This is a genomic window from Hominimerdicola aceti, from assembly GCF_025567495.1.
Lineage (GTDB): Bacteria > Bacillota > Clostridia > Oscillospirales > Ruminococcaceae > Hominimerdicola > Hominimerdicola aceti.
Window position 1 is genome coordinate 1 of the sequence record NZ_JAOQJZ010000007.1, and the last position, 113,429, is coordinate 113,429.

Consider the following 113,429-nt stretch of genomic DNA (forward strand, 5'->3'; position numbering starts at 1 on the left):
GATTTGTATTTGTGTGGTAACTTTATTTTATCAGATTTTTGCCTATCTCTCTTTTCTTTTTTCTTAATTTTGTCCAATATCTATTGTAGCACTACACTCACATCTCACAAGAGCCACGATCCCCCCTTGTCAACCCAAACAAAATATGCTATAATATAAGAGATTGTAACCTACAACCATATTAAAATACAGATATATACAGATAACGAAAGGATTAGCTATGGATACTTCCGCACTTCTTTGGTATAAGACCCCTGCAGACGATTGGAACAAAGCACTGCCCCTTGGAAACGGCAGGATAGGCGCAATGGTGTTCTCTCAGCCACTTGAAGAGAGGATTCAGCTCAATGAGGACTCCGTCTGGTCGGGCGGCTTCCGTGAAAGAAATAATAAGTCCGCACTGCCTAATCTCGAAAAAGTGAGAAAACTGCTTTTTGAGGAGAAAATAAACGAGGCTGAAAAAATAATCTATGACGCTTTCTGCGGCACGCCTGTAAATCAAAGGCACTATATGCCCCTTGGCGACATGAACGTTATACATTATAAAGAGAGCGAATGTGACTTCAAGGGCAGAAGCCTTGACCTTAACACCGCTGTCTGCACCACAGAATATGCCATAAACGGCGTTGACTACACAAGAGAAGTGTTTATCTCACAGCCCGATCAGGTGCTTGTTATGCACATAACGGCTTCCGAGAAAAAAGCGATAAGCGTCCGTGTACGCATTGATGGCAGAGATGATTATTTTGACGACAACTCGCCCGTTCATGATAATGATATCCTCTTTTACGGTGGATGTGGCTCAGAAGACGGCATAAACTTTGCCGCTTATATAAAGGTACTCCACAAGGGCGGAAAGGTCTACCCATATGGAAGCTTCATAACCTGTGAGGACTGCGACGAGGTGACTATCCTCCTTGGCGCACAGACAAGCTACCGCTGTGAGGATTACAAGGGACAGGCTGTCTTTGACGTTGAAAGAGCCGAGGAAAAAACCTATGCACAGCTTAAAGCTGACCATATCGCAGACTACAAGTCATACTATGACCGTGCGAATATCTCCCTTTGCGACAACAGCTCAGGTAATTCCACACTGCCTACAGACGAAAGACTTGCTCTTGTGAAAGAGGGCGATCCCGACAACAAGCTTATTGAAATGTATCACAATTTCGGCAGATATCTTCTTATTGCAGGCAGCCGAGAAAAGACCCTGCCTACAAATCTCCAAGGCATTTGGAACAAGGATATGTGGCCTGCTTGGGGCTGTAAATTCACTATCAATATCAATACCGAAATGAACTATTGGTGTGCAGAGAACTGTAATCTCTCAGAGCTTCATATGCCTCTTATCGACCATATCGAGAAGCTCCGTCCAAACGGCAGAAAGACCGCAAGGAATATGTATGGCTGCCGTGGCTTTGTCTGTCACCATAACACTGACATATGGGGCGACACCGCACCGCAGGACTTGTGGATACCTGGAACACAATGGCCAATGGGTGCGGCATGGCTCTGCCTGCACATATGGGAGCATTATCTCTATGTTCAGGACAGAGAGTTTCTCAGCGAGAAATATGACACCCTGAAAGAAGCGGCAGAATTTTTCCTTGACTTCCTTATCGAGGACAAAAAGGGCAGACTTGTTACCTGCCCGTCAGTTTCCCCTGAAAATACCTATCTCACAGCTTCAGGCTCAAAAGGCTCTATCTGCATAGGTCCGTCTATGGACAGCCAGATAATCTATGAGCTTTTCACTGCCGTTGCGGAAGCTTCAAAAATACTTGAAACTGACGGTGGTTTCAGAAAGAAAGTCCTTGAAGCCAGAGACAGACTTCCTGCACCTGAGATAGGCAAATACGGTCAGATAATGGAATGGGCAGAGGACTATGACGAGGTAGAGCCTGGTCACAGGCACATCTCACAGCTTTTCGCACTTTATCCTGCTGACATCATAACAATGCGAAAGACCCCTGAGCTTGCCAAAGCCGCAAGGGCTACCCTTGAAAGACGTCTTTCACACGGTGGCGGACACACAGGCTGGTCGAGGGCATGGATAATAAACCACTGGGCGAGACTTTTTGACGGCGAAAAAGTGTACGAAAATGTTATAGCACTTCTTTCAAACTCCACAAGCGAGAATATGTTCGATATGCACCCGCCTTTCCAGATAGACGGAAACTTCGGTGGCACAGCCGGTATCACGGAGGCACTTTTGCAAAGCGAGAACGGCGAGATAATTCTCCTGCCTGCACTGCCGAAAGAATGGTCGGAGGGCAGCTTCAAAGGACTTTGTGCAAGAGGCGGCTTTGTTATCGACCTTGAGTGGAAAGACTCAAAGATAACAGCCTGCCACATTCACTCAAGGTGCGGAAAGAAGTGCAGGATAGTGTGTGACAGTGTAAAGGTACACACTGCAAGCAGCGAGGTACAGACCTTGTACACAGACGGCGCAGCAGAGTTTGACACGGAAACAGGTAAAACATACACGCTCACATTCTGAGCAAAAGACAAAATTTGAGAGGATATTGAAATGAGACATTATCGGATAATGGCAGCGGCTGTTGCAGCAATTTGCACGCTGTCAGGCTGCGGAGTGCAGATAGGCAGAAACGAGAGCATGACCGCCCCCGAAAAAACATCTGTTGTAACCACAACAAAGAAACAGACAAACGATGACAGCAAGGCTGACGAGCAGGCTTTAGAAAGCTACGAAGAAACAAAGATAGTGGCAAACGCCATACCTTATGTGAAGTTTTCAAAAAGCGTTGAAGCCGAAACAGGCTCAGTTTCAGGCAAGGCGAAAGTAAAAAGCGACCGCAAGGGCTACAAGGGCAAGGGTTATGTGACGAACATTTCCACTGAGGAAGATTGGTCAAGAGAGATCGAGCTTACCGACTCACAGTATTATGACCTTACCATAACAGTGGCTTCCGATGTGCCGTGCGTGAACGGCATAGCTGTGAACGGCAAAAAGCTTCAGGATTTCTCAGCCAGCGGCTCGGGCAAGTTTGAAAAGGTGACTTTCAAGAACATCTACATAGAAAAAGGCAAGACGGCAATATCCGTTATCCCTGTGGACGGCGGACTTGACGTTGACTGCCTGACCCTCACCGCAAGCGAGGATATATCAAAGCTTGACCTTACTATATCAAAGCCTGCTCTTTCAAACAAAGACTCCGACTACAACGCAAAAGCGCTTTATCAGTATCTTTGCGAAAGCTACGGCAAGCAGGTGCTTTTGGGTCAGCATGACACCATCGGCACATCTGCTGAAACAGACATGATATACAAAACCACAGGAAAATACCCTGCAATACGTTTTGGCGACCTTATGCTTGCCACTGAAAAGGACAGCATTACCACCGACACCGAAATGAACATCGCCATGGATTGGGCTTCAAAGGACGGCATAGTGGGCTATATGTGGCACTGGGCTGCCCCTGACGACAAGCGTGAATATTATGCCGACCAGACGGATTTTGACATCAAAAAGGCAGTTACAAAGGAAAATATCGCAGAACTCAGCCTTGAGGATATCAAAAAGCTTCAAAAGGACGGCAAGGTAAGCAAAGAATGTGTTGCTGTCGTTCAGGATATCGACACCGTATCTGAGAAGCTCTCCACCCTCCGTGATGAGGGAATAGCAGTGCTTTGGCGACCGCTCCACGAGGCCAGCAACGGCGATTTCTGGTGGGGCAATGACAAGAAAGCCTACAAATGGCTTTGGAAGCTTATGTACGAGCGTCAGACGAAATACCACAAGCTGAACAATCTCATATGGGTATGGTCAGCACAGAATGCCGATTGGTATGTAGGCGACGAATACTGCGACGTGCTTTCCTGCGATGTTTATGACGACGGCAATAAGGACGCACAGGTGAACATAATGCTTTTCCTGCAAAGCATATCAAAGAACAAGCCTATTGCAATGAGCGAATGTGGAAGCTTCCCTGACATACAGAGCATTGCAGACGAAAAAGCCATGTGGGCGTTCATAGGTCAATGGGGCGGAAATTATCTTATGACCGATGACGGCAAGCTTGCTGAAGAAAACAACACCGCCGCCGAGCTTATCAAGACGTATAACAACAATCTCACTCTAACAAGGGATAAGCTCCCCGACTTCACCCACCTTGCAAGTTCCATAAAGGACACGGAAGAAAAATCCGCTGAGAGCAAAAAGAATGATAGCTCAAAGGCTGACAGCAAGACGAAGAAAGAAAATACTTCTAAAGCAGAATAGAAAAAGACCGCTGAGAACTCTCTCAGCGGCATTTTTATACCCTATTTATCTTTCAGCGCCTCAGAAAGCGTCCGCCAGCCAAGCATTGCACACCTTACTCTCGCAGGCATATGGGAAATATCCCTGAGGGCTGACGCTTCTTCAAGGCTGTCTATCTCTTCGTCAGACGCCTCGCCCCTTATCATTCTCATGAAAATATCCGCATATTCCAAAGCCCTTTCCTTGCTCTGACCTATTATCATCCCAAGCATTATATCCGTTGAAGCCTGAGATATTGCACAGCCGTCACCAACAAAAGCCCCGTCCGTAATGATATCCCCGTCAGTTTTCAGCTTTAACTGTATCTCGTCGCCGCAGCTTGGATTTATCCCGTCCAGCACAATGTCTGCGTCCTCTATATCATGCTTGAAATCAGGGTGCATATTGTGCTCCGTTAGTATCTCATTGTAAAAATTTCTATTTTCCATAACCCATTCGCTCCCTAACAGTTGAAAGACTGTCTAAAAATCTGTCTGCGTCCTCTTTGGTATTGTAAAAAGCAAAGCTTGCCCTCACTGTTGAACGATAGCCAAGGTATTCAAGCAGCGGCTGTGCGCAGTGATGACCTGCCCTGACCGCAATGCCGTCTGCCGCAAGTATCTCGCTCACGTCATGTGGGTGAACATTGTCCACAGTAAAAGTCAAAATACCATTATGCTCCTCAGCTTTCTCCGAACCAAGTATATTTATGTGAGCAATCTCTTTCATTTTCTCAAAGGCATACGCCGAAACTTCAAGCTCTCTCTTGTGTATTTCCTCAAAGCCCACGCTTTTCACATAGTCTATAGCCGATTTCAGTCCCACTGCACCTGCCGCATTGACAGTGCCAGCCTCAAACTTATGGGGCAGTTCAGCATACACCGCCGAAGTCCTTGACACCGACTCTATCATCTCGCCGCCTGTGAGAAACGGTGGCATTTTTTCGAGCAACTCACGCCTGCCGTAAAGCACGCCTATGCCCATAGGTCCATAAAGCTTGTGACCTGAAAACGCAAAGAAATCCACCCCAAGCTTTTTCACGTCCACCGCAATATGCGGCGTGCTCTGTGCACCGTCTGCCACCATAACAGCGTTCTTGCGGTGTGCAATTTCTGCAAGCTTTTCTATAGGATATTCTCTGCCAAGCACATTTGAAAGCTGCGTAACAGCCACTATCTTGGTGCGGTCTGTTATAAGTTCCTCAGCCTTGTTAAGGTCAAGACTGCCGTCCTTTTCACATTCAAGGAATTTAAGCTCCGCACCCGTCTGCCTGCAAACCATTTGCCACGGCAAAAGGTCGCTGTGGTGTTCCATTATGGAAACCACCACCTCGTCGCCCTTTTTCAAATTGGAAAGCCCATAGCTGTATGCCACAAGATTTATGCTCTCTGTGGTGTTGCGTGTAAAAATTATCTCCTGCACAGACTTCGCACCGATAAAGTCACGCACTGCCTTTCGTGCATTCTCATAATTCTCCGTTGCCTGAACGCTCAGCTCATAAATTCCACGGAGAGGGTTTGCATTGTGGCAGGTGTAAAAATCTTTTTCAGCATCAATAACGCATTTCGGTCGCTGTGCAGTTGCAGCGTTGTCGATATAAACCGTTTTATCCTGCATAAGAAGTGGAAAATCCGTCTTGTATCCCTGCATCTATCTCATTCCTCTGTATCAGTTTTTATTCCCATGTCCTCTTCAACCTCCGCAGCAAATTCGCTGTCCTCAGCCATATGGATAAGCCTTTCAACAGCGGCGTAAGCCATTATCTTCTCGGCAGTTTCTCTGTCAATGCCCCTGCTCTCAAAATAGAACATAGTGTCAGCGTCAAGCTCGCCTATAGTCGCACCGTGAGTACCCTCAACGTTTTCTTCTGCACAAAGTATCAGCGGAACAGTTTTGTTCACAACATCGTCCCCAAGCATGAGCACAGTTTCGTTCTCGCTGCCAACAGAGTCCGCAGAGCCTTTCTTAAAATCTATCGTTCCTCTGAAAACCTTTTTTGCACTGTCCGTCAAAGCGCCGTTCACAGTGATAAGGCTCTCCGTCTTTTTGCCGAAATGGTCAGCCACTATGTTATAGTCTATAGTCTGTGAATTTTTCCCCAGATAAGCGGTGTCAGCGTCTAACCTCGCTCCGTCACCGCTTAGGGTAACATGATCGTCGCTGTAGATATCTCCTCCGCCTATCATAATAGTCATAATGTGGATATGGGAATTTACCCCGCATTCCGCCCTGACCTCATGTCGCACAAGTCCGCTTTCCGACGGCTCAAGAAGCATAACGAGCTTCACCTCAGCTCCCTCCTCAAGGTCGATATTCACCCTTGACAGCATAGGAGCGTTTCCTCTGCAAACTTCAAAAATAACGCCCCTTGCGGCCTTTTCAGCCGTTACGTTCACGACCTTTTCAGTATATTCCTCTGCGCCGCTGTTGTCAAGCCTTACAGGCTCGTTCTTTTCATCTTTTTTTAAGATGATGTTTTCCTCAGTTTTCGCTGCACTTTCGCTGTCCCACTGTATCTCAGCGCTGTTTACCTTGAGGAAATTCCACGTTTTTGTCGGCAGCTTGTCTATCAGGATATTTTTAGTCATTTTAAGCACTCCTTTCCCGTCAGCCTATGCTGCCTTTCATTTCAAGTCTTATAAGATTGTTCATTTCCACCGCATATTCCACAGGCAGTTCCTTTGAAACGTTGTCCGCAAAGCCGCTTACGATAAGAGCCCTTGCGTCCTCTTCAGTCATGCCACGGCTCATAAGATAGAAAACTGAGTCGCCGCTTATGCTGCCTATCTTCGCCTCGTGACCGATAGCGGCATCCTTTGTGCGGATATCCATTGCAGGGATAGTGTCAGACCTTGACTCAGAGTCAAGCATAAGCGACTGGCATGATACCGATGACTTAGCCTTTTTCGCACTCTTTTCCACCACAACGCTGCTCCTGAATGTGCTTATTCCGCCACTCTTGCTTATTGAACGTGTGTTCATGAAGGAGCTTGTGTTCTTGCCCACATGAACTACCTTTGCGCCTGTATCGAGATTTTGTCCGCTTCCTGCGAAAGTAACTCCCGTGAACTCCATTTTGGAATTGTCGCCCTTTAAAATGCTCATAGGGTAAAGACAGCCAATGTGCGAGCCGAATGAACCTGATACCCATTCGATAGTGCCGCCCTCTTCCACAATAGCACGCTTTGTGTTAAGGTTATACATATTCTTCGACCAGTTCTCGATAGTGGAATATCTTAGCTTTGCGTTCTTCTTAACATAAAGCTCAACACAGCCTGCATGAAGATTTGCAACATTGTATTTTGGAGCAGAACAGCCCTCGATAAAATGCAGACTCGCACCCTCGTCAACTATGATAAGCGTGTGCTCAAACTGACCTGCACCCTTTGCATTAAGTCTGAAATAAGATTGAAGCGGTATAGACAGCTGCACACCCTTAGGCACATACACAAACGAGCCTCCCGACCATACTGCACCATGCAAAGCCGCAAATTTGTGATCCCTCGGTGTAACAAGCTTCATGAAATATTTTCTCACCATATCGGCATATTCGCCTTTCATGGCACTTTCGATATCCATGTAAACAACGCCCTCCTGGGCCACCTCAGAACGCACGTTATGATAAACAAGCTCAGAGTCATACTGTGCACCCACGCCTGCAAGAGATTTCCTTTCCGCCTGCGGTATGCCCAGCCTTTCAAAGGTGTCCTTTATATCCTGCGGAACGTTCTTCCAGTTGTTCTGCATTTTCGCGTTTGGTCTTACATATGTGGCAATATTGTCCATATCAAGCCCCTCGAGTGACGGCCCCCAATCAGGGGTAGGTATCTCGTTATATATCTGCAAAGCTTGAAGTCTGAACTGCTGCATCCATATAGGGTCGTTCTTTTCTTTTGATATCTTCTCTATTATTTCAGGCGTCAGACCGCTTTTTATGCGGTAAGCGTCATTTTCAACATCTTTTATATCATAAATACTGCGGTCAATATCCATGACCTGACTTTTTTCTTTCATCATTTTCACCTCGTCCTCTTGCTGCGTGTAATGGCAAAATGCCCCTTACACACTTTTATCAGATAGCCGAAAAGCCCTTTTCGTTTATCTTTTCCGCAAGCTCTGCACCGCCGTTTTTAACGATAACGCCATTTTCCATAACATGAGCGGCATCAACTGTAAGAGCCTCCAGTATCCTTGTGCTGTGTGTTATAATAAGCAGTGAGCCGTGAACACGCTCTCTGTAGAGCTTTACGCCCTGTGAAACTGTCCTTACTGCGTCAACGTCAAGGCCTGAGTCTGTTTCATCAAGTATAGCAAGCTTTGGCTCAAGCATAAGCATTTGCAATATCTCTGCCTTTTTCTTCTCACCGCCTGAAAAGCCCACGTTGAGATCTCTGTCAGAGTAAGACTCGTCCATATCGAGAAGCTTCATTGTTTCCGCAAGCTTTTTCTTGAAGTCCCAAAATCTAAGACGTGTCTTTGTTTTCTGCTCCAAGGCACTTCTTATAAACGAGCTCAGTGTAACCCCAGGCACTTCCAGCGGATTTTGGAATGACAGAAAAATGCCCTTTTTCGCACGCTCGTTCACAGGCATATCCACAATGCTTTCACCGCCAAAAACAATGTCACCCTCTGTTACAGTGTAAGCAGGGTTGCCTGTTATAGCATAACCCAGCGTAGATTTACCTGTGCCGTTAGGACCCATAAGAACGTGAGTTTCATCACTGTTCACCGTCAGGTCAACACCGTGCAAAATTTCCTTATCCCCAACGCTCACATGAAGTCCAGTTATCTTCAATAAATTATTACTTTTCATATTCTGTGTCCTTTCCTCTATCGCCTTGTCAGGCTTTGTAAAACGTCATGACATGGTTATCACGAGTTAGCTGTTCCTAATATATATTATATCACAAAAGCATAGAAAATCAATAGGAATTTTCAACAAACAATTATTCTAAACTAACTCGCATAAAGTGATGATAACAAAAAAATTCGATTTTACCCCTTGACAAATAATATTATATGACGTATAATATATTCAACGATATAGTATTATAGATCTATATAATAACAGAGCTGACTAAAGAGAGGAGAGAGTAAATGGGCTTTCCAATAAGTGCAGGACTGCTTGATTCCATGGTACTGTCGGTGGTAGACAGAGAGGATACCTATGGATATGAGATAACGCAGTTCATACGCAGTGCGGTGGACGTTTCAGAATCCACATTGTATCCTGTGCTGAAACGGCTTCAAAAAAACGAGCTGCTTGAAACCTACGATAAGGAATATATGGGCAGGAACAGACGTTATTATCATGTTACCCCAAAGGGAGAAAAAGCTCTTGAAGAATACCGTAGAGAGTGGAAGAAGCATAAGAATATGGTAGACCGTATATTATTAGAAAAAGGTGGAGAAAACACATGAACAGACTTGAGTATCTTACCCAACTACGCAGATTGCTTGAAGACGGCGGACTTGCCGAAGATGAAATAAATGACGCAATGGGGTTTTATGAGGAGATATTCCTTGATGCAGGTGCAGCCCATGAAGCTGAAACTGCCGCAAACCTCGGCTCGCCCGAAGAACTTGCCAACAAAATTTTGCAGGACAGCGGCATACACCCACAGGGCGACTCGGTATTTCAAATGGAAGCCGCCGCTGACCCATCACAGGCTCGTGATACTGACAATAATGTGCCACAGAACGGCAATTCTCTCTCAAAGCTTCTTGTTATCATCATCACAAGCCCAATATGGTTCAGCCTTATGTGTGCCTTTGCCGCAATAGCCCTGGCGATACTTTGCGCACTTTTAAGCATAATAATTGCAGTTTTCGCAACAGGCTTCTCCCTTACAATAGGCGGTATAGTAACACTTTTCACGGTCTATCCCGCAGGCATTGCCCTTATCGGTGCAGGACTTATTTGTATCGGACTTGGAGGCATGATTGTAATGCCTATTATAAGGTGCATATGGCGTGGCTGTGTAAGCCTTTTCAACAAATTCACAAACTTTGTCCATAGGTTTGTAAGCTCAAAGGCGGTGGCGTAATGGCAAAATATGATAATACAGGTGACGTAAAACGCAGACGTTTCCCATTTTTTTTGACGATATTTATTATCGGCATAGTGCTTTTCATTGTGGGCGTGGTGCTTATCAAGGTCACAAACACCAAAAGCCTTGGCAAGCGTTATTCCTACAACGAAACTTTTGACGTTGCCACTATAGATAATATGGAAATCGACCTCTCCGCAGGGGATCTCCACATCAAAAAGAGCAGTGACGAAAATATCCACGTCACAGGAGAAAATCTTCCAGAGAAGATAAATTTTTCGTCATCAAACAGCAAGCTTCAGGTCAAGACCGCCGACAGCCTTTTGCACCTTAAAGGCGGATATATCTCCTTTGACGGAAGTCAGCCTACGCTGACTATAGAGCTTCCTGAAAAAGCGTTTGACACTGTAAAGATAGACGCAGGCGCAGGACAAATGAAGCTTTCAGATCTGACCTGTGAAAACCTCGACATAGATTTCGGTGCAGGAAGCTCAGAGGTCATTAACGTCACCTGCAAAAATGAAGCCGACTTTGACCTTGGAGTAGGAAAAACAGTTTTCAAAGACTGCACTTTTAACGATTCCGACTTTGACTGCGGGGTAGGCGAAACAGACTTTTCAGGAAAGCTTCTCGGCGACGCTGATATAGACGGCGGCATAGGAAGTATAAATTTTGATATCGACGGCTGCAAAAACGACTATAAGATAAAATCAGACAGCAAAGTGAAAATAAATAGCACAACAGAAGAGAACGAGCTTCTCTACAAAATAAAACTTGACATTGACAACGGTATAGGCGAAATTTCGCTTAATTTCAGATAAGGAGTGATAGAAATGGCAAAGCCACTTTACAAATTAAGAGAAGGCAGGATAATTTCAGGCGTTTGCGCAGGACTAGCGGAGTATTTCAACATCGACGTGAACATAGTCCGTATCTGTGCAGTGCTTATAGGCTGTGCAGGCGGTGCAGGAGTTATCGCATATATTGCGGCTGCAATGCTTCTGCCTGAGAGATAAGACCGTACTAAAAACAAAAACCACGGCTGAATGTAAACTCAGCCGTGGTTTTTTACGTCTTAACAAATATCTTTTCTGTTCATGAAAGTATGTGACCAATGCACAAAATTGCCGCACCAAAACTGTGCAAACAAATGATTTATATTTTAATTTGGCAACAATTCTGCAATTGTTGCATTTTTTATGCAACAAAACACCTCTTTTCCGGGATAAGTAGGAGGTGATAAACATGGAAGCAGTAATAGCGGCGTTCATAGCGGCGGCCGCCAGCATAGCCTGCCAGCTTATAATAGCTCGTTCGGGAGCTAAAGAAAACAAAAAATCACAGGAAGCCACCGAACGGCTTATTATATATAGAATAGATAGGCTGGAACAAACAGTTTCCGAGCATAACGCACTCATCTCGAGAATGGCGGCAGCGGAACAAAAGATAACAGACATGGAAAGGGAGAGATATTCATGAAAGAAAGAATCGCAAAGCTCATTGACGTAAAATCGCTTGTCACACTGCTTATGACAAGCGTGTTCTGTATCCTCACGCTGAAAGGGATAGTCAGCGGAGAGCAGTTCATCACAGTTTTCACCGTGGTGATATCATTTTACTTTGGCGTACAGACGGCAAAAAAATCTGGAGGTGACGGCAATGGAAAAAGCTAAGGGCATAGACGTTTCCCATTGGCAGGGGAGAATAGATTTTGACAAGGTGAAGTCACAGGGTTACAGCTTTGTGATGATAAACGCAGGCTACGGCAAGTACATCAGTCAAAAAGACGAAAATTTCGAGAAGAACTATGCCGCCGCCAGAAAGGCTGGTCTTAATATCGGCACATACTGGTATTCCTACGCCCTTACAGAAGCCGATGCACTTGCGGAAGCGAAAACTTTTCTTGAAGCGGTCAAAGGCAAGAAGTTTGAATATCCCCTCGCCTTTGATATCGAGGACGCTTCCCAAAGTGAGCTTCCAAACGCTGCCATAAACAAAATTATAGAAACCTTCTGCGACTATCTCGAAAGCAACGGCTACTATGCGGCTGTCTACAGCTACGCAAACTTTTTCAAGCGCAAGGTATCAGACTCCGTAAAAAGCCGCTACGACATTTGGGTGGCACACTTTGACGTTGCAAAGCCTGCCATATCAAACTATGGAATGTGGCAGTATACAAGCAAAGGAACTGTAAACGGTGTTTCCGACCGCTGTGATTGCAACTACGCCTACAAAGACTACCCTGCCATAATGAAGAAAAAGTGCCTTAACCTTTACCCTTCCAACGCAAAAAATCTCGATACCACAGGCTACAAAAAAGGTGATAAAGGCAATGGTGTCCTTGCACTGAAATATCTTCTTATGCTTGCAAAGAAAAAGGGTATGCACAATATCAACCTTGATAAAAACGATATTTTTGGTGCAGGTACTCAGAAAGCCGTGAACAATATACTCAAAAACCACAGCTATTCACAAAACGGCATAGCAGGCAAGAAATTCATCGACCTCATTGGCAATGAACTTCTAAAATAACCACAAACCATAGCCACACTTGTAGGGGCGAACAACGTTCGCCCGCATATCTTGATACCAATGCCCAAATATTAGCACATAAAAAAGGCTGTACCCTTACGGATACAGCCTTGAATGCTATGCAAAATTTATTAAACCAACTGAATGATAGCCATTTCAGCAGCGTCGCCACGACGTGGTCCGATCTTGATGATCTTTGTATAGCCGCCGTTTCTGCCCTCATATGAAGGTGCAATGTTGTCAAACAGCTTCTTGGCTACGTCTTCCTTAGTTACATAAGAAAGTACCTGACGCTTTGAGTGAAGGTCGCCTGCCTTGCCGAGAGTAATCATTTTCTCAGTCATAGCAGCAACTTCCTTAGCTCTTGTTACAGTGGTTTCAATCTTACCGTTTTCGAGAAGATAAGTAACCATAGCTCTGAGCATTGCTTTTCTCTGGTCGCTAGTTCTTCCCAGCTTTCTTGTGCCTGGCATAGATTTTCACTCCTTACTTTAATTATCGTCCTCTGAATTAAGGTCGTAACCCAATGAATGAAGCTTTTCCTTGACCTCGTCGAATGACTTCTTACCAAGGTTTCTTACCTTCATCATTTCTTCAGCAGACTTTTCAATCAAATCGTTAACCGTGTTAATTCCTGCACGCTTCAGACAGTTAAATGAACGCACAGATAAGTCAAGTTCCTCAATGGTCATCTCAAGGATCTTTTCCTTGCCCTTTTCATCCTTTTCAACCATCATCTCTACAACGTTAGTCTCTTCTGAGAGATCAACAAAGAGATTCAGATGCTCGTTGAGGAGTTTGGCTGCCATTGATACAGCTTCCTTAGCGGAGATAGTACCGTCGGTCCAAACCTCCAATGTCAGCTTATCAAAATCGGTGATCTGTCCAACACGGGTGTTGTCAACCGTGAAGTTCACCTTTAATACAGGCGTATAAATACTGTCTACTGCAATAACACCAATAGGGGCGTTAGGCATAAGCGCCTTGTTCTTTTCCGCAGAAACATATCCACGACCTCTGTCGATGACAATTTCCATATAAAGCTTTGCGCCCGGTCCCAAAGTTGCAATGTGCATATCAGGAACAAGAATGTCCACCTCAGAATCTGTCTTGATGTCGCCGGCAGTGACAACGCACTCGCCCTCGGCCTCAATGTAGATAGTCTTAGGACCCTCGCCGTAAAGCTTTGCAGTTAAACCCTTGAGGTTAAGAATGATCTCAGTAACATCTTCCTTAACTCCGGGAATTGTTGATAGTTCGTGGTGTACACCGTCGATCTTTACCGATGTAACGGCGACGCCTGGCAAAGAGGAGAGCAGTACACGTCTCAGACTATTTCCGAGCGTAATACCATAGCCACGCTCCAGAGGCTCGAGAATAAACTTGCCGTATGTTCCGTTGCTCTTTAGCTCGGCTGTTTCGATTTCAGGCTTTTCTATTTTTTCAAGCATTTAAGACCCTCCTGTTTTCAAACTCGATTGTTTTATATGATCAATAACACATACACTTCCAAAAACATATCAAGTATTTCTCCGATACGCACTCTTGAAGAGTGCATACCGTAAGAACCACTATCAATACATTATTTAGAATACAACTCGACGATGAGGTGCTCCTCGATGTCATAGTCAAGGTCTTCCTTAACAGGCATACGAAGAACCTTAGCTGTCTGGTTGTCCTTGTTTACATCAAGCCATGTAGGAGCTGCCTTTGAAGCGTTAGCCTCAATAATCTGCTTGAACTTCTCGCTCTTCTTGCTGTTTTCCTTAAGTGAGATAACATCGCCTTCCTTGATTCTGTAAGAAGGAATGTCAACTCTCTTGCCGTTAACAAGATAATGACCGTGAACAACGAGCTGACGAGCCTCTCTTCTTGTCATTGAAAGACCCATTCTGTATACAACATTGTCAAGTCTTGACTCGAGAAGAGTAATGAGGTTAGCACCGGCCTGACCCTCCATTTTCTCAGCAAGCTCGAACAGGTGACGGAACTGCTTCTCAAGAACGCCATAGATGAACTTGAGCTTCTGCTTTTCCTTAAGCTGCATACCGTATTCTGAAACTTTCTTTCTCTTGTTAGCGTTAGGATCACGCTTTGTTTCCTTAGCGATACCCATAACTGCTGGGCTGATTCCGAGAGATTTACATCTCTTGAGTATTGGTTCTCTATTTACTGCCATGGTAAATACCTCCGTTTTCTAAATGTTATCGGGTCTTAGCCGAATTGCTTACCCGACTTTGAGTAAACTACAAACTCAAATTGTTTTATAAACTATACACGTCTTCTCTTTGGAGGACGGCATCCATTGTGAGGGATCGGAGTTACATCCTTGATAAGTCTAACTTCAAGATCCTCAGACTGCAAAGCTCTGATTGCAGCCTCACGGCCAGCACCAGGTCCCTTTACAAAAACTTCAACTGTCTTAAGGCCATGCTCCTTAGCAGCTCTTGCAGCAGTTTCAGCAGCTGTCTGAGCAGCGAATGGAGTAGACTTCTTAGAACCTCTGAAGCCGAGTCCGCCGGCAGATGCCCAAGAAATAGCATTGCCCTGCATATCTGTAATAGTTACGATAGTGTTGTTAAAAGTAGACTGGATATGAACCTGTCCCTGTTCAATGTTCTTTCTTTCACGACGACGACGAATAGTAGTCTTCTTCTTAGCCTGAGCCATTGTTCACACCCTCCTTACTTCTTCTTATTAGCGATTGTCTTTACAGGACCCTTACGAGTTCTTGCGTTGGTCTTTGTTCTCTGACCTCTAACTGGGAGACCTCTTCTGTGACGAAGACCACGATAACAACCGATTTCTGTCAATCTCTTGATATTGAGCGCAACATTTCTTCTGAGGTCACCCTCAACAGTGATGTTATGGTCAATATATTCACGCAATTTAGCTACATCGTCCTCAGACATATCCTTAACTCTTGTGTCAGGATTTACGCCTGTTTCATTAAGAATCTTAGTAGCAGTTTTCTGACCTATACCATAGATATAAGTAAGAGCAATTTCAATTCTCTTATCCTTTGGCAGGTCGATACCAGCAATACGAGCCATTATTTAGCTGCACCTCCATTATTGGTTTGTTAGCCCTGACGTTGTTTGTGCTTAGGATTCTGGCAGATTACCATAACCTTGCCTTTTCTCTTGATTACCTTGCACTTCTCGCAGATAGGCTTAACTGAAGGTCTTACTTTCATTGAAATACCTCCTTTGAATTTAGCGACAAGAATTAAAAATTCTTAAACTTACGGGAAAGCTTACTTAGCTCTCCATGTGATTCTTCCCTTTGTCAAGTCATACGGTGACATTTCGACCGTTACCTTATCTCCGGGTACGATACGAATATAATTCATACGCAGCTTACCCGAAATATGAGCAAGGATTTTATGACCGTTTGAAAGTTCTACCAGAAACGTTGCATTTGGCTTAGCCTCAATTACCGTTCCCTCAAGTTCGATAACGTCTTCCTTTGACATTAAAAAACCTCCCCATCTAAAAGGTTTTGGTCTGCTGTAACACGGTTTGGGTCAAAACCTTGTATCAGCCGTCTTAATTTCCTGTTTGTCAGCTCATCAGTGCTGATGTTGACGCCCGCAGGTGAAATGTGTTTTATGTTTTTACGCTTTGGCTTTTCAAGCTTACGCTCCTTGCCGTCTGCGATATACACAAAACCGCCGCTGGCAGCTACCGCAACAAAATATCTGCCCTTATCACGGCCTGCGTTCGCAAGCACCACTGAACCGATCGGTATATCTACAACGCTTTTCTCCGTCATACTTTGGTCAGGATAACTGCCCCGTCAGGAGTAACTGCGATTGTATGCTCAAAATGAGCCGCCCACTTTCCGTCTTTTGTCTTGACAGTCCAACCGTCAGGCATTGTCTTGATATCAGCCGTACCCATGTTTATCATAGGCTCTATGGCTATTACCATACCTGCCACAAGTCTGATGCCGTGACCAGCCTTGCCATAGTTTGGAACTTCTGGATCTTCGTGCAGGTTTTTGCCCACACCGTGACCAACGAACTGTCTTACAACGGAATAGCCGTTGTCCTCATTGTATTTCTGAATGGCCGCACCCAAGTCGCCAAGTCTAACGCCTGGCTTTACCATATCTATTGCAAGATACAGACTTTCTTCGGTGGACTTCATCAGAGCCTCTGCCTCAGGGGAAATCTTGCCTACAGCAAAGGTCTTGCAGGAATCTCCGTGATAGCCGTCAATGTAAGCACCAACGTCTACTGAAACTATGTCGCCCTCGCAAAGCTTGCGTGGACCGGGGATACCATGGATTATCTCATCGTTGACGGAAATGCAGGCTGAGCCTGGAAATCCGCCGTAGCCAAGGAAGCTTGGCTTTGCACCATGAGAAGTGATATATCTGTGAACGACTTTATCAAGCTCGTAGGTAGTCATACCCGGTCTGATAGCCTCGCCCGCAGCGATCAATGCTCCGGCGGTTATTGCGCCCGCCTTCTGCATTTTCTCGATCTCTTTATTGGATTTAACGCATATCATTAAAAACGCCTCGGATCTATGCCTTAACAGCTTCGAGAACAATCTTTGAAGTGTCCTCTACCTTATCCTGTCCCTCAACAGTAACGAGCTTACCCTGCTTACCGTAGTAATCTTTAAGAGGAGCGGTTGATTTGTGATATGTCTGAAGTCTGCTGATAACTGTTGCAGGCTCGTCGTCCTTACGGATAACGATCGGCTTTCCGCAAACATCGCACACGCCCTCTACCTTTGAAGGCTTGAAAGCTGTGTGGTAAGTAGCGCCACAGTCGAGGCAAACTCTTCTGCCTGAAAGTCTCTGCTGAATAGTCTCGTCAGGAACATATATCTCTATGACCTTGTCTATCTTAACGCCCATAGCGTCAAGAGCCTCAGCCTGAGGAACTGTTCTTGGGAAACCGTCCAGAATGAAACCGTTCTGAGCGTCAGGCTCAGCGATCCTGTCCTTAAGGATACCAATTACGATATCGTCTGATACAAGGTCGCCTGCGTCCATAGCAGCCTTAGCCTTGAGACCGTACTCAGTGCCAGCCTTAACAGCCGCTCTGAGCATATTGCCTGTAGAAATAGTAGGAATGTTCAGAGCCTTGCAGATAACCTCAGCCTGAGTTCCTTTTCCCGCACCGGGAGCACCTAAAAGAATGATATTCATTTTTAACTCCTTTTTATCTCAAACGTAAAGCCTATGGTTTATTCAAGGAAGCCCTTATGATGACGCATCATCATTTGAGATTCCATAGTTCTTGCAGTTTCAAGAGCAACTGATACAACGATGAGTATCGAAGTACCGCCCATTGCAATATTCATCTTTGTGATCGAAGTGAAGATAATAGGGAAGATAGCGATTATTCCGAGGAACACAGCTCCTACCAATGTTATCTTTGACAGAACCTTCTTAAGATAATCGGAAGTTGGTCTACCAGGTCTGATACCAGGGATACCACCGTTGTTCTGTCTGAGGTTGTTTGCGATCTCAAGTGGATTATACTGCATTGAAACATAGAAATAGTTAAAGCCGATTATCAGCACAAAGTACAGACAAGCGTAGAACGGATGAGTGTACTCGAACCAGTGAAGGAAGTGATCGTAGAAGCTTCCACTCTTTGGTTCAATGAACATTTTGAGTGTTGAAGGCAGTGACATGAAAGCCATTGCAAAGATGATAGGCATAACGCCGCTCATTGCGATCTTGATCGGAATAAAAGTATTCTGACCGCCGTACTGTTTTCTGCCGACTACTCTCTTTGCGTACTGTATCGGTATTCTTCTTTCAGCCTCATTCATAAAGATGATAAAGCCTATCATCAGAACGAATACAACAAGGATAGCAATTACGAGAATGATGTTCTTAGCCTCGCCTGTCTTCATGTAATCGAACAGACCGATAACTGCTGAAGGACCTCTTGCAATGATACCTGCGAACAGGAGCATTGAGATACCGTTTCCGATACCCTTCTCGTTTATCTCGTCACCAAGCCAGATCGTCAGTGACGCACCTGCTGTAAAGCAAGCGATAATAACTATCTCTGCGAATATCTTGCTAAAGCCCTCTGTGTAAACACAAGCACCCGCTTTCTTCATGGTGAGGTAATAAGCCCACGCCTGGAAGATAGCAATAGCAAGTGACGCGTATTTTGTTATCTTGTTAAGTTTCTTTCTACCCTCAGGACCTTCCTTCTGGAGTCTTTCCAGCGGTGGAAGAGCGTAGGTCAGAAGCTGAATGATAATTTGTGCATTGATATAAGGTGAAACGGAGAGCGCCAAGAGAGTAGCTTTTGAAAAGTTACCTCCTGACAGAACGTTCAGATAGCTAAAAAAGTCACCTGACGAAGCACTCTGTTCAAACCATGCTGACAATGCGACTGAGTCAAGGTAAGGCACAGGAACTGTACCGCCGACTCTGTATATGATGATGATGAAAAAAGTAAATAGAAGTTTTTTTCTTAATTCCGGAACTCTCCAGGCATTACGAAATGTCTCTATCACAATTACATCACCTCAACCTTCCCGCCTGCCTTTTCAATCTTTTCCTTAGCAGCTGCTGAGAACTTAGCAGCCTTAACGGTAAGGTTTTTAGTTAATTCGCCGTTTCCGAGGATCTTGACGCCGTCAAGTTCCTTCTTGATGATGCCTGAAGCTTTAAGAAGCTCAGTATCAACAACTGTGCCGTCAACAAATCTATCAAGATCAGATACATTTACGATAGCATACTTTGTTGCGAAAATATTGTTGAATCCACGCTTAGGGATTCTTCTTGCGAGCATTGTCTGTCCGCCTTCAAAGCCCGGTCTTATTCCTCCGCCGGAACGAGCCTTCTGACCCTTGTGTCCCTTGCCTGCGGTCTTTCCGTTACCAGAACCGTGACCTCTGCCCTTGCGCTTGCTCTCCTTTACGGAGCCTGCAACAGGTGATAATTCGTGCAGTTTCATTCAGATTGCACCTCCTTATGCTTCAGTTACTTTAATAAGATGGGAGATAACCTTTACCTTTCCCTTTGTCTGAGGATTGTCAGGCTGACAAGTCTTATCCCCGATTTTTCTGAGACCCAGTGAATTAGCGGTAGCGACCTGCTTATCGCTTCTTCCGTTAAGGCTCTTTATCAGTTCGATGTTTATTGCCATAACTGTTATCCTCCTTAGCCTGTAATTTCTTTAACTGTCTTGCCTCTGAGAGCTGCTACTGTTTCAGCGCTTCTGATGTTAGCAAGACCGCTTATTGTAGCTCTTACTGCGTTGTAAGGATTGTTTGAACGGAGCTGCTTAGCTCTGATATCCTTAATTCCAGCAGCTTCTACAACGGCTCTTACTGTGCCGCCTGCGATAACTCCAGTACCTGGTGCTGCAGGCTTGAGAAGAACCTCGCCTGCACCGAACTTACCGATAATTTCGTGTGGGATCGTTGTTCCCTTAAGTGAAATTCTGATAAGGTTCTTCTTGGCGTCCTGGATTGCCTTTCTGATTGCGTCAGGAACTTCTCCTGATTTACCGATTCCGAAACCTACTACTCCGTTTCCGTCGCCTACTACTACGAGGACTGAGAACTTCATTATACGGCCGCCCTTAACAGTCTTTGATACTCTGTTAATTGCAACGACCTTTTCAGTAAGTTCCATGTTTGAAGCATCTATTAAAGCCAATGTTTACCCTCCTCTTTAGAACTTAAGTCCGCCTTCACGGGCTCCGTCTGCCAACTCCTGAACACGTCCGTGGTAAAGGTAGCCGCCTCTGTCGAATACGACATTCTCGATGCCCTTTGCCTTAGCCGCCTGAGCGATCATTTCGCCGACCTTACGAGCGCCTTCCTTGTTGCCGCCGTTGCCTTCAAAGTCCTTGGACATTGAGGAAGCGCTGCAAAGTGTTACGCCGTTTACGTCGTCGATAACCTGTGCATAAATATGCTTAGAGGAGCGGAATACGTTGAGGCGAGGACAATCAGCTGTTCCGTTGATCTTGTTGCGGACTCTCTGATGTCTTTTTGCTCTTGCCTTAGCCTTGTCAAGCTTTTTAACCATAGTAATTCTCTCCTTTTATTACTTCTTGCTGCCCTTACCAGCCTTACCTTCCTTACGGATAACATACTCGCCTTCGTAACGAATACCCTTACCCTTATAAGGCTCTGGTGGACGCTTCTCACGGATCTCACAAGCAAACTGACCTACTTCCTGCTTGTCGCAACCTGAAATTACGATGTGGTTTGCGTCAGGTACATCGATCTTGATAGTATCTGTTTCAGGTACGATTACCTGATGAGAAAAACCAAGGTTCATAACAAGGTTCTTACCCTGCTTCTGTGCTCTGTAACCTACACCAACGATCTCAAGCTTCTTTGCGAAACCCTCTGTAACACCCTCTACCATGTTGTGTACGAGTGTTCTTGTCAGACCGTGCAGTGACTTGTGGAGCTTATCCTCTGAAGGACGCTCTACTGTGATCACGCCGTCTGCACACTTTATAATCATATCCTTGTGGAACTCTTTTGTGAGTGAACCCTTAGGACCCTTTACTGTAACTACGTTTCCGTCTGCAACAGTAACCTCTACACCTGCAGGAACACTAATTGGCTTAATACCTATTCTTGACATAACTTAGTCCTCCTTACCAGATGAATGCGAGAACTTCTCCGCCGACATTCAGCTCTCTAGCCTTCTTGTCTGTGATAACGCCCTTTGAAGTAGATACGATAGCAATGCCAAGACCCTTTATAACCTTTGGCATATCCTCGCAGCTTGCGTAAATTCTCAGACCAGGCTTTGATACTCTTCTGAGTCCTGTGATGACTGGATTTCTGTTCTCGTCATATTTAAGAGTAATTCTAATGATACCCTGCTTACCGTCTTCAATGATCTTGAAGTCCTTAACGTATCCTTCGTCTACGAGGATCTGTGTAATAGACTTCTTCATATTAGATGCAGGAACGTCAACTGTTGCGTGCTTCGCAGTACTTGCGTTACGGATTCTTGTAAGAAGATCCGCTATTGTATCAGTAATTTGCATGCGTGTTAACCTCCTTTTACCAACTAGCCTTCTTAACTCCCGGAATCTTACCCTCGTGAGCCAACTCTCTGAAACAGATACGGCAAACGCCGAACTTTCTCAGATAAGCGTGAGGTCTTCCGCAGATCTTACATCTGTTGTAAGCACGAGTGGAATATTTAGGCGTAGCCTGCTGTTTGTTGATCATAGCCTTCTTAGCCATTTTTTATCCTCCTCTTACTTATCAGCAAATGGAGCACCCATAAGTGAAAGCAGCTCCTTTGCCTCTTCATCAGTTTTTGCAGTTGTGATAAAGTTGATATCCATACCACGAACCTTATCTATCTTATCGTATTCGATCTCAGGGAAGATCAGCTGCTCCTTAAGACCAGTAGAGTAGTTGCCTCTGCCGTCGAAAGAGTTAGGGTTGATACCTCTGAAATCTCTTACACGAGGAAATGCTACGTTGAAAAGTCTGTCAACGAATTCATACATTTTCTCAGCTCTCAGTGTTACCTTAACACCGATGATCTGTCCGTCTCTGAGCTTGAAGTTAGCAACGGACTTCTTTGCCTTACAAACGATCGGCTTCTGTCCTGTGATAGCAGCCAGATCAGTCATGATAGCATCGATAACCTTCTTGTTATCCTTATCTGCGCCGCAGCCCACGTTGATAACTACCTTATCAAGCTTTGGGATCTGCATAACGTTAGCGTATTCGAATTTCTTCATCATAGCAGGAGCTACGTCGCTAACATAATATTCTTTAAGTCTAGCCATCGTAATATCCTCCTAATTAAAATTCTTCGCCGCAGTCTGCATTCTTGCAGACTCTAACTTTAGTACCGTCCTCAAGGAACTTATGAGCGACTCTTGTTGGCTTGCCGCACTTAGGGCAAACTGCCTGTACCTTTGAAGCGTACATTGCAGCCTCAGCCTCAACTATGCCGCCCTGCTCGCCCTGACGTCTTGGCTTAACGTGCTTTGTAGCAATGTTAAGACCCTCAACGATTACCTTTCCCTCCTTAGGGGAAACTTCCAGGACCTTGCCCTTCTTACCCTTGTCCTTACCGGAGAGGATAACGACGGTGTCGCCTGTTTTTACGTGTACCTTATTCATTGTTACGACACCTCCAATTAAAGAACTTCTGGAGCAAGTGAAAGGATCTTCATATAATCCTTCTCTCTGAGCTCCTTAGCTACTGGTCCAAATATACGAGTACCTCTTGGGTTCTTGTCTTCTTTGATAATAACAGCTGCGTTTTCGTCAAAACGGATATATGTGCCGTCTGCACGACGAAGACCCTTAGCTGAACGAACGATTACTGCTTTAACAACGTCGCCCTTTTTAACAACTCCGCCTGGTGTTGCCTTTTTAACAGAACAAACTACAACGTCACCGATGTTTGCATACTTTCTGCGTGTTCCGCCGAGTACCCTGATGCACATAAGCTCCTTTGCTCCGGAGTTATCTGCTACCTTCAGGTAAGTCTGCATTTGTATCACAGTGCGTTCCTCCTTTCAGAATTTAACGTGCGGTCGGCAGAAGTTATCTGCCACCTGCACTATTGCGTTTTAATTACTTAGCCTTCTCAAGAACGTTAACAAGACGCCATCTCTTGTCCTTTGACAGAGGTCTTGTTTCCATAACTTCAACCTTGTCGCCTATATTGCAAACATTGTTTTCGTCATGTGCCTTAAGCTTAACTGTTCTCTTGATGATCTTCTTGTAAAGTGGATGCTGTACGTTATCCTTGATAGCAACTACGATAGTCTTATCCATCTTGTTGGAAACTACAACGCCAACTCTGGTTTTTCTCAAATTTCTCTCTTCGCTCACAGTTAATCCTCCCTTCGAAAATTACTGAACATTGGACTCTTGCTTACGAATGAATGTCTTTACACGAGCAATATCCTTCTTCACAGCCTGAAGTCTCTTAGGATTCTCCAACTGATTTACAGCGTGCTGGAAACGAAGGTTAAAAAGCTCCTGCTTGAGCTCAGCGAGTTTGCTGTTGAGCTCGTCGACTGTCATATCCTTGATTTCATTAGCCTTCATTATTGCTCACCACCCGTTTCTTGAGTATCTCTTTTAACGAACTTACACTTGATAGGCAGCTTGTGCATTGCAAGACGCATTGCTTCTCTAGCTGTCTCTTCAGGTACTCCTGCGATCTCGAACATTACTCTGCCTGGCTTAACAACGGCTACCCAATACTCAGGTGCGCCCTTACCTTTACCCATTCGAGTTCCAAGAGGCTTTCTTGTTGCAGGCTTATCTGGGAAGATCTTGATCCAAACCTGACCACCACGCTTGATGTATCTTGTCATTGCGATACGGGCAGCTTCGATCTGATTTGATGTGATCCAAGCAGGCTGAAGAGCCTGAAGACCATACTCACCGTGAGAAACTGTGTTACCTCTCATAGCCTTTCCTGTCATACGGCCACGGTGCTGTTTTCTGAACTTAACTCTCTTTGGAAGCAGCATTACTTGTTACCTCCCTCTTTTTTAGCCTTATTGAAGTCACGCTTACCATTTCTGTTCTGGCGTCTTCTGTCGTTTGACTCTCTCTTGTCTGAAGCAGCAACTTCGCCCTTAAGAACCTCGCCTCTGTATATCCATACCTTAACGCCGATCCTACCGTAAGTTGTGTGTGCCTCAGCTGTACCATAGTCGATGTCAGCTCTGATCGTCTGAAGTGGAATTGTACCCTCGTGGTATGTTTCTGCTCTAGCGATCTCTGCACCGCCAAGACGGCCGCCGCATCTAACCTTGATACCCTTAGCGCCGAGCTTCATTGCTCTGCCGATAGACTGCTTCATTGCTCTTCTGAATGAGATTCTATCTTCAAGATCATGTGCGATCTTTTCTGCAACGAGCTGTGCATTGATGTCAGGCTGCTTTACCTCAACGATGTTGATAGCAACGCTCTTGCCGATCATCTTTTCAACGTTTGCACGGAGCTTTTCGATCTCTGCGCCGCCTCTGCCTATTACGATACCAGGCTTTGCACAGTGGATGTGGATTCTTACCTTCTGACCGCCGTCCTTATCGGCAAATCTTTCGATCTCTACTTTTGGAACGCCGGCGTATACGCACTTATCTGCTGGATTCTTTGATCTTGTATTCAGCTCTTTAAGAATAAAGTTACGAACGTTGTAATCCTCAACCAGTGTATCGCCAAAAGTACCCTTTTCTGCAAACCAGCGGGAGTCCCAATTCTTAATCACACCGACACGAAGTCCGTGTGGATTTACTTTCTGTCCCATAGTTTACCTCCTCTTTCAGCTTATTCCTTTTCCTTAAGAACGATCGTAACGTGTGATGTTCTCTTAAGGATTCTATATGCTCTGCCTTGTGCTCTTGGCATGATTCTCTTCATTATCGGTCCTGGACAAACATAGCACTCTGCAACGTAAAGGTTGTTCTTATCCATGTTATGGTTGTTCTCAGCGTTGTGAGCGGCGGACTTCAGAAGCTTCTCAAGATATTCACTTGCAGCCTTTGGTGTATGCTTTACTGTTGCCATTGCAACATCATAGTCTTTTCCTCTGATCAGATCGAGAACGATCTGTACCTTACGAGGAGCAATACGAGCATTTCTCAGAATTGCTTTTGCTTCCATTTGTATTCCTCCTTCCGCACTACTTACCGTTGTTTGAGGTCTTTGAACCTGCATGACCCTTGAATGTTCTTGTTGGAGCGAACTCTCCCAGCTTGTGACCAACCATGTCCTCTGTTACATATACAGGAACGTGCTTACGTCCGTCGTGAACTGCGAATGTGTGACCAACGAATTCAGGGAATATTGTAGAAGCTCTGCTCCATGTCTTGAGCACCTTCTTCTCGCCTGCATCGTTCATTGCCTTAACTCTCTTGTAAAGGACCTCCTGTACGTATGGTCCCTTCTTGACACTTCTACCCATTGATCATCTGCCTCCTTTCAGCATTACTTACCGTTTCTGCGTTTTACGATAAACTTATCGGAGCGATGATGCTTAGCACGGGTCTTGTATCCCATTGTAGGCTTACCCCAAGGTGTAACTGGAGTTGGTCTACCAACTGGAGCACGACCCTCACCACCACCGTGTGGGTGATCGCATGGGTTCATTACAGAACCTCTAACGGTAGGTCTCCAGCCCATATGGCGCTTTCTACCTGCCTTACCGATATTTACGTTCTCATGGTCGATGTTTCCTACCTGACCGATTGTAGCCATGCAGTTTACAGGGACCTTTCTCATCTCGCCTGAAGGAAGTCTTACAAGTGCGTAGTTGTCTTCCTTACCCATGAGCTGAGCCATGTTTCCTGCTGAACGAACGAGCTGTGCGCCCTTACCAGGATAAAGCTCGATGTTGTGAATGAAAGTACCAACAGGAATGTTTATCATTGCAAGTGCATTACCAGGCTTGATGTCTGCGTCTGCGCCTGCTCTGATAACGTCACCGACCTTAAGACCATAAGGTGCGATGATGTATCTCTTCTCGCCGTCCTCATACTCTACAAGAGCAATGAATGCTGAACGGTTTGGATCGTACTCGATAGTAAGAACTGTTGCGTTCATATCGAGTTTGTTTCTCTTAAAATCAATTACACGGTATTTTCTTCTTACTCCGCCGCCTCTGTGACGAACAGTGATTCTACCGTAGCTGTTTCTACCTGAGTTCTTCTTGAGTGGCTCAAGCAGAGACTTACATGGAGCAACCTTTGAAAGCTCGGAATAATCGGTAACTGTCATACCTCTTCTGCCGGCTGTTGTAGGCTTGTAGCTCTTTATTGCCATTTGAAATTCACTCCTTATCTGAGTTTTGCGAAAAGGTCAAAGCGTTTTCACGCCAAGCGCCCTTCCATACTTACGTCCTGCGGTGAAATGATGAGCGGTCCTCGCCGCCTCGCAAGACCTTTCCGAAGGCTTCTCGGTATTCATGAAGTTCTTCGGAGCAATGCAGCCTTACGCTGCACCTCTTTTAGAGGATTTAGAACAAGCCCTCGAAGAATTCGATTGTCTTGTCACCCTCAAGAGTAACGATCGCTTTTTTCCAGTCTGGTCTGTAGCCTACGCTTCTTCCCATTCTCTTCTGCTTACCCTTAACGCTGATCGTGTTTACCTTAGCTACCTTTACGTTGAAAAGCTCTTCAACTGCCTTAGCGATCTCGATCTTGTTAGCGTCCTTAGCGACCTTGAAAGTGTATCTGTTAGCCTGAAGTCTGTCCATAGAGTCTTCAGTGATAACTGGCTTTAAAATTATATCTTGAGCAGTTCTCATTATGCGTAAACCTCCTCAATCTTCTTTACAGCCTCTGAAGAAACGATAAACTTATCATAGTTCAGAATGTCGTAAACACTGAGAGTATTTACAGTAGCTGTCTTAACGCCAGGAATGTTGGCTGCACTCTTGACAACAGTCTTGTCAGACTCTGCTGTAACGATGAGAGCCTTACCCTCAGCACCAAGTGCCTTGAGCATCTCAACAACTGCCTTTGTCTTGTAGCTCTCGAGCTTGATTGAATCAACAACTACGAGATTCTCGTCAACGACCTTTGTTGAAAGTGCAGACTTCATACCGAGTCTTCTTTCCTTTTTATTAAGTGAATAGCTGTAATCTCTTGGCTTAGGACCGAGAGCAACACCACCGTGTACCCACTGTGGAGCTCTGATAGAACCCTGTCTTGCGTGACCTGTTCCCTTCTGTCTCCATGGCTTTCTACCACCGCCTCTTACTTCTGTTCTTGTAAGAGTTGACTGTGTGCCCTGTCTCTGGTTTGCAAGATAATTTACAACCATAGCGTGCATGATAGCCTTGTTTGGCTCGATACCGAAAATAGCATCGTTAAGCTCAGTGTCGGCAACCTTTTTGCCTGTCATATCAAATACTGAAATCTGTGACATTATGATTCCTCCTTCCACTAAGCCTTCTTAACGCAGTCGCAAATTGTAACTGTACCGTTCTTTGGTCCAGGAATTGCGCCCTTGATTGCGATAAGATTGTTTTCTGCGTCTACCTTGACGATCTCAAGATTCTGTACAGTTACCTTTACGTTACCGTACTGACCAGGCATACCCTTGCCCTTGAAGATTCTTGAAGGTGATGAACAAGCACCCATAGAACCTGCATGTCTGTGCACAGGACCTGTACCGTGAGTTTCCTTAAGTCTTGAGTTGTTGTGACGCTTGATCGTACCGGAGAATCCGTGACCCTTGCTTGTACCGCTGACATCAACGATGTCGCCTGCAGCAAATGTGTCAGCCTTTACGATATCTCCAACATTAAGAGCTGATGTGTCAGCAAGTCTGAACTCCTTAAGAGTTCTCTTCATTGCAACGTCAGCCTTCTTGAAGTGACCCTGAAGAGGCTTGTTTACTCTCTTCGCTCTGATGTCGCCATAGCCAAGCTGAACAGCCTCATAGCCGTCATTCTCAACTGTCTTCTTCTGAACGACAACGCAAGGACCAGCTTCAACAACTGTTACAGGAATTACTTTTCCTGCTTCATCGAAAATCTGTGTCATACCGATTTTCTTACCGATGATTCCCTTTTGCATTATGTTTTCCTCCTATGTGGTTATTGGTCGGACTTGTCCGACGTGACCTGCGTGTTAAATGTTTTTTGAGATCGCACGCGATCTCATTTGGAGATTACTTGATCTCCATAACAATGTTAACGCCTGCAGGAAGTTCAAGATTTTCAAGAGCTGCTGTTGTTTCCTTTGTAGGTCTCAGAACATCGATAAGTCTCTTGTGAGTTCTCATCTCGAACTGCTCACGGCTATCCTTGTACTTGTGTACAGCTCTGAGGATAGTGATTACCTCTTTGTCTGTAGGAAGTGGGATAGGACCTGAAACCTGTGCGCCTGAACGCTTAACAGCCTCAACAATCTTTGCTGCAGCTGCATCTACAACCGCATGCTCGTAACCCTTGATCTTGATTCTGATCTTTTCATTGACTGCCACTTAAATCGCCTCCTTGTGCAAATTAAAAAAGTTTAGGGGGCAGCTTTCTTTCACTCAAGCCTCAGTCAATTGCGTAAATGATCGAGGCGTGCCGATCGCTTACGCAATTGACAGGTTCGAGCTTTAAAAGCTTTCTGTTGATACCCGTTTACACTCTGCCGTGTGTTCCCTGCCGTTCTCATAAAAAATTCCGAAACCCACAAGGCTTTCGGACTCAGAAAACAGCGCACACAGCATCACACATACTCACGCTAAAGCAGACCTTGTCCGCTATCGCAAGAAGCATAAGCACATACTGTGTTCGGTATTAACAGTCGCCCGGTTTAAAATCGGACATACTCCACGGAAATTACCTGACCAACTGTCAGCAACCTTCCGCTTCATCGCATATCATCATCGTGTACATTAAATACACTGTGCAGTCACGCAAGTATTATTATACACTACTTTTACCCCATTTGCAAGCGGTTACAGACAAATTACAATATAGAATTTTCATCGACTTCTTAACGTGTTTATATGCACATTGCACAAATTTCACTATGAGTATCATTTGCCGCTACATTTTATTCATATTCGTTATAAAAGTCGGTTTTTCGGGGCTTTAGCAGGGTAAAATGCTACTATTTATCGCAATAATTTTGCTATCGCCAAAAGAACGGGCGACCACAGGTCGCCCTTACAAGAGGTATGGTATAGGGGGACATCGTCCTCGACGTCCCATTTTGCTGTATCATGTTATACAAAGTTTATATTACGCCACTTCGTCAGTGTTATAGTACGCCTTGACCTTCTCTTCCGTTTCATCGGTGATCGTCTTTTTGATCTCTGTTTCCTCATCGCTGAATATAAGATCAGCAAGCTCAGAGGGGATAGTTTCCCTGATCGAGCCTTCATACATTGCTCCGCCTCTCGGCTCCCACATCTTGGTCATTGTCCAATTGTCGTCCTGCTTTTTAAAGTCCAACATTCTTACGACCAGACCGCCGCTGTACATATTGCCTGCACCTTTATAATGTCCGTCATTGCTCAGTATATAGACCTTGCAGGTCTCATCGTCGATACTCTGCACGCCCATAAGATAATGGGATTCCACAAAAAAGTCGTTTTTGCCTGCATTCTCATAGTCATTTGCTTCGCCTCTATTGTATGTGCGCATTATCACCGCATTTGAGATATCCTCGTCAGTGAGACCCTCTGGCAGTTGGTGGACGACCTCCGCATCACAGCCCTTATAAAAATAGTATCCCCCTATGCCGTGAGTTTTGTAATAAAACGTCACGATTTTCAGCCCCCAACATATGACCAGCGCCGCTATCAGCGCAAGGAATATCAGCAGCTTTACATACACCTTCTTTTTCGGCTCTTCATAAGCTTCATATGCTTCGTTTATATTTTTTATATTTGTATCGTTCATATCAAGCGCCCCTTTCTGTTGTCTGTATCTTCTGATCTGTTCTTACAGTAACATAATAACAAAAATCTGCACCAAATGCAAGCATTTGTAATTTTGCTAAGATGATTTTAAGATTTATCATAACAATGCACAAATTTGCACTTCCGATTTTATTCACTTATGCAATGTGCAGAAATGCTTTGCATTCGGGAAAAGACAAAAACAGAGCGGCACTATCTGCACCGCTCTGTTCGCTATATTATAATATATTACTGCTTAACGTTTCCCATAATGATACCACGTCCGTCAGTGCCTACATAAACTCTGCCGTATACCTTAGGGTCGCCGCTGATTATCTTTCTAACGTTACCCCACTTCTGTGTGTCATCATTGATACGCTTCCATGTTACTCCCTTGTCGGCTGACATATAAATGCCGTAACCATCGCCGTTTGCCTCGCCCATCATGTAGAGTGCCATGTAGTCGCCGTCTTTTTCAGCCTTACCAAGACCGATAGCATCGCACAGTGTAACGTCCTGAGATGTAGGAGCGAGAGTGCCTGTTGATGAGTCAAGATAGTAAACTCCGCCCGCACCTACAGGTATCCAAAGGTCGCCCTCTGTATCAGGACAAGCTTTTATTGATGTTGCTGAAACGAGCATATTTGCTATAGGGCTGAAAGTTTTTCCGCCGTCTGTGCTCATATAGAACGTTCCGTCATATGAGCCGTAGAACTTATCAGGATTTACCTTATCTGTTTCAATAACTGCACCGGCAGGAAGTCCCTCGCAGGTAGTCCATGTTTTGCCAAAATCGCTTGTTACTGCCGCAGCAACGCCTGTTGTGCCGCTCTGATAGAAAATGGTCTTGCCGTCAGCGGAAAGCTTAGCTGTGCCGCCTGCTTTTTTGCCAACTCCCTCTGGGAGAGTTTCAACAGCCTGCCAGGTTTCGGATGCGTCTGTTGAATAGTAAACTGAGCCGTCACCGTCGTCTGTCGCTCTTACTACTATCTTATAATCCTGTGCCGCACAGTCTATAGAGGTCGCCTTGAAGTCGCCATAATGCTCCTGCGGAGCTTTTGTTACATCATCATGGCGGAATCCGTAAAGGTCACCCATTGTGGAATAAAGCTCAGGAGTACCCTCGCCATTATCGAGAGGTGAAACGAAGTCAAAGATAGCTGTCATTTCAATGCCCATTGCCTTTACGCTTATGTCAACAGGCTCGTCCTTTATCTTTGAAAGATTTGATGTGCCGAAGATAGTTGCACCTGTTGTGTAAAGAACCTCATCTGGGTTGAACGGGTTGATAGCAACGCCTGTCATCCACCAGCCCGGCTTGAGCTGTCCCTGCCAATCCAGCCAAGGAGCATTGCTTATATCGAGATTAAAGTTGTTTACCTCTTTGCCGTTCTCGTCACTGCCCCAAATGCCGTTCCAAGTTTCGCCTCCGTCATAGGAAACGAAAAGGTTGTCGTAATATGCCCAAAGGTCAAGAGTTGTGCATACTATCATGTTAGGGTCGTTAGGGTTTACTGAGATACCATTGTAACCGCAAGTATAAGATCTCTCAGGAGTTATCTCTGTCCACTCGCCTGTTTTAAGGTTATACTTCTGAACCGCTCCGTCAGAAGCACCGTTTGGTCCTACCTTATAAGACCATGTTGAATAGAGATATCCGTCAGAAGATATCTCGCCCTGACAAGGCTTGAGCTTCTCGGTCTTGTCGCCTGTAGCCTCAGACTTTGGATTAGGGATAGCTGTCCAGGTTTCGCCTGCGTCATCAGAACGATAGAGATAATCCCCCTGTGTTCCTGCTGAGCCAACGATTATTGTCTTTGTTGCCTGACCCTTTTCAGAGCTTGATTTATCGAATGCCACGAATGTAAGTCCGATAGAATATCCGTCTTCAGTATATCCGCCCTTTGTAGGGAATGAAGTGACCTCGTTCCATGTTGCGCCATAGTCTGTGGACTTCCAAAGTCCGTCAGCTCTTGAGCCGAAGTAAAGTATAGAGTTATCGTTAGGGTCTACCTGAAGTCTTTCACCACAGCCTCTTCCGACCTCGTTACCGCCCATGCCGAAAGGCATTTCGCAGATAGTCCAGTTCTTGCCGTAATCGTCAGAAGCAAATATTGCACCGTTGTTTGTGGAGTATGTACCAGCCGCAAGATAAACTCTGTTTGGCTCAACAGGGTCAGTTGCAAGGCTCTCTGTTCCGTTATAGTTCCAATCGTCGCCACCAAAGCAATCTGTTATGCACTCCCAGCGCTGAGTATCCTTATTATACTTATAAGCGCCGCCCATATCTGTTCTGGCGTAGATAAGCCCCTCCTCAGTAGGGTTATAGATGACGTCAGGGATAAAACCACCGTCAACTATCTCGACATTTCCCCACTCCCAGCCAGTGTCAACAGGCTGAGCGTTGTAATACTCCTTCTTAGCGTCGCCCTTGCTGTCAGAGCCGCTGGAGGAATCGTTCTTTTTTGAGCAGCCTGCGAAAGCTGTCACTGTAAGGGCGGCGGCACAAGCCACTGCCATTAGTTTTTTTAACCTCATAAAAATTCTCCTTACAAGTTGTATTCGTTTACATCTCTGTGTTATTTAAAGGTGGAAGAACTCCACCTTTAAAATTTGAACTTATTTCACAATTATTGTACTACAATATCTTCAAATTGTCAATAGTCTTTTGTGTATTTATCTAAACTTACCACAACTTTGACAAACGCTTTGCTCTTACACCTTTATAAAATGAAGAATCTTTGAGCAGAAGTCGCCATAAAGTCCGTCGCCGTTCCACATCTTTGCGATGTTGATACCTGCATTCATAAGTGCCGCACCTGAAATCTTTTTGTCAGGCTCGTTCTCCTCATAATAGTAAGCGTCAGCTTCAAGACCTTTGAGCTTGATACGTCTTGATCTTTCGTTTGGTCTGCCAAGCACCTGAACGAACTCAAAGAGTGCTTCGCTCTTGTCCTTTGCAACGAACTCCCAAGCGTCCCAGGTGTTGTCCTCAAACATATTGCCTATTCTGTAGTGGTCGCCTGTTCTTACAAGCTTGTTGAACTTGTTGAACTCCTCTATCTGTGCTGGGATAGCGTCCCTGTCCTCCTGCGGTATCCTTGTTACGTCAAGCTCATAGCCGAACGTACCCACCATAGCAACGTGACCTCTTGTTTTGAACGGAGTGTTTCTGCCAACAGTATGATTAGGGCAATCGGAAACGTGCGCACCCATTGCTGAGCATGGATAGCACATTGAAGTGCCGTGCTGTATCTTCAGTCTTTCGATAGCGTCTGTATCATCAGAGCACCATATCTGTGGACTGTAGTAAAGCATACCGGGATCAAATCTTGCTCCGCCGCCTGAGCAGTTCTCCAGCAGGATATGAGGATAATCTGTTGTAAGTCTGTCCATAAGGTCATAAACACCGAGAACGTATCTATGCCACAGCTCTCTCTGTCTTTCAGCAGGCAGGGTAGCCGAGCCGACCTCTGTGAGCTGTCTGTTCATATCCCACTTTATGTACTCGATATTCGCACTGTCGAGAATCTTCTTCATCATGCCATAAACGTAATCTCTGACTTCTTTTCTTGAATAGTCAAGGACATACTGCTCTCTGCAAAGGGTCAAAGGTCTGCCCTTTATCTGGATAGCCCAGTCTGGGTGAGCCTTATAAAGCTCAGAGTCAGGGGATATCATTTCAGGCTCGAACCAAATGCCGAACTTCATGCCAAGCTTATTTACCTCGTCAACAAGATATTTAAGACCGCCCATGAGCTTCTTCTCATAAACGAACCAATCGCCCAGTGATGAGTTATCAGAATCTCTATGACCGAACCAGCCGTCGTCCATAACAAGCATTTCTATACCAAGCTTTGAAGCTTCCTTAGCGATATCTATAAGCTTGTCAGTATCGAAATTAAAGTAAGTAGCTTCCCAGTTGTTAATGAGTATCGGACGTCTTTTATCCTTATACTCGCCTCTGATAAGGTTGTTTCTATAGAGGTCATGGAAAGTTCTTGACATTTTGCCTATACCCTCGTCAGAGTGCACCATTACTACCTCAGGGCAAGTGAAGCTTTCGCCCTTTTCCAGAAGCCACTCGAAGTCAAGAGGATTTATACCCATAAGGAAACGAGTTTTCTTATGCTGAGTCACTTCTGCCTGAGCATAGAAGTTTCCAGAGTAAACAAAGTTGAAACCGAAAACCTCGCCCTTATCCTCGTCAGCGTTATTGTCGCAAAGAGCAACGAACGGATTGTTCTGATGTGATGATTCGCCCCTGCAGGAATCAACAAGCTGTTTACCATGGTGAAGTCTGCATCTTTCAACAGCTCTTTCTCTAGCCCATGAGCCGTTGAGTGTAATCATATCCATTTTGTCTGTATCAAAATCAACGCAAGCTGAAAGGGCTCTTGTTATCTTGAACGGCTTTTCGCTCTTGTTTGTGATAACAGCGGAACGTGTGATAACGTCAAGCTTATCGAAAGCTGTGTAGATAAGAACGACTTCGATATCGGCATACTTATCATACATTGTTATCTCGAGAGTTGAACAACCGCTTTCCTCAGTAGCGAAAGTAGCAGGCAGACCCTCAAGCTTTGGTTTGCCCTCATACATTTTATGAGAAACATATCTCAGATCGCTAGTCGACATACCGTCAGCGTCCATTATTTTGAAAGCAGACTCTCTGTAATCACCAAGACCGAAGCATGGATATTCAAAAGGCAGAGTATCCATAAAGCTTGCTCTGTCACGGTCGTTAGTGGCAGGGGTAAAAGGGCTTTCGTCAAGACGGAGAAGATACGTCAGATCTTCGTCAGGGACTTTATTTCCATAGTAAACGTGAGCGAGGTAGCCCTCCTCGCAGACCTTCATCATATAGTCTGTATTATTGGCTCTCAGCTTGAAAGCCTTATCTTTTTCGTTATAAAAGATATTGATAATTATCACTCCTTGCAAAAATCTGAACCTTACGGCTCATTGATATTATAACACATAGAAAAAATAATGCAACAGGGTAAAACGATTACTTTGAAAATTATTTTGTTAATTTTTCTTGATAATGCAAATATTTGAACACGGGTGGTTCAAATTGTGGGAATATATAAAAAAGGGACTTATGCATTTAGCACAAGTCCCTTAAAAATTCAATATTTATCTGTTATCAGATTAGTTGCCGTACTTAGCAGTGCTGATCTTGATACCAGGGCCCATTGTAGAAGCTACAACTACGCTCTTAAGGTACTGACCCTTAGCAGCGGCTGGCTTAGCCTTTACAACAGCGTTGATAAGTGTGTTGAAGTTCTGCTCGAGCTTCTCAACACCGAATGAAGCCTTACCGATAGGGCAGTGAATGATGTTTGTCTTATCAAGACGATACTCGATCTTACCAGCCTTAGCCTCTGTAACAGCCTTAGCTACGTCTGGAGTAACAGTTCCTGCCTTTGGGTTTGGCATAAGTCCTCTAGGTCCGAGGATCTTACCAAGACGTCCTACAACACCCATCATGTCAGGTGAAGCAACTACAACGTCAAAATCCATCCAGTTTTCCTTTGTGATCTTCTCAACGAGATCCATGCCGCCAACATAGTCAGCGCCTGCTGCCTTAGCAGCCTCGTACTTGTCTTCCTTACAGAATACGCAAACTCTTACAGTCTTACCAGTTCCGTTTGGAAGTACAACAGCACCTCTTACCTGCTGATCAGCGTGTCTTGAGTCAACGCCCAGACGAATGTGAAGCTCGATAGTTTCATCGAACTTTGCCTTAGCACCCTTAGCTGCAAGTTCCAGAGCCTCAGGAGCGTCATATTGCTTAGCCTTGTCGATAGCCTTGAAGCTGTCAACATACTTCTTGCCATGTTTCATTAATATTTCCTCCTCATTAAGTGGTAATACCGACAGTGGATATCTAGTCGGTTAGCGGAAAATTCCTCCCACCATTGCCGTGCATGAATGCACAGTACGATTGATTAGTCCTCAACTACAACGCCCATTGAACGGCATGTACCAGCGATCATGCTCATAGCACTCTCGATGTTTGCTGCGTTCAGGTCAGGCATCTTCTGCTCAGCGATCTTCTGAAGCTGCTCTTTTGTGATAGTTGCGACCTTAGTCTTGTTAGGAACACCGGAACCTGACTCGATCTTGCAAGCCTTCTTGATGAGAACTGCTGCCGGAGGAGTCTTGGTGATGAATGTGAATGATCTGTCTGCGTAAACTGTGATAACAACAGGGATGATAAGACCGATATCGTTCTTAGTTCTCTCGTTAAAATCCTTTGTGAACGCCATGATGTTTACACCGTGCTGACCAAGAGCTGGACCAACCGGTGGTGCAGGAGTTGCCTTTCCTGCTGGAATCTGAAGCTTAATATAGCCTACTACCTTCTGTGCCATTTGTTCGCACCTCCATAATTAAGTGGTAAGGCGAGCGCCATACGCTCTCCCACGTTTCCGGAAGCCGTATATCCGAACCGTCATTGACGGCTTTGCTTCCATTTTCACGAATGTTTGCGGGGTTTTACCGCCTTTTTCCTTATTCCTCAGACTTTATCTGTGTCAGCGGCATAGTAACGGTTGTTTCTCTGCCCAGCATAGATACTCTGACGTCTGCCGTCTGTGCTTCCATATCGAATTTCTCCACAACTCCTGTGAAGCCCTCGAATGAGCCTGCTGTTACAACGACGTTGTCGCCTTCCTTGAAGCCGACCTGAACGTTAGCGCTTCTCTGTGTGTCAACACCCAGTGCAGCGACCTCTTTATCGGTCAGCGGAACAGGCTTTGACGCAGGACCAACGAAGCCCGTAACGCCTCTGGTATTTCTAACGATATACCATGAATCGTCTGTAAGCACCATTTTTACAAGCACATAGCTTGGAAAAAGCTTTCTGTCGCCCTTGTCGATCTTATTGCCCTTTACTTCGGTAACTTCCTCCATTGGGATCATTACCTCAGGGATCAGATCCTGAAGGTTTCGGTTTTCAACAACCTTTTCAATATTGCTTTTTACCTTATTCTCATAACCTGAATAAGTGTGAACAACATACCACTTTGCTTCTTCTGACATGTTTCTTACCTCCATATTGATGTTGTCAAAACCGCTGTGACGGCTTAGCCGCCGATCTTAAGGATAGCCTTGATAGCTGCACCCAGACCTGAATCAACGCCGAAAAGGAACAGAGCCATAACGACCATTACCGAGAGAACAACTCCCGTATTCTTAGTCACCTGCTGTCTTGTAGGCCAAACGACCTTTTTCATTTCAGCTTTAAGCTCTCTGAAATATTTTCTTATTCCGCCCTTTTTCTTCTGATCCTTGCCGGTATCCTTTTTTGAAGACTTAGTAACATCTGTTTTTTTAGCCATTAGAAATAGCTCCTTTCAATATTACTTAGTCTCTTTGTGAAGAGTGTGTTTCTTACAGAACTTGCAATACTTGTTCATTTCAAGTCTGTCAGGGTCATTCTTCTTGTTCTTCTTAGTGTTGTAGTTTCTCTGCTTACACTCAGTACAAGCAAGTGTAATTTTTACTCTCATTTCGGCACCTCCTGACGAAATTTATACCCCGCAAGAACATTCAGGGTACGTCTGCCTCCCTCATACGTTTTCACGCAAGCTGTCACACAGCCCTGAGGTAACTTATGCTTTTTTACGCTCAAAAAAAGAGCGCAAAAAAATAGACCTCATAAAGAGGTACTACAATTATAACATCTGTGTTCTTCTTTGTCAATCATTTGTCAAAGAATTTTATTAATTTTTTGTAAATTTTATCGTTTGTCGAGTGAGGAGTGAGGAGTGAGAAATTATGGTATCGCCTTGCGGCGATGATTATTTTTCTTCGGGCAAATTTGCCATGCCGCAAAATCGCTACGCTCTTTGCGGATTTACATTTACTTAGGGATAGGGTAGGCGGTGCAGATTTTTGCTCCGATATTACCTTTATTTGATATCAGACTTTTGCGTGCTTTTTCTAATTAAATCTGCACCTTGTCGGCTGTCGCCGAATGAGGCTCTGCCTCAAGCTCCGCTTAGGGCTTTGCCCTAAGAACCCACAAGCCCTCTAACGCCGGGCTTGAGCCTGCGTTTAAGTGCTCGCTACGCTCGGTGCTGACTTCTTCTTTATACTTGTGCACAACTATGGTCAGCTACGCCCATTCCTCATTCCTAATTCCTCATTCCTCATTAAACCGGAAACTCCCCATTTTCAACGACCTCATCGGCAATCTCTCTCATCTCGTCCCAGTCATGCGAGTAATGGTCATTCAAGCAAGCCACAGCAAAGAACCCTCCTGCTTTCGCTCCTTTTATGCCCTCAACGATATCCTCATAGACCACGCAAGCCTTTACTTCAAGCCCCAGTTTTTCAGCCGCCAGCTCATAAACATCAGGAAAGCCCTTTCCCCTCTTCACCTGCTCTGTAGACACGAAGCAATCAAATTGATCCAAAATGCCGTTTCTCTTTAGCACAGGCTTATAAAGCTCCTCAGTTGAAGCGGTCGCCAATGCTATCTTCCTGCCCTGTTCCTTAAGCTTTCGCACATACTCCCCTGCGTTTCCGCAAAGCTCGATAACGTTCATATACTCATACACCGCCATATCGAACCATTCCTTCATTATATCCTGAATGTTCTCACCCAGAGAAAATCTATCGTTTGTATAAACAGCCGCCTGCTCGAAATTCATTGCAGACACCTGCTTGAAATAGTCCTCAGGCACTTTTATCCCACGCTTGCCGAGAAATTCCTCGTCTATCTTTGACCAAACGTGATTTGATCTTGTCAGAGTGCCGTCCAAGTCGAAAATGTGTCCCTTAAAATCTTTTATGTCCATTGTAATGTCCTTTCAGAAGTATTCATCAGAGAGCCTGAAGCCCTCGCCTATTATCTCACTCACGTCACCCACAAGCACGAAAGCCTTTTCGTCAGTTTCCGATGCTATCCTGCGAACATCCGTTATCCTGCGTTTTCTCACTGCGCAAAGTATAAGATCTCTGTCCTCTCCCGTGTATCCCGTTCGGGCTTTTATGACCGTACACCCCAAGTTGCCCTCATTAAGAAGCCTATGGAGTATCTTATCTGCGGCAGGGCTTATTATCAGCGCAAGCTTTCCTCTGTCGCCGCCGTAGAGTATCATATCCAGCGTTTTTGAGAACACCCACAGTGTAAAGAACGAATACAGTGCGTTGTCGATACTGCCGAAAACAAAACCGCTGAGCACACATATCACACCGTCTGCAAGCATAAAGATCTGTCCTGCCGCCATGTAGGGCTTTTTCCTTTTGATAAGCTTTGCAGCGATATCAGTTCCGCCTGTTGTTCCCCCTGAACGAAAAACTATCCCACAGCCTGCGCCCAACAGAATACCACCTGCTATTGCGCTGAGGAAAATATCATTTGTGAGTGGTGTAAAAAGCGTACACATATCCGCAGTCAGACCTGAAACTGCAATAGCTACAACAGTTCCCAAAAGGAAACGCCAGCCGAACACATAAAGGCTAACCGCCAACAAAGGAAGATTTATCGCCATTGTAAGCGAGCCGACGCCAAGAGGCAGAAATCTTGACAACATGACAGCAAGCCCCGAAGCACCTCCGGGGGCAATTTCGTTAGGGCTTAAAACCAGCCCAACGCTCACGCCATATATGACCGCACCGAGAAGCAAGAGAGGATAGTCCACTCTGCCCTTTGCAGATTTTTTGGTCGAAAACAATTTATTCAGAAGTATCATAAAAGCCCTCCAAGCTATGCAAAAGCAAAGATAGGCTTATTTTTCCCCTGATACCTCGTAAAATACATTTTTACAAAAGAGGCGCAATGGTCCTGAGAATGACCGACATGAACCTTGACCAGAAGCTGCGGTTATTTATATCGTCATGAGTTATCCTATGACAGCGGTTTTCAAACATATCGTCAAAGTCCGCTTTTATATCCTTTATACAACTTGTTTTGTACATATAAGTTGCGCACTCAAAATGGAGATACAAACTTCTGTAGTCGAGATTTATCGTGCCCACCACGGCTGACTTATCGTCCGAGAGGAACATTTTGGCGTGGTTAAAGCCGCCTTTATACTCATAGACTTTCACACCCAGCGTTTCAAGATCTCTGTAGAAAGACCTTGTTATAACGCTCACATACCATTTATCAGGTATCTCAGGAGTGATTATCCTAACATCAACACCGCTTTTTGCCGCATAGCCCAGGACGGTGAGCATTTCGTTGTCAGGAATAAGATACGGGGTAGAGATATAGATATAATCCTTGGCATTGTTTATCATACCCATATAGACAAGCTCGCCCACATTCTCGTCATCGAGAGGGGAGTCACCGTAGGGGATAACATAGCCGTTGTTCACAACGTTTTTTACAGTTGGGCGGTACATATTATACTCAGTTTTATCACCTGAGATGACCTCCCACATTTGCAGAAACATCATGGTAAAATTCCAAACGCCGTCGCCCTTTAGCATAACTGCGGTATCTTTCCAATGACCGAAACGCTCCTTGCGGTTTATATACTCGTCGGCGATATTAACGCCCCCGTTGAAAGCCACGTTGCCGTCGATAACAAGAATTTTTCTATGGTCACGATTATTCTGTATAGTAGAAAGCATAGGGCGGAAAGGATTGAAAACAAGGCATTTTACCCCTTGGTCGGTAAGCTTTTTCTTATATCTGAAAGGTAAAGTGAACTGAGAGCCCATGCCGTCATAAAGAAGTCTTACCTCCACGCCTGCCTTAGCTTTTTCAAGAAGTATCTTAACTATCTCACGCCACATTTCACCGTCGTCGATAATAAAATACTCCATAAAGATAAACTCCTGAGCTTTCTGAAGCTCCTCAAGCATAGCCTTATACTTATCTTCGCCAAGGGGAAAATAAGTGACCTCCGTATTACCGCAGACAGGGTAGCCCCCCGACTTATCCACATAGTTTGCAAGCTTATAAAAATCAGGCTCACTTTCATGGAGATAGCTCATTATCTGTTTATTTGTTTTAAGGAAAGGTCTTGTATTGGCGGATTTCTTAGCATAAAGGTTTCTGACCTTTCTTGTTGAAAACTGATTTTTGAGTAATATATAAAGCACCACCGTAAAGATAGGCACGATAACAAGTGGTACTATCCACGCCAATTTATAGGCAGGGTTCTCGCTGCTGTTAAGGATATAGATAGCAAGCACGATAGCCACAGTAGAAAAAACGATATGCAGATAGGCATAATGCACAGCGAAGCTTTGGAAGATGATAAAAATGAAAATAAGCTGCAATGCAAGAAGCAGGATAATAGTGGTTTTCTGTGAGAATATCATATTTATAAGTTTTTTCGGTTTTTTCTTTTGTATTTTTTCGCTTATCTTTTCCGCCACATTATCCGCCTGCCTTTCTGAAAATAGTGATACACAACTGATTATAACATTTATTTTTGATTTTTGCAATACACAAAAATGCAGTTAATCCGCCCTGATTTCACGAATTTCTGTGACAATAACACAACTTTTGTTATCTTATTGTTGACAACAATTTGCGAAACAACGCACGAACAATGTAGGGGAGCAGCGCATTTCTGCTTTGTAGAAATGCGACGTCCCGCTTGTGTTCGCCTGCTCAATCCTACGATATCCGTACAACATTTGGCACATTGTTTCAAAACATTGTCTGCTTCTTATATTTAGTGACAAATTGAAACCACACCGCTCCGAACGGGACGTCGAGGGCGCCGTCCCCTACAATTCTAAACATAACGCCACATAAATACACACAAAAAAAACAGGCAGACGGCTTTCCGGAGCAAGCCGTTCCCACAGCCGCTAAAAAACCATCTGCCTTATTATTTTTGCTAAAATTTCAAACAGCTATTCAGTATAGCCAAAGGCAAGCACTTCTCCTTGTTTGTCCTCATCGCCTGCCGCCATTGATATCTCAACGGTATAGTTAGTTGCTTCAGGCATCATGGCGATATTCTGTATCTGAGCATTTCCCCAGCCTGACGGACTTATGGTATCGTAATCGCTTTCGTCATACACCTCTCCGTCTGCTGTTACCTTAACATGAAGCTTGCCGAACTCGCCCTGCTTCACCTCTTTGTATATCATGTACAAGAATTTTTTGTCCTTGAACTCGAATACGATAGGGCTGTTATCTCCGGTGTTGTCGTAAGTCCAGCCATTTGTAAAGCTTGCGACGCTTGAGCCTTCTTTCCAACTTCCAAGGCTTGTTGGCGTAAGGCTGTCGCCCTCATACATATGAGCGTCCACTTCTCGTGGAGAGAAAACAGTGTCTGTGGGCATAACATAATCGCCCTCTGGCGCAACGTCCATAACAGTGTCAAAATAGTAGTCCACCATTGAAGCCACAAGCTTGTGACCCTCAGTGTTAGGGTGTGACTGATCGTCAGAGAAATCTTTCCAAGTCATTCTGTTGTTTGCGAAAAGATATCTTAGAGCGTCACAGTATGATATCATCGGCAGGTGATAAAACTCGCCTATCTGCTTCATATAATCCTGAGCAGAATGGTCGTTTTCAGTCACCGAGAACAGCAGAACAGGAGTGATATTCTTCTGCAAAAGCGTTCTGACTATTGACTCGTAAGCGTTCTGATAGTCAGCCTCAGTGCCGTCATTTACTGCAAATTCGATAAAGCATATGTCAGGCTCATACGCCAGCACATCTCTGTCAAGCCTGAGTATTCCAAGCTTAGACGGCGTACCGCTAAGGCCTGCGTTCACATACTGAACGTTATCCCCCGTACCGAATTTCTGTGCAAAATAATCACAAGTGAGCTTAGCATAACAGCCCTCTGCACCGGCAGAAATACCCTCAGTGATAGAGCCGCCAAGATACGCCACAGTGACCTTTTCGCCTGACTGTGCTTTCTTTATAACATTCTGCATCATAGAAGTGTTGCCGTATGACACCATAGCCTTGTCATACATAGCCTGCGTCCACTCCTCGTCAGTTTCAGGCATTTTTTCGACCTGCGAGCTTGAAGACTCCGCTTTGCTTTCAGCCTTTGAGCTGTCCGCATTATTTCCGCAGCCTGCAAAAGCCGCTCCGCACATAGCAACACTCACAAGCACTGCCAACAATTTTTTTGTATCCATTATTTGTACCTTTCTAATCTATGATAGCGAAATCGGTTTCACACCGCATATAACACAAAAAGTACGGACAAAGCCGTACTTTTTGGTTATATCAATATGATAAAAATTCTTATTAGTTAAGAACTGCCTTCTCAGTTTCCTTATCGAAGATATGGATTCTGTTAGGATCGATAGCGACCTTAAGCTCATCCTGTGGACGAACGTCAGAACGAGGTGAAACTCTAGCTGTGAGCTGGATACCCTCGCAGTTGAGGTACAGATATGTTTCAGCACCCATCATTTCAGTTACTTCAACAGTTGTGTTGATAACGCCTGTTGTAGCCTGAGCGAGGAATGCAGGCTCGTCATGGATACACTCTGGACGAACACCAAGAACAACTTCCTGATCAACCAGTGGCTCAAGAACTTCAGGATCTACCTTAGACTCTGGAACTGTTACCTGATACTTAACGCCTCTTGTTGTCTTTGTATCCTCAGAACCGAACTCAACAACATACTTGCCGTCTACCTTGAGAAGCTTAGCGTCGATGAAGTTCATCTGTGGTGAACCAATGAATCCTGCAACGAACTGGTTTACTGGATCGTTGTAAAGATTTGTTGGTGTGTCGATCTGCTGAATGTAACCGTCCTTCATAACTACGATACGGTCACCCATTGTCATAGCCTCTGTCTGGTCATGAGTTACATAGATGAATGTAGTACCGAGCTTCTTATGGAGCTTAGAGATCTCAGTTCTCATCTGTGCTCTCAGTTTAGCATCGAGGTTTGAAAGAGGCTCGTCAAGAAGGAATACCTGTGGCTCACGAACGATAGCTCTACCGAGGGCTACACGCTGTCTCTGACCACCGGAGAGAGCCTTTGGCTTTCTGTCAAGAAGGTGAGCGATGTCAAGTATTCTTGCTGCTTCCTCTACCTTTCTTGCGATCTCATCCTTTGGTACCTTTCTGAGCTTCAGACCGAATGCCATGTTCTCAAATACTGTCATGTGAGGATACAGAGCGTAGTTCTGGAATACCATTGCGATATCTCTATCCTTAGGAGCGATGTCGTTTACAAGTCTGTCGCCGATGTAAAGCTCACCTTCACTGATCTCTTCAAGACCTGCGATCATTCTAAGTGTTGTAGACTTACCACAACCAGAAGGACCTACGAGGATGATAAACTCCTTATCCTTGATCTCAATGTTGAAGTCTGAAACAGCGATAACGCCGCCAGCATACTTCTTATAAATTTCCCTTAATGATACACTTGCCATTAAAAAAGGACCTCCCTATTTGAATTTTACTAATATCCTAATTAGCTATGCTTTAATCATAACAAATTTTTAACATACCCGCAAGAGTTTTTTTTACTAAACTTTATTATATCTCATTATGAATATTGACGAAAATTCACATAGAATAGGTAATTACTTACATTTAAACGATTTCGCTGTCAATAATCTTTCAACATCTTTGTGCATTATTTCTAAACAGCTTCCAAGAGGCAGATCCGGATCTAAAGGCATCTCTCCGATCTTTATCCGCTTAAGAAAAACAACTTTATTTCCCAGCTTTTCAAACATTCTCTTGACCTGATGATACTTACCCTCATGAAGCACAACAGTACATTCATCGGGACAGTTCACACTTGCGGAAAATTCCGCAGGCAGACATTTCTCTCCGCCGTCGATAGTCATGCCCTCGGCGAATGCCTGAACATAATTTTCCTGCCAAGGGTCACGAAGTCTGACGAAATAGGTTTTCGGAACATGGGTCTTAGGGGACAACATTCTGTGGGCGAGAGCTCCGTCATCAGTGAGAAGCACAAAGCCCTCAGTATCCTTATCGAGCCTGCCCGCAGGGAAAAGTCCCTCCCTGAACATCTCAGAAGGTACTAGCTCAAGGACAGTTTTCGACTCTCCGTCACGAGTGGAGCAAACCACACCCTGCGGCTTGTTCATCATTATGTAGACAAACTTTTTATAGCATATCTCCACGCCCTTTACAGCAACAATATCGTTTTCGCTGACCTTAGCATCAGCCGCCTTGGCGACCTTTCCGTTTACAGTCACCTGACCTTTTCTGCAAAGCTCTCTCACCATGCTTCGGGAAATATCATTACGCTGTGAAGAAACAAATTTATCAAGTCTCATAGCAAAAGCCTTTCTGACAATTTTCTTATAAAGATTATAGCATACGATACCGCCAAAAGTCAAATATGCGAAAAAACTTGACCAAAAGCAAACGCCTGCAGATATGCTCCACAGGCGTTTTATTACTATTTGTATCGGTTTTTTCGACCTATGAAGCATTAGTTTACCCTTATTCATAGTGCCGACGTTCCACGCTCAGACGCCTACTTTTTCCTCAGCCCCTGCATAAATCCGTCCAGCTCCGCTGAGCATACATCTCCTCCCACAAGCTGTCCCTCACAGACGATAAGATTAGCCCTGACCTCCTGCTTCTTATTCCCATAATTCTTCACAGAATATGTATACACCTCAGCGGTTTTCCCTTTATAGTCCTCCAGATCAAAGCCCTGCTGCTTCTGAAGCTTATTATACTTTTCATACACCTCATTGAATTCTTTCGGTATGGTCACCGCCTTGCATTCATCGTATTCGTCAGACACCTCCCAGCCCATTTCTTTCAAAAACGCCTGTCTTTGTGCTTCGCTTTTCATCTCGTACACCGCAGGCGACGATATCCTCACCACTGTCACTATTATCACCGCCAACAGCGCCAACGCCGCCAGAACCGCCCCGATCACCGCAAATGTTGGCTTTTTTACTTTTATTGTCTTGATAAACATACCCTTTTCCTCGCTTTCTGTTTTCAAAGTTTGTACATTTATATGTATTGTCCCAAAAATTATAACTACCTGTCCGATTTTTTATTTTGTTATATAATTTTCAAAAATAATTTTTATAGCATTAATAATATTATTGTATAATAAATTTATCGGTTTGCTATGATTTATTATTACAAACTCTGTAGCGCTGATATGACATTGTGCAAAATTGACAAAAATAAAAGTGAAAATTAATGTGAATTAACGATTTTGTATTTTTTTGTACAAATGTCTTTGACAATTTCAAAATATGTGGTACAATATTATTAGGTAACGCTATGCTTCTCCGCATTGCCTGCGGAGGGTACTGAAACGTTTTCTTAAATCTGCCTTTTCACGGCTGTGAAGGGGCAAGCTATTATTGCTGATGCGTTCTGCGGTCAGCCGCAGGATTGATATATGAAAGGAGCAATGAGTTTTATGTCAAAAATTATTGCAGTTACTTCCGGTAAAGGCGGAACAGGCAAATCTTCTATAAGCGCCTGTCTCGGTTATGCCCTTGCTAAGCAGGGAAACCGTACACTTATAATTGAGCTTGACTTTGGTCTGAGATGTATGGATATCATGCTTGGTATGCAGGGTAATATTACATACGATCTAGGTGACGTTCTTGAGGGTACTTGCGACGTATACAAGGCAACAACAACTGTTAAGCTTGCTTCAAACCTGAGCGTTCTCTGTGCTCCGTCCGACCCGTTCGTTCAGCTCAAGGCTGAGGATATCGAAAAGATCACACAGGAAATGAGAAAGTATTTTGAATACATAATCATTGACACCTCTGCAGGTATCAACGGTTCTGTATTTGATATAGTTACTAATTCCGACCTTATACTTATAGTTACAACTCCTGATCCTGTATGCGTAAGAGATGCGAGAATGATGTCAGATGAGTTCTATAAAAGAGGAAATCAGAAGCAAAGACTTGTTATCAACAAGGCAAACAAGAGAATATTCGAGTTTGACGAAATGGACGACCTTGACGCTATCATCGACACAGTCGGCGTTCAGCTTCTGGGTGTTATCCCTGAGGACAGTGCTATCCCTCTTGCAACAGGAAAGGGTGCGCCGCTTTCATCAAGCTCTATGGGCTTCCTTGCATTCTCTGCTATTTCAAGAAGAATAAAGGGCGAGCATATACCCCTCTCCATCAAGGTCTGAGTATATTATCAGCTGTGTGCGTGAGGATATCTGCGCGTAGTGCGGCTGTTTTATATAACGAAACTTATTTGTTCATTAATATACTAATATATAAACGGGGGGTTTCCATTGAATATTGCACTTATTGCTCATGACACAAAAAAGGAACTCATGGTACAGTTCTGTATCGCCTATTGCGGTGTACTCAGCAAGCACAATCTTTGTGCCACAGGTACTACGGGAAAAATGGTAGCCGAAGCAACAGGCCTTAACGTTCAGCGTTATCTCAGTGGCTCACAGGGCGGCGACCAGCAGATCGCAGCAAGAATATCCTGCAACGAGATAGACCTGCTTCTGTTTTTCAGAGATCCTATCTCAGTGAAGCCACACGAACCTAATGATATGAATCTCCTCAGACTTTGCGATGTACACAACATTCCGGTAGCCACAAACATTGCCACCGCCGAAGCGCTTATCCACGCACTTGAGCGAGGCGATCTTGACTGGAGAGATATCATTAATCCTACAAAGATATAATTGAAATTTCATATACAAAAGCGATGAAAGGGAGAGTATTCCGTTCTTATGTTTCAGCGAGAGCCGTTGGTGAGAGGGTTCACACAAAGGGCAGGAAGAAGGACACCTTGGAGCTTCCGTTTGTTCAAGAACGGACGTATAGCTGCGTTAAAGCGTTAGAGTGATCCGGCACGATAGTGTTCGGATAATTAGGGTGGTATCACGGTAAAAGTCGTCCCTTACTAGGGGACGGCTTTATTTTTTTATCCACCACCCGTAGGGGAGCGGCTCAATTTCTGTGAAACAAGAATGCGACGTCCCGCTTTTTCGCTCCTCACTCACTCTTGAATATCTTATCTCAGCACACCAAAAAGCAAAGGCGGTATAACAATGAAAGCCAGCCAGCTAACAAAAGAAAACATCACCCCCGGAATAGTAGACAAGCTTCTTTTCGAGGGTCTTGACTATAAAGGCGAAGCTGCCGACGTTATAATAGTTCTGGGAAGCCGCAAAGCCTGCGACTATCGTGTTCCCCTTGCGGCAAAGCTTTTTCACGAGGGAAAAGCCCCACATCTCATATTCTGCGGAGGAAAGGTGCAAAAGACTTCCCTTGGTGATATGGCAGAATATAAAGCCATGCTCATCGCCGCCGAAAAATGCGGCATACCGACCTCCGCCATAACTGTGGAAACACACTCTCTTGATACCGTGGAAAATCTGCAAAATGCAGCCGAGCTTGTAAAAAAGCATTTTCCAAACTGCAAAAGCATTATTATAGTCACTACCGCATATCATATGCGGCGTGCCGCCATGCTTGCACAGCACTTTTTCACACAGAAAATTATCCCCTGCCCTGCCAGCCGTGGCAGCACACAGCGAAATAATTGGTCAATGACCGAAAAAGGCAGCACAACAGCACTTGACGAATGTCTTAAATTCGGTTATTATATAAAAAAAGGTTTTATTGACGATTTTGAAATTTGAAACGTTGTAATTAACAGCACCAAGGCTCTTTAATGTAGTGGTGAACAGTGTTCGCCCGTTTATTAACAACGTCCCGATATCACAGCTATTTAAACGATATCGGTATTCAAAAGTTCAAGACAAAATACAGAAAGGATCGTTATTATATGGCATTGATAGTTAAAAAGCCAAAAGGCACAGAGGACATCGTTCCCTCAAAGGTCTATAAGTGGCACACTGTAGAGAAGATAGTTTCCGAAGCTGCCGAAATATACGGCTTCAAAGAAATAAGAGTACCAACTTTTGAGGAAACAGGTCTGTTCGTGCGTTCTGTTGGCGAAACAACAGACGTTGTTCAGAAAGAGATGTATTCAGTTTCCGCAGCAGGCGACTCAAAGTTCACACTCCGCCCGGAGGGAACATCAGGCACAATGAGAGCAGTCCTTGAAAACGGCATTATGAACGAGGGTCTGCCGCAGAAGGTCTATTATATCCTCTCATTTTTCAGACACGAGAATACACAGAAAGGCAGACTCAGAGAGTTCCACCAGTTTGGCTGTGAAATGGTCGGCTCTGAAAGCCCAAGAGCAGACGCAGAGGTAATTTCACTTGCAAAAAGCGTTCTTGACAGAGCAGGACTCAGAAACATCAAGCTCAACATCAACTCTATAGGCTGTCCAACCTGCCGTGCAGAATATCGCAAGGCTCTGAAAGAGTATTTTGCCGCAAGAAAAGACCAGCTTTGCGAGACCTGTCGGGACAGACTTGACAAAAATCCAATGAGAATACTTGATTGTAAAATCAAACACTGTCAGGAGCTTGGCAAGGACGCCCCTGTTATCCTCGATTATCTCTGTGATGATTGCAAAGAACACTTTGAGAAGCTTCAGGAGTACCTCTCCGTAATGGGCATCGACTTTGACATCAACCCTAAGATAGTAAGAGGTCTTGACTACTATACAAGAACAGTTTTCGAGTTCATCACCGATGAGATAGGCGCACAGGGCACAGTCTGCGGCGGCGGACGTTATGACGGACTTATCGAGCAGCTTGGCGGCAAGCCAACCCCTGCCCTCGGTTTCGGTCTTGGACTTGAAAGACTTCTCATGGTAATGGACGCTCAGGGCTGCGACTATATGGAGCCAAAGACCTGCGACCTTTATATCGTACCAATGGGCGAGGACGCCCTTAAAAAGGCAATGGGCATAGCCTCCGAGCTTAGAGAAGAGGGCTGTTTCGTAGAATATGACCTTATAGGCAAAGGACTTAACGCTCAGATGAAGTATGCAAACAAAACAGGCGCAAAGTTCGTTATGGTGCTTGGCGACAACGAGATAGAATCAGGCGTTGCAAAGCTCAAAAACATGGCAACAGGCGAGCAGACAGATATCAAGCTTGACAACACCATTGCCGAGAACTTTTCAAACGCACTTATGGCAGATATGTTCAAGGATATCGACGCTGATATAGAGAAATTTATCGGAAAGGAGAACTAAGCAATGAGATGTGAACAGTGCGAGAAAATACCTCTGGTAGAAATACACACTCCGCAGGAATATATGCTCTGCATAGGTTCTCTTGCAAGAATGCTGCTGGCAGGGGAAGTTGAAATGACCTATCAGACCTGCCCACTTGATAAGATAATGGATAACGACAACAAGTGGTATGCTGAAAAGCTTTTCCACCAGTTCAGGTGTACAAAATGCGGCACTATCTATGGTATGCTCTGCAACACCCACACAGGCGGACAGATAAAGATAAACGACAAGGTCTTTGACCCTGCTGATTATCCCGATAAAAAGGAAGATAAATAATGCTTGCAATAAGACCCGTGACCTATGAGGTAGAGACCTCACTTTCGCCCAAAAGAGTTCTCAGAAAGCTTGACGGCGACCTTATCGAGCATAGACCCACCATAAACATTCTCTCCCAAAGCAAGTTCATGAAAAACCACCGTGACGATACCATTTTTTATGGCTACCGCACAGACGCCGAAAGCTTTCAGATATTCCACCACACCGCTAAAAAGCGTGACGGAGGCTCAACAGGCTTTTATGGCAAGGTAGAAAAGACCCCCAACGGCTCCAGGATATACGGCAAGTTCAGAAAGCCTATCTATGCCTATGTTGTGGGTGTCATATGGACGGTGCTGGTGCTTTTCCTCACCCTTATGCTTGTGGCACTGGAAGAGAAAACAGGCGCAGTATGCTTTGCCGCAATATGGCTCGTGGGATTGTTCCTCATGTTCTGGGACAACAAGAAGAAGTTCGTCAGAGCCTATCTTGACAGCTTCCCGCCTGCCGTCAGCAAAACAGACGAAAGCGACGAATAATTTTTATCAATATAAACCCAAAGAAAAGGAAGTAATGTAAAATGAAACTTGATACAATGAAGGGCTTACGCAGGACCCATTACTGCGGCGAAGTGCCTGAAACAGAGCAGGAAGTCGTTGTATGCGGCTTTGCCGACAGAGTAAGAGATATGGGCAACCTTATCTTCATCAACCTCCGTGACAGAACTGGACTTGTACAGCTTGCATTCAATGATGAAACAGACAGAGCCGTTTTTGAAAAGGCTCAGCTTGTAAAAGGCGAGTATGTCCTCATGGCAAAGGGTATGGTACGTCCTCGTGAGAGCGTGAACGAAAAGCTAAAAACAGGCAAGATAGAAGTTGCCGTAACAGACCTGAGAATTCTCTCAAAGGCTGAAACAACACCGTTTGAGGTAACAAACTCAGATAAGGTAAACGATGAGCTGAAGCTCAAATACCGCTACCTTGACCTTAGAAATCCAAAGCTTCAGAAGAATATCATCACCCGTCATAAGATCGCTCAGATAACAAGAGAGTATTTCTATGACAATGGTTTCCTTGAGATAGAAACTCCTATGATGATGAAGTCCACTCCTGAGGGCGCAAGAGATTACCTCGTTCCTTCAAGGGTTCACGCAGGCAAGTTCTATGCACTTCCACAGTCACCGCAGATATACAAGCAGCTCCTTATGATATCAGGTTATGACAGGTATATCCAGCTTGCAAGATGTTTCCGTGACGAGGACCTGAGAGCTGACAGACAGCCTGAGTTCACACAGATAGACCTTGAGATGTCCTTTGTCGATCAGGAGGATATCCAGGCTTGTATTGAGGGCTATATCGAAAAGCTTTTCAAAGAGATACTTGGTGTAGAGGTAACGCTCCCACTGCCAAGACTTACATTTGCAGACGCTATGAGCCGTTATGGCTCTGACAAGCCTGATACACGTTTCGGCATGGAGATACAGGATATCACAGACACCGTTAAGGATATAGACTTTGTGGTATTCAAGTCAGCTATCGAAGCAGGCGGCTCAGTTCGTGCAATAAACGTCAAGGGCGGTGCGGCAACATACACAAGAAAAGAGATCGACAAGCTTGTTGAGCACGCAAAGGGCATAGGTGCAAAGGGTCTTGCATATATCCGCTGGGCAGACGAGCCAAACTGCTCATTCAAGAAGTTCCTCGGTGAGGGCGACCTTGAAAAGATAAACGCAGCCGTTGGAGCAGAAAAGGGCGACCTCGTTCTTATCTGTGCAGACAAGAACAAGGTAGTTCTTCCAACTTTGGGCGCACTCAGACTTATCTGCGGAAAGCGTCTTGGCGTTATCCCAGAGGGCAAGTTCAATTTTGTATGGATAACAGAAATGCCTTTCTTTGAGTATGACGACGAGAACGACACATGGGTAGCAGCGCACCACCCATTCACAATGCCAATGGAGGAGTGCCTTGACTATCTTGACACCGACCCTGCAAACGTCCGTGCAAAGGCATGGGATCTTGTCCTCAACGGCACAGAGCTTTCATCAGGCTCAATGAGAATAACAGACTTTGAGCTTCAGCAGAAAATGTTTGAAGCACTGGGCATGACGGACGAAGAGATAGAAGCAAAGTTCGGCTTCCTCGTAGACGCCTATCGTTATGCCGCACCACCGCATGGCGGCATGGGCATAGGACTTGACAGACTTTCCATGATAATCTGCAATGCCGACAGCCTTAGAGATGTAATAGCGTTCCCAAAGGTACAGAACGCCAGCGAGCTTATGAGTGCTTGTCCGTCCACAGTAGACGAGAAGCAGCTTGAAGAGCTTCACATCAAGACCACAGAAATAGAAGAATAATTCGCATTAACGCAAACAGGATAGCTCATGAGGGCTGTCCTGTTTTTGTTTTATTGCACAAATTCTAATGACCGCACAATGTATATGTAGGGGCGACCTGAGGTCGCCCGCCTGCGTTTTATCTCTCGCTACGCTCGGTGCTGACTTTTACTTTGTGCTTGTTCTTTACTCTGGTCGGCTTTGCCCATTCCTCACTCCTCACTTATACTCCCCCTCATATAAACTTGAAACCCGCAGCCGAATTACTCGACCACGGGTTCCAAGCTATAATTTATAAGTGGGATGGGGGCAATTTTATTGGGTAGTCACCCGTCATCTTTAAGGCTTAATCGTCCTGAAGTGCGTCATAACCCTCTTCATTCGTTCTGATCTTTACTACGTTCTCAATGTTGTATATAAAGATCTTTCCGTCTCCGATATGACCTGTATAAAGGGCTGCCTTTGCAGCATCGATAACTGCTCTTGTTGGTACCTTGCAAATAACGACCTCGACCTTTACCTTTGGCAGCAGATTTGTTTCAACAACTGCACCACGGTAATACTCAGGCTGTCCTTTCTGCATTCCGCAGCCAAGAACGTTCGTTACTGTAACACCTGTTACGTCGATGTCCTCCAAAGCTGTGATAAGATCGTTGAGCTTCTGCTGCTTGCAGATGATAGCGACCTTTGTCATCTTAGGTGTGCCGTCAGCAGACGGTGCGTCTGTTGCATAAGATTCTACCTTGATGGCCTTCTCAACAGGAACTACAGGCTCTGTTGACTTGTCTACCTTTACAACGCTCTTTGCGTCGTCCTTTGTATAGCTGAGCATTGCCTGTGACATTGCTGGTGCGAAGTCAGCGTAAGAAGATACAAGACCATGCTCTGTAACGTCAAGACCAAGGATCTCTTCCTGCTCGGAAGCTCTAAGACCGATCGTGTGCTTGATGATCTGGAATACGATAGTCATTGTGATAGCTACCCAAGCGATAACTGATACCATACCGAGAAGCTGGATACCAAGGAGATGTGCTCCGCCGCCTGTGAAGAGTCCCTTTTCACCGCAAGTACCGTCTGAGAAAAGACCTACTGCGATAGTACCCCACATACCGTTGAGCATATGAACTCCGCAAGCACCAACTGGGTCATCTATCTTAAGTACCTGATCTATAAACTCTACACCTACAACTACGAGGATACCTGCAACGATACCGATTATAGCTGCTGATACTGGTGAAACTGTGTCGCATGGAGCTGTGATAGCTACCAGACCTGCAAGTGAAGCGTTAAGTGTCATTGAAACATCCGGCTTCTTATACTTGATCCAAGTAAAAATCATTGTTGTGATAGTTGCAACTGCTGCTGCAAGGTTTGTTGTTACGAAAACCTTACCTGCAAGCGGAATAGCGTCGCCTTCCATAGAAACTGTTGAAGCACCGTTGAATCCGAACCAGCAGAACCAAAGGATAAAGCAGCCAAGTGCGCCCAGTGTAAGCGAGTGACCTGGGATAGCCTTTGCCTTGCCGTTCTTGTCATACTTACCGATACGAGGACCAAGGATAGCTGCGCCAACGAATGCTGCAACGCCGCCTGCCATATGAACGCAAGTTGAACCTGCGAAATCATGGAAGCCGAGGTCTGCAAGCCAGCCGCCGCCCCAGATCCAGTGAGCCTCGATAGGATAGACCAGAAGGCTTATAATTGCTGAATAGATACAATAAGAAATGAACTTTGTTCTTTCTGCCATAGCTCCAGAAACGATAGTTGCTGCTGTTGCACAGAAAACTGTCTGGAAGATAAGGAAAGCAAAGAATGGAACTCCGTCTGGAGCAGCTGAAGCATATGTTGAATCAGCGATTCCCTTGTAAGCTCCGATGAACTTTCCGTCGCCAAACATTATACCGAAACCAAAGAGCCAAAACAGCGGAGTTCCGATACAGAAGTCCATCAGGTTTTTCATGATTATGTTACCTGCGTTTTTCGCACGGGTGAAGCCCGTTTCAACCATTGCGAAGCCTGCCTGCATAAAGAATACAAGTGCAGCTCCCAACAGTACCCATATAGTATTGACGGCACTGAAGCCTGTGCTGTCAGCCAATACTGTTACAGTGTTTGTCATATCTTTTTCCTCCTAAAATACAAAAAAGCGTATGACGACCAAAGCCATTCGGCTCGGTCTGTCATACACTTCATTGTGCATTCCGTATATTATTGTAGCTGTAGGGGAACAAAGTAGTAGATCTGTGGTTAGTTTGTTATAAAGTCCATGTTATATTGAAAATTTGAATTGTCCCTTACTTAACGTAGAACAGCAGGTCGCTGTATGTTGGATAAGGCCAGTACTCCTTGCCTACCAGTGTTTCGATCTTATCAGCCGGAACTCTGAGAGCGCCCATATCTGCAAAGATAGTATCGTGGAAGAAGTTTGCCATTTCCTGTGTGTCCTCTATAGCGTGTACTTTCTGTACATCAGCTTCCAGTGTGCCAAGTGCCTTGTACATCTCAGTTACGAGAGCTGAAATTTCCTTAACGGTTTCTTCCTCAAATACAGTTTCAGCACCGCAGCTCTTTGCAAGCTCAGCAGTCTTTGCGATATCCTTGATATACTTAGCTGCAGCAGGAAGGATCTCCTTCTTAGCCATGTCGATCATTGTAAGAGCCTCGATATTGAGCGTCTTGCAATACTCGTCGAGGAGGATCTCAACTCTTGACTGAAGCTCAGCTTCTGTATAGACTCCGTACTTAGAGAATACGTCAACATTCTTTTGTGCAAGGAATGCAGGAACAGCTTCAGGAGTTGACTTAAGGTTAAGAAGTCCTCTCTTTTCAGCTTCAACAGGCCACTCGTCTGAATAACCATTGCCGTTGAAGATGATGTTCTGATTTTCCTTGATAGTTCTCTTGATAAGATCGTCAAGAGCGTCCTGGAAGTTGTCAGCCTTTTCAAGCTCGTCAGCAAACTGATCGAGAACGTCAGCAACGATAGTGTTAAGAACTGTGTTAGGACCTGCTACTGAAAGCTTTGAACCAGGCATTCTGAACTCAAACTTATTGCCTGTGAATGCAAATGGTGAAGTTCTGTTACGATCTGTTGTATCCTTAGGGAAGTGTGGCAGAACGTCAACACCGATCTCCATCTCAACTCTCTTGTCCTCATACTTAACGCCGTTTACGATAGCATCAAGAACGCCTGTAAGCTCGTCGCCAAGGAAGATAGAAATAATAGCCGGAGGAGCTTCGTTAGCGCCAAGTCTATGGTCGTTACCAGCAGAAGCAACTGAAGCTCTCAGGATATCCTGATAATCATTTACAGCCTTGATAACTGCTGTAAGGAACAGGAGGAACTGAGCGTTCTCAGCAGGTGTTTTACCAGGATCAAGGAGGTTTACACCTGTGTTTGTTGAGATAGACCAGTTGTTATGCTTACCGGAACCGTTGATGCCAGCGAATGGCTTCTCATGAAGTAGGCACTTGAAGCCGTGCTTTCTAGCTGTTCTCTTCATGATCTCCATTGTGAGCTGGTTGTGGTCGGTGGCGATATTTGTTGTGCCATATATAGGAGCAAGCTCGTGCTGAGCAGGTGCAACCTCGTTATGCTTTGTTTTAGCGTAGATACCAAGTTTCCAGAGCTGCTCGTCAAGATCTTTCATGTAAGCCTGAACTCTTGTCTTGATAGTACCGAAATAGTGATCTTCAAGTTCCTGACCCTTTGGAGCAGGTGCGCCGTAAAGCGATCTGCCAGCAAGGATAAGATCCTCTCTCTTTGCATACATCTCTCTGTCTACAAGGAAGTATTCCTGCTCAGGACCAACGTTTGCTGTAACTCTTGTTGCGTCTGAGCCGAACAACTTCAGAATTCTGAGAGCTGACTTATTGATAGCTTCCATTGAACGGAGAAGCGGAGTTTTCTTATCAAGCGCTTCGCCATTGTATGAACAGAAAGCAGTAGGAATACAAAGTGCTTTTTCCTTAATGAATGCGTATGAAGTTGGGTCCCAAGCTGTATAGCCTCTTGCCTCGAATGTTGCTCTCAATCCGCCTGAAGGGAAAGAAGAAGCGTCAGGTTCACCCTTAACAAGCTCCTTGCCTGAGAACTCCATGATAACGTGACCGTCCTCAGTTGGTGAGATAAAGCTGTCGAGCTTTTCTGCTGTAAGACCTGTCATTGGCTGGAACCAGTGAGTGTAATGTGTGCAGCCCTTTTCAACTGCCCAATCCTTCATTGCGTTAGCAACGATGTTTGCAACCTCGATATCAAGTGGATCGCCGTTGTCGATAGTCTTCTTCAAAGCCTTGTATGTAGCCTTTGGAAGTCTTTCTTTCATCACTGATTCATTGAATACGTCTGAGCCGAAATATTCAGGAACGTTTGCCATATTGAATTCCTCCTATTATAAATTATAGTCTAAGAAAAATAAAAAAGACACTGCGAACCTAAGTGGTTCACAGCGCCTTTGCTGTTTACAGTTATGAGTATATACCTTTTGACCTCATTTGTCAAGGCTTTTTTTCATTTTTATAGACTTTTACAAATCGACGCAAAAATATTTGTTGAAACTTGTGAAATCACATCCCATGTCAATAAAATGCACATATTTTTGTAAAGAAATACATCAAACTGCTAAAATAGTGAAAAAAAGTGGGCGACCCTAGGTCGCCCCTACGATAATATCCTAAATATCTATATAATGATCCTTATCAGGTCTGTCTTTGAGCTCTTTTTTCATAAGCTTATTTACCTTTTTGAGCTTTGAGCCTGCGGTAAAACAGCCGAAGATATTCGTCACACCTGAAACGAGCAGAGCGATACCAAGGACTATCATTGCAGTTTCGCCTAAAATAAGAGGGTCAAAGAGGAGAAGTATACCAACGAGAGTGGTAATAGCGGCTGAGATACAGCTTACGTTCCAACTTTCTACACCTGCACGTCTAAGGTTAAGGGAGTCCTGAATGTTCACGATGCCGCTTATGAGCATATAAAGTCCGCAGACAACGGCAATGACTTTCGGGATAAAATCAGGTCTTATGATAATGAAAATGCCTATGGCGGCGAGGATGATCCCTCTCACAAGGCTTGAAGAATAGCTCTGGTCGTCTTTGCCCATGGCGAAGTATCTTATAAGCTCCACTGCACCGAATGCGGTGAAAAGTCCACCAATAACATAGCCTATGGCGGCGGTGAAGAAATTAGGGTCGATTATGAGCGCAATGCCCAGCACTACGCAGAATATAGACAATATCCAATAGCTTCTGAATACTTTTTTGATATATTCCATTTTTATCTTTCCTTTCATTTTTTTATAATGCTGCAAGCTGGCGACTAGACGTGCGACCTCAGGTCGCCCCTACAATTTATTTGTGCAGTACAATGGTGTTGCATTAATAAATGCACAGCGTGAAATGCCCGTCACGGAGAGTGACCGCCCACACAATAAACAAAACAAGGTTGAAAAGCGGGCTGTCGAGGGTGCCAGCCCCTACAATAACATTGCAGAAATTACGCCGCGCCATTACAAATATCATTTTGCCGATTTTAGCTTTGCCGCCTTTATTACTTTCATTCGTGAGAACTCCTCTCTGTCCTTTTCTTCAAGAGAGTCAGTAATGAATTTCACTATGCGTTCATTTCTTGGAATGATTATGTTTTGCAGGGCGTTTGCTCTGCGCTGTGTCTTTTTTATGGCTACGGACAGTCTGTAGATACTGTTTTCCACTTCTGCGAGGACTGCTGTGGTCTGTTTTACCTTTTCAAAGGCAAGATAGGCTCTGTCAAGCTGAGAATCGGTCTGAGAAAAGCCGTATGTGACTTTCAGAGGGCGTTCTTTAAGGGTGACCTTTGGCAGCTCAACGCCCATGACGCTTCTTGTGCTTATCTCAACGCCTGTTTCAACAGGGATACAATTTGCATAAGGTGTAACAAGACCCATGGAGATATTTGCAAGCTGGAGTGCGCTGTAGGCTTCCTTGTAGGTGTCCTCAATGCTTCCTCTAAGCTCCCCTGCTTTGTCAACAAGGCTCATAAGCTCTCTTATAAGGATATTTCTTTTTCTGTCCAGAAGCTCATAGCCCAATGCGGCAAGTTTCAGAACCTTTTTATAAAGTATAAGATTTCCCTTTGTGGCAAAGACCTGCTGTTCAGCCATTGGTCACACCCTCTTTCTATTATATCACTGTATATAAATAAAGTCCAGTAGGGGCGAACATTGTTCGCCCGATTTTTTCTTTGTGAGCCGTTTTATTCAGCATTGGAATAGTGATGTTGCAAATAATTACAAAATCGCAAACAACAATATTGTGAGTGACGGCAATATCATAAATAACCGCAATATTGTGGAATAACGGGCGAACAATGTTCGCCCCTACATAATTATTTGTGCGGCACTGAATTTTAGTCCTCTGCAAAAAGAGCCTTAGCTTTTTCGACACTGTAATAATGCTCCAGATGTTCTTCGTCAACACGGTCAAGCTCTGATTTCGGCAGGGTGGAGAGCAAGCTCCAGCCTAGGTCGAGAGTTTCATCTATGGTGCGGTTCACGTCAAAGCCTTGGTCGATAAAATGCTTTTCAAAAAGCGTACCGAATTTAAGATAGGCTTTATCGGTATCGGAAAGCTCCTCCTCACCGATAACGGAGGCAAGGCTTCTTGCGTCCTGAACCTTTGCATAGGCTGCAAAAAGCTGGTTTGACACCATTTGGTGGTCTTCCCTTGTATAGCCCTCGCCTATGCCGTCTTTCATAAGTCTTGAAAGGCTCGGCAGGATAGAAACAGCAGGATAAACGCCTGTTTGGTCGAGGTTTCTGTCAAGAACTATCTGTCCCTCGGTTATATAGCCTGTAAGGTCAGGAACAGGGTGGGTGATATCGTCATTCGGCATTGTGAGAATAGGTATCTGCGTAACAGAGCCTTTTGCACCCTTTACAATGCCTGCTCTTTCATAGATAGAGGCAAGGTCGGAATAGAGATAGCCCGGATAGCCTTTTCTTCCCGGTATCTCCCCCTTTGATGAGGAGAACTCTCGCAAGGCTTCGGCATAGGAAGTCATATCTGTGAGGATAACGAGAATATGCATATCATGCTCAAAGGCAAGATATTCGGCACAAGTCAGGGCGCATCTTGGAGTGAGGATACGCTCTATGATAGGGTCGTTGGAGAGGTTTAAAAACATTGCGACTCTCTGCAAAACGCCTGTTTCCTCGAAACAGCGTTTGAAATAATCTGCAACATCGTTTTTTACGCCCATTGCTCCGAAAACTATTGCGAAATCCTGTCCGTTTTCGTCGGCGATTTTCGCTTGCCTTACTATCTGCACGGCGAGCTTATTATGGGAAAGTCCCGAACCTGAGAAGATAGGGAGTTTCTGACCTCTTATAAGGGTAGTAAGGGCGTCTATGGAGGATATTCCTGTGTTTATATAGTTTCGAGGATATGTTCTTGAAACAGGGTTAAGGGGCGAGCCGTTTATATCACGGTACTTTTCGGGGAAGATATCTCCCAATCCGTCGATAGGCTTGCCTGCTCCGCTGAATATCCTGCCCAGCATTTCGGTAGACAATGCAAGCTCCATAGGCTTGCCCTGAAAGCTTGTGGTGGTATTAACAAGGGAAAGTCCTTTTGTTCCCTCGAAAACCTGCAAAACAGCTCTGTCTTTTTCCACCTCTACAACTCTTGCAAGGCGGCGTGTGCCGTCATCAAGTTTTATTTCTGCCATTTCGTCATAGGAAATGCCGCTTACATGGTCAAGTGCAACGAGCGGTCCGTTTATTTCGCTAAGACCGATATATTTTACGTTCACGCTCCTGCACCTCCTGTCAAAGCCTCCATATCGGCTTTCATATTCTTTTCGTATTCGTCAAAAAGCTCTATTTTATCGTTCGGTATATCATACTTGACTTTGATAAGCTTTTCTATCCAGCCGCAGCCTATTATTTTATCAACGTTCACGCCCTGTGAAAGTGCTTTCTTTGCAAGGGCATAGAAATCTGTGATAAGCTTCATCATGCGGTACTGCTTATCAAGTGGGACGTAGGTATCGTCCTTATGATAGGCGTTTTGCTGTAAAAAGCCTACTCTTACGGCTCTTGCGGTTTCGATAAGAAGCTTCTGATCGTCAGGGAGGACGTCAGTACCCATGAGCTTAACTATCTCCATAAGAGTATTTTCCTCAACGAGGATATTTGATATCTCCTGTCTGACTTTCATGAAGTTCTCATTGACGTTTTTATTATAATAATCTGCAAGGTCTTCTGTATACTCGGAATAGCTTGTGTTCCAGTTTATTGCAGGATAATGTCTTGCATAGGCGAGAGATTTATCCAGCGCCCAGAAGCAACGTACAAAACGCTTTGTATTCTGTGTGACAGGCTCGGAAAAGTCAGAGCCTTGGGGCGAAACTGCTCCGATTATAGTAACAGAGCCTTCCTTGCCGCCCAGAGTTTCAACATAGCCTGCACGCTCATAGAACTCAGAAATTCGTGACGGCAGATAGGCAGGGAAACCTTCCTCGGCAGGCATTTCTTCAAGTCTGCCTGATATCTCACGGAGAGCTTCTGCCCAACGTGAAGTAGAGTCTGCCATAATTGCGATATGATAACCCATATCACGGTAATACTCGGCAAGGGTTATGCCCGTATAGATAGAGGCTTCACGGGCGGCGACAGGCATATTTGAAGTGTTTGCGATAAGCACTGTTCTGTCGGTAAGCGGTCTTTGTGTTTTCGGGTCGATAAGCTCTGAGAACTCCTCAAGCACCTGCGTCATTTCGTTTCCACGCTCGCCGCAGCCTATATAGACGATTATATCTGCGTCACACCATTTTGCAAGCTGGTGCTGGGTCATGGTCTTGCCTGTGCCGAAGCCCCCAGGGATAGCGGCTGTTCCGCCCTTTGCAACAGGCAGAATAGTATCAACGATACGCTGACCTGTTACCAACGGCTTTGTAATAGGCAGGCGGTTTTTGCATGGTCTTGATGTTCTGATAGGCCATTTCTGGCAGAGGGTAAGCTCCTCTACTGCTCCGTTAGGGGCTTTTATTTTTGCCACAACGTCATTTATTGTATAGTCACCGTTTTCGGCAGTCCATATGACCTCTCCGCCTTTTGACAGAGGGGAAAGCATACACTTATGTGTGATAAGTGGCGTTTCGGGGCAGGTGCAATAAATATCCCCTGCGGAAAGCTTATCCCCTGTTTTCACTGTCATTGTAACGGGATACTTTTTCTCTGTATCAAGCGAGCTTACGTCTGCACCGTCAGTGATAAATGCGCCTGAGACTTCTTCAAGCTTCTTGAGAGGTCTTTCGATGCCGTCAAAGATGTTATTTATTATACCGGGGCCGAGGGTGGCTGACATCGGTGCGCCTGTTGAGGTAACAGGCTCGCCGGGCATAAGCCCTGTTGTTCCCTCATAGACCTGAATGGTGGTAAAATCGGACTGCACTCTTATGACCTCGCCGATAAGACGCTTTTTGCCCACATAGACCATTTCCTGCATGGCAAAGCTTTTCGTATCTGCAACCTTTACTACAGGTCCGTTTACCGAATATATTTTATCCATAAAAAACTCCTTATTACCCAAGCACAAGCTCGGCTTTTTCAGTAAAGGCTGAACGCTGCCCCTCAAATGCTGAATCAAAGGTATAATCAAGTGCTATACCCATATCCTCATAGACCATGAGCATACCGCCAAGCTCTATGGAATCTCGGCTTTTTACTTCAAAGTCTGCAAGGTCAGAGGCGTATTTCATATCCTCAGGTGAGAGGTAGATAACACCATTATGCTCGGGATAGGTCTGTTTGCATTTTTCGGCTTTTTCTTTTAGCCAAGACTTATAATCTCTGCTTGCTTTGAAAGTCGCAAGCCTGCTTTTTACGTTGTCAAAAACGCTGTCTATAAGCTTTTCTCTATGGCAAAGCACGTTTCTTTTAGCTTCAAGCTGTTTTGAAGATATTTCCCTTATGGCTCTTGCCTCCTCGGTCTTATCTGTGGCGGCTTTTTTTGAGTCTGCGAGACTTTGTGCTTCTATTTTTGCCTGAGCAAGCTCGTTTTCACGCTGTTTATCAGCGGATTCGGTTATGAGCTTTGCCTGCTTTTCGGCGTCCTCAAAGACAGCCTGCTTGAAGCGTTCAAGTTTTATCGTCTGATTTTCCATTACTAAACTCCTATCAAAATCACAGCTTTATTCCCACTGCTTCTGCGAGATAGTGGGAAATGGTATCAGATATCTTTGATGTGGCATGGCGGTCGGGTATTTCAACTATGAGGGGCGTTTCTCTTGTGAGCTTATAGTCATAGACCTTTTCTCTGCACTGCTTGACTGCAAGCTCTGTCATAAGCACAACGCCAACGTCCTTCATTTCCATAGCCTTATCAAGTGCGTTTGACACCTCCTCGGAGGTATGCACCACAACGCCCTCGATACCTGAAAGTCTCATGCCCATTTGGGTATCTATATTATCGCTGATAAGATAAAATCTCATGTTAAATGCCCAATGCAGTGCCTACGTTTGAGATTATAAGGATAGCGATAAGAAGTCCATAGAGGGCGATACCTTCGCCAAGGACAACGAAGATAAGAGCCTTTACAAAGTTCTTAGGGTCTTCTGAGGTTGCACCGATAGCGGCTGGAGCGCCTGCGGCAACGGCTATGCCTGAACCTACGCAGGAAAGTCCAACGGCAAGGGCTGCTGCAAGGTAGCCAAGGCCTGCGCCTGTTGAAAGGGCGGCCTTAACGCCCTCCTCGCTTGCGGCTGAAACAAAATTACCTACAGGGACGATAAGAGCGCAGAGCATTATGCCTGCAAATGTACAGAGATTACCGATAAAAGCTCCCTTTGGCGATCTTCCGTTCTTTATTTTCTTTGCGGTGAAAATGAATGGTACGCAAAGAAGTGCGACTGCTATAAGTGGGAGCAGGAAATAGATAAGCATAGTTGATTCCTCCAAAAAATTATTTTTACTTTAGATTTTACGAATTACATTGTACGGGTATGGATAAGGGTCGGGGTAAAATGCCCGTCACGGCGAGTGACCGAACGAAGTTCGCCCCTACAAAACAATACCACAAATTTGATATCATTCCGTTTGTGAGGTAAATTTTACGCCAACAGGCTCGAATGGTTTTCCGCCGCCCTCATAGAAGCGGGAGAATATCTCATAAAACTCAAGTCTGATTATCTGAATGGCAACTATCATGCCCTCCATTACCATTACAAACAGGTTGCCAAGCACAAGCACGAATGGCTGTGCGGCGGCGGAACACATTTCCATAAGGGTCATTACCACCAGCATCATGCCTGCGTGGGAGAGGACAAATCCGCCCACACGGAGAAATGACATAGTATTTGAAACATAGCTGAGCAGGAACTCAAACATCTCAAAGAAATTTTCAACTATAAAGTTGCCCACGGTCATTTTTTCCTCGTCCTCGGACAAGCGCCACTGTTTATACTTCACGGCGATAGAGAAAGGTGTTCGGCAGAATATACACACCAATGGTATTACGATAAGGAAAATGACGAACGGAGTGGACATGACTTTCACATCGAACATGAGCGTTCCAACAAGTCCTACCGCAACGGAGCTGTAGAACACAAGTCCTGCAATACCGTTACAGCCGAAAATGGCTTTTTCGTAATCCTTATTTTTAAAGCCGATATAGATATTGAGTATCATTGAGATAACGATAAGTGCAACGCCTATGGCAACGGCAGTTATGAGGATAAAGTTCGTTTGCTTGAAAACCTTTAGGGGCAGGAAGTCAAGTCCTATATTCTCAAACACAGGGTCTAAAAGCTCTTCATAACCGAAGAACGAGCCATAGAGAGTACCGAATATCATACTTGATATGCCAAGGCGTGTGACAAGACCGCTTATTTTTGCTCCTAGCTTTTTCTTTAAGGCAAGTCCGCCTAGAACGATAAGAAGTCCTTGTCCCAAGTCGCCGAACATTATGCCGAAAAGCAGAGTATAGGTTATTGCCACGAAGGCTGTCGGGTTATAGCCTTTATACTCAGGCAGACCGTACATTTCCACAAGCATTGTGAAAGGTCGGGTCAAAAAGTTGTTTTTAAGCACTGTAGGCGGCTCACATGAGGCGTCTGCGTCAGGTGGGAGATAGACCACTGACACTGAACGCATATCCTCGAAGAGCTTATCAAAGCGGTCTTTTTCCTTTTCGGGGATAAAGCCTTTAAGATAAAACTTATCGTTTAGTGCGGCGGCATTTCGTCGCAGGTCAAAGGTATCGTGGATAAATCTCATCTTTGAGAAAGCCTTTTGCAGTTCAGGCTCTGCTTTTGCGGCAAGCTCGTTTATCTGCTCGTTTATCTTTGCGTTCTCAACTGTATCTGCGTCTATAGTTTGTTTTAGCTTTTCCAAGGCTTCGTCTGCGTCGCCTGATACATAGGACGGTATCCGTATCCTTTCAAAATACATTGAGTGGAAGATATCATCAACACGCTGTTTATCACGTTCAGGGACGAAATACATTCCCCAGCAGAAGCTTTTTCCCGTTTCAAATGGGACAAAGAAGAAATTCTCGTCATAATAGTCAAGCTTCGGCAGGTTATCCACAGGCAGCTTTCCGATACGGACGGAAACATACTTCATTGAGAAAAGCTGCTGAAAGTCGCTGTGCATACCTTTCAGGTGGTCTATTTGTCTGACCGCCCCTCCAAGCTCTGAGATACGCTGAGTAAGCTCCAGCCGCTTTGTATTAAGCTCGCTGAAAGGGGTATTATACTTTTCAAACAGGGAGTTAAAATCCTGCGGAGCTGACAGGTCACAGTCGGTAAAATCAGTTTCCTTTAGAGTTATACCAAGCTGTGCGGAAAGTTGGGCAAGTTCTTTCAGAGGTCGGTCATACTCGTTTTTCTCGCTGAGGGGCTTCATTGCGCTGTCGGGGGAATTGCCCGCAGGCTCAATATGAAAACAGCCGCTTTCACAGCACCTTTTCAGGGTGGCGTCAAGCTCGTCCATAAGCCCTGCTATATTCACAAGGGACATTTTTTCTATAGCCAATCACATTATCTCCTTTCCTGAGAATTTACCGCTCAGGCGGTGATGATAAGATCCTTTTCAACTGCCGAGGGATCGGCATTATATCTTATCGCTTCGATTATATGCACGATGTTCAAGGCTTCCGTACTGCACAGTTTCATAAAGGCATAGAGTGAAACAGGTGCGGCGGTGCTTTGGGCGAGGATATGAGAAAGATAGGCAAACTGTGAACTTCGGACTATACTTTCGATATATTCAGAGGTCTGTTTGCAACCCTTTGAATACTTTGATCTTTTCACCCATTCGAGCATATCTTCGGGGCTTTCAAGCTCATAATACTTATCAAGTCTTTTAACTGAGCCTGTGCCTGTTTTTATTCTTATCTGCCGTTTTTTTATCTCCTCGGAGGAGTAGCCAAAAAAGGCTTTCATACGGTAGGCGTTTATTATGTTAAGGCAATCTATCTCCCGGCTTATCATTTCTGAGAGCTGTTTGCTTTGCATTTCGGAAAAATCATGCTTTGCGGTATTTAAAAGCTCGGTATAATAGGCTGTTCTCAGCCTTAGCTCGCACTCGGTATAATCCGCTGAGCCGTCCTCCAAAGGCGGTATTTTCACCAGTATCTTATAATACGGTGTATTTCTTAGTATTTTAAGAAGCTGTTCATAGTTCTCGGCTCGGCTCATTTCAAGAAGGCTCACCTTTGAATGTTTTATGACATAGCCGGGAAGGTCGTTAAGGTAAGAATTATCAAGTCCTGAATTTATATTGTTTATCATGGACAGAATACATTCTATCTCCTTGCTTTTTATAAGGAAGTCATAAAAAGGCAGTTTATCAAGCTCCTGAAATCTGCACAGGCGCATATAGGTATTGAAATTCTCTCTTTGGAGAAGCGCCTCCACAAAACCTCTATGGACGGTATTAGGGTCAACGTCACGGAAAGCGTCTTTATATCTGGCTGAATGTGCAAGATAGTCTGCGGCTTCGGGGACTGTTCTTCGCATGAGCATTTCATGATAGTTCTCTTTAGTAAACATTCTGCCGTGGATATATTTTATTTTCGCCACTGTTCCGTTGGCAGACCAACTGTCAAGCATATTTTTTCAGCACCTTTCACGGAGAATTTTTGCTCTACTTCGGAGAGATGATATTATCAAATATCTCCTTCTCCCACTGAGTATGTTTTTCTTCAAATATTTTATCGAGAACCGTTGTTTTCTCGTTCTGTGCGGAAGTTATCTTTTCGCTTTCGGTATTTATACGCTCTGTGACCTCTTTGGTTTTCTGCATTTTATAGGCTTCGGCTTCTTTCAGGGCGTTTTCTTTCAGCTCCTGCGCTTCTTTCACTGTGCGCTCCAGCAGTTCGCCTCTTTCCATATCTGCTTTTTCAAGCTTGCCTGCAGCGGCTTTATCTGTTTGCAGTATTTCTGCTATCATATCCATATTATTCTCCCCTTTCAGGCAGGATAGTTTTATAACATTAATTGTACACCTTTTTGTCTTAAATAGCAAGTTTGAAGGGGTACAAAGCCATACTTTTTATACATTTTGCACTATCTATATGACTTTTCTTTGGACAAATTGCTCTATGTGTAATGATTTTAGTCAGAATACACATTTTATTTTACCCTGAATTTGAAAAATTAGTTGAATATCTGCGGTCAGGTCACTTGACAAAAGGGGACAAAAGTGGTAAACTTGTATTTATCACGCACACATCTGTACTTTGGAGGTGGACTAAAATTGGAGAACGGGCAAAACAAACTTGTTATCGTAAGCTCTGAGGTGCTTCCTGACATTGTGCTAAAGGTGCTTGCCGCAAAGCGCATGAGGGCAAGGGGCGAAGTTTCCACCTCATCGGAAGCCTGCCGCAAGGTGGGGATATCGAGGAGCGCATACTACAAATACAAGGACTCCGTATTCAATTATGAAGAACAGCTCACAAACAACATCGTTTCGGTATACTGCATACTGAGAGATGAAAAGGGAGTGCTTTCCTCCATTATATCACGGCTTTACGAGCTGAACACGAATATTCTGACCATAAACCAGAATATTCCTATCGACTCGGTGGCGACGGTGACATTCTCGGTAAGATTTGAGCATGACGCACTTAGCACCAACGTGCTTACGGAGGAGCTTTCTAAAGTTCACGGCGTTGTGGAAGTCAAGATAATATCGGGAGAGTAAGGGTAAAATAAGATTTTAACAATATATAATTTATTAGGAATGAGGATTTTTTATGTGTAAAGTAGCAGTTATCGGTTATGGCGTTGTAGGCTCTGGTACGGTAGAGCTTTTTATGAAAAACCGTGAATCTATCTCAAAAAAGGTCGGCAAGGAATGTGACATCAAGTACATTCTTGATCTGAGGGATTTCCCTGATTCTCCATTTGCAGACAAAATGATAAAAGACTTCAACATCATTCTCAATGATGCCGAGGTAGAAGTAGTAGCCGAGGTAGTAGGCGGAACGACTTTCGCTTATGACTACACAAAGAAGCTTCTTGAACACGGCAAGAGCGTTGTTACATCAAACAAGGCGCTAGTTGCGGAAAAGGGTGCAGAGCTTCTTAAAATAGCAAGGGAACACAACTGCAACTATCTGTTCGAGGCAAGCGTTGGCGGCGGTATACCTATCATCAGACCGCTTAACAAGTGTCTGGCAGGAAACGAGATACTTCAGATATCAGGTATTCTCAACGGCACAACAAACTTCATTCTTACAAAGATGATAAAAGAGCAGATGTCATTTGACGATGCGCTTAAAATGGCTCAGAAGCTTGGTTACGCTGAGGCTGACCCTACGGCTGACGTTGAGGGCGAGGACGCTTGCAGAAAGATCTGTATACTTGGCTCACTTGCATACGGCAAGCACATTTATCCTGAAATGGTACACTGCTCAGGCATAACAAAGATCACACTTGATGATGTTGAATATGCTGCAAACGCAGGCTATGTTATAAAGCTTATAGGTTCTGTAAAGAAGCTTGATGACGGCAGAGTGAGTGCTATCGTTTGTCCTAGACTTGTGCCAAAGTCAAATCTTCTTGCGTCTGTTGACGATGTATACAATGCTATCAGCGTAACAGGCGACGGCGTTGGCGACGTTATGTTCTACGGACAGGGCGCAGGCAAGCTTCCTACAGCTTCAGCGGTAGTAGGCGACATTATCGATTGTCTGAAGCATCATCACAGAGTGCTTGCTCTTACATGGGAAGATTGTGATGACAAGAACTTTGTTGCGCCATACAAGGATATGGACGTTTCAATGTATGTTCGCATAAAGGCTGAAAATGCTGAGGCTCTCAAGTCTTCTATTTCTGAGATGTTCGGAAAGCTCATGTATATAGAGCGTTCGGGCAGGACAGAAAACGAGCTTGCGTTTATCACGCCGAACATGAAAGAGGCTGACATTGACGCTAACCTGACTATCCTTTCACACTCCGCTGAGATCGCAAGCAAGATAAGGATATACTGATAAAAAACAAGAAGCGGCGGATAAAGAATATCCGCCGCTTTACATATTTAATCACGATCATTTAGTTTGAGATATGCTATCCAAACAGTGCCGTTCTCATTAATAGACATCAGAGCAAAAGGCTTGCCGTCCAAAGGTTCATTCTGATCATAATAGACCTTTGCATTATCACGAAGAATGGTGACCCTAAAATTCTCTGTTAAGCCACTGCAATCACTGCATTGTGTTGTTTTTCCAACATACTTATAGTCTTTTAACTCGGCTGTATCAAAGATCAGTCTGTCTTCAGGATTGACCGCAGGGATATACAGATCACCCTCATAATACATATACAATGGACACATATCAGCTCCTCTGACCTCTGTTGTTTCCTCTGTGCTCTCCTCAGTTACAACACTCTCTGTTTTAACATATTCGGAGTCTATTCCACTGTCATTTTTGCTTTTTGAACACGAGCAAAGACATACTGCCAGAAATGCCAGAATAATAACTGCTGTTTTCTTTTTCATAATAAGTCCCCCTCAAAGAAATCAATTGCGTTTTTTACAGTATGTTATTCACTGAGCAAATTCATATAATAGAGGGTGGTTTGTCCGTTTTCTTCAAAGGCAATTATAAACGGGTCGCTGTCATCTGCTTTGTCAGGGTCATGGTAGACCTTGGCGTTATCAGGCAGTGAAGTCACATCAAAATCTGACTTCATCTCATCGACGTTAAAAAATTCGTGGGTGTTTCCTACGAACTCATAGCCGTTCAGCCTTTCGGTCATCTTATCGTCTGTTGACATAAGAGTTTCTTCGGCTTTGTAAAGTGAGGTATATGTTTTGCCCTCATAGTACATATACGGCGGCGGAGTGTCTGCCACAAGCTCTGAGGTGGTTGGGGTGGTGGTCGTTGTTGAAACTGTTGTCACCGCTGTTGTTTCGGTCGGTTTTTCGGACGAGTTGTTCTGTTCTTCGTTTTTACTGCATGAACAAAATGCACAGAGACACAATGCACACAGAGCGATAATTATTTTTCTATTCATTTGCTCGCCCCCCTTTCTTTAACTAAAGGATAGCATAACATTGACTAATTGTCAATTGATGTAAAATACAATTTTAACTGCGCTTATTCGTACATTTTTACATATAAAGGAGTTTTCACCATGATAAAAATACAGATACCTGCCACGTCGGCTAACCTTGGCGCCGGTTTTGACGCACTGGGTCTTGCGCTCACTTACTACAACTACATTGAAATGGAGGAGTGCGACAAGATAGACATTACGGCTGCGGACGGGCTTGACATTCCTACGGACGAGAGAAACCTTATTTACATTTCTGCCAAAGACCTTTTTGCGGTATGCGGCAAAAAGCTTGAGGGACTTAAACTTATACAGACAAGCAACATTCCTATGGCGAGAGGTCTTGGCTCGTCCTCTGCCTGCATAATCGCAGGACTTGTGGGAGCGAACAAAATGCTTGGAGATCCCCTCACAAAGGACGACCTTGTTGACCTTGCGGCACAGATAGAGGGTCACCCTGACAACACTGCGCCTGCACTTCTTGGCGGAATTGTGACGGCGGTATTTGACGGAAGAAAGGTACACTGGGTAAAGCAGGAGGTTTTCACAAAGCTGAAATTCGTGGCGATAATACCTGATTTTGAGCTGAAAACTGAGGAAGCGAGAGCTTGTCTGCCTAAGGAAGTTTCACACAAGGACGCAGTTTACAACCTTTCCCGTGCGGCGCTTTTCTCGGCTTCGCTTCTTACGGGCAAGTTTGAAAATCTGAAAACGGCAGTTGATGACAGGCTTCACCAGCCTTACAGAATGGCGCTTATACCCCACTGCAAGGACGTTTTTGACATTGCGTACACTCACGGTGCATATGCGGCATACATAAGCGGTGCAGGTCCAACTATCATGGCTATTGTGGACGAGAGCAATCAATATTTCGCAGGCAAGATGAAATTTTCTCTTGACAACGCAGGGCTTAAAGGCTGGCAGGTAAAGGAATTTCACATTGACAACGAGGGTACGAAGCTTATATGAACAGGTGCAAATGGTGCGACCTTAAAAATCCAAAGTATGTGGAATATCATGACAAGGAATGGGGCGTTCTCAGGACTGATGACAGCTATTTGTTTGAGATGCTTGTGCTGGAGTCTTTTCAGGCTGGGCTTTCGTGGGAGTGCATACTGAACAAGCGTGAGAATTTCCGCAGGGCTTATGATGAATTTGACCTTGATAGGGTCTGTGGATATGACGAAGAGAAGATCGCAGAGCTTTGCTCTGACAGTTCTATTGTGCGAAATAAGCTGAAAATTAGGGCGAGTATTTCTAATGCAAGAATATTTCGGGATATTGTGAAGGAGCAGGGGAGCTTTTATGATTATCTTTGCAAGTTTACTGACGGAGAAATATTGTATGAGTGCGATAAAACTACCAACGAATGGTCCGATAGGATCTCTGCAGACTTGAAAAAGCGTGGAATGAAGTTCGTGGGAAGCGTGATAATATATTCGTTTTTGCAAGCGGTGGGAGTGATATATTCCCATGATAGTGAATGTGGACTTTATAGAGAAAAATAAAGTAAAGATATAAGCAAAGCGGTGTCAGAGTGGAAACTCTGCACCGCTTTTTGTGTCCTCTTATACAAGGTAAAGTCCGCAAAGAGCGACAGCAATTTTGCGGCGGTAGAACTTTGGTGTAGGGGCTGGCGCCCTCGACAGCCCGATATCGAAGCGGTTAAGCTTGAATTTGTCACGAATGAAAAAAAGCTGACAATGTCTTGCCAAACGTTGTGCGGATACCACAAGTGTGAAATAAAAGCCGCCCTGCACAATGTATACAGAGCGGCTGCATTTTTCAATTTTTTTATTCCAAAGGACAAATATTTTTGCGGTTTTCGGCTATCCTTTCGTCTATACCCTCTACCTGCGGCTTAACAAGGCTCGATGTTCCTGCAACAAACATTCTTGCACCTGCTTCGTAAAGCTTGCGGCAGTTCTCGTTTGACATATTGCCGTCAGTTTCTATGATGATGTCCTCGTGGCCGTTTTCGTCAAGCCACTTTCTAAGACGTCTTGCCTTATCCACCGTGTTAGGCACGAGCTTCTGTCCTGCAAAGCCAGGGTTTACCGTCATGACAAGCACACCGTCTATGAAGTCTACGGCTTCCTCTACCACGCAGATATGTGTGCCGGGATTGATAGCCAAGATAGGCTTTGCACCGATAGAACGGAGATATTGCAGGCACTTTGCGATATGCTTTGTGCTTTCATAATGCACTGCCGCATAATCGCCCTCTCTGATATCAAACCACTGGAGCCTTTCCTCAGGCTTTTCTATCATGAAATGAAAATCAAATGGGATATCCGTTAGATCACGGAGCTGTTTTACATAATCAGGATAAAGCGTGAAATTCGGCACAAATGAGCCGTCCATTACGTCTATATGGAGATATTCGATATTGTTGCGCTTAAAAGCGTCAAGATATTCCTTTATCTGTCCCAGATGGACGCACATCATTGAGACTGATATCATACCATTGTCCATACTGATCCTCCTGTTTCTATTCATCTTTTTTATCTTCTGCTGTTATCTTCAGGCTCAATGCCCATGATAAGCTGGTCTATTACTCTGTCTGTGGACTTGCCGTCTGTATATTTGAAGTTCTTCTTTATGAAGCCATCCATTTTTTCAAACTCGTAATCCTTATCTCTGAGAGCGGTCATAAGCTCATCAAAATCGTGGACGATCTTACCAGGAACAAGCTCCTCATACGGCTCATAGAAATCTCTTGTTGCTTCATAATACTTTTGGTCGAAAGCAAAGAAAAGCATTGGCTTTTTAAGCAGTGACATCTCATATATGATAGAGCTGTAGTCTGTGATAAGCACGTCAACTATAAATAGGATATCATTTACCTCTCTGTAGTCGGAGGCGTCAAGTATTCTGTGAGCATACTCGTCAGGTATTTCGATACGCCTTTTTACAAACGGGTGGAGCTTTACGATAAGGACTGAGTCCGTTTCATCAAGAAATTTGCCCCATGCTGTAAGGTCAAGCTTATCAAATGGGAAATGAGCATTATTTGCGTTGTTTCCTCTGAAGGTCGGCGCATACATATAAACTGTTTTTGCAGTTTTGCACTCAGGGAAAACTTCCAGCATCTGCTCTCTTGTTTTGGCTTTATATTCGTCATCAAAGAAGATATCAGTTCTTGGGATACCCACAGGATAGAACTTCTTTTCGTCGATAGCGAAGCCCTCTGCATGGTGGAGCGCAGAATGATAGGAGCTTACAGGAACGTGGGTATAGCACTTATGCACCCTTGTATTGAACGGAGGTGCGCCCGGCTTTCCCAGTCTTTCAAAGCCCAATGACTTGAACGCTCCGCAGGCGTGCCAAACCTGAAGCACCTTGACGTTCTTAGGATAATCCACAAGGTAGATGTCAGGATAATAATCATCTATAAGAATGATATCGGAGGTTGCAAGATAGTAGACGAACCTTATCATGGCAGGTATCGACCTATTGACAGTGATACTTGCTTTGAAGTCAAATCTGAACTTATACTTGCTGTCAAGTCCTCTTTCTATCATGCGGTCATAGATGACCTTTTCGTTTCCGCCTATCTCGGCTCTCGAACCGCTGGCAAAGAGGATAATATCCCCGTTTTTCTTAGCAAAATGCTTAAAGAACGAGAAAGCCTTTTTAAAGCACCATATCTTTAAGCCGTAAACATCTCTTATGATAAGCTTCTTACGGTTTTGAAGCTTCTTCTCAATACGCTTTGGCAAGGTCTGGGAAGGCTTAGGCTCTTTATAGGTGACGGCAAGCTTATATTCGAGTGTATCCATATCGCTTGCAGACTCGGCATAGAAAAGGTTTTCTGCGCCTCGTCTGAGCTTGAAGTTCATAGGGTTCGCCTTTGTATCGTCCTCTATAGTTTCCACTTTATCGGATATGATACAAGGATACTCGTTCGTAAGCACCTGTTTTGACAGGCATCTGCCATCGTTATCATAGGTGAGCTTGAGAAGCGTACTGCCACTGAGGACATAATCCACTGTATCTGTTGATATCTGCGGTTTATTCATGCCCTTATACTTTGTGAATATTTTAAGGTCATAGTCGCCTGTGGCGATAGGAGCTTCGTTATTGGCGGACATTATATTCACTGTCAGATGAAAATGAGTTCCGCTTACTTCAAAATGCTGGGCAGGGAACATACAAGTTCTATCATGTGTGACAAATCTTGCTGACAAGTTTTCAAGCTCGTCTTTTTCAAAGCCCACAAGCTCGCCCTCGATATGGAGGATAACTCTCTTGAACTCTACTCTTGTAAGCTCTGCGAATTTTTTGTTTCTCTCTTTTAATCTCTCAATAGTCTTTCTTCTGTTCCCGTATATCTCTTCAAATTCGGGAGTCATATTATCCATTTAAAACTATTCCTTACTTTCCGCCGCTTTTATCTATCCCTCTCAACTTTCATTTCAGGTCTTGAAAAGCGACTACAAAATTTTTACTCAAATTTACAAACAGCAGACTGTTTAATCGTCAAATGTGAACATTACCTTTAAGGTGAACTCGCCTGTGTTTCTGATAGCGGAGAATGCCTTTTCGTTCTCCTCTATTGTGAATGTATGTGTGATAAGATCGGCAAAGTTTACGTCGCTATGCTCGAAAACTTCAAGGGCTTTCTTCCAATCGTTCACTCTGCTGTTATAGCTGGAATTCCATGAGCCTTTGACTGTTATCTGCTTTCTCAGTATTGACCAATAGATATTCTTAGGCAGGATAAGGTCTGTTGACGGGTTGCCAACGAGAACGATACTGCCAAGAGCGCCTGTTGACTCGATAGCGGAAGCGATAGCTTCGTTTGAGCCGACAGCTTCAAATGTTACGTCTGCTCCGTCGATACCTATTATCTTCTTCACCTGTGCAGGGAGATCGTCAACGCTTGTATCAACAACGTCAAAGCCCAGCTTCTTTGCATACTCAAGCTTATTCTTTGAACGGCCTGCGATAACCACCTTACCGGTCTTTGTTCTCTCTTTTGCAAAAAGGGCTATCATAAAGCCTATTGTGCCTGTGCCTATGATAACAACGTTCTGACCCTCTTTGATGTCACCGATATTTACAGCGTGCATTGAAACAGCGGCAGGCTCGCAGAGCGCTGCTGTTTTATAATCGAGGGTATCGTCGAACGGAACTAAGTTCCATACTGGAACAACGAGGTACTCAGCCCATGCGCCGTCCTGTCTTGAACCGAAATAGCTATAGCCTGAGCATTGTGCATATTCCTCCATTTTGCAGGCTTTACAATGCTTGCAAGGGAGCATTGGGAACACGCAGGAACGTTTGCCGAGAAGGCTTTCGTCAACGTCATCGCCAACTGCAACTATCTGACCTGAAAACTCATGACCAGGTATGGTCGGGAAGTGGTAAGTTCCTGTTACAAAGCATCTTGGCATATCGCTTGAACAAATTCCGCACGCCTTTATTTTCAGCAATACGGTGCCTTTTTCAAGCTTTGGCACGTCTACCTCAGTTACTCTCAGGTCGCCCACGCCATAAAGCACAAGTGCTTTCATCTTTTCGGGTATGTTTATTAAGCTTTTCATAAAAAAAGTCCTTTCTATTTACCGCCAAGCAGCGTTCTGACAATAAGCAGGTCGCTGTCTGTTGTTATCTTGAAATTAATAGCGTCGCCCTCTATAAGGTGGATAGGCTGGTTATTCATTGTGCATATCTGCGAAGTGCCTGTGATGACTTTTTTCTGCTCCTCAGTGAGGTTATCCTGCATTTGGATAAAGTGGGCAAGGCGGAAGCTATCGGGAGCTTGTCCGCTGTAAAGCTCGCTTCTGACAGGGATGTCTTCAACATACTCTCCTCCCTTTGAATGGAGGATAGTATCTGCACATGGAAGTCCGCAGACGCAAGCACCGTATTCTGCGGCACAATCTATGGAATCGTTGAGTATCTTCTCTGTAACAAAAGGTCTTACGGCATCGTGGATAACGATAACATCGTCATCATGAATTCCGTTATCATTTGTGATAGCGGTGGTGACATTATTGATAGTATCCATTCTTTCCTTGCCGCCGAGAATTATCCTTACCTTTTCGCTTTCAGGAATATTCTTTTTCACCTGCTCGTTCATATAGTTCTCATAGTCCTTATGGACGGCGATATAGATATAATCAAATCTTTTTACCTTGAGCATATTTTCAAGGGTATAGATTATGATCGGCTTACCTCCGATCTCGATAAACTGCTTTGGTATTTTAGAGCTTTTAACTCTTGTACCTGATCCCCCTGCGAGCATTGCACCGTAAATCATAGACAAACTCCTTACTGATATTTATATTATAATAATGTATCTGACAAATAAATCATTGTGATACGCCGATAAAGTTTCGGCAGTCAACGGGCGAACGCTGTTCACCCCTACTTAGTATTCGCTGTTTTGTGACATAATATAATCGGCTATCCTTTCGGTAGAACGGCCATCGCAAGCGCCCATAAATCTTTCTCTGAAATCAGAAATGACAGTAGGGTCGGCTTTTCCCTGCTTTATGGCGTTTATAAGCTCCTCATTGGTCTTAACTATTGGTCCCGGGAGGAAGCTATAGTCATAGGGATAATAAAAGCCTCTATAGTCATAGAACTGGTCAAGGTCAAAAGCGTAGAATATCATAGGTCTTTCAAAGAGCGAATATTCAAAAATAAGCGAAGAATAATCGGTTATGCACATATCGGCAGTAAAAAGAAGATCCTCGATAGGCATATGTTCTGTTATGTCAAAGGCGAAGTCCTGACAATCCTCGGGGATATCCCACTCCTTTTTAACAAAGCCGTGTCTTTTTACAAGAAGCACCCACTCGCTGCCGAAATTCTCTTTAAGGGCTTTTATATCCAGCTTTTCGGGGATATAAGCCTTATCGGCGTCCCCACGATAGGTCGGGGCATAGAGCAGGACTTTTTTATACTGTGCGTTCGGGCAATTCTTATAGAGATTTTCAAAGGCTTTCACACGATTTTCCTCTTTAAAGAAAAAGTCGGTACGAGATACGCCTATTGCCTGCACGCTATTATTATCAAGGTCAAAACCGAAAGCTTCCTTGAAAGCCCATATGCACTCTTTACTGCTGACGGTACAAAGTGTATAGCTTGTATGGGCAGGGAACTTTCTCAATTCTTCCAGCGACTCACCGAAAGAGAGGTCGGTGATACTTTCTCCCCACTTTTTAAAAGCTCCGCAGGAATGCCATGTTTGAATGACCTTTGTGCCTTTTCTGAACTTAAAAGCTCCGAACAGATTACAGGTATCGTTAAGCAAAACGCAACCCACGTTTCCCATTAGCCAAGTAAGCTTCAGATATCTCAGCAGATAGCCCATTCCGCCCTTATTATTATGGACGTAATAGACCTGCGGATCAAGTCCTCTGGTCTTTATCTCCTCATAGATATAGCGGAAGCTATCCGTCAGCGTACCGCTTCTTATCTCGGCAAAGATGACCTTGTTTTTTCTCAAAGGTCTAAGGCTTGACACTTTATAGCAAAGGGGATATACTCCTTTGAACATTATGATCTTGGCGGTGTTTCTGACCGCCTGTTTTAAACCGCTCATTTCTCACCCTACATTATATCATATTATGCGCCGTTTGTCTACACTTTAACAAATAACAGGACACTTTTGCGGCACATCTCACAAAAAAGCTTATTTTCTGAGCTTTATTATGCTCATTTTAACGTATGCACAACGCTAAAAAAGTTCTCTTGTGTAGTATTATAGTGCAGAACGGGAGAAGTGTCAAGGGGGTATTTGTAATTTTGTGAAATTATTTGAATAATGTGAAGATGGGACTATTTCTGCTTTATTAACTGACAAAGTATTTTTTATTATGTGAGGAAACAGCTATTGACCCGCTTTGAACAACATGCTATAATGTAGTAAAATCATCATAAATAGGAAGTGGTCTTATGTATGAAGTTCGTTGGCCTAATAAAGAAAGGTGGATATTCATATTTTGTGATTATCCTGGTGAGCCTGACGAATTTGTTGTGCTTTTAAAAGCATACCGAGACATGGTTCACGGCAAGATCAGGGCGATATCCGACTCAATGCAATACAAAGTAGACAATGATGAGCTTGGGCTGATTTTCCAATGGGACGATTGTTTTGGTATCACTGTAATTGTTCCCAAGTTAACTGATCTTGACAAGGCTTACAATACTCTTAAAGGTTTGTGCGAGAGTATTTAGGCATTAAATTGCATAAAGCTGTATGCTATACTGATTGCACAGAACAAAAAATGAGGAGCGTAATCGCTATGGCAATCGGTGAGAGAATTCGGTTTTTCCGCAATTTGCGGGGAATGACACAGAAATATTTAGGACAGGTGGTCGGATTTCCCGAAAAGACCGCTGACATTCGCATGGCACAATATGAATCCGGCTCAAGAACACCAAAAACAGATTTAACAAATAAACTTGCAGAGGTTTTCGATATATCTCCACAGGCGCTATCTGTTCCCGACATCGACAGCTACATAGGGTTAATGCACACATTGTTTACATTAGAGGACAGATATGGATTGACAATAGTAAAGACGGAAAACGGTGTTTCAATGTATGCAGACTCTCGCAAGGGGACGGATGCCGCCGAGCTTTCGGAAATGCTTAATGCGTGGGCTGAACAATCGGAGAAATATCATAACGGCGATATTAACCGTGACGAATATGATAAGTGGCGCTACAATTATCCGAAGTATGATGAAACTTCCGGTTTTGTAAAAGTACCATCACAGAATTTCAGCGACGCTATGGTAGAAGCGTTCAAGGATAAGCTGTAAACTGAAAATTTGAGGTAAACAATTTTTGGAGGTTAGATTATTTATGCCAAAGTATTTTTTAGATGTTTTTGAAAATTATCGTTATAACTATCAGCGCATCTTTTCCATACTTTATCCATCTAAAAACAGTACAGGTTTTACGGAAAGAAATTTATCTGTCAACTTTGCAAATGCATATGAACGGATAAATCCTTCTGCAATTACTTGGTTTGAATTCCAGTTTGGAGAAAATAACAATTTACATTATGATGCAGTAATAATTGACCCTGAAAACAAAAGGCTTCTTCTGATCGAATCAAAACGGTTTTCAAATCCTCATACAAAAATTGAAAGTATCGCTAATGATATTGATCGAATTCAAAATGTCAAAAACAAATATTCGCCCGATTTTATGTCAAGAATTCCTGATATCTCAAACTATCAAATTTTTGGTGTGATATTGGCAGATGTTTGGACTGAAACCCGAAAAAAGAAGCAAATATATGATTCATTTGTAGCTGGCACATTTATTGCGGATTTTTTAGAAGATAATTTAATAAAATATCCATCATTGCATAATGCAACTTATTATGTAGGTGATTTCGATAATCTCCCTTGCGATGCACCTAAAAGAGATGTACTCCAAACCTATCACTTAGTTTCTTTTGCTTGGGAAATTTAGACTATAAAATGGCAATAATAACGACAAAAACCCCGTACTGACTTTAATCCGTCAGTACGGGGTTTAATGTTAATATGGTATTTTTGCGAGCCACAAGATATTACTTTTTACTCACAAACCACTCGATACACACGATAAAAGGTACCGAGCAGAATCTTATCAAAATCTTATCAACGGGCTCTTTGAAAACCTTGAAAACCTTGATATTACTGGGTTTTTAGACTTTTTCAATTTATTCCCACTCCACCGTTCCCGGTGGCTTTGAGGTTATATCGTAAACTACTCTGTTTACATGGTCTACTTCGTTTGTTATCCTGTTGGATATTCTTGCAAGAACATCGTATGGTATCTTTGCCCAATCGGCTGTCATGAAGTCGTCTGTTGTTACGGCTCTGATAGCTATAAGGTGGTCATAGGTTCTGTGGTCGCCCATTACACCTACTGTCTGGACGTTCGGGAGAACTGCAAAGAACTGGCTCAGGCTGCTTTCAATTCCGCTTTTCTTGATCTCGTCACGGAAAACGGCGTCTGCTTCCTGCAACACCTTTATCTTATCCTCTGTTATCTCACCGATTATTCTTACGCCAAGTCCTGGGCCTGGGAACGGCTGACGCCATACAAGCTCCTTTGGTATGCCGAGCTTTTCGCCGACTTTTCTTACCTCGTCTTTGAAAAGGTCGCCCAATGGCTCTATAACGCCGTCAAAGTTGATGTCTTCAGGCATTTTTACCTGATTGTGGTGAGTTTTTATTGTAGCAGCGTCGCCCTTTCCGCTTTCGATTCGGTCAGGGTAGATAGTACCCTGTGCAAAAAATCCGCCGTCTGCCTCTTCTCTGATCTTATCCCAGAATACCTTATAGAACTCTGTTCCGATAGTCTTTCTCTTTTCCTCTGGATCTGTTATGCCCTTGAGCTTTTCAAGGAACTGCTTCTGACAGTTTACTCTTACAAATCTCATATCGAAAAGTCTTGTGAAAGTTTCTTCAACAAAGTCGCCCTCGTCTTTTCTCATAAGACCCTGATCTACGAATACGCAGGTGAGCTGTTTGCCCACTGCACGGCTGATAAGTCCTGCGGCAACTGATGAGTCAACTCCGCCTGAAAGTCCCAAAACTACTTTCTTATCGCCTATCTGCTCTTTAAGCTTTGCAACTGTGTTCTCGATAAAGTTATCCATTACCCAATCGCCTTTACAGCCGCAGACCTCGTAAAGGAAGTTTTTCAAAATGACGTTACCATACTCACTGTGAGTTACCTCAGGGTGGAACTGAACGGCATATATCTTCTTCTCTGCATTCTCCATTGACGCACATGGGCAATCATCTGAATGGGAAGTGATAACAAAGCCCTCAGGTGCTTCGCTGACATAGTCGGTATGGCTCATCCATACGATATTCTTATCAGGAACGTCCTTGAAAAGCTTGCTCTCTGCGGAGACTGTTATCTCTATCTTGCCATACTCGCTCTTTTTACAGCTTTCTACCTTTCCACCGCTCATCCATGAAATAAGCTGACAGCCGTAGCAGATGCCGAGGACTGGTATGCCAAGATCAAGTATAGCCTTGTCATAATGCGGGGAAGTCATATCATAAACGGAGTTTGGTCCGCCTGTGAAGATTATGCCCTTATAGCCTGCTGCTTTTATTTCTTCGATCGGAGTTTCAAAGCTTTTTATCTCTGCATAAACGTGGTGATCTCTCACACGTCTTGCGATAAGCTGATTGTACTGTCCGCCAAAGTCAAGCACCAGTATCTTCTCATGTGACATATATTTACCTCTTTTCCTTATGTTTTTTGAAATACATAAATATTATAACACGTTGCCGTCCCTTTTTCAAGAGCAATTTACACACTCTTTGAAGCATGGGGTAAATTAATTGTGAACACCTGACATCAAGCAGGAAAATATTCGTTGATTTTAGCTGTTGTAATTTGCTGATAGCTATGCTATAATGAATAGGTATTGTAAAATGCGTGTAAATCAACAGAAAAGAGTATATTGTAATGGAAAAACAACAAAACATTCAAACACAGCAGGCAAAGGATAAAAAAGGCTTGCTGAAAAAAATAGGAGCATGGTTTGCGTCGCCTGACGGAATGCAAACATTACGATTTATAAGTGCCATAGTGGCAGTTATAATGGTAGGAGTCATTTGTGCTTTGTTGGGCATATACATGGACAAGGACAACTTCCTGCCGAAAGAGCGAAATTATGCGCTTATAGGGGCTTGTGCTGTTGAGCTGGCACTGATATTTATTATTGCGGAATTTTTCTCAATGCAAAAGAAGCTGAAAAAGAGTGAAACAAAAGGCTGCATCGACCCTTTCACGGCGGCTTTTATGCTTGGACTAAATTCTTATTTTCTTCCGGATTTTGTAATGGGGTCATATTTCCCAAAGAGCAATGTGCTTTACATTCTCCTTGGAATATTGCTCTGCTGGCTTTTATATCTTATAGGTGCGGTGATATTCCCGAAGCCACACGCCTGGTTTTGCGGAGTGAACGTCATATTTGTCATATATGCTTTGGCACAGTATTATGTCACCGAGTTCAGGGGGAATCCTGTTCAGTTTGCCGACCTTGCCAACATAAAGTCAGTCAGTGAGATAAACGGAATGTACTCACTGTTTTTAGACAGCAACGTGATGTTTGTGCTTTGTGATCTTATTCTTATTATCGCTGTAACGGTGACGACAAAAGTAAGGAAGATAAAAATACGCAGCAGGATAATATCGGGTGTAGCTGTTATCGCAGGGTGTTTCGTATTCGTATATGGTGGCAGGTTTGCCTATGACCTTGGTATAAAGAACAGATACATCAGGCTGAACTTTTCAGGTGCGGAAAATGCAGACACATACAGGTGCGTAGGCTATGACCTTATGTTCTGCTTTGACGGAATGTTTAACCGTGTGACGAAGCCTGATGGCTACTCCACTCAAAAGGCTGAGGATATCATAACTCAGTATGAGGTACAAAAGGCTGACAAAAAGCCTGCTATCATTGCTATCATGAACGAATCCTTTGCAGACTTTGAGCATATCGCTCAGTTCAAGACTAACAAAGACTATCTGCCCAACTATCACAAATTGCAGGAGGAAAGCATAAGCGGATATGTTTCCGTTTCGGCATATGGCGGTTATTCCTGCAACTCTGAGTATGAATTTCTCACCGGCAACACTCTTGGCTTTTTGCCGTCTGGAAGTGCGGTATTCACCCAATATCTCAACGACAAACAAAACGGTCTTGTAAGCTGGCTAAACGAGCTTGGCTACACAACGCAGGCTATCTCGCCTTGCTCTGAGGGACTATGGGATATAGGCAACGCCTATGAACAGCTTCAATTCAAAGACAGGATATACAATTGTCAGGACAGAATGAGCGATATCCAATATTTCAACGGAAATATCACAGATGAAACCATTTTCAGATATATTGAAGAGCAATATGAAAGACACGCAGGCTCGCCTTATTTTGTATGGACAGCGACCATGCAGAACCATGCGCCGTATGATGACCTCAGTTCTGTTCCGTCTGAGATAACCTTTGAGGACTACAACAACCCTGCGGCACAGGAATATCTAAATCTTATCTATCAGTCTGACAAGGCGTTGGGAGAGCTTATAAACTATTTCCGACACAAGCAGGAAGAGGTCATAATCGTAATGTTCGGCGACCATTATCCGCATATCATAAACTTCACGGAATATCTCTATGGCAAGGACGTGGCTCTGCTTTCAACGGAGGATTACTCAAGACTTCGACAGACTCCTTTCCTTATTTGGAGCAACAAGGGCGTTGAAGCGGAGAAGATAGACGATATAAGCCTTAACTATCTTTCAAACGAGGTCATGGAAGCGGCTGGACTCCCAAAGTCGAGATATCAACAGGAGCTTGACAAGATACGCTGTGACATTCCGATAATAAGCTCTTACGGCTACAAGACGGCTGACGGAGAATGGTATTCTATAAACGATGTGGCTGACAAATACAAGGACACGCTGAACGAATATGAAACTGTGCAGTATTACAGAATGTTTGATGAAAAGCGTGACAATAGTATAAATTAGGCTGTTAAAAAACACAAACAACAAAAAAGTGGGACTTCGCATTTCTGCAATGCAGAAATTGCGCCGATCCCCTACAAAACAATAAACGGACGAAGCTTTTTTTTACTTCGTCCGTTTCGTTTTATAATGCGTATCAAAATGCGGGCGAACACTGTTCGCCACTACAAATGACTACATAATTATGCGCTTATTTTTTTATCCTGTGACCTTTTTCTCGAACATGAACATTCCCATGACATCGTTCATTATGCTGTCAGAAGCGACCTTCTTGCTGTTCTTTGTCATTTGCCTTACGACAGTCTGACCGTCATTCTTGCCGAATATCATAACATAATCGTCGCCACTTTCGGAAGTTCCCTCATAGGACACCTGATTTTTAAAGACGTTATATTTCCACTTGCCGTCTTTGAAATATGCGTCAACGGCTTCACCGTAATTTTCGCTTGCTAATTTCATTTCGGTATCAAAATCGTATGTGGAATGTCTTACGCTGAATATTCTCACAAAGGCGATCGCAAAATATATCACCAATATTACCACTGCGATCTTAAGCAAGGTCTTTAGTATCTTTTTGCCCTTACCATAATTCTCTTTGCCGCTGCTTGAATGTTCAGTTGGGGTGCGCCTATAGTCTGCCGCACTCATTTCTCTGTTTCGCTCTGTCTCTCTTACACGCTTTACCCTGCGAGCTTCCTGCTCTCGGCGCATTCTTTCCTCTGCTTCGGCTCTTTTCGGGTGTTCGTAAACACGCTTCGGTATGCCCTGTATCCTTGAACGGTCTATAAACTCCTGCTCGCCACGTCTTTGGGTCGATGAGGCGATAGGTACCATTTTTCCGCAGTTGGTGCATATCTTAGCTCCGTCCTCCAGCTTAGAACCGCAGAATGTACAATGTCTGCTCATTATTACCAATCCTTTACACACTTAGAACTGTTTTGTTTGTCGAAGTTTTTTCTATATCTATGTTGGACTATCCGCCCGTTTTCTTTAATGACACGGGCGAACGCTGTTCGCCCCTACAAATCTTCTTTATCTATATTTACAGATATCTTACAACGCCCACAACCTTGCCAAGTATGCTTACTTCGTCTACTATGATAGGATCCATGGTGTCATTTTCAGGCTGCAGTCTGTAATGGCCGTCCTCTTTATAGAAAGTCTTTATGGTAGCTGACTCGTTGTCAACAAGCGCGCAGACTATATCGCCGTTTTCTGCATATGGGGTCTGCTCTATAACTACCATATCTCCGTCAAGGATAGCGGCGTTTATCATGGACTCTCCCCTTACCTTTAGGGCAAAAAGCGGATTGCTGTAATGCCTTGCAGGCTGGAAGCTTATATAGTCTGTTATCTCCTCAATGGCAGTGATAGGGATACCTGCGGTGACAGTTCCCACAAGGGGGATCTTCATGCCGTTGCCGCCTGTGAGCCTTATGGCTCTGTTCTGGTTATTTCCCTTTTCAAGAAGGCCTTTTGCGGTGAGATTATTTATATATCTATGGGCTGTTGAGGTAGACTTAAAGCCAAACTCCGCACAAATCTCCCTAACTGTCGGCGGATATCCCTCTTCTATGCGATCCTTTATGAACTCGAATACCATTTTCTCGTTCTCGGTTACTTTTCTCATAGCTCCGTCCTTTCTGTTATATCAATAAATCTTTATCTTCTAAACCTAAAGCTCTTTTGCAAGCCTTTTTGCAAGCTTATAGACATCTCCGCAGCCAAGAGTTATAACAAGGTCGCCCTCCTTGCAGTTTTTCTTTATATAGTCGATACACTGTGAGAAGTTATATTCCTTCTGCTGTGCAGTCTGCTTATCAACAAGCTCATGGTCGGTCTTGAACCAAACTGCATTTGGTATCTTCTCTGCAAGCTGTTCAGCATAAACACCGTCGGTATTTTTCTCACGGCTTCCCATGATATCCGTTACAACGGCAATATCTGCAATAGAAAGTGCTTTCACAAAATCGTTCATGAGTATCTTTGTTCTTGAATAGGTGAAAGGCTGGAAAACTGCCCACACTCTGTTGAAATCAAGACCCTTTGCGGCTTTCAGTGTACACTCGATCTCCTTTGGGTGGTGAGCGTAATCGTCAACGATAGTAACGCCCTTGACCTCGGCTATCTTCTCGAAACGTCTTATTGCGCCAAAGAAAGTATCAAGTCCCTTTTCGATACCCTCCCATGAAACGCCTGAATATCTTGCGGCAGCGATAGCTGCAAGGGCGTTCATGACGTTATGGTCGCCGGGAACATGGATAGTAAGCTCTCTGACAAACTCGCCCTTATAATAAAGCTCAAAGCGTGTCTGCAAGCCTTTTTTGGACTTTATAACGGCGGAATAATCGTTTTTCTTATCCCAGCCGAAAGATATCATTTCCTTATCAACGCCCTCGACGGCTTTCAGAGTATTTGCGTCGTCGCCATTATAGATAACGGCTTTTGAAGCCATGGTTGCGAACTTATGGAAAGACTTTATGATATTTTCGATATTCTTGAAATACTCAAGGTGGTCTGCGTCAACGTTCAGGATAATTGAAACGTCAGGGAAAAGTCTGAGGAAATGATCCTCGAACTCACAGGATTCACAGACCATAGTTTGTGATGAGCCTGCCTTGCCTGAGCCGCCTATGCTTGGGAGCTTTCCACCTATAACGCAGGAAAGGTCAGTACCCTCCTGAACGAATATCTGTGTGAGCATGGAAGAAGTTGTGGTCTTTCCGTGAGTGCCTGAAACGCAAAGAGCGTTCGTATACCAGCTTGTGACAAGGCCAAGTATCTCGGCTCTTTCGCAGCAGATCGCACCGCTTGCCTTTGCGGCGATAAGCTCAGGGTTATCTGCCATTATTGCGGCGGTATAGATTATAAGGTCTGCACCCTTGATATTCTCGGCTCTCTGACCGAGAAAGACTTCGATGCCAAGCTTTCTTACGGCCTCAAGAGTTTCAGTTTCGTTATTGTCTGAGCCTGTGATGAAATATCCCTTTGAATGGAATATCTGCACCAGAGGGTACATACCAGAGCCGCCTATACCGATAAAATGAACGTGCTTTATATTTTTCAAGATCTCATTTGTTATCATCTTTGTAATACTCCTTAGAATAATAGATAATTCAGAATGTATGTTTATTTTATTATATAACATTTCTAAAAAAAAATAAACCCCTTTTTTGATTATTTTTCAAAAAAAGAGGCAAAAATATTACTACAGGCATTACATCACAAGAAAGGACGCATGAAAATGACTATAACAGAGGTAAAATTCAGAAGATTTATAAACGAGGGCAAGCTCAGAGCCGTTGTAAGCCTGACCTTTGACGGCAGTTTTGCGGTACATGATATCAAGATAGTGCAAGGAGAGGAACGACTTTTTGTGGCTATGCCCAGCCGCCGTGATGACAACGGGGTTTTCCGTGATATCGTTCACCCCATCGACAGCGAGCTTCGCAAGGAGATAGAGGGAGAGATACTTTCTGCTTACCGCATGGAGCTTGACAGGCAGGCGGCGGAACAGCAGGATTTAAGCTGACTATAGCAGGATAATAAGTGCAATAATGATGCATAGAAACGATAAGTTTGCGTAAAAAACGGGCGAACAGTGTTCGCCCCTACAGATGCTTTTAAAGTCAGTGTAGGGGGAGTGCTGTTCGCCCTATTATTTCTATCTTTTAGCTTTTAGCCCCAGATTTTATCGCCCATGTTTGAGAGATAAGCTGTAAGCTCCTCCGCCATTTCATACTGCTCAGGAAGTCTTGGGTGACCGGGGGTCGCCTTGCCTGTTCTTGTGAACATGAAATGTGTTATCTTCTGGTCATTAAGCTCGTTTGCTATCTCGTCAACGGCTTTATCCCACTCCTCACCGTGGCAGAGAACTGTCAGCAGAAGCACAAATGTTGCGTTTGGATACTTGCTTCTAAGGTCAAGGATAATGCTCTTGTAGGCATTTTTCCACTTTGCTCTGTAGTCAGGGTCGGCGATATCGAAATCCTCGTGACCCTCGTTATGAGGGTCGTTCTGACCCACTGCAAAAAGCACAACGTCAGGGGTATAATTCTCAAAATCCCAAGGCGTTACGCCCTTTGCGCCCTCTGGGAAATAGCAAAGCTTATTGTATACAGACTCCATGCCGATATAATTCGGGGCATGATAATAGCCGGTGTTGTCGAAAATTGCGATACCGCCCTGTGCGATATTATGGATCTGTGCGCCAAGGTTTCTTGCTGTTATCATTGCATAGCTATGCCATGCGTTATCATATACTCCCTGATGATCCTCAGGGTCACAGCTTGCAACAAAGTCAACTGCCTCGCACACTGCGCCTGCAGAAACAGAGTCGCCATAGCACTCTATTTTTCTTGCAGGGAGAGGAGGATTTTCAAGAACTTCTCCGTCGCTGTCTATTTCAAAGCCCACGAACTCAAAGTAATGGGAAGCGTCCTGCCTTTTAAAAAGGGTGACGGTATGAGTGCCTTTTTCAAGGTCACAAGCGATATCAAGGGTGATATCCTCGTCATTTTTATCGAAAGTCACCTTGCCCTCTTTGCCGTCCATAACAAAGCCAAGCTCCTGAATGTTGAAATACTTATGGTTTTTTATCACGGCGGATACGCTTGTGCCTGTGAAAGTCATTTTTACATTTGAGCCTGCGTAATAAAACTCAGGGCGTGTTTTGTCGGAAAAGTCTATTCTGCCCATATAAGTAAGAAAGCTGTTGTCTGCTGTTATAAGCTTTTTATTCTCTGCCATTTTTTCATATCCTTTCGATACTATGATTTTTTGCATATGTTTATTTTAGCTTTTCAAGGCGTTTTTGTCAAGGATATAAAACGTTTTCAGAGAAATATTTTTACACGGAGCGAATATACATAGATAAGAAAAATATCAGGGGGTGCTTTTATGAATGATACTCAGGGCAGGCACAATGCCATTCTTGAAAACAGACAGCGTTTACAGCTTTCGGGCGTGACGGACGTTGACAGCTTTGACGAGGATGAGATAAGGCTTTTCACACAGCTTGGAGAGCTGACGATAAAAGGCAAAGACCTGCACATAAACGAAATAAGCGTTGAATCGGGAGATGTTTCCGTGGAGGGAGATATCTGGGCTTTGGTTTATGGAGAAAAGGACAGAAAGAAAAAGCTCTCGGCGATAGGGAAGATATTCAGATAACATATGTAAGGGCGACCTTAGGTCACCCGTTGGCTGACCGCTAATTGCGGTCGGTATATCCGCATTTTTGTTGGATAGCTATTCACCGAAAAAACTGCGAACAGGCGGGCGAACGCTGTTCGCCCCTACAAGTGGGGGGTGTGTATTCGGGCGGTTTTTAAGCCAAAAGTATATGCAATGTCATTGCACAGTGCAAGAGGTCGGAGAAAGGGGAAAGATAAATGAAAGAAATGCAACTGGGGCTAGAGCTTGAAAGGGAGCTTTTTCTGCTGTCTGTGGTTCTGGGCTGCGGGCTGGGGCTTTTATATGATATTTTCAGGGTATTCAGGGTGGCTTTGCCACATGGGAAGATACTCACCTTTTTTGAGGATATCATTTACACATTTCTTTACGGCTTTGCACTTTTCACATTTTGCACCGGGCTGACGGGGGCTATAAGAGGGTTTGTTTTAGTGGGTATGCTAACAGGCTCTGTGATAGAACATCTTACTGTAGGAAACGCTGTTGTATCCGTTCTGAGGAGCCTTTTTTCAATAATCAGAAAACTATTTGCTAAAACGTTTTCGCCTGTGGTTAAATTTATTACCAAAAGAGCAGACGGTTTCAGGGACTGTTTTGTGAAAAAGTGCAAAATTTCCTCTCTGCGAAAAAAAACTTCTAAAAGCACTTGAAAACTCTCTTTTGATTAGTGTATAATAGAAAAGAGTATAGGTAACGCCTCATGACAGTTATTGGGGTATTGCTTATGGAAAGGTCGGTTTTGTAATCAAAAAAGGAGTACGCAATGCTAGGTTTTAAAAATAAAACGTCCGAAACGGCTGACGCTGAAAAGGACGCTGCAAAAAAAAATCCAAAGCCGAAAAGATCAAGATTTGTTAAGCTTCTGACTATTTTTGCTGTTGCCGCTCTTGTTGTTTATTCAGGGGTGATTATCATCTCACAGCAGGCGCAGATAGCACAGCTCAGAAAAGAGTCAGACGCTATAAATAAAAAGATAACCGCCGCCAAGCAGCTCAATGATGAATACACAAGGCTGCTCAGTTCTGACGATGAGGCGGAGTATATGGAGAAGATAGCTATTGAAAAGCTGGGCTATGCTTATCCTAATGAGCGCAGATTTTATATTGTAAACAACAGCGACTAAGGCAAACACGGTCTTTTGACCGTTCATATAGCAGAATTTTTATTGCAGAGAGGACACAAAAATCAAATGCAGCTTGAAGTAGGAAAAATTTATGAAGGAAAAGTAACAGGTATCACAAAATTCGGAGCATTTGTGGAGCTTGACAAGGATACGACAGGAATGGTCCACATCTCGGAGGTTGCGAACACATTCGTAAACGAGATAAAGGATCATCTTACCGAGGGTCAGACCGTCAAGGTAAAGGTGCTTAATTTAGGCGACGACGGAAAGATATCGCTTTCTATCAAGAAGGCTCAGCCTGCGCCACAGAGAAAGCCAAGAGAGAACGGTCACCAGGGTGGCAGAGAGGGCAGACCTAACGGTGGTCAGAGAAATTTCAACCGTCAGGGAGGCAATTCTCAGGGCAGACCTAGAAACGACTATAACAGGGATCACAACAGAGACAGAGCGCCACAGGATTTTGCTAAAAATCCGCCTCCGGTGTACAATGCTGACAGCAATTCAGGAAACGCTGATTTTGAGGATATGCTCAGCAAGTTCAAGGCGTCAAGCGAGGAGAGATTTTCTGATCTGAAAAAAGTCATTGACAACAAGAGAAAATCTCCGTCAAGAAGAAAATAGATACCGATACATAAAACAGAGGATATTCAGTCATGAAAAATTTCAAAAAGACTTTTGCGTTTATATTTTTCATGCTGGCAGGAATAATACTTGGTGCGTTCATAGCTTACGTCTGTGAGGGCAAGGATTATGTAGGCTGGCTTGCATGGGGAAAAAATGTAGGCGTTGAAAGCTTTGCTATAGACCTGTATGTGATAAAATTCAATATAGGTCTTATGGTCCATGCAACTATCTCGCAGATATTCACTATTGCTGCGGCGCTTATAGTGTTCTCAAAGACCTGCAAGGGGCTTTAAGGAGAGTAAATTTTAAAATGAGATTTCTAAAAACAGCAGCAGTAGCTTTAACAGTGGCTGTCTGCCTTTTATGCACTTCCTGCGGTACGCCTGAGCTAAAGCATGACACATTGGTATATCAGGCAAGGGAGGACTATGCGGCGCTTGACTCCGCAAAAGTCGTTATAACCAACGAGGACACTGGTGATATCGAGCAGGAGTTCACTTTCAAGTATGACGAAAAGGATGTGCTGACCTATTCTTACTACGGCAAGAACGGTGGAAAGGAATACGCTCAGTATAACAACGGAATCGAGAGCTACACCTATGATAACGGAGAATACTCACATTTGGTAAAGGGCGACAAGGACTTTTCAAAGTACACAAGAAAGGCAAAGCACCCACAAGCTGACGAGGGTATGCTGATGTTTGCACCGAAAGCTGTTGAGTCTGTTTCTGACATTATCGGTGATGACGGCTCTGTTACTGTGACGTATGTTTATGACGTTTCAAAGCTGGGAAAGGACGCTGAGGAGATAGGCACAAAGGGCTTTTCCACAACCTATTTTTTCGATAAAGACGGTGAACTTGAATACTTCACTGAAAACACTGTCACAAAGAACGCTCAGTACAACTATCGTGTTGACATAACAGAAAGAAACTCTGTTGACAAGATAGAAAACAATGTTGAGCAATACAAAGACAAATAATTTACTGCATACAAAATGCAGCGGCGACCTGAGGTCGCCTGTTGATCTGATACTTTTTAGATATTCTTAACAGGCTGCAAAAACAGCCTGTTTTATTTTTGTCAAGAAGCATATTTACACCATTATCAAAAAAACGCCCCAACTTAATGGGACGTTTTTATTTTTGTTATAATTTGCTCTCTGCCAGTATTCTCTGTGGCTCGGCAAGCATTTGCTTTGCTTCCACAAGGGTCTGCCTTATCTCGTCATTATCATAAACCATCATGAGCTGCTGAGCCTGATTGAGGGCTTCTCTACCCATTTCCACCTGATACTGATAAAGGCTGTCGAGCCTTGCGGCTGCCTTTGTTTCAAGGTCCTGATAAACTGTCTTTATATCCTTGACGATATTATTTCTGATATCGTCATAGTTTTCAAGAGCGATATCAATTATATCGGTCTGCTTTTTCTTTTTAAGGATAAGGCTGAAAACTGACATTGTGGCAGGAGGAAAGGTTTCGCTGGTGCCAAAAAGCTGAACGCCCATAACAGAACGTGTTACGTTCTTGTTCAGGGAGGTCATTATCATTTCCACTGACGGAGCCTTTGCCGCCTTTGAAAGATCGTCTATGCCAAGAGCGGAGGCAAGCTCTCTGCCTGTACCTTCCACTATCTCGGCTATCCTATCTCTATGGCTCTCGATACAATTTCGATATGCTTCGCCCACCTTTTCCATAAGGAACGAATAGAAATGCTTTTCTATATCCTCAGAGCTGTAAAGGTCGTTTCCGTCTGCGTCTTTTCCACGGCAATCCAAAATGCTTGCTCTCAACTTTGAGAAGAACTCATACATCCAAGCTTCGGCTTCCTGCTGCATTTCGATAATAGAAAGGTGCAAAGCAGGCTTTTTCTCCTCAAGAGCCTTTGAAAGCTTTTCACACTGCTCGTCAAACTCTTTTGCTCTGTCGGCAAGCTTCTGCTTGTCAAGCTCTGCCATATCGCTTATAAGTCTAAGCTTTGCGGCTGTTTCGTCGCACATCTGCGAAAGCATTGTAAGAACACGCTTTGAACGTATAACGTCCTTCTGCATGATTATATCACGCTGCAAAGACAGCTCGAACTGGAAAAACTGAGTTTCGTAAAACTCTCTTGTACCCTTGTCCAGCGGTCTTTCTCTGCCAAGCTTTCGGCTAAGCTCGTCTGCACCGCTTATGCCGTATACGATAGCGTTAGGCACTATCCTCTCGGATATGTTTCTCACACGCTTTAGTATTTTATCAGCGTCCTTCTGAGAGTTCATTGCGTCTATCATATTCACGAGGATATAGAGCATACCAAATCGCTGAGGCTGGACATGGCTTGCAAGAAACAACTGCTCGCTTTCAGAAAAAGGCAGCAGGCATGATGCCGCATACATGATAGCGTCGGCATTGACAATATAATCCATTACCTGTTTGTCAAGGCTCTCCAAGTCAGAAAGGCCTGGGGTATCCACTATCCTTATCTCTTTGAGTATAGGGGCGTTGTCCTTTATCTGAACATAGCTTATTTTTGCAGGGAAAAGCTTCATTCTCTGCTCAAGCTTTTCTCTTGTGATATCCTCCAGCGACAGTGGCACTCTCATGCCGTTTTCAAGGATAGCTTCCACATACTGTGTATGGCCGAAAGATATCTCGTTTATAGTATAAGTTTCAGGTGTAACGTTTATAGGTGCAAGCTCCTTGCCCAGCAGGGCGTTTATAATGGTGCTTTTTCCCCTTTTGAACTCGCCAAGTATGACCAGCGTGAAAGGCTCTTCGCTTTTTTTCTCGATAAGAGCTTCCCAATCGTTCATTTCGCTGACAAAATCCTTGCCGAGCATTTTCGCTATCTTTTCATTTTCAACAAAGGCTTTAAGAGCGGTCTTTACCTGTGCAATATTCTGCTCCGCTGTATTGATATTAGCACTATCCACCTATCACGCCTCCGTTTCCGATTATAATACTGCTGCGCACATCACATATCTGACCTGAAACAAGGTGTCTGTCAGAATCCTCTGCGTCGCCACGCCATTCATAAAGAACTGAGCAATACAGAAACTCAGTAGCTGCGACAACAAGCTTTTCAAGCTCGCTCATAGTATTATCTGTTTTCAGATTTCTTGAAGAAACTGCATGGACGCTCTCAGCCTTTTTGATAAGTCCGTCGGTATCCATATTCTTCTGCTGTCTGCCATAGAAGTCGATATAGCCCTTGTTATAAAGCCCTGTTATGACGCTTATGAACATTCCCGGCTTATCGAGGCAGATAATGCCTGCTCTGTTTGCAGTTATATCAGCATACTTCACCCACTGAACAAGCGCTGTATAAAGCTGATTGTTCACAGTCTGCTTATATGACCTTTCAACTGGTCTGTAAGTATACTTATTGTAATTGAGATATGTAAATGCCATATTATAGGCACAATGATTGTTCTGTATTCTTCCACACTCGCAGCCTATAAGGAACATAAGCTCCTCCTTGCTGCACATTTCCACTACCTGCTTTGAAAGCACGATACAAGGCTCGATGATATCGCTTGCCACAGAGTAGACCTGTGCTTTATCCATATCCCCTCTGACAAAGACGATAGGCACAACAAGCTCTAGCCGCTCGGCACACTTCTTCACAATGTCATAGATATCAGGATATTTCAGCGGGCCAACCTGCTCGCACTTAAGAAACAAGTGCTTTGCTTCGGCAGAAACGTCCTGCGAGCCTGCTGCCTTGACGAGCTTTCCCCAGCCCCCAAGTCCCATTATCTTCTGCCTTACGGCAAAGTCGGACTCAAAAGCATAGTCAAGCACGCCGTCAACTATATGGTTCTGATAGCTTCTTGTATAAGCGTTCAAATATGTGCGGAAGCTTGTGTCAATCTGTAGCAGCGGATTTTCCCTTTCCGTTGTATTTGTACTCATGACCTGTCCTCCCTTGATCTTAAAATAATATTTTTATATGACCGTCAGCTTTCCATAGCTTCGGTAAGCACACGTCTTACCTGATATGCTTCCTGAACTATAGCGCTTGCGCTCTCGGCAATATCATGGAGACGTTCCATTTCCTTCTGAGAAATGTTGCTCTTTTCTGTTTTAAGATCATTAAGATTATCAAGTGTTTCCTGAGTATCACGGAGGATTATCTCTGTTTCGCTCTCGATCTTGCCCTTCAGACCCTCAAATGCTGAGAATACCTGACGGCGGACAGTTTCAGTGAAGTCATTATTAAGCTTCATTTCGTGGAACTGCTTTCTCACCTGAGTTTTAAAGTTTGACTTATACTTATCTATTCTTTCCTTAACAAGTATCTTATCAACGGCAAAGTTTGAAGTAAAAGTACCTGCAATGCCTGCAAGAGCCATAAGGCAGAGGGTCACTGGCAGGGTAGCGGTGATGCCAAAGAAGCCTGCAAAGAATATAGCAGTATAATAAGTAGCATAAAATCCTGCAAAGCCTGTTGCTCCGCCCAAAAGTGCGCCCTTTACGCCAGACTCTCTAAAGCCCAGGAACAATCCTCCGACGCCGTAAGAGCCGATAGCAACGCCGATTATCTTATCCATTACGCCGCCGTTCTTTGAAACTCTGTCGGAGATAGTGAACATCTGCTGTATCTTTGTAACGGACTCGAAGAACTCGTCCTCAAATTCCTGAAGTCTTTCAGCCTCACAGGAAACAGCGAAGTTTATGCTGTTCTGTATCTGCTCGCAGATTATCTGCGCTCTTGCCTCTATGCTCTCCTTTATTTTCTCGGTGAGCTTTGCGGTAACGAGCTTGAGCTGGTCTTTCTTGAAATCGTCAGAGGACATCTGGAAGTTGTCTATAACCTCCATAGCTGTCTGCTCGATGTTTGTCCAATAGCTGTCCAGAACTGGCTGCAGGTCATTGAACACCTGATTTGCGGCATCGTTGATCTTGACAAATTCCTGTCTTTTCTTATTTCTTATCTCGCCTATCTCTTTGATAGCCTCGTCATACTTTTCCATGAACTCATCGTTAGCCATCATGAGTGCGTTTTCCTGCATAACAACGCTTCTAAGTATCTCAGTACCCGAATTTGTTATCTTATTTGCAAGGATCTGCAATGCGATAACGCCACGCTCTTTTGTGAGCATGGTTTCAAGAGCCTTTTCAAACTCAGGGAAGTTACTCTTTTCAAGGGCTTCCTTATCCCCAGTTTCCTTGGCATTAAGAGCCTGCTTTGCATAAACGCCGATAACTCTCGGAGTTCCTATCTTTCTTTTATAGACCGCAAACTCACGGGAATCCTCGCCCATGACCTTTTTAGCCTTTTCCATAACGTATTTTCCGATACGTCCTCTTACAGTTTCGACTATCTTGTTCTCGTCTGCCTGTGAGAAAGTACCGAAGCAGTTTACAACAAAGATAATTCTTCCCACGTCAGAAGTAAGCATTTTCTTTTCAAGAAACTCTTTCTCAAACTGTGAGAAAGGGGAGTTTGCACTGATAACGAAAACGGCTGCGTCTATTTTCGGCAGGATAGACAGAGTAACGTTGGTCATCTGGTCATCGTCGTTAAGACCCGGAGTGTCTATGATATCCACGTTGTTCTTACAGAACTCGGTATCATAATAAACAGTGGCTTCCTTGACAGTTTCGGCTCTTTCCTCCGACTCTGCTGTAAGCTTTGTTACATAGTCCTCCAGCTTATTTATATCCACCCTTTCACTTTTGCCGTTTTTGTATTCCACCTGCACATACGGCTCTTCGCTATATGTAACTCTGTTAAGGGTAGCCGTTGCAGGCAGCACGTCAGCAGGAAGTACCTCCTGACCCAGCATTGCGTTGATAAGGGTACTCTTTCCTCTCTTGAACTCGCCCACTATAGCGACCTCAAAATGCTCCTCGGCAGTTTTCTCCAATGTTTCCCGAATAGATTCCGCAGTATTGACAAGAGCGATCTCCTCGCTCAATCCAAGCAGCGATTTCAGGTTCTCTGTAAGACCCTTTACCGTTTCCTTATAGGACGCATAGCTGCCGTAATCAATTTGCTTTTTCATTACAAGCCTCCGTTCCTCGTTTCTAAGGCAAACCTTGCATGGCATTGCCTTGAGGTAATATCTATACTATATTCCATTCATTTCCGCTGTGACACAATAAATATTACCGTGACATTATTTTAATTATAACATATTATTAAAACATAAGTCAAGAATTTACTTATAACAAGTACAAAAAACTACCCTTTTGTACAAATCAGCGTACACATAATATACATTTTGCACAATATGTGAGCAAAGGCACAAAAAAACGCCCAGAAAATCGGGGCGCTATTTTATCGAGGATGTGCTAAACAAATCTTTTATATGTAGGGGCGAACAGTGTTCGCCCGTTATTTGACTCATTTTTTCAACGGACTTATATCATGCTTTTTGAGGCATTGACATCAATTCTGTCCGTAATATGCGTTCTTTCCGTGCTTTCTAAGGAAGTGCTTGTCAAGAAGCTCCTGCTGCATATGACCTATCTCAGGGTTCAGCATCATTGCGTGGAAGTTCATGAACGCAGCCTCTTCAAGGACAACTGCGTTATGGACAGCCTCTGCTGCGTCCTTTCCCCATGTAAAGGGGCCATGGCTTTTTACCAGAACGGCAGGTATCTGAGTTGCGTCAAGACCCTTGAAAGCCTCGATTATAACAGTGCCTGTTTCCTTTTCATACTCACCTGCAATCTCCTCAGGGGTCATTGCTCTTGTGCATGGTATCTCGCCGTAAAAATAATCTGCGTGAGTTGTGCCCATTGGTATTATGCCCTTTCCTGCCTGAGCAAAAGATGTTGCCCAGCGGCTGTGGGTATGTACTATTCCGCCGATATCAAAGGCTTTGTAAAGCTCCAAATGTGTTGGAGTATCGCTGGAAGGCTTATATTTTCCCTCTACAACCTTGCCGCTTTCAAGATCAACTACCACCATATCATCGGCTGTCATGCCCTCATAAGGCACGCCTGAGGGCTTTATGACTACAAGGCCCTTTTCTCTGTCGATAGCAGAAACATTTCCCCATGTGAATGTGACAAGTCCATATTTCGGCAGAAGCAGATTTGCTTCGCACACCTGTTGTTTTAATTCTTCAAGCATAAAATTCTCCTTTCTCTGATTTGGTAAATGCACCTTTTGTCTGCTCATTTTCCGTCCAAGTGAATAGCTCACCGACAGTTTGAGTGGGCAGGTGGGCGACCTCAGATCGCCACTACGATTTATATATGAATTTCTATGATTTTTTCAGAACTGTGCGTTTTTTTCTGCCGCCAATCCCTTTTTATATCTTTTTAAGAATTTTTTATAGCCCTCTGAGCCTGTCTGCTCAGGCTGAGAAGTTGTCACTTCCATATCAGCGAACACCTTTTTGTCAAGGAAGTCTGCAAGCTTTTCGCCATTTGAAAGCTCCATATACGCCGCAAGGATAGCCATGCCCCATGCTCCTCCTTCGCCTGCTGTTTTCATTACTGAAACAGGGGTAGAAAGTGCGTCTGCCATAAGCTGTGAAGCCACTCCGCTGACCTTGAAAAGTCCGCCGTGACCTGTTATCTTTTCTGCCTTTACCTGCTCTTTATCAAAAAGTATATCCATGCCTATTTTCAGTGCGGTGAAAGAAGAATAAAGCTGTGCTCTGAAAAAGCTGCCCAAGGTCAAAGTGCTGTCGGGAGTGCGGAAATACATTGGTCTGCCCTCGTCAAGCTTTATAACAGGTTCACCCGAAAGACAGTTATAGGCTGTCACGCCACCGCATGAGCTGTCGGCTGTCATGGCATTTTTATAGAGAGTTTCATAAAGCCTGCTCTTGTCTATCTCATTGCCTGTGAGCTTTGCGAACTCACCGAACATATTCACCCATGCGTCAAGCTCTGAACAGCAGTTATTGCAATGCACCATTGCCACAGGCGAGCCGTCAGGGGTGGTAACAACGTCTATCTCCTCGTAAACACCGTTAAGTGGCTTTTCAAGGACGAGCATTGCAAATATGGAAGTGCCTGCGGAGATGTTTCCGGTCTTTTTCAGCACGCTGTCCGTTGCCACCATGCCTGTGCCTGCGTCACCCTCAGGCGGGCAGACCGGCACGCCTGCTTTGAGGCGTCCCTCCGGGTCAAGGAACTTTGCGCCCTCTTCTGTAAGGACAGCGCCCTTTTCTCCTGCATTTCTCACAGCAGGGAGGATATCTTTCAGCTTATGGTCAAAGCCTTTTTCAGCAAGGCTTTTTTCTGTAAGCTCGCAATACTCTTTTTTGTATCCTATGCCCTCCACAGGGAAGATACCTGAAGCTTCGCCAACGCCAACTTCAAAGCGGTCTGTGAGCCTTTTATGCACATAGCCTGCAAGGGTATTGATATAAGCGATATAAGGAACATGGGCTTCTTTGTTAAGCACCGCCTGATAAAGATGTGCGATGCTCCAACGCTGTGGGATATTGAAGCCCAGCAATTTTGTAAGCTCTCCTGCCGCCTGAGCTGTCATGGTATTGCGCCATGTTCTGAAAGGCACAAGAAGCTTGTCATTCTTATCAAAAGCCATATAGCCGTGCATCATAGCAGAAATACCCATTGCACCGTATGTTTCAGGATAAATGCCATACTGTGCCTTTACGTTTTCTGCAAGGTCTTTATAGCAGGCTTGTATGCCCCCGTGGATATCATCAAGAGAATATGTCCAACAGCCGTTCTCAAAGCGGTTTTCCCACTGCTTCGACCCTGATGCGATAACAGAAAAGCTATCGTCTATAAGAACAGCCTTTATTCTTGTTGAGCCAAGTTCTATGCCAAGATATGTTCTTCCCTGCAAAATTTTATCTTTTACTGTCATTTTTGACTCTCCTTATAGTCCTTATCTCATTGTCACAACTACAACGGAGCATTTTGGTAGGTCTATCTCAAAGCCCTTTTCTGTCATTTTCGCACTGTACTCTTTTGGTGCGACCTTATCACAGTTATCAAAATCATTATAGTCCCTTACTTCATTGTCAAGTATCCTGCACTCAATGTTCTGATAATTTTCTCCTGCTATATCACAGCAGATATGAGCGTCATCATCTATAGAGCAGTTCGCTATAGTGACAGTGAGAACGCCGTCCTTTACTGAGGCAGATTGTGATATCATCGGGATCTTTCCGCCTGCCTGACAATTGTTGGCATAGCTGTAGCAAAGCTCGCCTCCCTGATGAGTTTTGAAAAGATCAAAGACGTGATAGGTAGGCGTCTTTACCATTTTCTCGCCCTCTGTGAGGATAAGAGACTGCAAAACGTTCACAGCCTGCGCAAGATTTGCCATTACTACCTTGTCGCTGTGGTTATTGAAGATGTTCAAATTGCAAGCCGCCACGATAGCGTCACGCATTGTGTTCTGCTGATAGAGGAAACCTGGGTTTGTGCCCTCCTCAACGTCATACCAACAGCCCCACTCGTCAACTATAAGACCTATCTTACCCTCTGGATCACGGCGTGACATTATCTCGCTGTGACGTTTTATAAGCTCGTCCATATATAGAGTTTTTGATATGGTTTCGTAATACTCCTCGTCTGAAAACTCAGTTGCACTGCCCTTTTTGTTCCAATCTCCTGTAGGAACGGTGTAATAGTGCAAAGAGATAGCCTTTGTGTGCCACTCCCCAAGGTTTGACATTACAACGTCCGTCCAGTTATAATCGTTGGAATTTGGTCCGCAGGCAATTTTGTAAAGCTCATTGCCGCTGAAATTCTTGCAAAAGCTCTGATATCTTCTGTATTCATCACAGTAATACTCAGGGCGCATCGAGCCGCCGCAGCCCCAGTTTTCGTTGCCTATACCAAGATATTTAAGCTTCCAAGGCTTTTCTCTGCCGTTTTTTCTTCTCAGGTCAGCCATAGGCGAAACACCGTCAAAGGTGATATATTCTATCCACTCGGAAAGCTCCTGAACAGTGCCGCTTCCGAGATTTCCTGCAAGATACGGCTCACAGCCTATCTCCTCGCACAGGTCAAAGAACTCATTTGTGCCGAAAGAGTTATCCTCTGTCACGCCGCCCCAATTGGTGTTTATCATTTTCTTGCGCTGTGTTTTTTCGCCTATGCCGTCCTTCCAATGATACTCGTCAGCAAAGCAGCCTCCCGGCCAGCGGAGAACAGGCATTTTTATCTCCTTGAAAGCTTCGATAACGTCTTTTCTTACACCTTTTATGTTCGGTATCTCAGAATTTTCGCCAACGTACATTCCATTATAGATACATCTGCCGAGATGTTCGGAGAAGTGTCCGTATATCTCCGGGTTGATGTGGGAACGTTTGTCTGCGGTATTGATAAGCATTGAAATATTCTTCATTGTGACCTCCTAAAAGTATATGATTTTAGTTTCAATTATATTTTATCACTTGACAAAAAAACAACAATGATATATCCTATTATTATACTGATACATCATACGAAATTAGAAAGGAAAAACCTATGGAACTTCACGCTTTGGGACTAAACTACAGCCATGACGGGTCTTTTGATATACGCCGTCCAAACGGTTCGGGGGATAATCTTCTGCTTATATTCAAATCCTCTGCGGTGGTGCGTTTGCACGGCAGGGAATACTCAGTTTCTCCTGACAGCGCAATACTATACAAAAAAGGCACTGAGCAGATATATCGTGCCTGCAAGGGTTTTTACATAAACCACTGGCTTCATTTTGATTGCGACGATACGCTCACCCGTGACTATTCACTCCCATATGATACGATTTTTATGTTATCAGACGCAGAGAAAACTGAGGATATCTTATCCACCATAAGCAGACTCAGCTTATCTGAAAGCGGCAGGCGTGAGGATTATATCGAGCTTATGCTCAGAATGCTGCTCATAAGACTTGGAGAGGAATATTCTCTCAGCAAGAGCGGTCAGCCGCCAAGAAAGCGCAGTCACTACGCTGACGCACTTGAGCGGCTCAGGGCTGACATCTACAGCTCCCCCTCCGGGAGCAGGAACATTGCCGATATGGCGAAAACTCTCAGCGTAAGCCCCTCCCACTTTCAGTATCTTTACACCTCACGTTTCGGTGTGAGCTGTTATGAGGATATACTCTGTGCAAGAATGAAAAACGCTGAATACTATCTTCTCAGCACTGACATGACAGTGAAAAACATTGCCGCCGTATGCGGATACGAAAATGACGTGCATTTCATGCGGCAGTTCAAACGCAGATACAACATGACCCCCTCCCAGTTTCGGCTAAAAAACAAGAAATAGGCATATGCAAAAAGCGGACGAAAAGAATTCGTCCGCTTTTGTTCTGTCAAATATCTATTAAAAGGCTGGCGACCAAATGTCGCCCCTGCAAAACAGCTTAATCTTCTATCTCATACTGATCTTCAATGACAACAGGGTGGCCGTCCTCGGTCATTATCATATCCCCTGCACTGCACTGAACAGCCGTTTGCTCTGCGGTTATGTCATTGGGTTTGAGTTTGAATCTTATTGCCTGCTTGCAGTTTTCTATCTCAACATATGTATGCTTTCCGCCTGACTCTCCGTCCAGCGTCCAAGGAACTTCATTCACGCTTGTGAATGTGACCTTTGAGGTCTTGAAAGTCACAAAATGCTTATCGTTGAGCTTATTAAGCACTGCTTCATTTATGGTGTTGCTCAGCTCGATAGCGTTCTTAGGGGTCTTTACCAGAACCACCTCGAAAAGTCCGTCGTCAAAACACACCCCGGAAGCAATAAGCTTTTTCATTCCGCCCACTGAGATAGTGTTTGAGATAAGACCGAGTATAAAGCTTCCTTCTATTACCTCGCCGTCATGCTCCACTCTCATTTGCTGACCTGTTATCTTTGAAAGCCTTTTTATCCCCTCTGCCACATATGCGGCATGACCAAACTTGTTTTTCATCGTTTGTGAGGTTTCATAAGAAACGTCAGTGAAGGCGCCAAAGCCTGCTACATACACAAAATACTGACCGTTGAACTTACCAACGTCATAATCAAAATACACGCCGTCAACTATCTCCCTTGCGGCGTCAAGCATTTTTTTCGGTATGCTCAAAGACTGCGCACAATCATTTGTTGAACCGGCAGGAATATATCCAAGCGGTATTTTCTTATCAAATGTCATCATTGCCTTGACAGCCTCAGACAATGTTCCGTCACCGCCTGATGTGACTATCATGTCATAATCCTGACCGCACTGGCAAAGCTTGTTATAGCCGTCAAGCTTAGCCTGCGTAGGGTATGTGACTACCTCATAGCCGCCCTTTGTAAAAATATCCACAATGTCGCAAAGGTTATCTTTTATCTGTCCCTTGCCAGCATGGGGGTTGAACACAAAAAGCAATTTTTTCATTTTCCCAGCCCCTTTTCGTTTTTCAAATTCCTATTATTCTACTTTTTATCTATCTTTCTTACACACTTTTTACATAGAGAATTATACCACAAATTTCACAAAAGTCAAGTATTATTGTGACAGCCGTCAAAAAGTCGTCAACAATCACAAACAAATTGTCAGCCAAACCACGAAGGTGACAAAGATAATAAGAGCAAAACATATAAAATAAGCAATACGGATAAACGGGTGATCGCTGTTCGCCCCTACATATAGAAATCAAGATCATCGCCGCAGGCGATACCTTAATTCCTCATTCCTCACTCCTCATTCCTCACTAAAAAAATCAGTCTTTCGCTTCGTACCAGCTTCTGCCGCTGTTTACGTCCACTGTCATTGGCACAGCAAGCTTTACAGCGTTCTCCATTTCATCTTTGAGTATCTTTTCGGCTCTATCCTTGTCTTTTTCAGCCGCTTCTATAATAAGCTCGTCATGCACCTGCAAAATAAGCCTTGCGTCAAGATCTTCTTCTCTGAGCTTTTTGTATACTCTTACCATTGCTATCTTTATGATATCAGCCGCAGCACCTTGGATAGGTGCGTTCATTGCCGCCCTCTTTCCAAAAGCCTGCAAGACCTTGTTTGAAGCAGAAAGCTCAGGGATATATCTTCTTCTGCCGAAAAGGGTGGTGACATAGCCGTTTTTTATGCCGTCATCAACTGTCTTATCCATAAATTCAGATACTTTCGGGAAGTTGTCAAGATAATTCTTGATGTATCTTTTTGCTTCCGCAACGGTCACGCCAATATCTTTCGACAAAGAAAATGCTCCTATGCCATAGATTATACCAAAGTTTACAGCCTTTGCCGCACTTCTCATTTCAGGGGTGACAAAATCCTCAGGGATATCAAAGACCTGTGCCGCCGTTGAGGTATGGATATCTCTGCCCTCTGAGAAAGCTTCCTGCATATTTTTGTCACCGCACACGGAAGCAAGCACTCTAAGCTCGATCTGGCTGTAGTCAGCGTCAAGAAGAGTATAGCCGTCCTCGGCAACAAAGAATTTACGCATATTCCTGCCTATCTCTTTTCTCACGGGGATATTTTGCATATTAGGCTCGGTGGAAGATATCCTGCCTGTTCTTGTTTCGGTCTGCTTGAAAACAGAATGAACTCTGCCGTCAGGGTGGATAAGCTTCAAAAGTCCGTCAACATAGGTGGAATTGAGCTTTGTGAGTGTGCGGTATTCAACGATAAGAGGCACGATAGGGTGCTTGTCCATAAGGCTTTCAAGAACGTCCGCATTAGTGGAATAGCCAGACTTTGTTTTCTTCTTTGCAGGCAGACCCAAGTCCTCGAAAAGCACCTCCCCAAGCTGTTTTGTGGAAGCTATATTGAACTCCTTGCCTGCATACATATATATCTGCGAAGTAAGCTCGTCTATCTTTATTTTCAAGTCCTCACCGAAAGCCTTTATGCCCTCTGCGTCAGCCTTTACACCGTAAAACTCCATTGAAGCAAGCACTTCGCAAAGTGGCATTTCGATATCGTCGAATAGCTTTGTCATTTCTGTCATTTCAAGCTGTTTTTCCAGATTTTCACTAAGAGCAGGCAGGCTTGAAAGGTCTGCATATTCCCCCATATCAGAGCGGTAAAGGCACTTATATGAAAGACAAAGATTTTCCGCTGTATACTCGCTTGACTGTGAATTGAGAAGATATCCTGCAAGGTCACAGCAGAAAGTGAGGTTTTCAAGGTGAGTGCCATTTGAGAACGCAAACTTATGGGCAGTTTTGCCCTCAAAGGTTATTTTTTCGCAGGCTGTTCCCATGAAAGCTGTGATAATTGCATTGTCCTCGGTGGTGTAGATAACATCGTTACAGAGGATAGAAAGTTTATTGTCGGCAAAGATAAAATACACTGTTTTGTCCTTGCCGAGAACAGATATAACGCTCTCATCAAGTGGCTTGACCTCAAACTTAGGCAGGTCGGAAAACTTTAGCTTGCTTTCCTGCACTGCGCTGTCTGCGCTTTCCACAGCTTTTCCGCTAAGACCCAATCTGTCTATAAGGCGCATCATTTCAAGGTCGGCAAGGAGAGCCTTTGTTTTCTCGGTATCAACCTCGCCCAGCTTATAAAACTCTGTAGCTTTCTCAACAGGGGCTTCAAGACATATTTCGGCAAGGAAGCGGCTGTCTATAGCGTCCTGATGACCATTTTCAAGCTTTGTGCGCACAGACGGGGTAAGCTTGATATCTGCGAGGTGTTCATAAAGGGTCTTGACATCGCCCTCCTGCTTGATAAGGGAAAGGGCGGTCTTTTCGCCAATGCCCTTTACGCCTGAGATATTGTCTGAGGTATCTCCCATAAGAGCCTTTACCTCTATCATCTGACGAGGGGTAACGCCATATTCTTCCATTATCCTGTCAGGGGTATATATCTTTGTTTCCTTTGTGGTGGCAAGGCGCACTGTCACACGGTCGGAAACGAGCTGAAAGCTGTCCCTGTCACCAGTGAGGATATAGCACTCGTTGCCTGAATCTGCGGCGGCTTTTGAGAGCGTACCGAGAATATCGTCTGCTTCATAGCCCTCGCACTGTACTATCTTTATACCAAGGTCGCCCAAAAGCTCTTTTATCACAGGCATCTGCTGAGCAAGCTCCTCAGGCATACCCTTTCGGTTGGCTTTGTAGGCGGCATTTGCCTTGTGTCTGAAAGTAGGGGCTTTAAGGTCGAAAGCCACTGCCACGCAGTCAGGCTTTACCTCGCCTATCTCCTTGAGGTAAATATTCATAAACCCCGTAAGGGCATTCGTGAACTGTCCCTTTGAATTTGACAGCAGCTTTATTCCGTAAAAAGCCCTGTTCATTATGCTGTTTCCGTCTATGGCTAGTAGTTTCATTCTAGTCCAAGCACCTCCGCTTTATTGTTCTCATTTCTTGGATTATACTCGTCAACGTCCCACTTGATAGGGTTATTGTGTATGTATTTTGAAATTGCTATATATTCTTTTTGGTTTCTGATGATATGGTCATAATATGAACGCTGAAAAATATTAAAACCAATATCCTTATTTATAAATCTTTTCAACATTGACACATACTGTGGAACTATCTCGTTTGTAGGGGACGGCGCCCTCGACGTCCCGCTGACTCCCGCACCGATTTTCAGTATAAAATGGATATGATTTGGCATTATGACATATTGCAATATCTTTTTGTCATCATAGACACTGTTTGCTCTGTGGATATTATCTCTGATAATTTTACCAAAGCTTGAAAGATAGACCTTTCCGACAGCGTGTGCGCAACATAACGGGACGTCGGTGGCGCCGTCCCCTACATCTGTTGCCCACAACAACTCGTTTTTGTGGACAGTACATATGGTAATAAAATAAAGTCCATTTTTTGAATAATCATAATTGTCAAGTCTTATGATTTTCCTTACAGGTTTATCCATAAGATTATTCCGAAATCTTATCCAGCGACAGCGTTGCTATGCCGTTAAGGCTTTCGTCTGCTCGTCTGCCTGCAAGATAGTCAAAATATCCCTGACAGGCTATCATTGCACCGTTGTCGCCGCAGTATTTGAACTCAGGCATATAAAGCTTATAGCCACGCTTGTCACAGGCTTTTTGAAGCTTCTCTCTTACCCCTGAGTTTGCCGAAACGCCGCCTGCAAGCCCTATGGTAGTATACCCAAGATCTTTTGCGGCAAGCATTGCTTTGTCTACAAGAATGTCGGATATGGTGTTCTGAAACGAAGCCGCCATATCGTTCACATTGACAGTTTCGCCCTTTTGTGCGGCATTATGCACAAGGTTTATAACGGCAGTTTTTAGTCCGCTGAAAGAGAAGTCATATTCACTGCCCTGCACCTTTGGGTGAGAGAGCTTATAGGCATTAGGATCACCTGACTTTGCGGCATTGTCGATAAACTTTCCGCCCGGATACTCAAAGCCCAATGTTCTCGCTACCTTGTCAAAGCACTCGCCTGCGGCATCATCTCTTGTTCTGCCTATAACATGATATCTTGAATAATCAAGCACCTCTACAATATGTGAATGTCCTCCTGACACGACCAAGCAAAGATAAGGCGGTTTAAGCTCAGGGTGGGAGATATAATTTGCGGCAATGTGACCTGCGATATGGTGAACAGGCACAAGAGGCTTGCCTGCACTCATTGCAAGTCCCTTTGCAAAGCTCACTCCCACGAGAAGTGCTCCGATAAGTCCCGGGGCATAGGTCACTGCAACAGCGTCGATATCGTCCATTGTGCAGTTTGCTTCTTCAAGAGCGGCTTTTGTTACCCATGTTATGTTCTCCGCATGGCGGCGTGAGGCTATCTCAGGCACAACTCCACCATAAAGCCTGTGTTCGTCTATCTGACTTGCAACTATATTTGAAAGCACCGTTTTTCCGTCCTCCACAACAGAGCAGGCTGTTTCATCGCAGGAGCTTTCTATTCCTAAAATCTTCATTTTATTACCCTCTTTTTATTTCGTAAATATAAGCATATCATATACATTTAATAAGCAGACAAATTGGAGCAAGCGGGCGAACAAAGGTCGCCCCTACGAAAAAATAATCATCGCCGCAGGCGATACCTTAATTCCTCACTTTTCAAGGAAGTCCGTATATTCTCTTCATTTCAGCCGAGTTTCCCCCGTCTGCGGAACGCACATACAACGGCTTTTCTATCTGCACAAAAGGCTTTCCGCCCTTTTTGCCCTCAACGAGAATAAGCCATGGGGGACACTCTGGGTTTTTGTGAACTGTCCGCAAACGCTTCGGCTCGATGCCACTGGCTCTCATTGCCGTCATTATATCGCATAAGCGCTCGGGGCGGTTGCATATGCAAAGCCTGCCACCGAATTTCAGATTTTTCTTTGCACATCTGCACACGTCATCAATAGTGCAGAGCATTTCATGCCGTGCGATAGAAACCGCTTCGCTGTCATTTTTTGCACCTGTGTTGTTTATCTTGTAGGGCGGATTGCAAGTGATAAGGTCAAGCTCTTTTTCGCTTCGCCAATCATTCAAGTCGCCCAAAACAGGCTGGATAGTATCTATTTTCGACCTCTCAAGAGATACTTTAAGCTGTTCGTGAGCCTTTTCCTGTATCTCAACAGCATATATCTTCTGCGGCTTGTAAAATTTGTGCAGAAGAAGCGCTATTATGCCGCTTCCTGTGCAAAGGTCTGCGCAGATATCCTTGTGCCGTCCTGCTGAAAAATCCGCAAGCAGAAAGGCGTCAGTACCAAAACGGTGTTCGTCAGATATACATATCTCAATGCCCTCGCCCAAGGACTCAAATGTAAAATCGTTATATGTCATTTATTTCTCCATTTTCAGTGGGTTGAAGTGCCATTAAAACAGCATTTTCCGTGGGGGCGGTGTAGAAATTTTTTCTCATGCCTACCCTCTCAAAGCCCAATTTTTCGTAAAAGCTTATAGCCCCAAGGTTTGACTCCCGCACTTCAAGATACCATTTTTCAGCCTTTGCGGCATTGTATGCGCTGTCAAAAAGGGCTTTTGCAATGCCCATTCTGCGGAACTTCTCCAAAACGCCTATATTGTTTATCTCAGCTTCTCCGCAGACGCACCACACACTTATAAAGCCTGCGGCTTCGCCATTACAAAGGGCAAGAAACGATATATCGTCAGAGTTTGAAAGCTGTTTTTTGTAGGTTTCAAAACTCCAAGCTTCGGGCAGAATTTTCGCCGCAGTTTGTGAAAAAAGCTGTACGTTTTCCTCTGAAAGAGGCACAATGGTCACATCTGCCACCTTATTCGCCCTCTATTTTCGTGCCAACAAGGCAATACGCCTTGCAGTCGCTCAGAATTTTGACTTTTACATCATGGAAGCCACGCTCTCTAGCCATTGAACGCACCTGCTGAGGAGTGAACTTGTCAAAACCTGTGTCGCAGTACGGGAGCTTATCAAGGTAGCCCTTTGTATAGAATGTGCAGATAAAATTGCCGCCGTCTTTGAGAACTCGCCTTACCTCGTCAAGAACTTTTGCGGTGTCCTCCCAGAAATAAATGGTGTTCACAGTGTAAACAGTGTCAAAAAAATCATCGTTATAAGGAAGCTCCTCAGCTTTTCCCTGCTGTAAGATCACCTTGTTGGTATTCACTCCGTCACGGTTTTTTCGCTTGGCTTTTTCCACCATATCCGCAGAAATGTCAACGCCATAGAATTTAGCGTTTATATTCTTGCTAAGCTTTTTGATAGTCACACCGTTTCCAAAGCCTATATCCAATATCCTTGCACCGTCAAGCTTGCAGACAAATTTTTTCACCGCTCTGTAGTGCTCTGCATTGAAAAAATTCATGAATTTTGCACAGGCTATACCGCCCAATCCCTCTGGATTAGCACACTGTCCGCCTATGTATTCTTTTATGCTCATAAAATCACCTCAAAAATCTAAATTAATATATAATATACAAATTGCGAAAGCCAACGGGCGAACAATGTTCGCCCCTACGAGAAATGATAATCGCCGCAGGCGATACCTTAATTCCTCATTCCTCACTCCTCATTCCTCATTTAAACAAGAGTCCGTAAAGCTCCCCCTTAGAAAATCCAGTCGCCTTTGCTATCTCACGGCAGGCGTCAGCGCCACGCATCCCCTTTTCCACAAGGGCTTTTACCTGCTCCAGCGCTTCTTCGATATTCTCCACAGGGCAAAGCTCGTCCTCTTTTGCACCCTCGATAACAAGCACAAATTCGCCCTTTGGCTTGTTGGCTTCATAATATTCCACAGCCTGCGCAAGGGTGGTGCGGAAAACTTCTTCGTGTATCTTTGTAAGCTCCCTGCAAAGAGATATTCTTCTGTCACCAAAATATTCCAGCATATCCTTCAAAGTGTAGATGAGCTTGTGGGGGGCTTCATAGAAAATGAGGGTATTGGTGCAGTTTTTCACCGAGGCAAGATGATTTAATCTTTGCTTCTTGGTGGTTGACAAAAAGCCCTCGAACTGAAATCTTGCAGTGTCAAGTCCACTTATGGCAAGTGCTGATACCACCGCTGACGGACCTGGTACTACCTCCACTTTAACACCGTTTTCAGCGCACAGCTTCACAAGAAGCTCCCCAGGGTCTGAAATGCAGGGCATACCAGCGTCTGTGACGATAGCGGCGTTCTCGCCTGCCATTATCCTGTTCAAAATGCTCTCGCCCACCTGTTTTGCATTGTGTTCGTGATAGCTCACAAGTGGCGTTTTTATGTCAAAATAATTGAGAAGCTTTGCGGTAACTCTTGTGTCCTCTGCACAGATAAAATCAGCCTTTTCCAGGGTCTCAACTGCACGATATGTCATATCTCCAAGGTTGCCTATAGGCGTTCCTACTACGGATAAAATTCCCATTGTTTATTCTCCTAACTCGTTTGCAAGTATGTGGTCTATCATCTCATAAAGGTCAGAAATGGTATTAAGCCCACCGCACTGCGCTCTTAGCCTTGCAGAGCCTTTCAGCCCTTTAACATACCATGCGCAGTTTTTTCTGGCTTCTTTCATGCCCTGACGTTCGCCCTTGTATTTGCATATAAGCTCGCAGTGCTTTTTCATCACTGCCATTTTTTCTTCTATGCTCACCTCAGGAAGCTTTTCCCCTGTTTCAAGATAATGCTTCACGTCACGGAAAACCCATGGTCTGCCGTAGCTTCCTCTGCCTATCATCGCAAGGTCACAGCCAGTCTGCTCATACATTGCCTTTGCGCTTTCTCCGTCAACAACGTCGCCGTTGCCTATAACGGGTATCTTAACGTTGGCTTTTACCTGCTTTATTATATCCCAATCGGCTTTGCCTGAATAAAACTGCGTTCTCGTCCTGCCGTGACAGGTGACGGCGCTTGCCCCTGCCTGCTCCATGAGCTTTGCAAACTTCACTGCATTTATGCTGTTTTCGTCCCAGCCTGCACGAAATTTCACTGTAACAGGGCAGTTTGCGTTTTTTACCACCTCTCTGCATATCTCTGCCGCAGTATCAGGAAGCTTCATAAGTGCAGAGCCGCTACCATTGCCTACTATCTTAGGCACAGGACAGCCCATGTTTATATCAATGATATCAGGGGAATAATCGTTGAGCTTATAAGCCGCTTTTCCCATATAATAAGGGTCTTCCCCAAAAAGCTGCAAAGCATAGGGGCGTTCCTCTTTCTCAATCTCGCAAAGACGTGCAGTCTTTTTGTCGCCAAAGCACAGACCCTTCGATGATATCATCTCGCTCACAAGATATGACGCACCATACTCTTTGCACATAAGGCGATATGATTTATCTGCCACCGACGCCATGGGTGCTAATGCGGCGGTCTTTTCTATTTCAACGTTTCCGATAAAAAAACTGTTCATCAAGTCAAATTCTCCTAATATGTTCCAATACACGAATAGTCATAGCGATACTATTTTATTATAGCACAATGCGTGATTTTTTGCAACGATAAAAAGCCATATAACTACACAAAGTAATAAATCGCTGAAACGCCTTGACATTTGCGGAATTTTGCTATAAAATATAATGGTAGTATTATATTTTGTATAAGGAGAATGTTTCATGAATAATTCTGAAAAAACCATGGATAAGATCGTGGCTCTCTGTAAAAACAGAGGCTTTGTATACCCTGGAAGCGAGATCTACGGCGGTCTTGCAAACACTTGGGACTACGGTCCGCTTGGCGTTGAGCTGAAAACTAACATCAAGAACGCTTGGAGAAAGAAGTTCATTCAGGAGAACAAGTACAACGTTGGCCTTGACTCCGCTATTCTTATGAATCCGCAGACTTGGGTGGCTTCAGGTCACATCGGCGGATTCTCTGACCCTCTTATGGACTGCAAGGACTGTAAGACACGTCACAGAGCGGACAACCTTATCGAAGATTTCGACGGCACTAACGTTGCAGGCTGGACAAACGAGCAGATGATGGACTACATCAAGGAAAAGCAGATCCCATGCCCAGATTGCGGCAGCCACAATTTCACTGATATCCGTCAGTTCAACCTTATGTTCAAGACATTTCAGGGTGTAACTGAGGACTCAAAGTCTGAGCTTTATCTGCGTCCTGAAACTGCACAGGGCATCTTTGTAAACTTTGCAAATATCCAGAGAACAACAAGAAAGAAAGTACCTTTCGGTGTTGCACAGGTAGGTAAGTCATTCAGAAACGAGATCACTCCGGGTAACTTTATTTTCCGTGTTCGTGAGTTTGAGCAGATGGAGCTTGAGTTCTTCTGCAAGCCTGGCACAGACCTTGAGTGGTTCAACTACTGGAGAGGATTCTGTAAGGATTGGCTCCTTAGCCTTAACATCAAGGAAGAAAACCTTCGTCTGAGAGATCATTCACCTGAGGAGCTTTGCTTCTATTCAAAGGCTACAACTGACTTTGAGTATCTCTTCCCATTTGGCTGGGGCGAGCTTTGGGGCGTTGCCGACAGAACTGATTATGACCTTAATCAGCACATCAAGACAAGCGGTAAGAGCCTTGATTACTTTGACCCTGAAACAAACGAGAGATATGTTCCATACGTTATCGAGCCTTCCCTTGGCGTTGAGAGATTGTTCCTGACAGTTGTTTGCGAAGCATACGACGAAGAGAACATCGGCACAGAGGAGAAGCCTGACGTTAGAACTGTTATGCGTTTCCACCCTGCACTTGCTCCTTTCAAGGCTTGCGTTCTTCCGCTTTCCAAGAAGCTCAGCGAGCAGGCAGGCGAGCTTTATGCAGAGCTTTCAAAGCACTTCCTTGTTGACTATGACGAGGCAGGTTCTATCGGTAAGAGATATCGCCGTCAGGACGAGATCGGTACACCATTCTGCATCACATATGACTTTGATTCTGTTGAGGACGGCTGTGTAACAGTAAGAGACAGAGATACAATGGAGCAGGAGCGTATCAAGATCGACGAGCTGGTAGCTTATATCGAAAAGAAGATAGCTTTCTAGTAAAATAAAGATCTTTGCGGGCGAACGGTTTGTTCGCCCGTTTTTTATGCCCGTTTTTACAATAAAAAGCTTTACAAAATTGGCGAGTTGTGATATAATATGTTTGTATATTTTTACGAAAGGACGTCCTTGCCATAAAAAATATATTTGACTCACATTGTCACTATGACGATCACGCTTTCGATGAGGACAGATACGAAGTCCTTGACAGGCTTCTTTGCGACCCTGACTCTCCTGTAGACAAGGTCTGCCACGCTGCAACAGACGAAAGATCGTCTTTGTTCGGAATTGAAACTGCGAAAAAATATGAGAATTTCTATACCTCTGTGGGCTTTCACCCTGAGTGTATGGATACTCTTCCTGAAAAT

At 44.3% G+C, this 113,429-nt stretch carries 126 protein-coding genes and 1 other annotated feature (1 of these 127 running past the window's edge); of the genes, 34 read left to right on the plus strand and 92 right to left on the minus strand.

Translation table 11 applies throughout. From position 1 onward, the window contains the following. The first annotated feature begins 220 nt into the window (after window positions 1–220). Together OCV57_RS07690 and OCV57_RS07695 are read left to right on the plus strand one after the other, a co-directional pair. Window positions 221–2,500, plus strand: coding sequence for a glycoside hydrolase family 95 protein (locus tag OCV57_RS07690; RefSeq protein ID WP_267301066.1), 2,280 nt, complete (start codon window positions 221–223; stop codon window positions 2,498–2,500). Between the two features lie 30 nt (window positions 2,501–2,530). Beyond that, entirely contained in the window at window positions 2,531–4,243 is a 1,713-nt protein-coding gene (locus tag OCV57_RS07695) for a glycosyl hydrolase (RefSeq protein ID WP_267301067.1), read from the plus strand. 41 nt (window positions 4,244–4,284) lie between these two features. Here the strand turns inward: OCV57_RS07695 and sufU are convergent, their stop codons facing one another. The 5 genes from sufU to sufC are packed head-to-tail and all read right to left on the minus strand — an operon-like array spanning window position 4,285 to window position 9,074. After that, window positions 4,285–4,710, minus strand: a complete 426-nt coding sequence (gene sufU, locus OCV57_RS07700) for a Fe-S cluster assembly sulfur transfer protein SufU (RefSeq protein WP_267301068.1) — start codon at window positions 4,708–4,710, stop codon at window positions 4,285–4,287. After that, window positions 4,700–5,911, minus strand: a complete 1,212-nt coding sequence (locus OCV57_RS07705) for an aminotransferase class V-fold PLP-dependent enzyme (protein ID WP_195249391.1) — start codon at window positions 5,909–5,911, stop codon at window positions 4,700–4,702. Before OCV57_RS07705 ends, sufU begins: the two co-directional genes overlap by 11 nt. A 5-nt stretch (window positions 5,912–5,916) precedes the next feature. Then, window positions 5,917–6,849, minus strand: coding sequence for a SufB/SufD family protein (locus tag OCV57_RS07710; RefSeq protein ID WP_267301069.1), 933 nt, complete (start codon window positions 6,847–6,849; stop codon window positions 5,917–5,919). A gap of 19 nt (window positions 6,850–6,868) precedes the next feature. After that, complete coding sequence (gene sufB, locus OCV57_RS07715; protein ID WP_267301158.1) at window positions 6,869–8,275, minus strand: Fe-S cluster assembly protein SufB; 1,407 nt, start codon at window positions 8,273–8,275, stop codon at window positions 6,869–6,871. Between the two features lie 58 nt (window positions 8,276–8,333). Continuing rightward, window positions 8,334–9,074, minus strand: a complete 741-nt coding sequence (sufC, locus tag OCV57_RS07720) for a Fe-S cluster assembly ATPase SufC (protein ID WP_267301070.1) — start codon at window positions 9,072–9,074, stop codon at window positions 8,334–8,336. 284 nt (window positions 9,075–9,358) lie between these two features. Here sufC and OCV57_RS07725 point away from each other — a divergent pair, with 284 nt between their 5' ends. From OCV57_RS07725 to OCV57_RS07755, 7 genes are all read left to right on the plus strand, one after another. Further along, window positions 9,359–9,682 (plus strand): PadR family transcriptional regulator, encoded by a 324-nt coding sequence (locus OCV57_RS07725; protein WP_002851767.1) that lies wholly within the window; start codon window positions 9,359–9,361, stop codon window positions 9,680–9,682. Further along, window positions 9,679–10,308 (plus strand): DUF1700 domain-containing protein, encoded by a 630-nt coding sequence (locus OCV57_RS07730; RefSeq protein WP_195387947.1) that lies wholly within the window; start codon window positions 9,679–9,681, stop codon window positions 10,306–10,308. The genes OCV57_RS07725 and OCV57_RS07730 overlap by 4 nt, the downstream gene beginning before the upstream one ends. Beyond that, window positions 10,308–11,132 (plus strand): DUF4097 domain-containing protein, encoded by an 825-nt coding sequence (locus OCV57_RS07735; RefSeq protein WP_267301071.1) that lies wholly within the window; start codon window positions 10,308–10,310, stop codon window positions 11,130–11,132. The genes OCV57_RS07730 and OCV57_RS07735 overlap by 1 nt, the downstream gene beginning before the upstream one ends. Window positions 11,133–11,144: 12 nt before the next feature. Then, window positions 11,145–11,327, plus strand: a complete 183-nt coding sequence (locus OCV57_RS07740) for a PspC domain-containing protein (RefSeq protein WP_038672624.1) — start codon at window positions 11,145–11,147, stop codon at window positions 11,325–11,327. Window positions 11,328–11,556: 229 nt separating this feature from the next. After that, window positions 11,557–11,790: a hypothetical protein gene (locus tag OCV57_RS07745; RefSeq protein ID WP_038672626.1), complete on the plus strand. Its 234-nt coding sequence runs from the start codon at window positions 11,557–11,559 to the stop codon at window positions 11,788–11,790. Then, on the plus strand, window positions 11,787–11,984 hold the full coding sequence (locus OCV57_RS07750) for a hypothetical protein (protein ID WP_138336627.1): 198 nt from the start codon (window positions 11,787–11,789) through the stop codon (window positions 11,982–11,984). The genes OCV57_RS07745 and OCV57_RS07750 overlap by 4 nt, the downstream gene beginning before the upstream one ends. Continuing rightward, a complete protein-coding gene (locus OCV57_RS07755) occupies window positions 11,971–12,843 on the plus strand; it encodes a glycoside hydrolase family 25 protein (RefSeq protein ID WP_267301072.1) in 873 nt (290 codons plus the stop codon). The genes OCV57_RS07750 and OCV57_RS07755 overlap by 14 nt, the downstream gene beginning before the upstream one ends. Before the next feature lie 131 nt (window positions 12,844–12,974). Here OCV57_RS07755 and rplQ read toward each other — a convergent pair whose 3' ends face one another. The 48 genes from rplQ to OCV57_RS07995 form a co-directional block, all read right to left on the minus strand. Beyond that, on the minus strand, window positions 12,975–13,316 hold the full coding sequence (gene rplQ, locus OCV57_RS07760) for a 50S ribosomal protein L17 (protein ID WP_022286968.1): 342 nt from the start codon (window positions 13,314–13,316) through the stop codon (window positions 12,975–12,977). Between the two features lie 18 nt (window positions 13,317–13,334). Then, window positions 13,335–14,294 (minus strand): DNA-directed RNA polymerase subunit alpha, encoded by a 960-nt coding sequence (locus OCV57_RS07765; protein ID WP_022286969.1) that lies wholly within the window; start codon window positions 14,292–14,294, stop codon window positions 13,335–13,337. Between the two features lie 131 nt (window positions 14,295–14,425). Further along, on the minus strand, window positions 14,426–15,022 hold the full coding sequence (gene rpsD, locus OCV57_RS07770; RefSeq protein WP_022286970.1) for a 30S ribosomal protein S4: 597 nt from the start codon (window positions 15,020–15,022) through the stop codon (window positions 14,426–14,428). A gap of 92 nt (window positions 15,023–15,114) precedes the next feature. Further along, window positions 15,115–15,513: a 30S ribosomal protein S11 gene (gene rpsK / locus OCV57_RS07775; RefSeq protein ID WP_022286971.1), complete on the minus strand. Its 399-nt coding sequence runs from the start codon at window positions 15,511–15,513 to the stop codon at window positions 15,115–15,117. A gap of 14 nt (window positions 15,514–15,527) precedes the next feature. Continuing rightward, window positions 15,528–15,896 (minus strand): 30S ribosomal protein S13, encoded by a 369-nt coding sequence (rpsM, locus tag OCV57_RS07780; RefSeq protein WP_022286972.1) that lies wholly within the window; start codon window positions 15,894–15,896, stop codon window positions 15,528–15,530. Window positions 15,897–15,925: 29 nt separating this feature from the next. Then, window positions 15,926–16,039: a 50S ribosomal protein L36 gene (gene rpmJ, locus OCV57_RS07785; protein ID WP_022286973.1), complete on the minus strand. Its 114-nt coding sequence runs from the start codon at window positions 16,037–16,039 to the stop codon at window positions 15,926–15,928. 60 nt (window positions 16,040–16,099) lie between these two features. Continuing rightward, window positions 16,100–16,318 carry a translation initiation factor IF-1 gene (infA, locus tag OCV57_RS07790; protein WP_022286974.1) on the minus strand — a complete coding sequence of 73 codons (219 nt, stop codon included), beginning with the start codon at window positions 16,316–16,318 and terminating at the stop codon, window positions 16,100–16,102. Next, complete coding sequence (locus OCV57_RS07795) at window positions 16,318–16,617, minus strand: KOW domain-containing RNA-binding protein (protein ID WP_022286975.1); 300 nt, start codon at window positions 16,615–16,617, stop codon at window positions 16,318–16,320. Before OCV57_RS07795 ends, infA begins: the two co-directional genes overlap by 1 nt. Continuing rightward, window positions 16,614–17,360, minus strand: coding sequence for a type I methionyl aminopeptidase (map, locus tag OCV57_RS07800; RefSeq protein ID WP_022286976.1), 747 nt, complete (start codon window positions 17,358–17,360; stop codon window positions 16,614–16,616). Before map ends, OCV57_RS07795 begins: the two co-directional genes overlap by 4 nt. A gap of 16 nt (window positions 17,361–17,376) precedes the next feature. Then, window positions 17,377–18,009, minus strand: a complete 633-nt coding sequence (locus tag OCV57_RS07805) for an adenylate kinase (RefSeq protein ID WP_267301074.1) — start codon at window positions 18,007–18,009, stop codon at window positions 17,377–17,379. 38 nt (window positions 18,010–18,047) lie between these two features. Continuing rightward, on the minus strand, window positions 18,048–19,343 hold the full coding sequence (gene secY, locus OCV57_RS07810) for a preprotein translocase subunit SecY (protein WP_022286978.1): 1,296 nt from the start codon (window positions 19,341–19,343) through the stop codon (window positions 18,048–18,050). A gap of 2 nt (window positions 19,344–19,345) precedes the next feature. Continuing rightward, window positions 19,346–19,786, minus strand: a complete 441-nt coding sequence (gene rplO / locus OCV57_RS07815; protein ID WP_022286979.1) for a 50S ribosomal protein L15 — start codon at window positions 19,784–19,786, stop codon at window positions 19,346–19,348. 15 nt (window positions 19,787–19,801) lie between these two features. After that, on the minus strand, window positions 19,802–19,978 hold the full coding sequence (gene rpmD / locus OCV57_RS07820; protein ID WP_022286980.1) for a 50S ribosomal protein L30: 177 nt from the start codon (window positions 19,976–19,978) through the stop codon (window positions 19,802–19,804). Window positions 19,979–19,992: 14 nt separating this feature from the next. Next, window positions 19,993–20,493: a 30S ribosomal protein S5 gene (rpsE, locus tag OCV57_RS07825; protein ID WP_022286981.1), complete on the minus strand. Its 501-nt coding sequence runs from the start codon at window positions 20,491–20,493 to the stop codon at window positions 19,993–19,995. Between the two features lie 15 nt (window positions 20,494–20,508). Next, complete coding sequence (rplR, locus tag OCV57_RS07830) at window positions 20,509–20,868, minus strand: 50S ribosomal protein L18 (RefSeq protein WP_022286982.1); 360 nt, start codon at window positions 20,866–20,868, stop codon at window positions 20,509–20,511. Between the two features lie 18 nt (window positions 20,869–20,886). Continuing rightward, window positions 20,887–21,438 carry a 50S ribosomal protein L6 gene (gene rplF / locus OCV57_RS07835; protein ID WP_022286983.1) on the minus strand — a complete coding sequence of 184 codons (552 nt, stop codon included), beginning with the start codon at window positions 21,436–21,438 and terminating at the stop codon, window positions 20,887–20,889. Window positions 21,439–21,451: 13 nt separating this feature from the next. Further along, window positions 21,452–21,850 (minus strand): 30S ribosomal protein S8, encoded by a 399-nt coding sequence (rpsH, locus tag OCV57_RS07840; protein ID WP_022286984.1) that lies wholly within the window; start codon window positions 21,848–21,850, stop codon window positions 21,452–21,454. Between the two features lie 16 nt (window positions 21,851–21,866). Further along, window positions 21,867–22,052: a type Z 30S ribosomal protein S14 gene (locus OCV57_RS07845; RefSeq protein ID WP_022286985.1), complete on the minus strand. Its 186-nt coding sequence runs from the start codon at window positions 22,050–22,052 to the stop codon at window positions 21,867–21,869. A 14-nt stretch (window positions 22,053–22,066) separates the two neighbouring features. After that, complete coding sequence (gene rplE, locus OCV57_RS07850; RefSeq protein ID WP_022286986.1) at window positions 22,067–22,609, minus strand: 50S ribosomal protein L5; 543 nt, start codon at window positions 22,607–22,609, stop codon at window positions 22,067–22,069. Between the two features lie 16 nt (window positions 22,610–22,625). Further along, window positions 22,626–22,949, minus strand: coding sequence for a 50S ribosomal protein L24 (gene rplX / locus OCV57_RS07855; RefSeq protein ID WP_022286987.1), 324 nt, complete (start codon window positions 22,947–22,949; stop codon window positions 22,626–22,628). A gap of 17 nt (window positions 22,950–22,966) precedes the next feature. Further along, complete coding sequence (rplN, locus tag OCV57_RS07860) at window positions 22,967–23,335, minus strand: 50S ribosomal protein L14 (protein ID WP_022286988.1); 369 nt, start codon at window positions 23,333–23,335, stop codon at window positions 22,967–22,969. Window positions 23,336–23,408: 73 nt separating this feature from the next. Then, a complete protein-coding gene (gene rpsQ / locus OCV57_RS07865; protein ID WP_022286989.1) occupies window positions 23,409–23,669 on the minus strand; it encodes a 30S ribosomal protein S17 in 261 nt (86 codons plus the stop codon). A 21-nt stretch (window positions 23,670–23,690) separates the two neighbouring features. Then, window positions 23,691–23,888, minus strand: coding sequence for a 50S ribosomal protein L29 (gene rpmC, locus OCV57_RS07870; RefSeq protein WP_022286990.1), 198 nt, complete (start codon window positions 23,886–23,888; stop codon window positions 23,691–23,693). Beyond that, on the minus strand, window positions 23,888–24,319 hold the full coding sequence (rplP, locus tag OCV57_RS07875) for a 50S ribosomal protein L16 (RefSeq protein WP_022286991.1): 432 nt from the start codon (window positions 24,317–24,319) through the stop codon (window positions 23,888–23,890). The genes rpmC and rplP overlap by 1 nt, the downstream gene beginning before the upstream one ends. After that, window positions 24,319–25,101 (minus strand): 30S ribosomal protein S3, encoded by a 783-nt coding sequence (rpsC, locus tag OCV57_RS07880; protein WP_022286992.1) that lies wholly within the window; start codon window positions 25,099–25,101, stop codon window positions 24,319–24,321. The genes rplP and rpsC overlap by 1 nt, the downstream gene beginning before the upstream one ends. Before the next feature lie 20 nt (window positions 25,102–25,121). Then, a complete protein-coding gene (gene rplV / locus OCV57_RS07885) occupies window positions 25,122–25,457 on the minus strand; it encodes a 50S ribosomal protein L22 (RefSeq protein ID WP_022286993.1) in 336 nt (111 codons plus the stop codon). A 19-nt stretch (window positions 25,458–25,476) separates the two neighbouring features. After that, window positions 25,477–25,758, minus strand: coding sequence for a 30S ribosomal protein S19 (rpsS, locus tag OCV57_RS07890; protein WP_022286994.1), 282 nt, complete (start codon window positions 25,756–25,758; stop codon window positions 25,477–25,479). 23 nt (window positions 25,759–25,781) lie between these two features. Beyond that, window positions 25,782–26,615 carry a 50S ribosomal protein L2 gene (gene rplB, locus OCV57_RS07895; RefSeq protein WP_022286995.1) on the minus strand — a complete coding sequence of 278 codons (834 nt, stop codon included), beginning with the start codon at window positions 26,613–26,615 and terminating at the stop codon, window positions 25,782–25,784. Window positions 26,616–26,808: 193 nt separating this feature from the next. Continuing rightward, the gene (rplW, locus tag OCV57_RS07900) at window positions 26,809–27,099 is read right to left on the minus strand and encodes a 50S ribosomal protein L23 (protein WP_038672640.1); all 291 of its coding nucleotides are present in this window, start codon (window positions 27,097–27,099) and stop codon (window positions 26,809–26,811) included. After that, entirely contained in the window at window positions 27,099–27,722 is a 624-nt protein-coding gene (gene rplD / locus OCV57_RS07905) for a 50S ribosomal protein L4 (RefSeq protein WP_038672642.1), read from the minus strand. The genes rplW and rplD overlap by 1 nt, the downstream gene beginning before the upstream one ends. Before the next feature lie 17 nt (window positions 27,723–27,739). Continuing rightward, the gene (gene rplC, locus OCV57_RS07910; protein ID WP_022286998.1) at window positions 27,740–28,375 is read right to left on the minus strand and encodes a 50S ribosomal protein L3; all 636 of its coding nucleotides are present in this window, start codon (window positions 28,373–28,375) and stop codon (window positions 27,740–27,742) included. A gap of 94 nt (window positions 28,376–28,469) precedes the next feature. Beyond that, entirely contained in the window at window positions 28,470–28,784 is a 315-nt protein-coding gene (gene rpsJ / locus OCV57_RS07915; protein WP_022286999.1) for a 30S ribosomal protein S10, read from the minus strand. Window positions 28,785–29,538: 754 nt separating this feature from the next. Then, a complete protein-coding gene (locus tag OCV57_RS07920; RefSeq protein ID WP_267301080.1) occupies window positions 29,539–30,201 on the minus strand; it encodes a hypothetical protein in 663 nt (220 codons plus the stop codon). 1 nt (window position 30,202) lies between these two features. Continuing rightward, complete coding sequence (locus tag OCV57_RS07925; RefSeq protein ID WP_267301081.1) at window positions 30,203–30,334, minus strand: hypothetical protein; 132 nt, start codon at window positions 30,332–30,334, stop codon at window positions 30,203–30,205. Window positions 30,335–30,449: 115 nt separating this feature from the next. Beyond that, window positions 30,450–32,738 (minus strand): cellulose-binding protein, encoded by a 2,289-nt coding sequence (locus OCV57_RS07930; RefSeq protein ID WP_267301082.1) that lies wholly within the window; start codon window positions 32,736–32,738, stop codon window positions 30,450–30,452. 177 nt (window positions 32,739–32,915) lie between these two features. Beyond that, window positions 32,916–35,126, minus strand: coding sequence for an alpha-galactosidase (locus OCV57_RS07935; protein WP_195551063.1), 2,211 nt, complete (start codon window positions 35,124–35,126; stop codon window positions 32,916–32,918). 228 nt (window positions 35,127–35,354) lie between these two features. Then, window positions 35,355–36,050 carry a 50S ribosomal protein L1 gene (gene rplA, locus OCV57_RS07940; RefSeq protein WP_022287003.1) on the minus strand — a complete coding sequence of 232 codons (696 nt, stop codon included), beginning with the start codon at window positions 36,048–36,050 and terminating at the stop codon, window positions 35,355–35,357. Between the two features lie 104 nt (window positions 36,051–36,154). Next, complete coding sequence (gene rplK, locus OCV57_RS07945) at window positions 36,155–36,580, minus strand: 50S ribosomal protein L11 (RefSeq protein WP_022287004.1); 426 nt, start codon at window positions 36,578–36,580, stop codon at window positions 36,155–36,157. A gap of 139 nt (window positions 36,581–36,719) precedes the next feature. After that, the gene (gene nusG, locus OCV57_RS07950; protein ID WP_038672647.1) at window positions 36,720–37,250 is read right to left on the minus strand and encodes a transcription termination/antitermination protein NusG; all 531 of its coding nucleotides are present in this window, start codon (window positions 37,248–37,250) and stop codon (window positions 36,720–36,722) included. A gap of 44 nt (window positions 37,251–37,294) precedes the next feature. Further along, complete coding sequence (gene secE, locus OCV57_RS07955; protein WP_022287006.1) at window positions 37,295–37,549, minus strand: preprotein translocase subunit SecE; 255 nt, start codon at window positions 37,547–37,549, stop codon at window positions 37,295–37,297. 21 nt (window positions 37,550–37,570) lie between these two features. Next, a complete protein-coding gene (gene rpmG, locus OCV57_RS07960; protein ID WP_002848320.1) occupies window positions 37,571–37,720 on the minus strand; it encodes a 50S ribosomal protein L33 in 150 nt (49 codons plus the stop codon). 645 nt (window positions 37,721–38,365) lie between these two features. Then, a complete protein-coding gene (locus OCV57_RS07965) occupies window positions 38,366–39,013 on the minus strand; it encodes an HAD family hydrolase (RefSeq protein WP_267301085.1) in 648 nt (215 codons plus the stop codon). Window positions 39,014–39,025: 12 nt separating this feature from the next. Further along, entirely contained in the window at window positions 39,026–39,910 is an 885-nt protein-coding gene (locus OCV57_RS07970) for a YitT family protein (protein WP_117857153.1), read from the minus strand. Between the two features lie 70 nt (window positions 39,911–39,980). Then, a complete protein-coding gene (gene cls / locus OCV57_RS07975) occupies window positions 39,981–41,549 on the minus strand; it encodes a cardiolipin synthase (RefSeq protein WP_242998253.1) in 1,569 nt (522 codons plus the stop codon). 486 nt (window positions 41,550–42,035) lie between these two features. After that, window positions 42,036–43,283, minus strand: coding sequence for an SGNH/GDSL hydrolase family protein (locus OCV57_RS07980; protein WP_267301087.1), 1,248 nt, complete (start codon window positions 43,281–43,283; stop codon window positions 42,036–42,038). 112 nt (window positions 43,284–43,395) lie between these two features. Continuing rightward, complete coding sequence (locus OCV57_RS07985; RefSeq protein WP_022287011.1) at window positions 43,396–44,538, minus strand: ABC transporter ATP-binding protein; 1,143 nt, start codon at window positions 44,536–44,538, stop codon at window positions 43,396–43,398. A 153-nt stretch (window positions 44,539–44,691) separates the two neighbouring features. Further along, window positions 44,692–45,594, minus strand: coding sequence for a pseudouridine synthase (locus tag OCV57_RS07990; protein WP_243271196.1), 903 nt, complete (start codon window positions 45,592–45,594; stop codon window positions 44,692–44,694). A 26-nt stretch (window positions 45,595–45,620) separates the two neighbouring features. Further along, a complete protein-coding gene (locus tag OCV57_RS07995) occupies window positions 45,621–46,076 on the minus strand; it encodes a DUF4830 domain-containing protein (RefSeq protein ID WP_051706764.1) in 456 nt (151 codons plus the stop codon). A 459-nt stretch (window positions 46,077–46,535) separates the two neighbouring features. Between OCV57_RS07995 and OCV57_RS08000 the strand changes: the two genes are divergently transcribed. From OCV57_RS08000 to aspS, 7 genes are all read left to right on the plus strand, one after another. Further along, the gene (locus OCV57_RS08000) at window positions 46,536–47,273 is read left to right on the plus strand and encodes a P-loop NTPase (protein ID WP_022287014.1); all 738 of its coding nucleotides are present in this window, start codon (window positions 46,536–46,538) and stop codon (window positions 47,271–47,273) included. Between the two features lie 108 nt (window positions 47,274–47,381). Then, window positions 47,382–47,789: a methylglyoxal synthase gene (mgsA, locus tag OCV57_RS08005; RefSeq protein WP_267301090.1), complete on the plus strand. Its 408-nt coding sequence runs from the start codon at window positions 47,382–47,384 to the stop codon at window positions 47,787–47,789. Between the two features lie 14 nt (window positions 47,790–47,803). Then, window positions 47,804–48,011 (plus strand) — a binding site (T-box leader). 147 nt (window positions 48,012–48,158) lie between these two features. Further along, the gene (locus OCV57_RS08010) at window positions 48,159–48,752 is read left to right on the plus strand and encodes a YdcF family protein (protein ID WP_267301091.1); all 594 of its coding nucleotides are present in this window, start codon (window positions 48,159–48,161) and stop codon (window positions 48,750–48,752) included. Between the two features lie 146 nt (window positions 48,753–48,898). Beyond that, entirely contained in the window at window positions 48,899–50,227 is a 1,329-nt protein-coding gene (gene hisS / locus OCV57_RS08015) for a histidine--tRNA ligase (protein WP_267301092.1), read from the plus strand. 3 nt (window positions 50,228–50,230) lie between these two features. Further along, the gene (locus OCV57_RS08020; protein WP_022287018.1) at window positions 50,231–50,545 is read left to right on the plus strand and encodes a hypothetical protein; all 315 of its coding nucleotides are present in this window, start codon (window positions 50,231–50,233) and stop codon (window positions 50,543–50,545) included. Further along, window positions 50,545–51,063: a hypothetical protein gene (locus OCV57_RS08025; RefSeq protein ID WP_117892697.1), complete on the plus strand. Its 519-nt coding sequence runs from the start codon at window positions 50,545–50,547 to the stop codon at window positions 51,061–51,063. Before OCV57_RS08020 ends, OCV57_RS08025 begins: the two co-directional genes overlap by 1 nt. A gap of 56 nt (window positions 51,064–51,119) precedes the next feature. Next, window positions 51,120–52,883, plus strand: a complete 1,764-nt coding sequence (aspS, locus tag OCV57_RS08030; protein ID WP_117897803.1) for an aspartate--tRNA ligase — start codon at window positions 51,120–51,122, stop codon at window positions 52,881–52,883. A gap of 325 nt (window positions 52,884–53,208) precedes the next feature. Here aspS and OCV57_RS08035 read toward each other — a convergent pair whose 3' ends face one another. The 12 genes from OCV57_RS08035 to OCV57_RS08090 form a co-directional block, all read right to left on the minus strand. Further along, entirely contained in the window at window positions 53,209–54,981 is a 1,773-nt protein-coding gene (locus OCV57_RS08035) for an ammonium transporter (protein ID WP_195387962.1), read from the minus strand. Window positions 54,982–55,156: 175 nt separating this feature from the next. After that, window positions 55,157–57,238, minus strand: coding sequence for a glutamine synthetase III family protein (locus OCV57_RS08040; protein WP_256321977.1), 2,082 nt, complete (start codon window positions 57,236–57,238; stop codon window positions 55,157–55,159). A 297-nt stretch (window positions 57,239–57,535) separates the two neighbouring features. Further along, a complete protein-coding gene (locus OCV57_RS08045) occupies window positions 57,536–58,138 on the minus strand; it encodes an HdeD family acid-resistance protein (RefSeq protein ID WP_181982872.1) in 603 nt (200 codons plus the stop codon). Between the two features lie 243 nt (window positions 58,139–58,381). After that, on the minus strand, window positions 58,382–59,005 hold the full coding sequence (locus OCV57_RS08050; RefSeq protein WP_267301096.1) for a V-type ATP synthase subunit D: 624 nt from the start codon (window positions 59,003–59,005) through the stop codon (window positions 58,382–58,384). A 245-nt stretch (window positions 59,006–59,250) separates the two neighbouring features. Then, complete coding sequence (locus OCV57_RS08055) at window positions 59,251–60,654, minus strand: V-type ATP synthase subunit B (protein WP_267301097.1); 1,404 nt, start codon at window positions 60,652–60,654, stop codon at window positions 59,251–59,253. Beyond that, window positions 60,651–62,414, minus strand: coding sequence for a V-type ATP synthase subunit A (locus tag OCV57_RS08060; protein WP_195246736.1), 1,764 nt, complete (start codon window positions 62,412–62,414; stop codon window positions 60,651–60,653). The genes OCV57_RS08055 and OCV57_RS08060 overlap by 4 nt, the downstream gene beginning before the upstream one ends. A 13-nt stretch (window positions 62,415–62,427) precedes the next feature. Further along, a complete protein-coding gene (locus tag OCV57_RS08065) occupies window positions 62,428–63,009 on the minus strand; it encodes a V-type ATP synthase subunit E (protein ID WP_267301099.1) in 582 nt (193 codons plus the stop codon). Between the two features lie 19 nt (window positions 63,010–63,028). After that, entirely contained in the window at window positions 63,029–63,337 is a 309-nt protein-coding gene (locus tag OCV57_RS08070; protein ID WP_022287029.1) for a V-type ATP synthase subunit F, read from the minus strand. A 1-nt stretch (window position 63,338) separates the two neighbouring features. Continuing rightward, the gene (locus tag OCV57_RS08075) at window positions 63,339–63,788 is read right to left on the minus strand and encodes an ATP synthase subunit C (RefSeq protein ID WP_022287030.1); all 450 of its coding nucleotides are present in this window, start codon (window positions 63,786–63,788) and stop codon (window positions 63,339–63,341) included. Window positions 63,789–63,932: 144 nt separating this feature from the next. After that, on the minus strand, window positions 63,933–65,879 hold the full coding sequence (locus OCV57_RS08080; RefSeq protein ID WP_267301103.1) for a V-type ATP synthase subunit I: 1,947 nt from the start codon (window positions 65,877–65,879) through the stop codon (window positions 63,933–63,935). Window positions 65,880–65,911: 32 nt separating this feature from the next. Then, window positions 65,912–66,958, minus strand: a complete 1,047-nt coding sequence (locus tag OCV57_RS08085; RefSeq protein ID WP_117857115.1) for a V0D/AC39 family V-type ATPase subunit — start codon at window positions 66,956–66,958, stop codon at window positions 65,912–65,914. A 34-nt stretch (window positions 66,959–66,992) separates the two neighbouring features. After that, on the minus strand, window positions 66,993–67,304 hold the full coding sequence (locus OCV57_RS08090) for a hypothetical protein (protein ID WP_267301105.1): 312 nt from the start codon (window positions 67,302–67,304) through the stop codon (window positions 66,993–66,995). Between the two features lie 300 nt (window positions 67,305–67,604). On the opposite strand from OCV57_RS08090, the gene OCV57_RS08095 reads away from it, so the two are divergent. Next, the gene (locus OCV57_RS08095) at window positions 67,605–68,051 is read left to right on the plus strand and encodes an ACT domain-containing protein (protein ID WP_022287034.1); all 447 of its coding nucleotides are present in this window, start codon (window positions 67,605–67,607) and stop codon (window positions 68,049–68,051) included. 52 nt (window positions 68,052–68,103) lie between these two features. Further along, window positions 68,104–69,342, plus strand: coding sequence for a homoserine dehydrogenase (locus OCV57_RS08100; RefSeq protein ID WP_022287035.1), 1,239 nt, complete (start codon window positions 68,104–68,106; stop codon window positions 69,340–69,342). Window positions 69,343–69,389: 47 nt separating this feature from the next. Here the strand turns inward: OCV57_RS08100 and OCV57_RS08105 are convergent, their stop codons facing one another. Both OCV57_RS08105 and OCV57_RS08110 read right to left on the minus strand, forming a co-directional pair. After that, complete coding sequence (locus OCV57_RS08105; protein ID WP_117857111.1) at window positions 69,390–69,851, minus strand: hypothetical protein; 462 nt, start codon at window positions 69,849–69,851, stop codon at window positions 69,390–69,392. A 44-nt stretch (window positions 69,852–69,895) separates the two neighbouring features. Then, a complete protein-coding gene (locus OCV57_RS08110) occupies window positions 69,896–70,369 on the minus strand; it encodes a hypothetical protein (RefSeq protein WP_267301106.1) in 474 nt (157 codons plus the stop codon). Between the two features lie 120 nt (window positions 70,370–70,489). Between OCV57_RS08110 and thrB the strand changes: the two genes are divergently transcribed. Together thrB and OCV57_RS08120 are read left to right on the plus strand one after the other, a co-directional pair. After that, window positions 70,490–71,377 (plus strand): homoserine kinase, encoded by an 888-nt coding sequence (gene thrB / locus OCV57_RS08115; protein WP_022287036.1) that lies wholly within the window; start codon window positions 70,490–70,492, stop codon window positions 71,375–71,377. Further along, window positions 71,374–71,916, plus strand: a complete 543-nt coding sequence (locus OCV57_RS08120) for a DNA-3-methyladenine glycosylase I (RefSeq protein WP_117857107.1) — start codon at window positions 71,374–71,376, stop codon at window positions 71,914–71,916. Before thrB ends, OCV57_RS08120 begins: the two co-directional genes overlap by 4 nt. A 286-nt stretch (window positions 71,917–72,202) precedes the next feature. Here OCV57_RS08120 and OCV57_RS08125 read toward each other — a convergent pair whose 3' ends face one another. The 5 genes from OCV57_RS08125 to OCV57_RS08145 form a co-directional block, all read right to left on the minus strand. After that, a complete protein-coding gene (locus tag OCV57_RS08125) occupies window positions 72,203–72,883 on the minus strand; it encodes a ribulose-phosphate 3-epimerase (RefSeq protein WP_267301107.1) in 681 nt (226 codons plus the stop codon). 29 nt (window positions 72,884–72,912) lie between these two features. Beyond that, window positions 72,913–74,772: a CDP-glycerol glycerophosphotransferase family protein gene (locus OCV57_RS08130; RefSeq protein WP_195550981.1), complete on the minus strand. Its 1,860-nt coding sequence runs from the start codon at window positions 74,770–74,772 to the stop codon at window positions 72,913–72,915. Between the two features lie 111 nt (window positions 74,773–74,883). Then, entirely contained in the window at window positions 74,884–75,957 is a 1,074-nt protein-coding gene (locus tag OCV57_RS08135) for a galactitol-1-phosphate 5-dehydrogenase (RefSeq protein ID WP_022287040.1), read from the minus strand. Between the two features lie 14 nt (window positions 75,958–75,971). Further along, the gene (locus tag OCV57_RS08140; protein ID WP_256319738.1) at window positions 75,972–76,676 is read right to left on the minus strand and encodes an IspD/TarI family cytidylyltransferase; all 705 of its coding nucleotides are present in this window, start codon (window positions 76,674–76,676) and stop codon (window positions 75,972–75,974) included. A 111-nt stretch (window positions 76,677–76,787) separates the two neighbouring features. Then, window positions 76,788–77,966, minus strand: a complete 1,179-nt coding sequence (locus OCV57_RS08145) for a CDP-glycerol glycerophosphotransferase family protein (protein WP_195387973.1) — start codon at window positions 77,964–77,966, stop codon at window positions 76,788–76,790. A gap of 353 nt (window positions 77,967–78,319) precedes the next feature. Between OCV57_RS08145 and OCV57_RS08150 the strand changes: the two genes are divergently transcribed. The 3 genes from OCV57_RS08150 to OCV57_RS08160 all read left to right on the plus strand — a co-directional run bounded on the left by OCV57_RS08150 (window position 78,320) and on the right by OCV57_RS08160 (window position 79,852). Further along, a complete protein-coding gene (locus OCV57_RS08150) occupies window positions 78,320–78,601 on the plus strand; it encodes a hypothetical protein (RefSeq protein ID WP_267301109.1) in 282 nt (93 codons plus the stop codon). A gap of 68 nt (window positions 78,602–78,669) precedes the next feature. Next, on the plus strand, window positions 78,670–79,191 hold the full coding sequence (locus tag OCV57_RS08155; protein ID WP_267301110.1) for a helix-turn-helix domain-containing protein: 522 nt from the start codon (window positions 78,670–78,672) through the stop codon (window positions 79,189–79,191). Between the two features lie 43 nt (window positions 79,192–79,234). Further along, entirely contained in the window at window positions 79,235–79,852 is a 618-nt protein-coding gene (locus OCV57_RS08160) for a hypothetical protein (RefSeq protein WP_267301112.1), read from the plus strand. Between the two features lie 232 nt (window positions 79,853–80,084). On the opposite strand, the gene guaA is transcribed toward OCV57_RS08160, so the two are convergent. After that, the gene (guaA, locus tag OCV57_RS08165; RefSeq protein WP_046439518.1) at window positions 80,085–81,620 is read right to left on the minus strand and encodes a glutamine-hydrolyzing GMP synthase; all 1,536 of its coding nucleotides are present in this window, start codon (window positions 81,618–81,620) and stop codon (window positions 80,085–80,087) included. A 236-nt stretch (window positions 81,621–81,856) separates the two neighbouring features. Here guaA and OCV57_RS08170 point away from each other — a divergent pair, with 236 nt between their 5' ends. After that, the gene (locus OCV57_RS08170; protein WP_267301113.1) at window positions 81,857–83,920 is read left to right on the plus strand and encodes an LTA synthase family protein; all 2,064 of its coding nucleotides are present in this window, start codon (window positions 81,857–81,859) and stop codon (window positions 83,918–83,920) included. 195 nt (window positions 83,921–84,115) lie between these two features. On the opposite strand, the gene OCV57_RS08175 is transcribed toward OCV57_RS08170, so the two are convergent. The 3 genes from OCV57_RS08175 to murC form a co-directional block, all read right to left on the minus strand. Continuing rightward, window positions 84,116–84,823 carry a zinc ribbon domain-containing protein gene (locus tag OCV57_RS08175; protein ID WP_267301114.1) on the minus strand — a complete coding sequence of 236 codons (708 nt, stop codon included), beginning with the start codon at window positions 84,821–84,823 and terminating at the stop codon, window positions 84,116–84,118. 136 nt (window positions 84,824–84,959) lie between these two features. Then, the gene (lexA, locus tag OCV57_RS08180; protein WP_022287046.1) at window positions 84,960–85,547 is read right to left on the minus strand and encodes a transcriptional repressor LexA; all 588 of its coding nucleotides are present in this window, start codon (window positions 85,545–85,547) and stop codon (window positions 84,960–84,962) included. Window positions 85,548–85,592: 45 nt separating this feature from the next. After that, on the minus strand, window positions 85,593–87,002 hold the full coding sequence (murC, locus tag OCV57_RS08185) for a UDP-N-acetylmuramate--L-alanine ligase (RefSeq protein WP_117938257.1): 1,410 nt from the start codon (window positions 87,000–87,002) through the stop codon (window positions 85,593–85,595). 159 nt (window positions 87,003–87,161) lie between these two features. Between murC and spoVG the strand changes: the two genes are divergently transcribed. Then, window positions 87,162–87,449, plus strand: coding sequence for a septation regulator SpoVG (spoVG, locus tag OCV57_RS08190; protein WP_117892079.1), 288 nt, complete (start codon window positions 87,162–87,164; stop codon window positions 87,447–87,449). Window positions 87,450–87,595: 146 nt separating this feature from the next. Here the strand turns inward: spoVG and OCV57_RS08195 are convergent, their stop codons facing one another. Beyond that, on the minus strand, window positions 87,596–88,666 hold the full coding sequence (locus tag OCV57_RS08195) for an SGNH/GDSL hydrolase family protein (RefSeq protein ID WP_256319742.1): 1,071 nt from the start codon (window positions 88,664–88,666) through the stop codon (window positions 87,596–87,598). A 150-nt stretch (window positions 88,667–88,816) separates the two neighbouring features. Between OCV57_RS08195 and yabP the strand changes: the two genes are divergently transcribed. The 6 genes from yabP (at window position 88,817) to OCV57_RS08225 (ending at window position 91,839) form a co-directional block, all read left to right on the plus strand. Next, complete coding sequence (yabP, locus tag OCV57_RS08200; protein ID WP_022287142.1) at window positions 88,817–89,089, plus strand: sporulation protein YabP; 273 nt, start codon at window positions 88,817–88,819, stop codon at window positions 89,087–89,089. 221 nt (window positions 89,090–89,310) lie between these two features. Further along, window positions 89,311–89,760 (plus strand): spore cortex biosynthesis protein YabQ, encoded by a 450-nt coding sequence (gene yabQ, locus OCV57_RS08205; RefSeq protein ID WP_267301116.1) that lies wholly within the window; start codon window positions 89,311–89,313, stop codon window positions 89,758–89,760. 113 nt (window positions 89,761–89,873) lie between these two features. Next, entirely contained in the window at window positions 89,874–90,233 is a 360-nt protein-coding gene (locus tag OCV57_RS08210; protein ID WP_022287144.1) for an FtsB family cell division protein, read from the plus strand. A 66-nt stretch (window positions 90,234–90,299) separates the two neighbouring features. Then, window positions 90,300–90,854: a S1 RNA-binding domain-containing protein gene (locus tag OCV57_RS08215; RefSeq protein WP_022287145.1), complete on the plus strand. Its 555-nt coding sequence runs from the start codon at window positions 90,300–90,302 to the stop codon at window positions 90,852–90,854. 32 nt (window positions 90,855–90,886) lie between these two features. Beyond that, the gene (locus tag OCV57_RS08220) at window positions 90,887–91,150 is read left to right on the plus strand and encodes a DUF4321 domain-containing protein (RefSeq protein ID WP_038672732.1); all 264 of its coding nucleotides are present in this window, start codon (window positions 90,887–90,889) and stop codon (window positions 91,148–91,150) included. 17 nt (window positions 91,151–91,167) lie between these two features. Then, window positions 91,168–91,839 carry a hypothetical protein gene (locus OCV57_RS08225; protein ID WP_117877432.1) on the plus strand — a complete coding sequence of 224 codons (672 nt, stop codon included), beginning with the start codon at window positions 91,168–91,170 and terminating at the stop codon, window positions 91,837–91,839. 166 nt (window positions 91,840–92,005) lie between these two features. Here OCV57_RS08225 and OCV57_RS08230 read toward each other — a convergent pair whose 3' ends face one another. From OCV57_RS08230 to OCV57_RS08255, 6 genes are all read right to left on the minus strand, one after another. Beyond that, window positions 92,006–93,772 (minus strand): dynamin family protein, encoded by a 1,767-nt coding sequence (locus OCV57_RS08230; RefSeq protein ID WP_242989576.1) that lies wholly within the window; start codon window positions 93,770–93,772, stop codon window positions 92,006–92,008. Beyond that, window positions 93,765–94,754 carry a M48 family metalloprotease gene (locus OCV57_RS08235; protein WP_022287149.1) on the minus strand — a complete coding sequence of 330 codons (990 nt, stop codon included), beginning with the start codon at window positions 94,752–94,754 and terminating at the stop codon, window positions 93,765–93,767. Before OCV57_RS08235 ends, OCV57_RS08230 begins: the two co-directional genes overlap by 8 nt. Window positions 94,755–94,798: 44 nt before the next feature. Continuing rightward, window positions 94,799–96,850 carry a dynamin family protein gene (locus OCV57_RS08240; protein WP_038673497.1) on the minus strand — a complete coding sequence of 684 codons (2,052 nt, stop codon included), beginning with the start codon at window positions 96,848–96,850 and terminating at the stop codon, window positions 94,799–94,801. 386 nt (window positions 96,851–97,236) lie between these two features. Next, window positions 97,237–97,926, minus strand: coding sequence for an L-ribulose-5-phosphate 4-epimerase (gene araD / locus OCV57_RS08245; RefSeq protein ID WP_038672739.1), 690 nt, complete (start codon window positions 97,924–97,926; stop codon window positions 97,237–97,239). Window positions 97,927–98,070: 144 nt separating this feature from the next. Continuing rightward, entirely contained in the window at window positions 98,071–99,645 is a 1,575-nt protein-coding gene (locus OCV57_RS08250; RefSeq protein ID WP_267301117.1) for a xylulokinase, read from the minus strand. A gap of 21 nt (window positions 99,646–99,666) precedes the next feature. Then, the gene (locus OCV57_RS08255; protein ID WP_267301118.1) at window positions 99,667–101,136 is read right to left on the minus strand and encodes an alpha-N-arabinofuranosidase; all 1,470 of its coding nucleotides are present in this window, start codon (window positions 101,134–101,136) and stop codon (window positions 99,667–99,669) included. 122 nt (window positions 101,137–101,258) lie between these two features. Between OCV57_RS08255 and OCV57_RS08260 the strand changes: the two genes are divergently transcribed. Continuing rightward, window positions 101,259–102,044 carry a helix-turn-helix domain-containing protein gene (locus tag OCV57_RS08260; RefSeq protein WP_022287153.1) on the plus strand — a complete coding sequence of 262 codons (786 nt, stop codon included), beginning with the start codon at window positions 101,259–101,261 and terminating at the stop codon, window positions 102,042–102,044. A gap of 97 nt (window positions 102,045–102,141) precedes the next feature. On the opposite strand, the gene OCV57_RS08265 is transcribed toward OCV57_RS08260, so the two are convergent. From OCV57_RS08265 to dusB, 9 genes are all read right to left on the minus strand, one after another. Further along, window positions 102,142–103,137 carry a diacylglycerol/lipid kinase family protein gene (locus OCV57_RS08265; RefSeq protein ID WP_267301119.1) on the minus strand — a complete coding sequence of 332 codons (996 nt, stop codon included), beginning with the start codon at window positions 103,135–103,137 and terminating at the stop codon, window positions 102,142–102,144. A gap of 325 nt (window positions 103,138–103,462) precedes the next feature. After that, window positions 103,463–106,018, minus strand: a complete 2,556-nt coding sequence (gene polA, locus OCV57_RS08270) for a DNA polymerase I (RefSeq protein ID WP_267301120.1) — start codon at window positions 106,016–106,018, stop codon at window positions 103,463–103,465. After that, window positions 106,015–106,575, minus strand: coding sequence for a transposase (locus OCV57_RS08275; protein ID WP_267301121.1), 561 nt, complete (start codon window positions 106,573–106,575; stop codon window positions 106,015–106,017). The genes polA and OCV57_RS08275 overlap by 4 nt, the downstream gene beginning before the upstream one ends. Before the next feature lie 4 nt (window positions 106,576–106,579). Next, a complete protein-coding gene (gene tsaD / locus OCV57_RS08280) occupies window positions 106,580–107,596 on the minus strand; it encodes a tRNA (adenosine(37)-N6)-threonylcarbamoyltransferase complex transferase subunit TsaD (RefSeq protein ID WP_267301122.1) in 1,017 nt (338 codons plus the stop codon). A 142-nt stretch (window positions 107,597–107,738) separates the two neighbouring features. Further along, on the minus strand, window positions 107,739–108,452 hold the full coding sequence (locus OCV57_RS08285; protein WP_117927319.1) for a tRNA1(Val) (adenine(37)-N6)-methyltransferase: 714 nt from the start codon (window positions 108,450–108,452) through the stop codon (window positions 107,739–107,741). Continuing rightward, on the minus strand, window positions 108,442–108,903 hold the full coding sequence (rimI, locus tag OCV57_RS08290; protein ID WP_267301123.1) for a ribosomal protein S18-alanine N-acetyltransferase: 462 nt from the start codon (window positions 108,901–108,903) through the stop codon (window positions 108,442–108,444). The genes OCV57_RS08285 and rimI overlap by 11 nt, the downstream gene beginning before the upstream one ends. A 1-nt stretch (window position 108,904) precedes the next feature. Then, window positions 108,905–109,528, minus strand: coding sequence for a class I SAM-dependent methyltransferase (locus OCV57_RS08295; protein WP_118163711.1), 624 nt, complete (start codon window positions 109,526–109,528; stop codon window positions 108,905–108,907). A gap of 136 nt (window positions 109,529–109,664) precedes the next feature. Beyond that, the gene (gene rsmI, locus OCV57_RS08300; RefSeq protein ID WP_117863667.1) at window positions 109,665–110,489 is read right to left on the minus strand and encodes a 16S rRNA (cytidine(1402)-2'-O)-methyltransferase; all 825 of its coding nucleotides are present in this window, start codon (window positions 110,487–110,489) and stop codon (window positions 109,665–109,667) included. A gap of 3 nt (window positions 110,490–110,492) precedes the next feature. Further along, entirely contained in the window at window positions 110,493–111,473 is a 981-nt protein-coding gene (gene dusB, locus OCV57_RS08305) for a tRNA dihydrouridine synthase DusB (RefSeq protein WP_267301124.1), read from the minus strand. Window positions 111,474–111,675: 202 nt separating this feature from the next. On the opposite strand from dusB, the gene OCV57_RS08310 reads away from it, so the two are divergent. After that, window positions 111,676–113,061 carry a glycine--tRNA ligase gene (locus OCV57_RS08310; protein ID WP_046439559.1) on the plus strand — a complete coding sequence of 462 codons (1,386 nt, stop codon included), beginning with the start codon at window positions 111,676–111,678 and terminating at the stop codon, window positions 113,059–113,061. Window positions 113,062–113,204: 143 nt separating this feature from the next. After that, window positions 113,205–113,429, plus strand: partial view of a TatD family hydrolase gene (locus OCV57_RS08315; RefSeq protein WP_317245356.1) — the start only. The gene runs 564 nt beyond the window's last position; 225 of the gene's 789 nt are visible here — the first part of the coding sequence; the start codon lies at window positions 113,205–113,207; its stop codon lies off the right edge, out of view.

Coding starts and splice junctions, on each gene's coding strand:
- OCV57_RS07690 (WP_267301066.1), top strand. CDS start 221: ATGGATACTTCCGCACTTCTTTGGTATAAGACCCCTGCAGACGATTGG.
- OCV57_RS07695 (WP_267301067.1), top strand. CDS start 2,531: ATGAGACATTATCGGATAATGGCAGCGGCTGTTGCAGCAATTTGCACG.
- sufU (WP_267301068.1), bottom strand. CDS start 4,710: ATGGAAAATAGAAATTTTTACAATGAGATACTAACGGAGCACAATATG.
- OCV57_RS07705 (WP_195249391.1), bottom strand. CDS start 5,911: ATGCAGGGATACAAGACGGATTTTCCACTTCTTATGCAGGATAAAACG.
- OCV57_RS07710 (WP_267301069.1), bottom strand. CDS start 6,849: ATGACTAAAAATATCCTGATAGACAAGCTGCCGACAAAAACGTGGAAT.
- sufB (WP_267301158.1), bottom strand. CDS start 8,275: ATGAAAGAAAAAAGTCAGGTCATGGATATTGACCGCAGTATTTATGAT.
- sufC (WP_267301070.1), bottom strand. CDS start 9,074: ATGAAAAGTAATAATTTATTGAAGATAACTGGACTTCATGTGAGCGTT.
- OCV57_RS07725 (WP_002851767.1), top strand. CDS start 9,359: ATGGGCTTTCCAATAAGTGCAGGACTGCTTGATTCCATGGTACTGTCG.
- OCV57_RS07730 (WP_195387947.1), top strand. CDS start 9,679: ATGAACAGACTTGAGTATCTTACCCAACTACGCAGATTGCTTGAAGAC.
- OCV57_RS07735 (WP_267301071.1), top strand. CDS start 10,308: ATGGCAAAATATGATAATACAGGTGACGTAAAACGCAGACGTTTCCCA.
- OCV57_RS07740 (WP_038672624.1), top strand. CDS start 11,145: ATGGCAAAGCCACTTTACAAATTAAGAGAAGGCAGGATAATTTCAGGC.
- OCV57_RS07745 (WP_038672626.1), top strand. CDS start 11,557: ATGGAAGCAGTAATAGCGGCGTTCATAGCGGCGGCCGCCAGCATAGCC.
- OCV57_RS07750 (WP_138336627.1), top strand. CDS start 11,787: ATGAAAGAAAGAATCGCAAAGCTCATTGACGTAAAATCGCTTGTCACA.
- OCV57_RS07755 (WP_267301072.1), top strand. CDS start 11,971: ATGGAAAAAGCTAAGGGCATAGACGTTTCCCATTGGCAGGGGAGAATA.
- rplQ (WP_022286968.1), bottom strand. CDS start 13,316: ATGCCAGGCACAAGAAAGCTGGGAAGAACTAGCGACCAGAGAAAAGCA.
- OCV57_RS07765 (WP_022286969.1), bottom strand. CDS start 14,294: ATGCTTGAAAAAATAGAAAAGCCTGAAATCGAAACAGCCGAGCTAAAG.
- rpsD (WP_022286970.1), bottom strand. CDS start 15,022: ATGGCAGTAAATAGAGAACCAATACTCAAGAGATGTAAATCTCTCGGA.
- rpsK (WP_022286971.1), bottom strand. CDS start 15,513: ATGGCTCAGGCTAAGAAGAAGACTACTATTCGTCGTCGTCGTGAAAGA.
- rpsM (WP_022286972.1), bottom strand. CDS start 15,896: ATGGCTCGTATTGCTGGTATCGACCTGCCAAAGGATAAGAGAATTGAA.
- rpmJ (WP_022286973.1), bottom strand. CDS start 16,039: ATGAAAGTAAGACCTTCAGTTAAGCCTATCTGCGAGAAGTGCAAGGTA.
- infA (WP_022286974.1), bottom strand. CDS start 16,318: ATGTCAAAGGAAGACGTTATCGAACTTGAGGGAACGGTAATTGAGGCT.
- OCV57_RS07795 (WP_022286975.1), bottom strand. CDS start 16,617: ATGACGGAGAAAAGCGTTGTAGATATACCGATCGGTTCAGTGGTGCTT.
- map (WP_022286976.1), bottom strand. CDS start 17,360: ATGATATGCGTTAAATCCAATAAAGAGATCGAGAAAATGCAGAAGGCG.
- OCV57_RS07805 (WP_267301074.1), bottom strand. CDS start 18,009: ATGAATATCATTCTTTTAGGTGCTCCCGGTGCGGGAAAAGGAACTCAG.
- rplO (WP_022286979.1), bottom strand. CDS start 19,786: ATGAAACTGCACGAATTATCACCTGTTGCAGGCTCCGTAAAGGAGAGC.
- rpmD (WP_022286980.1), bottom strand. CDS start 19,978: ATGGCAATAAACATCGAACTGATAAAGAGCCTTAACGGAAGAAGCGAT.
- rplR (WP_022286982.1), bottom strand. CDS start 20,868: ATGGTTAAAAAGCTTGACAAGGCTAAGGCAAGAGCAAAAAGACATCAG.
- rplF (WP_022286983.1), bottom strand. CDS start 21,438: ATGTCAAGAATAGGTATTAAGCCAATTAGTGTTCCTGCAGGTGTAGAG.
- rpsH (WP_022286984.1), bottom strand. CDS start 21,850: ATGCAAATTACTGATACAATAGCGGATCTTCTTACAAGAATCCGTAAC.
- OCV57_RS07845 (WP_022286985.1), bottom strand. CDS start 22,052: ATGGCTAAGAAGGCTATGATCAACAAACAGCAGGCTACGCCTAAATAT.
- rplE (WP_022286986.1), bottom strand. CDS start 22,609: ATGGCTAGACTTAAAGAATATTATGTTAGCGACGTAGCTCCTGCTATG.
- rplX (WP_022286987.1), bottom strand. CDS start 22,949: ATGAATAAGGTACACGTAAAAACAGGCGACACCGTCGTTATCCTCTCC.
- rpmC (WP_022286990.1), bottom strand. CDS start 23,888: ATGAAGGCTAATGAAATCAAGGATATGACAGTCGACGAGCTCAACAGC.
- rplP (WP_022286991.1), bottom strand. CDS start 24,319: ATGCTGCTTCCAAAGAGAGTTAAGTTCAGAAAACAGCACCGTGGCCGT.
- rpsC (WP_022286992.1), bottom strand. CDS start 25,101: ATGGGACAGAAAGTAAATCCACACGGACTTCGTGTCGGTGTGATTAAG.
- rplV (WP_022286993.1), bottom strand. CDS start 25,457: ATGGAAGCAAAAGCAATTCTGAGAAATGCTCGTATTGCTCCTCGTAAG.
- rpsS (WP_022286994.1), bottom strand. CDS start 25,758: ATGGGTAGAAGTGTCAAGAAGGGACCATACGTACAGGAGGTCCTTTAC.
- rplB (WP_022286995.1), bottom strand. CDS start 26,615: ATGGCAATAAAGAGCTACAAGCCTACAACAGCCGGCAGAAGAGGTATG.
- rplW (WP_038672640.1), bottom strand. CDS start 27,099: ATGAGAACTGCTCAAGATATAATTTTAAAGCCAGTTATCACTGAAGAC.
- rplD (WP_038672642.1), bottom strand. CDS start 27,722: ATGTCACAGATTTCAGTATTTGATATGACAGGCAAAAAGGTTGCCGAC.
- rplC (WP_022286998.1), bottom strand. CDS start 28,375: ATGCAAAAGGGAATCATCGGTAAGAAAATCGGTATGACACAGATTTTC.
- OCV57_RS07920 (WP_267301080.1), bottom strand. CDS start 30,201: ATGAACGATACAAATATAAAAAATATAAACGAAGCATATGAAGCTTAT.
- OCV57_RS07930 (WP_267301082.1), bottom strand. CDS start 32,738: ATGAGGTTAAAAAAACTAATGGCAGTGGCTTGTGCCGCCGCCCTTACA.
- rplA (WP_022287003.1), bottom strand. CDS start 36,050: ATGAAACATGGCAAGAAGTATGTTGACAGCTTCAAGGCTATCGACAAG.
- rplK (WP_022287004.1), bottom strand. CDS start 36,580: ATGGCACAGAAGGTAGTAGGCTATATTAAGCTTCAGATTCCAGCAGGA.
- nusG (WP_038672647.1), bottom strand. CDS start 37,250: ATGTCAGAAGAAGCAAAGTGGTATGTTGTTCACACTTATTCAGGTTAT.
- secE (WP_022287006.1), bottom strand. CDS start 37,549: ATGGCTAAAAAAACAGATGTTACTAAGTCTTCAAAAAAGGATACCGGC.
- rpmG (WP_002848320.1), bottom strand. CDS start 37,720: ATGAGAGTAAAAATTACACTTGCTTGTACTGAGTGTAAGCAGAGAAAC.
- OCV57_RS07965 (WP_267301085.1), bottom strand. CDS start 39,013: ATGGACATAAAAGATTTTAAGGGACACATTTTCGACTTGGACGGCACT.
- OCV57_RS07970 (WP_117857153.1), bottom strand. CDS start 39,910: ATGATACTTCTGAATAAATTGTTTTCGACCAAAAAATCTGCAAAGGGC.
- OCV57_RS07980 (WP_267301087.1), bottom strand. CDS start 43,283: ATGGATACAAAAAAATTGTTGGCAGTGCTTGTGAGTGTTGCTATGTGC.
- OCV57_RS07985 (WP_022287011.1), bottom strand. CDS start 44,538: ATGGCAAGTGTATCATTAAGGGAAATTTATAAGAAGTATGCTGGCGGC.
- OCV57_RS07990 (WP_243271196.1), bottom strand. CDS start 45,594: ATGAATAAGGGTAAACTAATGCTTCATAGGTCGAAAAAACCGATACAA.
- OCV57_RS07995 (WP_051706764.1), bottom strand. CDS start 46,076: ATGTTTATCAAGACAATAAAAGTAAAAAAGCCAACATTTGCGGTGATC.
- OCV57_RS08000 (WP_022287014.1), top strand. CDS start 46,536: ATGTCAAAAATTATTGCAGTTACTTCCGGTAAAGGCGGAACAGGCAAA.
- OCV57_RS08010 (WP_267301091.1), top strand. CDS start 48,159: ATGAAAGCCAGCCAGCTAACAAAAGAAAACATCACCCCCGGAATAGTA.
- hisS (WP_267301092.1), top strand. CDS start 48,899: ATGGCATTGATAGTTAAAAAGCCAAAAGGCACAGAGGACATCGTTCCC.
- OCV57_RS08020 (WP_022287018.1), top strand. CDS start 50,231: ATGAGATGTGAACAGTGCGAGAAAATACCTCTGGTAGAAATACACACT.
- OCV57_RS08025 (WP_117892697.1), top strand. CDS start 50,545: ATGCTTGCAATAAGACCCGTGACCTATGAGGTAGAGACCTCACTTTCG.
- aspS (WP_117897803.1), top strand. CDS start 51,120: ATGAAGGGCTTACGCAGGACCCATTACTGCGGCGAAGTGCCTGAAACA.
- OCV57_RS08035 (WP_195387962.1), bottom strand. CDS start 54,981: ATGACAAACACTGTAACAGTATTGGCTGACAGCACAGGCTTCAGTGCC.
- OCV57_RS08040 (WP_256321977.1), bottom strand. CDS start 57,238: ATGGCAAACGTTCCTGAATATTTCGGCTCAGACGTATTCAATGAATCA.
- OCV57_RS08045 (WP_181982872.1), bottom strand. CDS start 58,138: ATGGAATATATCAAAAAAGTATTCAGAAGCTATTGGATATTGTCTATA.
- OCV57_RS08050 (WP_267301096.1), bottom strand. CDS start 59,005: ATGGCTGAACAGCAGGTCTTTGCCACAAAGGGAAATCTTATACTTTAT.
- OCV57_RS08060 (WP_195246736.1), bottom strand. CDS start 62,414: ATGGATAAAATATATTCGGTAAACGGACCTGTAGTAAAGGTTGCAGAT.
- OCV57_RS08065 (WP_267301099.1), bottom strand. CDS start 63,009: ATGGAAAATCAGACGATAAAACTTGAACGCTTCAAGCAGGCTGTCTTT.
- OCV57_RS08070 (WP_022287029.1), bottom strand. CDS start 63,337: ATGAGATTTTATCTTATCAGCGATAATATAGATACCCAAATGGGCATG.
- OCV57_RS08075 (WP_022287030.1), bottom strand. CDS start 63,788: ATGCTTATCTATTTCCTGCTCCCACTTATAGCAGTCGCACTTCTTTGC.
- OCV57_RS08085 (WP_117857115.1), bottom strand. CDS start 66,958: ATGCTTGACAGTTGGTCTGCCAACGGAACAGTGGCGAAAATAAAATAT.
- OCV57_RS08090 (WP_267301105.1), bottom strand. CDS start 67,304: ATGGATATGATAGCAGAAATACTGCAAACAGATAAAGCCGCTGCAGGC.
- OCV57_RS08100 (WP_022287035.1), top strand. CDS start 68,104: ATGTGTAAAGTAGCAGTTATCGGTTATGGCGTTGTAGGCTCTGGTACG.
- OCV57_RS08105 (WP_117857111.1), bottom strand. CDS start 69,851: ATGAAAAAGAAAACAGCAGTTATTATTCTGGCATTTCTGGCAGTATGT.
- OCV57_RS08110 (WP_267301106.1), bottom strand. CDS start 70,369: ATGAATAGAAAAATAATTATCGCTCTGTGTGCATTGTGTCTCTGTGCA.
- thrB (WP_022287036.1), top strand. CDS start 70,490: ATGATAAAAATACAGATACCTGCCACGTCGGCTAACCTTGGCGCCGGT.
- OCV57_RS08120 (WP_117857107.1), top strand. CDS start 71,374: ATGAACAGGTGCAAATGGTGCGACCTTAAAAATCCAAAGTATGTGGAA.
- OCV57_RS08125 (WP_267301107.1), bottom strand. CDS start 72,883: ATGGACAATGGTATGATATCAGTCTCAATGATGTGCGTCCATCTGGGA.
- OCV57_RS08130 (WP_195550981.1), bottom strand. CDS start 74,772: ATGGATAATATGACTCCCGAATTTGAAGAGATATACGGGAACAGAAGA.
- OCV57_RS08135 (WP_022287040.1), bottom strand. CDS start 75,957: ATGAAAAGCTTAATAAACATACCCGAAAAGATGAAAGCACTTGTGCTT.
- OCV57_RS08140 (WP_256319738.1), bottom strand. CDS start 76,676: ATGATTTACGGTGCAATGCTCGCAGGGGGATCAGGTACAAGAGTTAAA.
- OCV57_RS08145 (WP_195387973.1), bottom strand. CDS start 77,966: ATGAGCGGTTTAAAACAGGCGGTCAGAAACACCGCCAAGATCATAATG.
- OCV57_RS08150 (WP_267301109.1), top strand. CDS start 78,320: ATGTATGAAGTTCGTTGGCCTAATAAAGAAAGGTGGATATTCATATTT.
- OCV57_RS08155 (WP_267301110.1), top strand. CDS start 78,670: ATGGCAATCGGTGAGAGAATTCGGTTTTTCCGCAATTTGCGGGGAATG.
- OCV57_RS08160 (WP_267301112.1), top strand. CDS start 79,235: ATGCCAAAGTATTTTTTAGATGTTTTTGAAAATTATCGTTATAACTAT.
- guaA (WP_046439518.1), bottom strand. CDS start 81,620: ATGTCACATGAGAAGATACTGGTGCTTGACTTTGGCGGACAGTACAAT.
- OCV57_RS08170 (WP_267301113.1), top strand. CDS start 81,857: ATGGAAAAACAACAAAACATTCAAACACAGCAGGCAAAGGATAAAAAA.
- OCV57_RS08175 (WP_267301114.1), bottom strand. CDS start 84,823: ATGAGCAGACATTGTACATTCTGCGGTTCTAAGCTGGAGGACGGAGCT.
- lexA (WP_022287046.1), bottom strand. CDS start 85,547: ATGAGAAAAGTAACCGAGAACGAGAAAATGGTATTCGAGTTCATAAAG.
- murC (WP_117938257.1), bottom strand. CDS start 87,002: ATGATAACAAATGAGATCTTGAAAAATATAAAGCACGTTCATTTTATC.
- spoVG (WP_117892079.1), top strand. CDS start 87,162: ATGACTATAACAGAGGTAAAATTCAGAAGATTTATAAACGAGGGCAAG.
- OCV57_RS08195 (WP_256319742.1), bottom strand. CDS start 88,666: ATGGCAGAGAATAAAAAGCTTATAACAGCAGACAACAGCTTTCTTACT.
- yabP (WP_022287142.1), top strand. CDS start 88,817: ATGAATGATACTCAGGGCAGGCACAATGCCATTCTTGAAAACAGACAG.
- yabQ (WP_267301116.1), top strand. CDS start 89,311: ATGAAAGAAATGCAACTGGGGCTAGAGCTTGAAAGGGAGCTTTTTCTG.
- OCV57_RS08210 (WP_022287144.1), top strand. CDS start 89,874: ATGCTAGGTTTTAAAAATAAAACGTCCGAAACGGCTGACGCTGAAAAG.
- OCV57_RS08215 (WP_022287145.1), top strand. CDS start 90,300: ATGCAGCTTGAAGTAGGAAAAATTTATGAAGGAAAAGTAACAGGTATC.
- OCV57_RS08220 (WP_038672732.1), top strand. CDS start 90,887: ATGAAAAATTTCAAAAAGACTTTTGCGTTTATATTTTTCATGCTGGCA.
- OCV57_RS08225 (WP_117877432.1), top strand. CDS start 91,168: ATGAGATTTCTAAAAACAGCAGCAGTAGCTTTAACAGTGGCTGTCTGC.
- OCV57_RS08235 (WP_022287149.1), bottom strand. CDS start 94,754: ATGAGTACAAATACAACGGAAAGGGAAAATCCGCTGCTACAGATTGAC.
- OCV57_RS08240 (WP_038673497.1), bottom strand. CDS start 96,850: ATGAAAAAGCAAATTGATTACGGCAGCTATGCGTCCTATAAGGAAACG.
- araD (WP_038672739.1), bottom strand. CDS start 97,926: ATGCTTGAAGAATTAAAACAACAGGTGTGCGAAGCAAATCTGCTTCTG.
- OCV57_RS08250 (WP_267301117.1), bottom strand. CDS start 99,645: ATGACAGTAAAAGATAAAATTTTGCAGGGAAGAACATATCTTGGCATA.
- OCV57_RS08255 (WP_267301118.1), bottom strand. CDS start 101,136: ATGAAGAATATTTCAATGCTTATCAATACCGCAGACAAACGTTCCCAC.
- OCV57_RS08260 (WP_022287153.1), top strand. CDS start 101,259: ATGGAACTTCACGCTTTGGGACTAAACTACAGCCATGACGGGTCTTTT.
- OCV57_RS08265 (WP_267301119.1), bottom strand. CDS start 103,137: ATGAAAAAATTGCTTTTTGTGTTCAACCCCCATGCTGGCAAGGGACAG.
- polA (WP_267301120.1), bottom strand. CDS start 106,018: ATGAAACTACTAGCCATAGACGGAAACAGCATAATGAACAGGGCTTTT.
- OCV57_RS08275 (WP_267301121.1), bottom strand. CDS start 106,575: ATGGATAAACCTGTAAGGAAAATCATAAGACTTGACAATTATGATTAT.
- tsaD (WP_267301122.1), bottom strand. CDS start 107,596: ATGAAGATTTTAGGAATAGAAAGCTCCTGCGATGAAACAGCCTGCTCT.
- OCV57_RS08285 (WP_117927319.1), bottom strand. CDS start 108,452: ATGACATATAACGATTTTACATTTGAGTCCTTGGGCGAGGGCATTGAG.
- OCV57_RS08295 (WP_118163711.1), bottom strand. CDS start 109,528: ATGAGCATAAAAGAATACATAGGCGGACAGTGTGCTAATCCAGAGGGA.
- rsmI (WP_117863667.1), bottom strand. CDS start 110,489: ATGGGAATTTTATCCGTAGTAGGAACGCCTATAGGCAACCTTGGAGAT.
- dusB (WP_267301124.1), bottom strand. CDS start 111,473: ATGAACAGTTTTTTTATCGGAAACGTTGAAATAGAAAAGACCGCCGCA.
- OCV57_RS08310 (WP_046439559.1), top strand. CDS start 111,676: ATGAATAATTCTGAAAAAACCATGGATAAGATCGTGGCTCTCTGTAAA.